Consider the following 115,343-nt stretch of genomic DNA (forward strand, 5'->3'; position numbering starts at 1 on the left):
TTACGCAGGCAGATATTGATGAGTCAATGCATATTGCCAGCTCAGTGAAAGTCGGCGATGGTTTAACCGTACTTCACGTTATTCCGCAAGAGTTTTCTGTTGACCGTCAGATGAATATTAAAAATCCATTAGGATTGCAAGGTGTTCGACTAACCGCACAAGCCCATTTGATTGCTTGCCATCAGGATTGGTTAATTAATTTGCGTAAAGCAGTAGAGCGCAGTGGATTAATTGTTGATCAAATCGTCTTTTCCGGATTGGCTTCCAGTTATTCGGTATTGAGTGAAGAGGAAAAAGAGCTTGGCGTTTGTTTGATAGATATTGGTGCCGGCACAATGGATATTCTTGTCTTTACTGATGGTGCATTGCGTTACAGTAAAGTTATTCCTTATGCCGGTAATCGTGTAACCGATGATGTGGCACAAGGAATTTACACTTCGCGCAGCAATGCAGAAAACATTAAAGTAAATTATGGCAGTGCAGTGCTGTTATCTGCGTCAGAAAAGCGCACATCTCCGGATAAACTGATTGAAGTGCAAGGCATTGGCGGACGCCCACCAAGAGGTTTAACCAGAGAGGATTTATCTATTATTACTTCAGCACGTTATAGAGAGTTGTTGGGAATGGTAGATAAAGAGTTACGGCAGTTAAAACAGGAGCTAAAAAATAATAATGTGGCTTCAGATTTGATTGCCGGTGTTGTGTTGACCGGTGGTGGTGCATTGATTGACGGCATTTTGGATTGTGCTACCGAAGTGTTCGGGCAACAGGTTCAGGTGAAAATCGGAACACCGTTGAATATTACCGGTCTAACTGATTATGTGGATAAACCGCAATATGCTACAGTGTTGGGATTATTGCAATATACTTACTACAATGGTGAATCTCAACAGCCGCTTAAAACAAAAGGTATAGGCAAAGAGTTATCAAAAACAAATAAAGTTGCAGGTTTCTTGAAGAAATTTATTGATAAAGTGAAGTCTGAGTTTTAATACATAAATTTAGTCATTAATTTAAAAAGGAGAAGAATGAAGTGTTTATTGATGAAATTAACAAAAGAGTAGTAAAGTGAGTAATATAGGTATGCAATATTATGAAATAGTCAGAGTAAGATCGGCGTAATAGTCTGTTAGTGGTTATAAAATAACACTAAAATAAAGTTTACGTTTTGATATTATTGATTTTTGGCATACAATAAATGAAATAACAAATCGTTTTAAATGGTTATATAAAAGAGAGAAACAATTATGTTAATTGAGCCTATTATTGATGAAACCACAGCGGATGCGGTCATCAAAGTCATTGGCGTCGGTGGTGGTGGCGGTAATGCCTTAAACCATATGGTGCAGGATGAATTTAAAGGTGTTGAATTTTTTTCCGTAAATACGGATGCGCAAGCATTGCGTAAAAGTTTGGCACAGCAAACTATTCAAATCGGTGCTGAGATTACTAAAGGCCTAGGAGCAGGAGCAAAACCAGAGATAGGTCGTCAGGCAGCGGAAGAAGATCGTGAAGCGTTACGTAGTATGCTCGAAGGCGCAGATATGGTTTTCATCGCAGCTGGTATGGGTGGTGGCACTGGGACAGGTGCTGCTCCTATTATTGCGGAAGTGGCAAAAGAGTTGGGTATTTTAACTGTTGCTGTAGTAACTAAGCCGTTTAAATTTGAAGGTAGAAAACGGATGCAGTTTGCTGAGTCTGGTATTCAAGAATTAGCAAAATATGTTGATTCTTTAATTACTATTCCGAATGACAAGCTTTTGAAAGTTTTGGGTAAAAATATCAATTTCCTTGAAGCATTAGCAGCTGCAAATGATGTGTTGCGTAATGCGGTGCGTGGTATTTCTGATATTATTACTTCTCCGGGGTTTATCAATGTTGACTTCGCTGATGTCAAAACAGTAATGTCTGAAATGGGATATGCGATGATGGGAACCGGTATTGCAACTGGGGGAGTGGGTGATGGGCGTGCTGAAAAAGCGGCTCAGGATGCGATTGCTAGCCCATTATTGGAAGATATTGATATCTCCGGCGCAAAAGGGGTATTGGTAAATATTACCACTAGCGGATTTAATTTCGGATTAGGTGAATTTGAAGCAGTTGGTGAAACTATTCACGCATTTGCTGCAGAAGATGCAACGGTTGTTATCGGTACTAGTGTGAATCCGGAATTACCGGAAGATGAATTACGAGTTACTATTGTGGCAACAGGCATCGGTGGTAGAGTGAAAGATGAATCTCAAATTAAGATTGTTTCAAATAATACTCAAGCGCAAGATGCGAAAGCAAAACAGTTTGCTTATAATATACCACCTCTTGGTGAAACGACTCGCCCAGATCAGTTTGGTTCGAGAACAGACTCAACCGTAACTTCAACTAGCGGTAATGCAGTGAAAAAACCGGCATTAGATGAGGCTAAATTATTTGATTTACCAACATTCTTGCGTGATAACGCAAATTAAATAAACAATGAAAAGTTTCAATGTGCTGTAAGTTGCGTTGATAACTGGAGTAATTATGATTAAACAAAGAACGCTTAAACAGAGTGTAAAAGTAACAGGTATCGGTCTTCACAGCGGTAAAAAAGTAACGTTAACTTTGCGTCCTGCACCAGTAAATACAGGTGTTATTTACTGCCGTACTGATTTACCTGAAGTAGTTACTTTTACAGCAGATCCTAATATGATCCGCGATACAATGCTTTGTACTTGTATGATCAATGATGATGGTGTGCGTATTTCAACTGTTGAACATTTAAATTCTGCGTTAGCTGGGTTGGGTATCGATAATATTATTATCGAAGTTGATGCACCGGAAATTCCAATTATGGATGGTAGTGCAAGTCCATTTGTCTATTTGTTATTAGATGCAGGAATTGAAGAGCAGAATGCTGCGAAGAAGTTTATTCGTATTAAGAAAACTGTTCGTGTTGAAGATGGTGATAAATGGGCGGAATTTAAACCTTATGATGGTTTTAAATTGGATTTCACGATTGATTTCAAACATCCCGCTATTGGTAAAGATGTTGCTCATTATCAGCTAAATTTCTCGACAAAAGTATTTATTCAACAAATTAGTCGTGCAAGAACATTCGGTTTTATGCGTGATATTGAATACCTTCAGGCTAATGGTTTAGCTTTGGGAGGAAGTTTGGATAATGCGATTGTGTTAGATGATTACCGTATTCTTAACGAAGAAGGTTTACGCTTTAAAGATGAACTAGTTCGTCATAAATTGCTTGATGCTATCGGTGATCTTTATATGGCAGGGCACAATATCATCGGAGAGTTTACAGCATTTAAGTCAGGACACGGTTTGAATAATAAATTAATTCGTGCGGTGTTAGCTGATCAGGAAGCGTGGGAATTAGTATCTTTCGATGAAAATGAATATGCAACACAAGGTTATTTAGCAGCGAATCAAGTATTAATTTAAAATCATATTGTTTCTCTCATCATAAAAAACGCACTTTATGTGCGTTTTTTTTGAATAAAACTAAAGCTTTTACTGTATCTCATAAATGTTCTCCACAAAATGTGACTTTGAAGATGATATTAAGACATTAGAGAAAATACGCTCTTGTTATACAGTAATTTAAATGAATCACTTAAGAACTTGACGAATTATCATAAATAGTATGGGAAGATAATAGGTTCAAAAGTAGGACTAAGTGATAGTTTTACTTTTGCTCCTAAGGACAACATTTTTTGACTTGTTATATTTATCTGGAAATCTTCTGATTGGACTAAATATCTGTAATGAGATCCAAGAAATCTTTGTTGAATAACTTTTCCCTCAATACCTGAACCATCAATTTTTATTTTGATTTGTTCAGGCCTAACCAATAAATAACTTTTGCTATCTGATGATATTTTAGGGTAAGAATGATAGCCAAAGAGCGATTGATAACCACCTTCTTCTTTATATTGGCACGGTAGATAGTTAGTTTCACCAAGAAAGTTTGCTATAAAAGGGCTATTAGGTTGTTGATATAGTTGGCTTGGTGTACCTATTTGGCAGATGACGCCTTTATCCATAATGGCTAATTTATCAGCAAATAAAAACGCTTCTTCTTTACTGTGAGTAACAAAAATCGCGGGAATATGCTGTTGTTTCAAAATGATACGAATTTCCTCAATCATTTGGTGACGCACTTGGCTATCAATGTTTGAGAAAGGTTCATCAAGTAATAGTAATTTGGGGCAGCAAGCTAAGGCTCTAGCAATAGCAACACGTTGCTGTTGTCCGCCAGAAAGCTCGTGTGGATAACGTTTTTCTAACCCTTGCAGATGTACAAGTGAGGTCATTTTTTGCAGTATTTTTTGTTGCTCTGGTGATGGCTTTTGGTGCAAACCAAAGAGAATGTTTTCGCTAACGGTTAAATGTGGAAAAAGAGCATAGTCCTGAAAAATCAGTCCAATTTCACGTTGATTGGCTTCAAGATGACCAATCTCTTTCCCTTGTAAATAAATTTTTCCCGAATGAAGGGGGATTAGTCCTGCTATCCCTTTGAGCAAAGTTGTCTTCCCACAACCGCTCGCCCCAAGTAGGCAGACAATATCGTCATTTTCAATACTTAAATTTAGATTTTGTAATATGTTTTGTTGCTGATAAGAGCAAGTCAAATTAGTAATCGTTAAGGTATTCATCATCACAGGCTTCTCGTTGATTTCAGTAAGGATCGGGTCAAAATTAATACGGGGACGATGCCAACTAAGATCAGTACCAACGCGGGCAGTGCTGCACGTTCTAGTTGTTCGTCAGAAGTAAAGGTAAAAACGTACGTTGCTAGCGTATCAAAATTGAAAGGCCGTAATAAAAGTGAGGCATTAAGCTCTTTCATACTTTCAATAAATACTAATAATAAGGCAGTGAAAATGCCTTTTCTCATTAATGGGAAATGAATTTTTTGCCAAATGGCTAAGGGTTTATGCCCGAGTATTTTGCCCGCCATATCTAATGAGGGTGGGATTTGATTGAGGCTAGTTTCGAGGCTTCCTAATGCCATTGCGGAAAAGCGAATAAGGTAGGCGGCGACTAAAGCAAAAATCGATCCTGAAAAAAACAAGCCGACAGGGGAAAGCCCGAACCATTTTACGAGGCTGTTTACTTGGTGATCGGCAAAGGTGAATGGAATGAGTAAACCGATGGCTAAAACTGTTCCTGGAATGGCATAACCGAGCGCAGAAAGTTTCAGACTTTGTGTGGTGAGTTTATTTGGATAAAAGCGTGCAAGGAAGTGTTGTAGTAGAGCGATAAGCACACAAAATACCATTGCTAATCCTGAAACGAGCAGACTATTTTTGCTGTATTGCCAGAAATATTCATTCCACGTTTGATCAAAATACAGTATTGACCAATAAATTAGTTGAAATAGGGGAATAAAAAATGCAAAAGTAATTAAAACAAGACAAAAAATAAGCAATAGTTTAGCTGAAAATGTTAAGGGGCTTGTACTTGCCGTGCCTTGACCACTACGTTGATAATAACGTTGTTGGCGACGAGCGTAGCGTTCAAGGCTTATAAAAAGTAGTAATAAGCCGAGCATAAAGAGTGAAATTTGTGCCGCTGCGTGCAAATCACCAAAGCCGAGCCAAGTATCATAGATTGCGGTAGTCAGCGAGGGAATGGCGAAAAAAGCGACTGTACCAAAATCCCCTAGGGTTTCCATTGCCACTAAGGCACAGCCTACGGCGATAGCTGGGCGGATTAACGGTAGTGTAATTTTATAGAGGATACGCCATTGATTGGCTCCCAGTAATTTTGCACTTTGTTGTAAGTGTTCTCCTTGTTCCATTAATGCCATTCGGGTGAGCAAAAAAATGTAAGGGTAGAGCGACAAGGCAAGGATAAAGCACGCGCCGCCAAGGCTACGAATGTTGGGAAACCAGTAATCTTGTTTACTTTGCCAATCAAACACATTTCGTAAGGTTTGTTGCACGATACCGGGATAATCAAGAAAATCAGTGTAAAGATAAGCGGATAAATAGGCTGGAATAGCCAGCGGTAAACAGAGTAACCATTGTAAAAGGGTTCTACCTGAAAAATGGTAACGGGAAACCAAAAAAGCACAAGGTAAGGCAAAACACGCACTGAGTAAGGTTGTGCCAAGCACTAAAAACAATGAGTTAATGAGATAATCGGTGAACACCGTTTCCCATAAATGTTGCATACTTTGCAACGAACCGCTCAAGGCGGAAGCCAATAAGGCGAAGATTGGCAAAAGAAAGAAACTTGCCAAGCTACAGGCGAATAAAAGGGCAGTCAGTTTAGAATACGTTTTTTTATTATCTAACATTGTCTAGGTGATAAAAAGATAGCCTATTTAAAGGATCAGCAATAGGCTATCATAAATTTGTATTATTAGAAAATTAGAGATCAAATTTCACTTCATCAATGAGTTTGAGGGCATTTTCATAATTTTCCGCGATTTTTTCGAGCGGTAAATTATCTTGCTTAAACTCACCCCACGATTGTACGAGTTTTGATTTCTCGACAGAAGGTTTTACAGGGTATTCGTGGTTTAGCTCCGCATAAAGATGCTGTGCTTTATCGCCACTCAAAAACTCCACTAATTTTACCGCATTGTCTTTATTTGGAGCATATTTCGCGATCACCACGCCACTAATATTCATATGTGTGCCGACAGTTTGTTGGTCTGGATAGTTGATATAAGCCGCTTCCGCCCAGCTTTTTTGTTTTTCATCTTCAAGCATTTTGCCGTAATAATAGCTATTGCCTAAAGAATAATCACAAACGCCCTCTTTAATCGCTTTCACTTGATCGCGGTCGCCACCTTGTGGTTTTTGGGCGAGGTTCGCTTTTAATCCTGTTAAAAAGGCTTTGGCTTTTTCTACGCCATCGTGTGCGATCATTGAAGCCACTAACGACACGTTATAAGAATGCTTTCCTGAACGCACACACACTTTGCCTTTCAACTCAGGTTTAGCTAAATCGTAGTAAGTGAAACTTGCAGGAAGTTTGCCAACACGATCTTTTGAAGAATACACCACGCGCGCACGGCTGGTTAATGCAAACCATTTGCCTTGGCTATCGCGGAATTGTGCAGGAATGTTGCTATCTAACACCTTGGATTGAATAGGCTGAGCTAGCCCTGCATTAACAATTTCCATCACGCGGCTAATATCCACGGTTAATAATACATCAGCAGGGCTAAGTTCGCCCTCTCTTTTTACACGCTCAACAAGCCCTTTATCGGCATAAATAAAGTTTACTTTTATGCCACTTTCTTGTTCAAATTGTTTTAAAATCGGTTCAATTAGATAAGGTTGTCGGTAAGAATATACATTTACTTCATTTGCAGCGAAGGCAGAAGTAGCAAAGGTCGTGAGACAAGCAATAGCGGATAATATTTTTTTCATTTGGATACTCCATAGTTAGTTTACATTTTCCAGCCGTTTAATTTTTACAACACATAGGCTATAAATAGTATTCATAATACGATAGGCAAAAGTAGTGCATATTATTAATTAAACGACCATCTTTATTCGTAGTGCTATTCATACCGCTATCCCGCTTTAGATTTGACTAAAATATTTTTCAGCGTGATTTGAAAAGCAAGATTGATTGTACCTAAAATCACAAATAAGTAAATGAAAATTATTCTCATAAATATAAAAATTAACAAATTAATTCACTATTATTTCTATAGCAACGCTTTGATAAAATTATTGTCACTCAGACGAGTTGGCTAATTTGGTGTTAGATTTTTTGTAGTATCAGTAGCAACATTTTTAAATATGTTGTCAGAGAGGTTTGTTAAGCGTGAAATATTAGAGAAAGTAGGGCTATTTCAATATTGCTATTTTGGTGGGAATGTAGGGCTAATCTAAAATAGCCCTATTTAGTTATACTATGATTTTTTATGTTTTGCCTCTTCATCTAATTGAGCTAGCCAATCCAATTTTTGTTTAATTTTGATCTCCATTCCACGCTCATTTGGAAAATATAAACGTGTTCCTTTTAGAGGCTCTGGAAAATAATTTTCATCAGCGGCATAAGCATTTGGCTCATCATGGGCATAACGGTAATTTTTACCTATGCCCATATTTTTCATCAGAGTTGTTGGTGCATTACGCAAATGTAAAGGCACATCAAAATCAGGATATTGTGTTGCTAGTTGCTTTGCCTTTTTGAAAGCAAGATAAACTGCATTACTTTTCGGTGCTGTGGCTAAATAAACAATAGCTTGAGCGATGGCTCGTTCACCTTCCGCTGCACCGACACGTGTGAAGCAATCCCACGCATTCAATGCAACCTCCATTGCTTTTGGATCAGCATTGCCGATATCTTCTGAAGCAATCGCTAATAAGCGGCGAGCAACATAAAGTGGATCACCGCCGGCAGTGATAATTCGAGCATACCAGTAAAGTGCAGCATCAGGAGCAGAGCCACGGACAGATTTATGCAATGCTGAAATCAGGTCATAATAACGGTCGCCTTGTTTATCAAAACGTGCTTGTCTTTCTCCTAACGTATCAACTAATAATTGCTTTGTTAGCACTTTTCCTTTTTGGGGAGTTTCCTCTGCCATATCAACCATTAACTCCAAGCAGTTTAATGCCAAACGAGCATCACCATTTACATATTCTGCCAGCATTTCTAACAAACCATCTTCAAGAGTAATGACTTGATTGCCATAACCGAACTGATTATCCTGTAAAGCTCGTTGCAACACTTCAGTAATCTCATCAATATTAAGAGATTTTAAAAGATAAACTCTAGCGCGTGAAAGTAATGCACTATTTAATTCAAAAGAGGGGTTTTCTGTGGTTGCTCCAATAAAGATAATAGTGCCGTCTTCAATATAAGGTAAAAAGGCATCTTGCTGAGATTTATTAAAGCGGTGAACTTCATCAACAAATAATAATGTTTGCTGACCGATAAATTGGTTCTGTTTAGCACGCTCTATTGCTTCTCGGATTTCTTTCACGCCACTGGTAACGGCAGAAAGATATTCTACTTTTGCATTTAAGCGATGGGCAATAATTTCAGCTAGTGTCGTTTTACCGGTACCAGGCGGCCCCCAGAAAATCATAGAGTGAATATTTCCGCTTTCAATTGCTTTGCGTAATGGTTTTCCTTTACCAACTAGATGAGTTTGACCAAAATAATTATCTAATGAGGTTGGACGCATTCTTGCAGCTAAAGGGCGAAAATCATCAGCAGAAAAATTTAAATCAAGCGTTTCCATTTAGCACCTTAACAATCACTATTTTTTACGTTGATCATCCAATTCTACACCTTTCGGCAAGGTGAACTTAAATGTTGAATCGGGTAAAACTGAGGTATTAATATTGCGTAAAATATATAAATTTGCTTGACCATCTTTTTCGATAGTACTAAAGCTATTTAATAATCCGCTAGCATTAATACGAATAGTAAATTGTTTGATATTGCTCTTTTGATCAATTGGTGTAAGTGTAAATACATCCTGTTTTTGCTCTACCTGATAGTTTGCCCAATGATGTTGATCATCATTGGTTAATAAAACGAATGGTGTATTATTTACCGCATCGCTTACCCAATTGGCTGTTGCTTGCTCAACAAAAGGATCGTAATACCATAATGTTTTGCCATCTGAAATCATTTCGCTCTCTTGTGGAGAGCTAATGACCATTTTAAATAAATTTGGATGTTTAATTTGTAAAGTACCTTCACCTTGTTGTACTACTTTTCCTTCCGCATCGGAAACTCGTTGTTGGAACTGACTGCTCAGTGAATCAATTTTAGATAAACGCTGTTGCAATTCAGATTTTGCATTGGCAAAAACAGTAGAATTGCAAATTAAGCCGAATAAAGCACAAAATGTCAGTAATTTTTTCATTGATGTCTCCTTAATAATTATTTCTTGGTGCTAGAATTTCACGTTTACCGTTAACTAGCGAAGATAAAATGCCCTGTTGTTCCATTTGATCGAGAATTCGAGCGGCACGAGGAAAACCTAAACCTAAACGACGTTGTAAAAATGAGGCGGAAGTATTACCTGTGCTTAATACTACATTGACTGCTTCATCAAATTTTTCATCAAGCTCATTATTGCCACCTTCACCGTTGTTATTTTGTTCCTCTTCATTATTTTCCACAATTTCATCTAAATAATTCGGTTTGCCTCGGGCGCGCCAGTCATTGGCAATACGAGCCACTTCATCATCAGTCATATAAGCCCCGTGAACACGAATTAAATCACCTTGACCGGAATAGAGCATATCTCCTTTTCCCAATAATGCTTCCGCACCTGATTGATCTAAAATAGTACGTGAATCAATTTTACTTGCCACAGTAAAAGCGATACGACTTGGAATATTGGCTTTAATCAAACCGGTTATAACATCTACCGATGGACGTTGTGTTGCTAAAATCAAGTGAATACCAATAGCACGTGCTTTTTGTGCCAAGCGAGCGATTAATTCTTCTACTTGTTTCCCGACAATCATCATTAAATCGGCAAATTCATCAACAATCACTACAATATAAGGCAGTTTTTCCAGTGCTGGTGGCATTTCATCCATTGTATCACCTGGTTTCCAGATTGGATTTGGGATTGGTAATTGCATTTCAGTAGCCTGATCAATTTTGTGATTAAATCCTTCAATATTGCGAACGTGCAGTGCAGTAAGTAATTGGTAGCGGCGTTCCATTTCATCAACACACCAGCGCAATGCATTTGCGGCTTTATTCATATCAGTAACCACATTGGTAAGCAAATGTGGAATATCGTTGTACATAGAGAGTTCAACCTGTTTTGGATCGATCATAATGAATTTCACTTCTTCCGGTTGAACCTTGAATAACAAACTTAAAATCATTGCATTGACACCAACGGATTTGCCTGAACCGGTTGCTCCTGCTACCAATAAATGTGGCATTTTCGCCAAATCTACTACGACCGCTTTGCCACTGATATCTTTACCAAGCACCATTGATAGAGGCGATTTTGCTTGTTGGAACTCAGCACTACTCAACACATCGCGCAGTAATACATTTTGGCGGTGCATATTTGGAGTTTCAATACCGATATAAGGTTTACCAGGAATGACTTCTGCAATACGAATCGAACGGAACATTAATGCACGCGCTAAGTCGGTATCTATACTAGTCACTTTTGATGCTTTAGTTCCCGGTTGTAATTCAATTTCATAACGAGTAACGACCGGTCCGATAGTTACATTACGCACAGCAGCTTTTACACCAAAATTACGTAGTTGCTGTTCAATGCGTCTAGATGTTTCTTGAATTTCTGCTTGAGTAACTTCTGTTTTTAATGGTTGCCCCGGATTTAATAAGTCTAAGCTTGGCAATGGGGTTGTCGGTTTAATGGTTGAAATTGGATCAGGTTGAAGCAAAGGATGAATTAAAGTGTCGTTATAAGGCTTGTAATTCGGTGTTGCAGGTGTCGAAGATTCAGTTTCTGTTTTAGGTGGGGCATATTGTTGCTCTTTCATTTTTTGTTGTGCTAAAAATTCTTCACGCAAATGTGCAAGTTCTTCGTCATCATTCTCGTAATCGTCTTCGTCTTGAATAGATGAAATTGGAGAAATATTCATTGGAGACAATGAAGTTTCCTGTTTCGGTGTGGAAGCAGCAGTTATTTCAGGTGTTGGTGCTACATTATTCAATGTAGCAGACTCCATTGGTGATGGCATTGAAATAGAAACTTTTGGTAATTCCGGTTGCTCTTCAATATCCATCATTGGAAAATCAAAATTGGCAATGCTATCTTCTTGTGCTTGTGCTTGTGCTTGTGCTTGTGCTTGTGCTTGTGCTTGTGCTTGTGCTTGTGCTTGTGCTTGTGCTGTTTCTAAGCTATTTTGCCACGCTTGTTGTTCAAAAGAAGTTGCTGTTTCAACTTCTGTTGTTGGTATATTTTCTTGAGGAGTTAAGCCGAAAATAGTTGGATTAACCAACTGTTTTTCGTCTTGAGGTTGGAAATAAGGAGATGGAGTTTCTCCATTTTCTTGTTTTTCTCTATGATTAGGGGAAATTGGCAAAACAATCTGTTCATAATCTGCTAATGATTTTTCTGTTTGGACAGTATCAGATGTATCTTCGATTTTTTGTTGTTCATCCGTTGCCATTAACCAATGGTAAAAACGTAGTAATACTTTAAGAAAATCGTTACCGGCAGAAAGCACAAAGCCCAAAGCGGTCGTCAATAACGCAATAAGTGAAAGTAACAGTGTACCGGTTGTTTTAGCAATAAATTGAACAATGATGGTTCCGATAACCCCACCTGCTAAATGATTGCTACTATTGGGTAAATAGAGGGCAGCTAAAGTTGAAATGCTGCATAAAAAAAGTAAAAAACCGATGCAATGAAGGAAAAAAGTACGCCATTTCATTTCTGTAATTGGATGATAGCGTAATAGAAAAATAGGAACTAAAAAGCAGACAAAAGGCAAAATATTGGCAATTCGACCAAATAAGGCGAATAAAACATCAATAATCCAAGCACCGAATGCGCCAGCTTTGTTATAGACTGTTGTCTGGTTGCTAGCGATAGTCCAAGCATTATCCATTGGATGGTAAGATGCCCAAGCCACTAGTAAATATAACCCAAAAAACGTTAATAAAATAAGTCCAAGGTTAAAAAGGTAAAGGTTGGAACGTAAATACTCTTTCTTAATTTCTACCTGTTTAAAATGGGATAAAGGAAGCTGATTCAGTTTGATATTTTTGAGTTTATTAATCATTGTTTTCAACAAAATACGAATACTAAAATTGAGCTGCTATGATAGCAACTCAAGGTGGGTTAGACAAACAAGATTAGTGTATCGTTAACGTAAGTTATTTATTAAATGTAATAGTTCTTTATCTGATAAGATCTTAGTTATTGCGTTAGTAATTAATTCTTTAGCCAGTTCTCGTGCCGTATGAGCCTCTCTTTTACGAATTGCTTCAAATAATCCTCTATGTAGTTGTACAGCAGCGGAAGAATCTGTTAATTTTTGTTCTAAAGTTTGATTGTATGATATCGACATTGCTGTTGATAGCATTGCATCTAATGAGGATAGAAAGGGGTTCCTACAAGAATTGACGATAGAAGAATGAAAAATTTTATCTCCTTTTATAAAAAGTTCGCGATTATTTTCTTGGATACTCTGTTTCATAAATAGATATCCTTGTTCAATCTTCACTAGATCTTCTGCTGTTGAAGTAAGTGCAGAGATAGCACAGATATTAGGTTCAAAAATTAATCGAGTAATTAATAAATGTTGTAATAAAACAGGGCTAATATCTTCTAATGAAAAAAATGTCAAAATTTCCGGATCAAGCCAATTCCAGTATTCTATTTTATTTATAATACTTCCTTTTTTAGGAATGATTGAAATTACTCCTTTATTAGCAATGGTTTGTAATGCTGTTCTGACAGATGTGCGGGAAACGTTGAATTCAGTTGCAATTTCAATTTCTCCTGGGAGTAACTCTCCCTCTTTAAAATCTCCATTGAATATTTTAAGAATTATATTCTTCATTATATGGTCTGATTTCAACATATGTTTTCACTCTCAATTCTTTAATGTTAATCCACGTTAGTTAATTATACCTTTTCATCAAAAATTGTAATGAAAAAAAAGAGAAAATTATTGATCAAAAATGGGATCTTTATCACAGAAAAATGTTTATTTTTTGATTATTATCTTGTAATACAAGATAATGTTATTTGGTGGGTTATGATTGCGATTGATTGGGGAACAACAAATTTTAGAGCATATTATCTTAGTATGAATAAAGATAATAAGATGTTGGAAAACAATAATAAAGGGGCGAAGTTTATTGAGGGAGATAAGTTTGAAGATGTTATACTAGATCTTTTTAAACAGTATTCTTTCTTGTATGACTTGAATAGCTTATTTGTTGGTATGTCAGGAATGGTGGGATCAAAAAATGGGTGGGTTGAAGTTCCATATGTACATGGGCCGGTAAATTTAGAAGATATTAAAAAATCGTTATATTCGTTTACTTTATCTAATGGTATTCCAGCTTTTATTGTGCCTGGGATAGCTATGATAAATAAATATGGCGTTTTTGATGTAATGCGGGGAGAGGAAACTCAATTACTGGGTTTATATAAAATGGTAAAAGGTGACGATTTATCTGTAATTTTACCCGGCACACATAGTAAGCATGCATCTATCCAATTTGGAAAATTAGTGGATTTTTGTACGTTAATGACCGGAGAATTATTTTCATTACTTGATCAGTACAGTATCTTAACTAAAGGAATGCCTAGTTTTTATAATGATGAGTCTGCTTTTCTTAAAGGGGTAGAAATTGGTAATGAAATACCTCTTTCCAATGCACTTTTTTCAACCAGAACACTATTTCTAAATCAGCAATTATCATCGAACCAAGTAAGAAGTTATTTATCTGGCATCATCATCGGTAATGAAATTCGATTATTACCGAAAGATTTAAATCATTATGTTGTCGGTAGTGAAAATATTGTGAAACGTTATACCAATGCTTTGAAATACTTGGGTTATCGGCATCAAGTGGTTGATGGCGAACATTGTTTTTTAGCAGGCATAGAATCTATGGTAAGCGATTAAGGAATAAATATGAGTATAAACAATCTATCTGATAAATGTCCTCTTGTGGCTATTTTAAGAGGAATAAGAATGGAAGAGGCAGAAAAATATGTATCTCATCTAATTGAGCTTGGTTATTACTTTATTGAAGTACCTTTGAATAGTCCAAATGCGTTAAAAACGATTAAGTTATTACAACAGAAATTTTCAGATCAGTGTTGTATTGGTGCAGGAACGGTAACAAATGTTTCTTTATTAAATCAAGTATTAGAGATAGGTGTAAAGTTGATAGTAACGCCTAATGTAGATCCTGAAGTCATTAAATTAGCTAAGGCTTCTGGATGTAGTATTTTTGTTGGCATTATGACGCCTACTGAGGCATTTTTAGCTATTAATTCAGGCGCAACAATGCTCAAAATTTTTCCAGCTGAATTGGTTGGTACAAAAGGGTTTCAAGCGATGTTAAGTGTTTTACCTAAAAATGTTAGTTGTTTTCCAGTTGGAGGAATTAAGGCGGATAAAGAACAAATGCAAAGTTATATAACACTCGGTGCTAAAGGTTTTGGGTTAGGTAATGCACTTTATCGTGCAGGAATGCCGTTAGATGAATTTATAGAAAATGCCAAAAAATTTAAACAAGTTTGGAGTGAGTTGCAAATTTAATTTGGAGTAGAAAATGAAAATTATTGGTTATGAAACTTTTATTGTTCCGCCAAGATGGGGATTTTTAAAAATTATTACAGATGAAGGAATTGTGGGTTGGGGAGAGCCTTGTTTAGAAGGGCGAACTCATACGGTTCATACCTGTGTCGATGAATTAATGGAATATTTAATCGGAAAAGATCCAAGAGATATTGAAGATCATTGGAATGTGCTTTATCGATCTTCTTTTTATCGAGGTGGACCGATTATGATGAGTGCATTAGCCGGCATCGATCAAGCTTTATGGGATATTAAGGGTAAAGCTTTAAATACGCCTGTTTATCAATTATTGGGGGGTAAATGTCGAGATCGTATAAGAGTTTATTCTTGGATTGGTGGAGATAGACCAGACGATGTTGCAAGAATGGCAAAAGAGCGTCAAGAAGCAGGATTTACAGCTATTAAGATGAATGGTACTGAGGAGCTTAATTTTATTGATGATTATTCAAAAGTAGATTCAGTATTAGCACGAGTACAGGCTATTAGAGATGTTGTCGGTAAAGATTTTGGAATAGGTATAGATTTTCATGGGCGAGTACATAAAGCAATGGCAAAAATCTTATTAAAAGAATTGGCTGTATTTAATCCAATGTTTGTCGAAGAGCCTGTGTTAGCAGAACATTTTGATGTAATACATGAAATTGCTAGATATGGGGCTATTCCAATAGCAACCGGAGAAAGAATGTTTTCTCGATGGGAATTCAAACATTTGTTACAAAGAGGTGGTGTTGATATTTTACAACCTGATGTCTCCCATTGTGGAGGAATTTCTGAATTAAGGAAGATTGCAACTATGGCAGAAGCTTATGATGTAGCGATAGCCCCTCATTGCCCACTAGGGCCTATTGCATTAGCGTCTTCACTACATATTGATACAGTCTGTTTAAATGCAATTATTCAAGAACAGAGTATTGGTATTCATTATAACCAAGAAAATGATGTTTTAGATTATATGAAAAATAAGGAGGTCTATGACTTTAAAGATGGTTACTGTGAAATATTAACAGAAGCTGGATTAGGTATTGAGATAAATGAATCTTTTATGAAACTTCAAAATGGTAAAGATGTTCATTGGCATAACCCTATCTGGCGGAATAAAGATGGTTCTTTTGCCGAATGGTAAGAAAACACGATTAATTAATCTATATAAGAGGAACATCAAAATGAAACTACTCAAAAGTGTATTAGCTTGTTCTTTATTAGCGTTTTCTGCAACTGTATTTTCTGCGGAATATGATTGGAACTTTCAATCGTCTGATCAACCTGGAGATGATGCTTTTAAATATCAACAGCAGTGGGCAAAGGATGTGGAACAATTATCTAATGGTCGTATACATATTAATGTTTTGGGAGCTGGATCAGTTGTTGAACACAACCAAACATTAGACTCTATTGGTATGAATATCTTACAAGGTGATTTTACTGATCCATCTTATTTTTCAGGAAAAGATCCTGCTTTTGCTCTATACGGTAATCTAATTGGTGCTTGGAGTAATCCAAAAGATTTAATTGATTTTATGTATAACGGTGGTGGGTTTAATGTAGCTAATGAATTACTAAATAAATATGGGGTACAACTATTAGCAATAAGTACAGTAGGTGGTGAGTCGTTAGTTTCTAAGAAACCTATTCATAATATTAAAGAATTACAGGGGGTAAAAGTTCGAGCTCCGGAAGGGTTAGTGCAGGCTTTATTCAAAAATTTAGGAGCAGCACCTGTAAATTTGCCAGGATCTGAAGTTTATACTTCTTTAGAGAAAGGTGTGATTGATGCATCAGATTATTCTATTTTTGCACGTAATCAGGCTAATGGAATGAATGATATTGCTAAATATCCTATTTATCCAGGTTGGCATTCAATGCCGGTTAATCAGGTTACATTGAATAAAAAAATTTATGATGGTTTGCCACCAGATTTAAAAGATATATTGGCAAAAGCAAGTAAACAATACGCGGAAGGTTTTTTAGCTATGCATCAAAAATTGGATGAAGAAGCTATTAAAAATAAAAAAGCGGATATTACTATTATTTCGTGGTCACCGGAAGAAGTCTCTAAAGTTCGAGAAACTGCAACTAAATTATGGCCTGAATGGGCAGATAAATCACCTATGTCTAAGAAATATTATGATGTAGTTATGAAATATTTAAAAGATAAAGGAATGATTCAATAAGTCAGAATTAGGCCAAGCTATAAAGATTTATTATTGTTAATAGCTTGGCTATATTTCTATTAAATAGGAGGTGAGTATGGATAAGATAAAGCAGCCTCAAATAGAGGAAAAACTGACGTTTTTTGATAAAGTCATTGAATCAATTGGTCATAAGTTATCGTGGGGATATTTAATTATTGTTGTTATTTCATTTTATGAAATTATTTCCAGATATGTATTTAATTCTCCAACCGATTGGGTTCATGAAACTAGTATTGCATTAGCAGGATTTTTAATGGTGTATGCTGGGTTATTTTCTTATGGAAGAAATAAACATATCCGAGTTCCCATTCTACTTAATTACGTTTCTGATAAGTGGAGAAATCGATTAGAAATATTTAGCAGTATTATAACGTTAATTTTTTTAGGGTTATTGGCTTATTCTAGTTATTTTGTTGCTCGTAGTGCAGCACTATCTCCAAATGGTGAAGTCACGTTAGAACGATCAGGATCAGCTTGGAATCCACCTATCCCTGGGCTATTAAAGGTTGCTATTTTCGCTCTATTTTGTCTGTTTTTTATTCAGGTTGTTTGGAAGTTAAAACAACGTTTAACTGATAGATATAGATAAGGAGATTTATTATGTTTGGTCTTAGTAGCTTAGGTATTGATCTTGTTACATTAATTTTATTTTTAGCAATGTGTTTTCTATTAGTAACAGGAGTACCATTAGCATTTCTAACGGGATTGATTGCAACTCTTCTTGCTGTGGGATGGTTCTCTCCAGATGTATTGCCAATGGTGGTTAATCGTGTTTATGGCTTTATGACGAGTTATTCTCTGCTTGCAGTGCCTATGTTTGTGTTAATGGCTTCCTTATTAGATAAAACTGGAATAGCTAAGGATCTTTATAATGCAATGTGGCTTACTACCAGAAAATTTAGAACAGGAGTTGCCCTACAAACTGTTCTTATTGGTGTTTTTTTAGCGACTATGTCAGGAATTATTGGAGGTGAAACCGTATTATTAGGACTGTTGGCTTTACCCCAGATGTTAAGACTTGGATATGATAAGAAATTAGCAATTGGTACTGTTGTCTCTTCAGGTGCTTTGGGAACGATGGTTCCACCAAGTATTGTATTAATTATTTATGGTTTAGTTGCATCAGTTTCGATTGGAGATCTATTTACAGCAAGTTTTATCCCTGCATTTTTGTTAGCTTTTATGTATATTTCTTATATTGTGATTAGAGGGCGTATAAATCCTAAATTATTACCGGCTATTCCTGAAGAAGAACGTAACGCTCCTATTTCAAAAGAAGAGAGAAAAAGGGCTCGTATTAATATTGCATTACCAGCAATGATTGCATTAATTGTGCTAGGAAGTATTTATGGTGGAATAGCTTCTGTTACTGAAGCGGCAGCTGTTGGTGTGATTGCGGTTATGGCAGTTTCTTTATATAGAAAAGAGCTTAATTTTAAAGTTATGAAGGAGGCTTCTTATACCACGATGCAGACTTGTGGAATGATAATGTGGATAGGTATTGGTGCTTATATTTTGGTTGGTATTTATAATTTAGTAGGAGGAAATCGTTTTGTAGAGTCTATGCTTGTAAGTTCGGGATTACCGCCTATTGGTATTATACTGATTATGATGATAATACTATTTATATTAGGTCTTTTCCTTGATTGGATTGGAATTGCAATGTTGACAATGCCTATTTTCGTTCCTATTGTACAAAATCTTGGATATGACCCTATTTGGTTCGGCGTATTATTCTGTGTAAATATGCAAGTTTCTTTTTTATCCCCACCATTTGGACCAGCAGCATTTTATTTGCATAGCGTCGCCCCGAAAGGCATTGAGCTTGTTGATATTTTTAAATCTGTATTACCATTTATTGCTCTACAAATTGTATTACTGGCATTATTGATTATTTTTCCTGATATTGTTTTGTTTACGGTTAAATAAATGTGAATAGAGGGATAACTAAGAAGTATCCCTCTTTTTTTACTCTAATTTATTAAAATGGCTGTGATAAACACCAAAGTCTTATTTAAGAAATAGAAAATAAGAAAGGAAAAATCCCCTTAGCTGTTAAGCTAAAGGGATAAATTCATTTAAGCAATAAATAATTGGTTTGTTTTACTTCTTCCATCACAACATAAGTACGAGTATCGTTTACACCCGGTAAACGCAACAGAGTCGTACCTAATAGTTTTCGGTATGCAGCCATATCTGCAACACGCGTTTTCAGTAAATAATCAAAATCACCAGAAACTAAATGACACTCTTGGATTTCTTCTAGCTCTTGCACCGCTCGATTAAACTCTTCAAAAACATCCGGTTTACCGCGAACCAAAGTAATTTCTACAATAACTAACAAAGGAGAATCCAATAATTCAGGGTTGAGCAAAGCGCGATAACCCATAATCACATTTTGTTTTTCTAATCGTTTTACTCGCTCTAGACAAGGAGTTGGTGATAAACCGACCCGTTTTGAAAGTTCGATATTGGAAATTTTACCGTTATGCTGCAATTCATTAAGAATTTTCATATCGATAGCATCGAGTGATTTCATTATCTTCTTTTGACGCATTTTAAGAAAGCCTTTATCAACTTGAATGGCGTTATTATAGCGGATATTCAATAAAACATCAGCCGTAAAATAAACGGCTGATGTAAAAGATTAAGTTAAGAAATTTTTATTATGGTAAGAGTGATTCTTGATCAGCTCCTTCTTTTTCCACTTTAGGTGGTAACATATGCTCACGTTTCAAGCCAAAGTTTAAAGCAAGCGCAACTGCAATATAAATTGAAGAATAAGTACCGAAACCTATACCAATTAATAACGCTAAAGAGAAACTGTGAATAGTTGGACCACCGAATAACAATAAGGAGATCACTACAATTAATGTGGTGATGGATGTCATCAATGTTCTTGATAAGGTTTGACTAAGTGAAATATCTATAATTTCTACAGTAGAGGCACGGCGAATTTTACGGAAATTTTCTCGTACACGGTCAAATACTACGATACTATCGTTCAAGGAATAACCAATAACAGAAAGAATTGCTGCGACAAAGGTTAAATCTATCTCAACTTGTAACATTGCGAAGAAACCTAAAGTAACGATTACATCGTGTGCTAAAGAGAGAATCGCACCTAAAGCTAAACGCCATTCAAAACGCAAACCGACATATAACAATAACATTGCTAAAGTGATTAAGGTGGCGTAAATTGCGGAAGTGGTTAGTTCTTCACCGACATTTGGACCAACGAACTCAATACTGCGAATTGACACTTCTTTATCAATATTGTTACTCAAAATAGTTTTGATATGCGTACCGATATTTGGATCATTTACGGATGCAGGCACACGAACCATCACATCACGCACCCCACCTGATGCTTGTACAACAGCATTATCCAAGCCGTTCTGAGCTAAAATAGAACGGATCTTCGGCAAATCGGCAGGTTGTGAGAATGAAGTATCAATCACTGTCCCACCGGTGAAATCTAAGCCCCAGTTAAAACCTTTAGTAATAATAAAAAATAATGAAATTGCTACCACAATAATTGATAGGGCATAGCCTACCATACGATAGCGCATAAAATGGATTAGCTTATATGGTAGCTTAATATCATTAAGAGCTTCAATTTGGTTATCTATAGTATTTTTCATAAGTAACTCTTCTCCTAGATCGATAATTTACTAATTCGTTTTCCACCATAGAGGAAATTCACCACCGCACGAGTACCGGTAATAGCAGTAAACATCGAAATAGCAACACCAAGAGATAATGTAATCGCAAAGCCTTTTACTGGCCCACTACCTGCTGCATAAAGAATCACAGCAGTCAAAATAGTAGTCAAGTTGGCATCGAAGATACTGGAGAATGCACCGTTGTAGCCTTCATTAATTGCCTGTTGTACTGAGCGACCGTTACGCAACTCTTCTTTAATACGCTCAAAAATCAACACGTTGGCATCAACAGACATCCCGACTGAAAGCACAATCCCTGCAATACCAGGCATAGACAAAGTTGCTCCCGGTATTAATGACATTAAACCGACAAGAATAACGATGTTAGCAAGCAATGCCAAATTGGCGATCAAACCGAATTTACGATAATAAAGGGCCATAAAGAGTATAACAATGAGTAATCCCCAAAAGCTTGCTTTCATACCCTGTTCGATATTTTGTGCTCCAAGAGAAGGACCGATAGTCCGCTCTTCAACAATTTGAATTGGGGCAATTAATGCACCTGAACGTAATAACACAGAAAGGTTTTGCGCTTCAGCAGGGGAGTTAATACCTGTAATGCGGAAAGTATTGCCTAAACGAGATTGAATGGTAGCAACATTAATAACTTCTTCGTGTTTAGTCAAAATAGCCTTACCGTTTTCGTCCTTTTTACCGCTATCTTTATATTCGCTATAGACAGTTGCCATTGGTTTGCCGATTGCGGTTTTAGTGGCTTCTGACATTATATTTCCGCCTTCGCTATCTAAAGAGATATTAACTTGCGGACGGCCATATTCATCGTTGCCGGAGTTTGCATCAGTAATATGCTCACCACCCAAAATAGTTTTACGATAAACGACGACTGGCGTACCGTTACGGTCGTGTTGTAATTCAGAGTCAGATGGCACCATTCCGTTTTCAGCAGCTGCAAGGTTAGCTGTTTGATTGACCATACGGAATTCTAACGTTGCAGTTGCACCTAAAATTTCTTTAGCACGAGCTGTATCCTGTACACCCGGTAATTCAACTACGATACGATCTGCACCTTGTTGCTGTACGACTGGTTCAGCAACACCAAGTTCATTAACACGTTTACGTAAAATAGTGATATTTTGTTCAACAGCACTCTTTCTTAAACGAGTTAGTTCATTTTCTGAAAGGGTTAATGTAACATTTTGCCCATCGCTGACCACGTCCCAATTAGCGTGTTTACGCTTTAAGATACGTACCACATCACTTGGTGAAATATTATCGGCAAGTGTGATAACGGTGGAGTAATTTTCACCGGATTGGATTGCTTTATAGACAAATTTTTCCTTACGCAACTCAGTACGGAGAGAATCCTGTAATTGTTCCTGCTGTTTAGCTAATACTGATTTTAGGTCGACTTCCATTAAGAAACGTACACCACCACGTAAATCTAATCCTAATTTCATTGGACCAGCACCGATATCGGTCAGCCAAGCTGGGGTTGCTGGAGCAAGATTTAAGGCAACGGAATAGTTGTTGCCTAGTTTTTCTAAAATTTTATCTTTAGCGAGAAGCTGTTCATCAGTACTGGTAAATTTTGCCAAAATAGAGCCATTTTCTAAGGCGATAGATTTAATAGGAAGTTGATTTTGTTCAAGAACCTGACGAACATCGGATAAAGTTTGTTCGGTAGCAAGTTGACCGCGAGTTCCTGAAATTTGAACGGCTGGGTCTTCACCGTAAAGATTTGGAAGTGCATATAAGATACCAATGACGACAACGAATATCACCATCAGATTCTTCCATAAAGGGAAACGATTTAACACAATAAAAACCTTTGTAAATTGTTTAACACACAGGGCAATCAAACGGTTGTTGATTGCCCCGGTAACCTAAACTACGCTTTAACGGCGAGTATTCTAACCTTGTCTAAAAGGTAAATTAAAGTGATTTGATAGAACCTTTCGGCAGAACGGCTACAATAAAATCTTTTTTGATAGTAACTTCGTTAGTGTCGTTAAGGGCGATAACAATATAGTCGCTCTCAGCTGATACTTTAGTGATTTTTCCTAATAAACCGCCACTGGTTAACACTTCTTCACCTTTTGCTAGCGAAGACATCAATTCACGATGTTGTTTATTACGTTTAGATTGCGGACGGAAAATCATAAAATAGAAAATAAGACCAAAAATGACTAATAAAAAGATCATTTGCAAGCCGCCACCCTGTTGTGCAGCAGCATCGGCTGCGTATGCTGTAGAGATAATACCCATATTGTTTTTTCCTTAATAACAAAATAAAAGTTGAGTGTTTTATGCCGGTTTTGGCAAAACAGTGCCTAAAAATAGCATGTTTCAATTCACAGAACAACAGATAAAGCATTGAACTATGAATTGTCTTGATTTGGAAGGGCTATTACTCTTCCGAAAAATACATCCTACCGCTGTGAATAGCAGAGTTTTAATCGTTTCGGTGTTTTTAATAAAACAGCGAATCTGTGAAAAATTCGTTATTATTCCTTACCAAAAAACGATTAATTGGCTTGATAATGTCCAACACCGAGTTCATCCTCTTTGCGTGTACGTTGTATTACTGCTTGTGGAGAGTGTTGTACTCGAAGATCCATATCATTTTCAGTGCGTACTACTTCACCACGTAAAGAATTGGTATAAACATCAGTGATTTTTACATCAACGAATTTGCCAATCATATCTGGTGAGCCGACAAAATTAACAATACGATTATTTTCGGTACGACCTGTTAACTCCATAATGTCTTTTTTGGACGGACCTTCCACCAAAATACGTTGTTCAGTGCCTAACATACGGCGGCTGAATTGTGATGCTTGTTGATTAATGCGTTCTTGTAACAGATATAAACGTTGTTTTTTTTCCTCTTCGCTAACATCATCCGGCATATCTGCTGCCGGGGTGCCGGGACGGGCAGAGTAGATAAAACTGAAACTCATATCAAAATTGACTTGCGCAATTAAATTCATGGTTTGTTCAAAATCTTGTGCGGTTTCTCCAGGGAAGCCAACAATAAAATCGGAACTGATTTGAATATCAGGACGAGCTTCACGTAGTTTACGGATAATCGCTTTATATTCCAATGCGGTGTGATTACGTTTCATCATAGATAAAACACGGTCGGAACCGCTTTGCACTGGTAAATGTAGGAAGCTAACTAGTTCCGGAGTATCGCGATAGACATCAATAATATCATCAGTAAATTCTATCGGATGAGACGTAGTAAAACGTAAACGATCAATACCATCAATTGCAGCAACTAAACGTAATAATTCGGCAAATGAGCAAATCTCACCATCGTGGGTCGGACCTCGGTAAGCATTTACATTTTGACCTAACAAATTGACTTCTCGAACCCCCTGTTCTGCCAATTGTGCAATTTCAAATAACACATCATCGACAGGGCGGCTTACTTCTTCGCCACGTGTATAAGGTACAACGCAGAATGAACAATATTTATTACAACCTTCCATAATGGAAACAAATGCTGTTGGACCTTCGGCTCTAGGCTCTGGTAAGCGATCAAATTTTTCAATTTCTGGGAAACTGACATCGACCACAGAGCTTTTACCTCCACGAATTTGATTAACCATTTCCGGTAGGCGATGCAAAGTTTGTGGGCCGAAAATAATATCAACATAAGGGGCACGATCACGAATATGTTCACCTTCCTGTGAGGCGACACAACCGCCAACACCGATAATCAGATTAGGATTTTGTTTTTTCAAATCTTTCCAACGTCCTAATTGGTGGAATACTTTTTCTTGTGCCTTTTCACGGATTGAACAGGTATTTAATAACAAAATATCTGCTTCTTCCGCATTTTCTGTCAACTCTAAACCGTGAGTATTGTTTAATAAGTCTGCCATTTTGGCTGAGTCATACTCATTCATTTGGCAGCCCCAAGTTTTAATGTGTAGTTTTTGTGTCATTCTATTTCAATTGAAAGTTAATGGATGATTTAAATTGGATAAGTGTGATACTGACTTATCCGCGATAAAATAGTGCTATCTGAATATAGCGGCGTAAAAGTTGGCGGCTATTCTACCGATTTATCTGCATAATCTCTAGCACTTCATTGGGGTATGTTAATGATTTTCTTTTAGGCAACTTCAGCTTTTGTGAGTAAAATAAGGGAAAAAAGAAGAAAAGGGTACAAAAATGTGTGAACAGGCAAAACATTATGATTTTATTATTATTGGCGGAGGAATGGTCGGTGCTGCTTGTGCTGCTGGACTAGCTAGATTAGGATTGAAAATATTCGTGCTAGAACGTTTACCTTTACCTCATTTTTCCACTGATTGTGAATATGATTTACGTATTTCCGCTATCAGTCAAGGATCAGTTAAATTATTGGAGAATTTAAATGCGTGGCAATATATCGCAGATCGTCGAGTTTGCCCTTATAGCGAATTAAGTACTTGGGAGATAGAAGGTTTTTCTACCACGTTTAGTGCCAAAGAGGTTGATTTACCGCAACTTGGTTTTATGGTCGAAAATCTCTTGATTCAAGAGGGATTGTGGCAACAGTTCCAACAATTACCGAATGTTGATTTTGCCGCGAATTGTGAGGTCAGTGTACAACAGTATCAGCAGAATATATGGCATCTTATTTTAGACAATGGAGAACGGATTTGTAGTCCATATATTATCGCTGCTGATGGAGCAACCTCTCAATGGCGAACAATTGCTGGTATTGGCGTTACAGGTTGGCGTTATCAACAGGATTGTATGTTAATTTTAGCGGATACGGAAGACGAACAACAGTCAATGACGTGGCAACAATTCTATCCAAGTGGTCCTCGTGCTTTATTGCCATTATTGGGTAAACAGGTCTGTTTGGTTTGGTATGATATGCCTGAAAGGATTGATTTTTTGAAAAAATTATCAGCAGAAAAATTAACAGCAGAAGTTGAGCAATATTTTCCTGAAAGATTAGGTAAAATTACTGTTAAAAAGTGGGGAGCATTCGGCTTAACTCGCCGTCATGCACAAACGTATTATAAAAATGGTGTAGTTCTGGTTGGTGATGCAGCACACAGTATTCATCCTTTAGCTGGACAGGGAGTAAATCTTGGTTTTAAGGATGTGAAAGCATTATTGGAAAATGTTGAGTGGGTACTAAAACAGGATGTCGGTTTAACGAAAGATAACTTTTTGCAACGCTATCAACAGCAACGTTATAAAGATAATCTGTTAATGCAATCAACAATGGATGTTTTTTATAAAACATTTCGTTCTCCATTACTGCCGGTTAAGGTAGCACGTAATATTGCATTATTGGTTTCTGAGCGAGCTGGTTTTATTAAGCGTCAGGCTTTGCGTTATGCTCTAGGCTTATAAACGAAAGTGAGAAAATTGAGCTTGCTTATTGCAACTACAGCGGAAATTTTATAGAATCAGCACCGTTTTTTGTCAATAAATTGATGAACAACCTAAGTTTCTGTATTTTGCAGATGGATAAGTTAACTTAATAGAGGAATAAGATTATTAAAACCATAAAAAAAGCACCAGCAGCTAATCGTCCGAATCGTATTAATGAAGAAATTCGTGTGAAGGAAGTCCGTTTGATCGACCAAGATGGTGAGCAAGCGGGGATTGTATCTATCCAACAGGCATTAGAGTTGGCTGAGCAGGCCGATTTGGATCTTGTCGAAATCAGTCCTAATGCTGAACCTCCGGTTTGCCGTATTATGAATTACGGTAAATTCCTTTATGAAAAGAGCAAAACTGCAAAAGAGCAGAAAAAGAAACAGAAAGTTGTTCAGGTAAAAGAAGTTAAGTTCCGTCCTGGAACTGACGAAGGCGATTATCAGGTAAAACTACGCAGCCTGATTCGCTTTTTGGAAGATGGGGATAAAACTAAAATCACACTACGTTTTCGTGGTCGTGAATTGGCACATCAGCAGATTGGCATCGAAATGTTGGATCGTATCAAAGCAGATTTGGCAGAATTAGCTGTAGTTGAATCTGAACCATCTAAGATTGAAGGTCGTCAAATGGTGATGGTGCTTGCCCCGAAAAAGAAATAGTCAGTGCAGTTCAAGTAGTGAGAAGTAAAGGTGTTTTGCGTCTTTGCTTTTTATTCGCCTGATTATTAGTGATTAATCGTAAACAATGCGGAGTTATTAAACAATGCCTAAAATTAAAACAGTACGTGGTGCTGCTAAACGTTTCAAAAAAACTGGAACTGGCGGTTTTAAACGTAAACAATCTCATCTTCGTCATATTTTGACTAAGAAATCAACTAAACGTAAACGCCATTTACGTCATAAATCAATGGTTGCGAAAGCAGACCAAGTTTTAGTCGTAGCTTGTTTACCATACGCATAACCCACAGGTTAGCGAACGTTTCGTTATTTTTTAAGTACAAATAGACAAAGGAGATTCCTATGGCCCGTGTAAAACGTGGTGTAATTGCAAGAGCTCGTCATAAGAAAATTCTTAAGGCAGCTAAAGGTTATTATGGTGCACGTTCTCGTGTATATCGTGTTGCTTTCCAAGCAGTAATTAAAGCTGGTCAATATGCTTACCGTGACCGCCGTCAACGTAAACGTCAATTCCGTCAATTATGGATTGCTCGTATCAATGCGGCAGCTCGTCAAAACGGTTTATCATACAGCCGTTTTATTAATGGTTTGAAAAAAGCTTCTGTGGAAATCGATCGTAAAATTCTTGCTGATATCGCAGTATTCGATAAAGTAGCTTTCGCAGCTTTAGTTGAAAAAGCAAAATCAGCACTTTAATAAACAGATTTCGTTTATTTTAGGTTTAGAAGGATAGTGATTTAAAAAACACTATCCTTTTTTATTAATTTTTAAATAAAGGGAGTTCAAATATGAAATTAAAATTAGTAACAGTGCTATTCGTGCTTGGTTTGGCACAGGCTTGCAGTGTAAATGCGGCACAATCTACTAATAACAGTAATGATGGTGCTGCCGTAAATACTAATGATTTTTCCGTACAGTTTGCTAAAGGGGAAAATTTCGCCGAATTAAAAGGTACAATTAAAGGCTATGATGTAGATCGCTATAGCTTTTATGCAAAACAAGGCCAGCTTCTTACTTTAGAAACAATCGATAATGACCGACAAATTCAATTTTCACTTATTAACCACGCTAAAGCGACAGCTAATTTATCAGCTATTTATCAAGTGTTGCCGTATTCAGGTAAATATACATTGACTGTATATCAAACTCGTAATGATGCTCGTAAACAGCCGAATGTGAAACGTGTTTATAATGTGAAACTGAAGATTATTAATGTAGAACAGAAAAATATCAAAGGAATCAATGATATAGTTTATCGTTGTGATAACGGTAAAGATCTTAAAATCAGTTATCAACAAGATCAGGTAAACGTTTTTTGGCAAGGTAAAATGGAATTATTAAAATGGGATAAACAGCTAAGCCAAGGTGATAATTTTGTTTTTGCTAATCAATATTATATGTTAAGTGTTGAAGCGTTGAATACTCAAAATTGGCAGCAGAGCAAAGTTAATTCTTGGTTGCAATTAGGTAAAACGGCTTCCCAAGATAAGGTCTTATTACAAGAGTGTGTAGCGAAATAAATGCACTATTTGTGTTTACAGCAAATTTAACCTGTTATATTCGATAGAATGGTTACTGGTATTACTGATAATAGCGTTGTAATGTTATTAGCAATTTTTTTATTTTGATAATATGTGATTTTTCAGATATAAAAATCCCCCCGATAGTGTGTCGGGGGAAAGGGATATTACAAATTATTGATTTGGATTTGTAACCATTGTGCTTCAAGTGGGTTGGCAGTGGTTAATGCCGCTTCAAACGATTTTTTCGCTTCCTCTTTATTACCCATTGCATTATAAATTTCACCTGAAAGCATCGCTTTTCTTCCTTGCCACGCTTGATCCGTTACTTTGTCTAATGTTGCCAATGCCGGTTCAAACTGTTTCAACTGTGTTTGTACACTTGCTAAACGCAGTGCGATTAATGAAATCAATGCGCTATCCTTTGCATTGTTAAGTGCTTTTTGTAGCGTATCGGCAGCTTGTTGCCATTGATTGACGTTAATCTGTTTTTTTGCCTGTTCTAATAATAAAAAGGCGGAGTAAGTGCTGCTTGGGTTGGCTTCAACAAATTGAGTTAATTGGGCATTTGCCTTCCCAGTATCAGATTGTTCGGTAGCCTTCATTATTTGAGAAAATTCCGCAGAAGATTGATGGATTTTCTCTTGCTGATAGCCTTGCCAATAACGCCACCCGAATACACCGATAATAGCTAAAATAATAGCGGCAATAATGACTTTGCCGTTCTCCTTCCACCACTGTTTGATTTCTTCAATTTGCAGTTGTTCATCACTGGTTGTATAAGCCATTATGTTGCCTCCTTAGCGAGATGTGTAAAATGGGGTTAAATAGCCGATAGCATCGGTATTTGCTAATGTAATTTGCTGTTCTCCACTTAATAGATCTTTAATCACAACCTGTTGTCGTGCTACTTCATCTTCACCGAGAATTAATGCAAATTTTGCGCCGAGCTTGTCTGCACGTTTAAATTGTTTTTTAAAGTTACCTCCACTGCAATGCAACATTACTTTAATTTGTGGCAATGCTGAACGCAGTTGAGAGGCTAATTGCAGCGCAGGTAGAGTTGTATTATCCCCTTGATGAATAACATAAATATCAACATTAGGGTTAATCGGTGGATTTTTAACAACTTCCTGAATCAGCAACACTAAACGTTCCAAGCCCATAGCAAAACCGACTGCTGGTGTAGCGTGGCCACCAAGTTGTTCTACTAAACCATCATAGCGTCCGCCACCGCAAACAGTACCTTGTGCACCTAACGCAGTGGTTACCCATTCAAAGACGGTCTTATTGTAGTAATCTAAACCACGTACTAATTTCTGATTAATCTCATAGCGAATACCATATTGTTCTAAAATTGAACAAAGTGTTGCAAAATGTTGGCGAGAGTCTTCATCTAAATAATCGTGCAATTTTGGTGCATCATTTAAAATCAGCTGTACGCGCTCATCTTTACTATCTAGAATTCGTAACGGATTAGTGGTTAAGCGACGTTTACTGTCTTCATCTAACTGTTCTACATAATTTTGCAAATAATTAACCAGTGCATCACGATAGTTTTTACGCGCTTCTAATGAACCGATAGAGTTAAGTTGCAATTGTACGTGATCGGCAATACCTAAATCTTGCCATAATTTTGCAGTCATAATAATTAATTCTGCATCAATTAATGGATTTGCGATACCGAAAACTTCAACCCCGCATTGATGAAATTGGCGATAACGACCTTTTTGCGGACGTTCGTAACGGAACATAGGCCCAATATACCATAAACGCTGTTCTTGATTATAAAGCAAACCGTGTTCGATTCCGGCACGTACACAACCGGCAGTTCCTTCCGGACGCAATGTTAAACTTTCATCATCACGATCATTAAACGTGAACATCTCTTTTTCAACAACATCAGTTACTTCGCCGATAGCACGAGCAAAAAGCGGAGTTGATTCAACAATCGGCATCCGGATTTCTGAGTAACCGTAACTGCTTAAACGCTGCTTGATTTTATTTTCTACCCATTGCCATAACGGTGTATCGCTAGGCAGATAGTCGTTCATTCCTCGAATAGCTTGAATAGTTTTTGCCACATTAAATTCCTATTTTTATGATTAAACTTGTTCTACTTTAATTTGATTATTTGGATCTAACGCACTTATTCGTGCACGAATCTGAGTTTCGAGCTGATCGATAAGATGATCATTATCAAAACGCTCTTTTTGACGTTGTCCGGCGATATAAAAACCACTTTTTTTATTGCCACCGGCGACACCAAGATCGGAAACCAAAGCCTCTCCCGGACCGTTTACCACACAACCGATAATGGAAACATCCATTGGTGTAATAATATCTTCTAAACGTTGTTCTAAAGCATTAACGGTTGCGATAACATCAAACTCCTGACGAGAGCAGGTTGGGCAAGCGATAAAATTAATGCCACGAGAACGGATACGCAATGATTTTAAAATATCGAAACCGACCTTGATCTCTTCTACCGGATCGGCTGCTAAGGAAACACGTAAGGTATCACCTATACCTTCAGCAAGCAACATACCTAGTCCAATAGCACTTTTCACAGAACCGGAGCGGGCGCCACCTGCTTCGGTAATGCCGAGATGAAGTGGCTGTTTAATTTGTTTAGCCAATAATCGATAAGCATCTACTGCTAAGAAAACATCAGAGGCTTTAACACTGACTTTAAACTGATCGAAATTCAATCGATCAAGAATATCAACGTGTCGCAATGCTGACTCTAATAAAGCTTGTGGTGTTGGTTCACCATATTTTTCTTGCAGATCCTTTTCTAATGAACCAGCATTAACACCGATCCGAATTGGAATATTTTTATCTCTGGCACAATCGACTACAACACGGATACGATCTTCTCTACCGATATTACCCGGATTGATTCTTAAACAGTCAACGCCGTATTCAGCAACTTTTAATGCGATACGGTAATCAAAATGAATATCGGCAACTAACGGCACTTTAACCTGTTGTTTAATCAGTTTAAATGCTTCTGCTGCGTCCATTGTTGGCACGGAAACACGTACAATATCAGCACCGACACGCTCCAATGCTTTGATTTGAGCAACAGTTGCTTCAATATCGGTGGTTCTTGTATTCGTCATTGATTGAACAGCAATAGGTGCTCCATCACCGATGGGCACATTGCCAACATAAATACGAGTAGATTTTCTACGTTGAATAGGAGATTGTTTTAACATATTTTTCTTTAAAATTAATGATAATTACTGTTGAGCCGGTAGCGTTAATTTTGCTACACGACCATCAATTTTTAATGGCACATCTTGACCTTGGTAACTGATTTTTACATTTTGTGGTGCACCAATAATTAATGAATAAGGCGCATCACCAGTTAAATCTAAAATTTCGCCGCGTCTGTATTCTCGTTCTGCTAATGTTTTGCGATTAGCATCTTTTATACTAAGCCAACAACTTTCACCGGTAATTTCAATTTTTAAATTATTTGGAATAACATCTTCTGCAGCAGGATTGGTGGTTGTTAAGTTTTCTGTAGTACTGTTATTGCCATCAATTTTATTCATTTCTGTAGCTAAAGCTTCGGTTGATGTATTTGGATAAGCTTCACTGTTTTTATTTTCACTACTATTGTTAGTAGAGCTATTAGTTACTACGGTTGTTTCTTTATTATTAACTACTGCTGTAGTCTCGTTAGCTTCAGTTTGAAGATTGGTAGTGCTTGTTGTTTCAATATTTTCGTTATTATCGGTTACTGTTGTTTCTGTATTGTTACCGTTTTCACTTATTGAATCAGTGCCTACTGGAGTGCTCTCAGTTGTGTTTTGTTCCGTTATGGAATGCTCTTCAACAAAATTATTGCGTTCGCTAGCAGAACGTTGGTGATCCTGCCACCACCATAAAACAGTCATACCGATGATGATAATTAATACAATACAACTTAAAGGTCGTAACCAACGGTGATGAGAAACATAGCGATTAACAGAGTTTTTGGTACGATGATTTTTATTTAAGTCATTTTTTACTTCCGTACCAAAGGCAATATTATCGGTTAATAAAGTTGCTGGTAAATGTAGAAATTTTAAGTAATTACGTAAGTAACCACGAGCGAAAGTTGCTGGAATATCTTTTAAAACAAATTGGTTTTCTTCGAATTGTTTTAATATTACCGGTCGTAAGTTTATCTGTTCGGCAACCTGTTCAATAGTTAATCCAAGTTGTTCACGAGCATTACGCAGTTGTTGTCCTAAATCGACATTAGTTGCAAGTTGTTCCTGATCCATAATCGTTCATTACTTATTGTGATGAATAGCTGTAGCGGATTGTAAGAATACGCTGGTGGCTATAAAGAAAAATTATTTAGCTATTATACAGATTGGCAGGCAAGAGAAAAATAAGAATAATCTCAATCAAGGTGATTTTGCCGTTATTTATGTAAACGTTGCCGTAAATTTTTCGCTTTATCTACAGAATATTTCTCCAATTGGGTTAAAGCTTGTTCAATTTTGTTTTGATCGTTAGCTAAAACGGCACAAATAGCAATATTTTCATAAGTATCAGCAAAATGATAATAAGATTTACTTTTTAATGCTTGTTCAAAAAAATTAAATGCCGCATTAAATTGTCGTTGAGAGCAGAGGTAAGTAGCATAGTTATTCAATACATCGCCATTCTTAGGAGAAAGAGTGAGTGCTTTTTGATAATATTCTCCAGCAAGTTCGAGTTGTTGGGTATGTTGATAAAAATAGGCTAAACCAAGATAAGGCAAGTAATCATTTGGAGTATGTTGTAGTGCTTTATCTAAATTAGCTTTTGCTAATGTAGGATTGCCGTGTGATAAATAAGCTAACCCTAATTCAACACGAGTTTTTGCCGCAGCGGCATTATTAGAAGTAGGAGATTTATTTATAGCAGAATGACTACAAGCAAAAAGTGAAAATAGTGAGGAAAGTAGAATAAAAAATTTCAGTTTCATCATTATATTTTTCATAATTTCCTCACTTACTAGCATTAAGATTGCGTTATTTCAATATTTTTACCAAAAGCTCGTTTTTGTGCAGTACGTTTTGTACGATCAATTACATCTCCGGCAAGTTGTCCACAAGCCGCATCAATATCATCGCCACGAGTTTTTCGTACAATAACGGTAAATCCATATTCCATTAATGTTTTTTGGAAGCGATCGATACGCGTATTAGAACTCTTGTTATAAGGTGCTTCTGGGAACGGATTCCAAGGAATAAGGTTAATTTTACAAGGTGTATTTTTTAACACTTTTGCTAATTGATGGGCGTGTTCAACTTCATCATTAACGTGATCGAGCATAACATATTCAATCGTTACTTTGCCGTGGTTCGCATTGGAAATTTTTAGATAGCGATTTACGGAATCTATCAACATTTCAATGTTATATTTTTTATTTAAAGGCACAATTTCATTGCGTAATTCATCATTCGGTGCGTGTAATGAAATTGCTAAAGCAACATCGATCATTTCACCCAATTTATCAAGTGCTGGCACAACACCGGAGGTTGATAAAGTCACTCGGCGCTTGGATAAACCATAACCAAAATCATCTAACATAATCTCCATTGCTGGTACTACATTGCTTACGTTTAACAAGGGTTCGCCCATCCCCATCATCACCACATTAGTAATCGGTCTCACTTTTGTTTCACCGAAAGCACCAATCACTTTGGAAGCGCGCCAAACTTGACCAATAATTTCAGAAACGGTCAAATTACGATTAAAACCTTGTTGCGCCGTTGAACAGAATGTACAAGCCAAAGCACAACCAACTTGGGAAGATACGCAAAGTGTGGCACGATCTGCTTCCGGAATATAAACACTCTCGATTTGTTGATCACCAACCTGCATAGCCCATTTTATAGTACCATCGGAAGAACGTTGTTCAACCGCAATTTCAGGTGCTTTAATTTCTGCAACTTGTTTTAGCTTTTCCCGCAAAACCTTATTGATATTTGTCATATTGTCAAAATTATCTTCGGCGTAATGGTAGATCCATTTCATAATCTGATCGGCTCGGAAAGGTTTTTCGCCAAGATCCGCCAAAAAATGACGCATTTCTTGACGAGTTAAATTCAGTAAATTGGTTTTTTCAGTAGTCATAAATTGCCTCGTTATTACACATTGTGGCATTAGCAATAAATTTGTGCTTCACAGTTGCCATATTTTAAAAAGCACGCATTTTACTGAGTTGCTGCACATTATGCTAGCAAATTTGTGATATATATTGCGTTAAATTTAGTGCAAATTTGTGAGCTGTATCGAAAAATAAAAAAATAGTGTGCTTTTCTATAATTGCAGTATGTTGCAGCGCAAATTGAAAGATAGAAAAAATCACTGATTAAGTGCTAACTAAGCCCTGTATTAACAGGGCTTGAGTGCTATAGGAATGTTGATTGAATTATGAACTTAATCAGCGATATTGAGATGATTTTTATAGGCTGAGAGCGTATTAACCATCAACATTGCAACTGTCATAGGACCGACTCCGCCTGGAACCGGTGTAATAAAACTTGCTCGTTGTTGTGCAGCTTCAAATCCGATATCACCGATAACTTTCTTATCGGCAACTCGGTTAATACCGACATCAATTACTATTGCTCCGGGCTTTACCCATTCGCCTGGTATTAAATGTGGTTTACCGACAGCAACAATCAAAATATCCGCTTGAGCAACCAATTCCTGCAAGTTTTTCGTAAAGCGGTGCGTTACGGTCACAGTTGCACCTGCAAGCAGTAATTCCATTGCCATTGGGCGACCGACAATATTGGAGGCACCAACAATAACAGCGTGTTGTCCGTGTAGATCAACACCGGTGGTTTCGAGCAGTTTCATAATGCCGTAAGGTGTGCAAGCACGTAATGTTGGAATGCGTTGGCATAAACGCCCTACATTATAAGGATGAAAACCGTCCACATCTTTTGATGGAGTAATACGTTCGATAACTTTTACGCTACTGATATGTTTTGGCAAAGGTAATTGAACTAAAATGCCGTCAATAGTATCGTCCTGATTCAATTCATCAATTAATGAGAGCAGTTCCTGTTCAGAAATAGTGTCTGATAAATTATATGATTTTGATTGAATCCCCACTTCTAGACAACTTTTTTTCTTATTATCGACATAAATTTGTGATGCGGGATTTTCTCCTACTAAAATTACTGCTAGTCCTGGGGAACGCAGCCCTTGATCAATGATAGTTTGAATTTTTTGATGAAGGTCACTCTTAATAGATTTTGCTAAATCCTTACCGGAAATGATTTGAGCGGACATTGTTTTCTCCATAATGTGTTTGCATGAACGCTAATTTTCGCAAAAAAAAGCTTGTTTGATAAGAGTATGGATTAATTTTAAGCGTTTATTTTTAAATTTAAAAAAAATGATTGACGCAACAGAAATAAAAATTATAATGCACCTCACACGTCGGCGAGTAGCGCAGTTTGGTAGCGCAACTGGTTTGGGACCAGTGGGTCGTAGGTTCAAATCCTATCTCGCCGACCATTTTTTTATCTTTTATTTCCACCTTTTTATCCTATGCGCCCTTAGCTCAGCTGGATAGAGCAACGGCCTTCTAAGCCGTAGGTCATTGGTTCGAATCCAATAGGGCGTGCCATTTTAATAAGTCCCTTTTAATATAAAATTATGTCTTTCTTGATCTGATATTTATCTGAGAGATAACGTATTTTTTCGCTTTTTCTTAATTTTATATGCCTTTATTATTGCTTCTTTTTATTAAATCTTTGGATTGAATAAAATTGCTTAAGTGGTCATTTTCAAGTGATCACACTTTTCTCATACTTTAACTGGCGATTCTTTTTCTATGACTTAACAGTCAACCCCCTTTTCTTTATAATAGTTGGAGTTTTTTATTTATCGGTTAAATGGCGAAATTATTATGTCGGAAATTGCAACAACACAAGAACCCTCCATTATCATTGGTATTGCCGGCGCTTCAGCATCAGGCAAAAGTCTAATTGCTTCAACAATTTATAAAGAGCTTTGTGAAGAGTTGGGCTGTGAAGAGATCGGTATCATTTCAGAAGATTGTTATTACAAGGATCAAAGTCATCTGGATTTTAAAACCCGAACCAAAACCAATTATGACCATCCTAATTCAATGGATCGTGAATTGTTGTTACAACATTTACAATCATTAAAAATGGGCGAAGCGGTTGACATTCCAGAATATAGTTATGTTGAGCATACTCGCACCGGAAATACCAGACATTTTGAGCCGAAAAAGGTGATTATTCTTGAAGGTATTTTGTTATTGACTGATGAACGTATTCGTAACGAAATCAATGTTTCCATCTTTGTGGATGCACCGTTGGATATCTGTTTTATCCGTCGCTTAAAACGAGATATGGAAGAGCGCGGCAGAACAATGGATTCCGTAGTAGAGCAGTATCGCAAAACCGTTCGTCCAATGTTTTTCCAATTTATTGAGCCGTCAAAGCAGTATGCGGATATTATCGTGCCGCGTGGCGGAAAAAATCGTATTGCAATAAATATTCTTAAGGCGCAAATTTTACAATTACTTCGTAAAAAATAGTGGAAAGGTGAAGTGATGAGATTATGTGATGTCGATATTGAACGCTATTTGGATGAAGGGAAGATCGTTCTCACTCCACGTCCGGACAGCAGCAAAATTAATGGCGCAACGGTGGATGTGCGTTTAGGCAACTCTTTCCGTGTATTTCGCGACCATTCAGCCGCTTATATTGATTTAAGCGGTCCGAAAGAGTCGGTAACGGCACAATTAGAGCGTGTGATGAGTGATGAAATCATCATTGAAGATGGCGAACCTTTCTTTTTGCATCCGGGCGTATTGGCATTGGCGAGCACTTATGAGTCGGTTAAATTACCGAGTAATATTATCGGCTGGTTGGACGGACGTTCGTCTTTGGCACGCTTAGGCTTAATGGTTCACGTTACGGCTCATCGTATTGATCCGGGTTGGGAAGGGCGAATTGTGTTGGAATTTTACAATTCCGGTAAATTGCCGTTGGCATTGCGTCCTAAAATGGTGATCGGCGCATTGAGTTTTGAAGTGTTAAGCGGTGAAGCGCAAAGACCATATAACAGTCGCTCCGATGCAAAATATAAAAATCAGCAAGGTGCGGTGGCGAGTAGGATAGATAAGGATTAATTATGAAACGGAAGTGGCTGCTTATTGTTATTGCGGTGGTGGCATTAGGCATCGGTCTGGTGCAGTACCAAATCCCGAAAATGGCTCACTATATCACACAGCGCCTTGCTTCCGACTATGATATTAAACTTAAACCGGAAAGTTTAAGTTTCTCCTATTTCCCTTTAACTGTTCACGCCGAAGAGGTACATTACCACAAAAACGGTTGGACGCTTGCTGCCGAAGAGCTGGATTTAATGCTCAATTATTGGGGCTGGATGTCCGGCAAAAATTGGATCAAACAGGTCGAAGTTGAGAACGGCAGCATTTATAAAGACAACGAGGCTTATTTAACCCATATTTCAGCGGTGGTGAAGCAGATTAGCCAAACATCCGTATTAAGTGCCAAAGTGGAGTTTTCAGATGCAGAAAACCGTTATTTTCAGCAGCTAAAAGGGCAGTTTTATTTGCAGCTTGCCGATCATCACTATCTGATAAAACAACTTAATGCCGATTGGCAATGGTTGCAGAAAATTGGCGAGATGAAAGCCACAAAATTACAATTCGATGAAGCGGTGATTGATGCCAAAGCCGGAGAAGCGCAGGCAACAGAAGTTATGCTCAATCAGTTGAAATTAGCTCGCATTCAAATGAAGCTTAAAGCACAGGATCAAGCAGAATGGCAATTGGTGTTTGCTCCGAATGCACAAATTTTATTAACGCAGAAAAAGGATGATCAGCAACAAAATGAATGGCATTTTGTGGGAGAAAATGTGCCGTTTGAGCCGATAACAACGCTGCTGGGTTATCAACCATTGATTGACTCTTCTTTTAATTTTAATGGTGAGATTGCAACGCCGGCAGAGCAGCAGCAAGTGCAATTCCATTTTGAAAGCGTCAACGGCGGCAAAATTAAAGGCTTTAATGTAGTAACCTTATTGGAGTCATCGCTGCCTTTTTCATTGGCAAATCCGGATAGATCATTGCAAGACAGCAAGTTTAACAAACTTAGCGGCAGTCTGATCGGCGATGCATCACTGCTTCAACTACAACATATCGAACTTGATCTGCCGGCGGTCAATCTTGCCGGACAGGGCAATGTTTATCCTCAATCTTCTCAATGTGAATGGAAGTTTGATTTACAACCGCACCAACAAAAATATCAACAATATCAAATCGGTATTGATTTAAATGGAGATTGTTCATCACCTCGTTATCGTATCCGTTTGGATGATGTTCTCAAAGAGAAAGTAAAATCAAAATTACAACAATTACTGGAAAAATTATAACTAGCAACAGCAAAGCAACGCTAAGTAGTCATTTTCAACAGGCAATTTGGAATGATCAGGAAATGCTAGAAAATGGCGGAACGGACGGGACTCGAACCCGCGACCCCCTGCGTGACAGGCAGGTATTCTAACCAGCTGAACTACCGCTCCGCGAAAAAAGGACTAAATGAAATGGCGGAACGGACGGGACTCGAACCCGCGACCCCCTGCGTGACAGGCAGGTATTCTAACCAGCTGAACTACCGCTCCGCATTTGTGGTGCGCATAATAATATCGTTGAGAGATCTCGTCAACCTCTTTTTATGAAATTTAGTTTAATTGATGAATTGATAAGCTAAAGAGCAAAATTTACGACAATTTCTTGCGACAAAAATGTCTTAATGGCGAATTTTTTGCCATTTTAGAAAGGTGTCATTTTTTGATTTTTCAGAAAGTAACTTTGCTTAAAGCAGAATCATTTGAAAATAAACAGCTAAAAAGATGAGTAAAATTATCTTTTTATCCAATTTTCAGCAATTAGCAAACATAATCAATAACAGATATTTTCACCTTTATCCGTATTCAGTGTTTTACTCAAATTTATAGTGACTTTTACTATTTATTATCAGATATGTGAAATACTGATTAGAACACTTCGTTTTCAAGCCTTTGATTTTTTTCGATAATACTTTTCTATTACGCTGTTTTTAAATTTTACACCGATGTTTCATAAACGATATGAGCAGTTGTTTTATCATTTTTACCACTATCAATATCATTAAGTAAAAAATAAAATCTACATTTGGTCGAAACCAAAAAATTACATCCAATTCAACTGCTTCAAAATCACAATCCCAATGGCAGAACTCACAATCGCGCCAATGGTGGTGATGCCAACAATATTAGCGGCGGTTTTGGCATTGCCGCCCATACTCCGCACCATCGGGTAACTGGCGACGGCAACCGGTGTGGCGCTCATTAAGAAAATCACGCCTAAACTGATGTTGTCTAAATTAAACACTCGTGCGAAAACCACCATCACTAACGGTGCAAAAAAGATGCGCCCGATACTGGATTGAAAAGCGATTTTTGAAGAGGTATCCATTCCTTTTAAATCCAAGCTGGCGCCGGTGCAGAGCAGTGCCAACGGTAATGTCATTCGAGAGAGATAATCGCCAGTGCTGATTAGAGATTTAGGAATAGTGAAACCAAGTTTGCTAACGATTAAAGCCAACACAATTGAGATAACCAGTGGGTTTTTCGCAATTTGGCGTAGGATATGTACTAGGTTTGTTTTTCCGTTGGTAGCGAGTGAACGGCTTAGTGTAATTACGGCTAAAATATTATATAAAATAGTAATTACAGCAGTATAAACTGAAGCCGTGGCTATGCCGGAAGATCCATAAGCATTGGCACAGAGTGATAACCCGATAATGCCACTATTACCACGGAAAACGCCTTGCACGAAAGTGCCTCGTTCACGTTTATCTTCAATATATTTGGCAGCGTAAAATTCAGACAGCAAGAAAATAATGATGCAGCCGAGATAACCGACAGACACCATTTTGAGCTGTGCGGCATAATCGGTCGGATGTTGCACAATGCTGAGGAAGAGCAGTGCCGGCAAGGTGATGTTGAAAACTAATTTTGAGCCCTGTTGGCTGAATTGATCGTTGATCATTCCGATACGGCGCAGATAGATTCCTAAAAACAGCATTAAGATATTGGGCAGGGTGACGCCGATAGAAAATGATATGGATGCTAGAAATCCCTCCATTTTTACCTCACTTGTCGGGTTAACGTAGCAACGAGAAGTTAGCTCATTGTGAAGAAAAAAGTGTGCTGATGAAAATGATCAGCACACGTCGCCATTATTTTGTGTTTCGTTGTGAAACGAATTGGAAGGAATTAACCTAAAATTTCTGCCAATTTTGCACTGACGGCATCAACGGTTAAGGTGCCGTCAAGACGGAAATAGGCGGTTTTACCGGCATCCGCTTCTTTTTTATAGTAATCAACTAATGGTTGTGTTGTTGAGTGATAAACTTTTAAGCGATCCAATACGGTTTCAGGTTTGTCATCGGCACGGATAATTAAATCTTCGCCGGTAACGTCATCTTTACCCTCCACTTTAGGCGGATTGTAAACAATGTGGTAACTGCGTCCGGACGGTTGGTGTACACGGCGACCGCTCATACGTTCCACAATCACTTTATCCGGCACATCAAATTCCAATACGAAGTCGATCGCAATACCGGCAGCCTTTAAAGCGTCCGCTTGTGGGATAGTGCGTGGGAAACCGTCTAATAAGAAACCTTTTGCACAATCAGGTTGTGCGACACGATCTTTAACCAATGCAATGATTAAATCATCCGGCACTAATTTACCGGCATCCATTAACACTTTTGCTTGTTTGCCTAAATCAGAACCGGCTTTGATTGCGGCACGCAACATATCGCCGGTTGAGATTTGTGGAATACCGTATTTATTCATAATGAATTGGGCTTGTGTGCCTTTGCCTGCGCCCGGTGCGCCTAAAAGAATAATTTTCATAGATACCTCTTGTCGTTCAAAAATGTGAATACCTTACCTGTATGTGGTAGTAAACACAAGCTAAATTAAAAATTTATTGCTCGGTTGTTGCTGCTTTGTAAGGAGCGACCCAAAACAGGCACAGCATTCCCGGAATCGCCAACACAAAACAGAGCAGATAAAAGTGATAATAACCTAATTGTTCGATCAGCCAACCTGCGCTTGAACCCAATAATGTGCGAGGCAATGCCGCTAAACTGGTGAATAAGGCTAATTGGGTGGCGGTATAAAGCGGATTGGTTTCTCTTGCCATAAAAGCAACAAAGGCGGCAGTGCCTAAGCCGATGCCGATATATTCGCCGCCGACCACCAATGCTAACGCGAACAGTTCAAAATGTCCGATTTGTTGGAATTGCCCGAAATGTGCCAACCAAGCGAAGCCTAAAATGGTGAGAATTTGCACCAATCCGAACCACCATAACGCTTTATTGATGCCGATTTTTAACATCAAAATACCGCCGACAATGCTGGCGATCAACATTGGCCATAAACCGGCGTTTTTGGCGATGAGCGCAATATCCAAACTGCTGTATCCCATATCGATATAAAAAGGAGTCAATAATGCGGTTGCCATTGTGTCGCCGAGTTTATACAGGCACATAAATGACAACACCAAAATCAGCTGTTTTGCACCTTTGCGTTGGTAAAATTCGGTGAAAGGTTCGATCACAGTCTGTTTTAAGGTTTTCGGCGGTGCTGCTTTCAGGAGCGGTTCACGAGCGATAAAGAGTGTTGCCAGTAAACCGGGCAGCATAAAAAGAGCGGTGATAATAAAGACGCTGTGCCAGCTGTAATAAGCACTTAAAAAGATCGAGAGCGAGGCTGGCACCAATCCGGCAAGACGATAGGCATTAACGTGAATCGAGTTCCCTAGCCCCAGTTCATTGTCGCTTAAAATTTCACGTCGATAGGCATCCAGAACAATATCTTGCGTTGCAGAGAAGAAAGCCACAATGGTGGAAAGGATAGCGATTGTTTTTAAATCTTGTTGAGGGGTTAGACAAGAAAATTCCAGTAGAGTAATTAGTAACAGTAATTGAAATAGAAAAATCCAACCACGTCTCCGACCTAATAGCGGTAAAGCATATCGATCCAGCAGTGGAGACCAAAGAAATTTCCAAGTATAGGGTAAGTTAATTAAGGTGAACAGACCGATAGTCTTCAGATCAATCTGTTCACTACGTAGCCAATAGGGAATCAGGCTGATTAAAATATAGAGCGGTAAACCAGAACTAAAACCGGTAAATACGCAAATTAGCATATTACGACTAAAAATTTGCTTAGAAACGGAAGTATTTACCGGCATAAATTGTTCCTGATTACTCTTTATATCCGTTCGGATTATTTTTTTGCCAATTCCAAGTGTCACGCATCATTTGTTCCAAATCACGCTCAGTTTTCCAACCAAGTTCTTTTAATGCTAATGATGGATCAGAATAGCAAACGGCAATATCGCCTGGACGGCGGTCAGTTAGACGATATGGGATCTTAATATTATTTACCTTTTCAAAGGCGTGTACCATATCTAATACGGAATAACCGGTTCCTGTACCTAAATTATATATATGCAGACCAGCATCATTTTCGTGACGATTCAGTGCCTTAAGATGCCCGACTGCTAAATCAACCACGTGAATATAATCACGCACACCAGTGCCATCGTGGGTTGAATAGTCACTACCAAAGACGGAAAGTTGTTGTAATTTACCAATTGCCACTTGGCTGATATACGGCAAAAGATTATTTGGAATACCATTAGGATCTTCACCGATTAAACCACTTTCGTGCGCACCGACCGGATTGAAATAACGCAAGATGGTCATACTGAATTGTGGAATAGCTTTCACTACATCCATAATGATACGTTCCACCATAAATTTTGATGTGCCGTAAGGATTGGTTGTGCCTCCAACATTGCATTGTTCTGTAATCGGGATAATTTCCGGATCACCATAAACGGTGGCGGAAGAGCTGAAAACAAAATTGAAAACACTGGCTTGACGCATTTCATCAAGCAGCGTCAACGAGCCTTCAACATTATTACGATAATACTCAATCGGTTTGACCACGCTTTCGCCTACCGCTTTTAAGCCGGCAAAATGGATCACGGATTCAATGTTATGGTCGGCAAAAATGCGTTTTAATAAAGTACGATCCAACACATCGCCCTGATAAAATGTTACCGCTTTGCCGGTGATCTGTTTAATACGATCCAAAGATTTAGCAGAGGAGTTGGAAAGATTATCCAACACCACTACTTCACGATTGGCATTGAGTAGTTCGACAACAGTATGTGAGCCAATATATCCGGTACCGCCTGTAACCAAAACCGCCATTGTTACCTCCTTCGGTAAATTAATTTAATATTTTACGGTTAAGCCGAATTGTTCCAACTGAGCCTTAATTTTTTCCAATGACTCTTTTGTTGGCGGCTTAACATCTTCCAATTCATATTTTAAGCCGAGCGTTTCCCATTTATGTTTACCCAATTGGTGATAAGGAAGTAGTTCGACTTTCTCAATATTTTTCATATCTTTAATAAATTCACCTAATAACTGCACCGAATGTTCATCATCGGTATACCCCGGAACGACAACATAGCGAATCCAAGTTTTTTGATTACGTTTTTGCAGATATTTAGCAAATTCTAAAGTGCGTTTATTGGATACACCAATCAAATCTTGATGAATACTGTCATCAAGCTGTTTTAAATCCAACAGAACAAGGTCAGTTACATCAAGCAGTTCATCGATAACCTGATTATAATGACGCACAAAACCGTTAGTATCCAAACAAGTGTGGATACCCTCTTTTTTGCAGGCACGGAACCAGTCTCGAATAAATTCTGGCTGCAAAATAGCTTCCCCACCGGAAGCGGTAACGCCACCTCCAGAGGCATTCATAAAGTGGCGATAGGTCACCACTTCTTTCATTAATTCTTCAACAGTAATTTCCTTACCGCTATGTAAATCCCAAGTGTCACGATTATGACAATATTTACAGCGCATTAAACAGCCCTGAGTGAATAAAATAAAACGGATTCCAGGGCCATCAACCGTACCGCATGACTCAAAAGAATGGACTCTTCCAACTGCTGACATTTTACCTGCCTTTATGATTATAGTATCTTCAAAAATTTTTTAATTTTAACTGAATTTGTTGTAAATGTCAGGCAGCATATGCACTAGCTCTACTGTAGAAGATCTGATGACATTAAATCTGCCATTGCGAAAGGCATTGCTAGAGATATAGCAACAGCTGTCGTTATTTCTGCTCTGAGTTTCTCTGTTTCCGTTTTCTGTGCTGTACTTCCTTGAGAATTATAAAATCCCCAAATTTGCCCTCCTATTAAATCATGCGTCCCAGCAAAAGACTCTACTAATCTATCTGAAAAACTTCCCACTTTATACAGTATAGTTATATTAGATGGTAGATACCAACCACCTTCAATCGCCTGAAAGCCACCCGTAGAACCATATAACTCTTGTACTATTTTCGATTGGTTATAACTGGAGGAGGCGGAGAAGCCGTAACCAACAGTCACTTGACCACTCACGTTCATTTGTTTGCCTTTATAGGTCATCGTATCTTGTAGGCTTTCGATATTTAGGTTTTCGGCATCAAGTTTAATTGCTTTGCACTTTCAAGGTTTACAATCTATGTATAAAGCTAATCCCAAGGCTTCGCATCGGGTTTGCTGTGTTTGGCTCTCCATTCAATGCACAGTGGATCATACCAAGCAATTCTTTCTTCACAAACGGGGCCTTTCTCTAAATACCAGCCTTTTTGCTCCATACATAAATTGACTTTAGTCTTCATACTTTCTCCTAGAACAGGATCCATGCCACAAGCTCGCATATCTTTCTCCCTTTGAGAGATGAAATCAAATTTTTCTTTTCTATCAGGGGAGTAAAATTGCTTTCCTGGAGCCCAAGAATGGTGTTGTTTGGGTGGTTTAAAGCCCCCCATTTCACAAGAAAGTAGCACGCTGCTGGTTAAGATGATGGTGATGATTTTTTTCATAACGCCTCCTAGGGTTGATTTAACTGTTTGTTTAATTCAAAAATGGTTTGTTCTTTATTCATTATTAAATCGTCTTTACTTTTACGATAACCATCTGTTACACACTGCCCTTGCCCCAAGCCATAGCAGTTGTGCATAGAGGAATTATCGCCAAACATATCTATGATTCGTTGAATACCACCTCGATTTTGCAGATTGTCATTCATTGTTGGTAGGTTGCCCCCAAGAATAATGGGTACACGACCAACAGGATCTTGCTGATGGTTTTCAATGCGAATTGAGCCTTCTGAGCTGGTGCGTTCTTTGCCAGTTTGTAAGCGGCTTAAAATGCCATCAGCATAGGTTACATTGGCTGCAGGTCCAACCATTTTGATGGTTGTTCCTGATAATAATTTAGCTTCCCGATTTTCTGCGGTATTAAGGGAATTTAAGGCATTGGTTACCGTTAAAGTGCCTCGGCTGTGTGAACCGACAAAAAGATTATCTTGACCATATTTCTTCATTAACGCTTTTGCTTGTAGGCTGGAATTATCCATACCAAACACCGTCCCAAAGGTGGTTTCAATTATCTTTTCATAACCTGCAACCAGCAGTTCAGATAATGCATTATTGGCTTGTGGGTGGTGAACAAAATAAACATCTTTATAAATTCGAGTATCTATTCTGCCTGTTTCCCCCTCTTGGGCTACATAGTTTTGCCACGCAAATTTAGCGGCGGCATTTTCATCATTAAAAATACCGTTAAAGGCAACCACATATCGGTTTTCTGATTTTCCTGTAAGTGGATCTTTGTAAGTTACTTGTTTAAGTTGCTCTCTTTCTTGGTCGGATACTTCTCTTAACTGATAAATATTGCGACCTTTATCTAATTCATTTCTTTTATATTTATCAATCTCTGATTCATAGTCAAATTGAGTAATTTCTCCTTTTTCCAATTTTTTATTTACAAATGTAACAGCTTCATCATCAAGTGCTTTTACAAGTTTTTCATCTTTTATCGGATTACCCTCTTTATCCATCTTTGCAGTCAGCATTCTATGCTCAGCAATAAACATGGTGCGATAGGCTTCATCGCTTACACCTGCCACATTGTTATAAAAGCTTTTTTGAATTTTGGTGTCGTTTTCTGCTTCTTGTTGCAGTGTGTGATAATCTTGCTGGGCTAAGCTATTGGCTTGAGCAACATTACCTTTTTTAATACGACTAAAATTTTCTTGCCCTTGTTGATTGCCAATAGTAAAACGCCCCTCACTGACAATCGAAGATGCTATACTAGAGGCATTTTGCGATTTTTTAGTGTTACCCAACAAGTTTACTAAACCAATTTTAGCGACTGCATAAAGATCGGCACTGTGAACATCTTTTTCGCCTAATCCAAATTTAATAGGGCTACTATTGGCTTGATTTGGGTTAGCTTGCTCAAAGGTTTTGCCGTTCTGCTCTCTTTCAGTGCGATAAATCTTATTATTGACTTTATCTTCCTCTGAATGCAGATCTCTGCCGACAGAAATTCCCCCCATAAAATTCCTTGAACTCGCCTTTGCATTGGAATGATTTGTAATATCCGTAAAACTGAAATCTTGTGCTGATAAGCTGTTTTTATTAACATCAGCTTGCGAAAGGATAGCTCCCCCCGTAAGCTCAATCGCTTTTGATATATTTACATCATACCCCTCATCGCCTGCAAAAATGCCAGCTTGAGTTTTCACACTAGCATAGTTAGAATTCACCTTGGATTTCCCGTAGCTACCAGAAACAGATGCTCCACCAACCCCCACTGTAATTTGCCCTGAAATACTCTCCTGTTTGCCTTCGTATTTTATGGTATCTTGCAAACTTTTAATGTTGAGATTTTCTGCTGTTACTTCCACACCTTTACCCTGTACTTGTGAACCGATGATATTGACTTCTTTTCCACTTCTAATGCTGGTTTGTCTGTTTTTATCACCCACAAGGCTTGCTACCCACGCTTGGCTTTCGCCATTGCCGTAGCCTTTAGCGACATTACCGCCTGTGGTAATACCTGCCGCAATGCCGTTGCCAAACTGAATTGCTACACCAAAGTTAAAACCGCTGGATTTGTTTTTACTACGTTCAAGATGATTTTCATCTGCTGCTAAAATATTGACATTACCCTCTGCACTCAAATGGGTTCCACTTTGCCCTGAAACATCAGCTCCTTTTATAGTGAGATGGGATTGCTCGCCGTTGCCTTGGGCAGAAATATTCACTTTCCCACCTGCATTAACTTGACTTTTTTCCACTGTATTGCCTTCACTATGCTGGGTTTGTACATTCTTTTGTTGCCCGTAGGTTAAACTTATACCAACTGCTCCGCCCGTTACTGAACCATCAGACATCGCTTGAGCTATGTCTTGTAATTGTTTTGAAGTACGGAATGCTTCAAACCCTGCATTTGCCACTGCCATCGCATTCACACGATCATTTTTACTGCTTCCCACCATTTTTGTTGATTTAACCGTTGAATCTACCGATTGTATCGCCGCAGCCACTGCACCTGTAAGAGCAATAGTTAGACCTTTTTGCTCCATGGTGTATTTATAGTTGCTTTCGTATTTTTCATCTGCGGAGAGAATATCCACTTTTTTCGCACCGATATTCATATCACCTTCAACAGAAGAAACCGTACTGCCTTGTTGTTGGTAATGGTCTTGAGCAAGTAGGGTAGTGTTCCCTTTTAGGCTGCCTACTTGGCTACCTGTAGCGTAATATTTGGTTTGCTCGGTTTCTGTGGTGTCTTTCTTTTCACCAATGGTAAAACCAAATCCGCCTGAACCCATTAAGCCCGACTTTTGCTCACTGTAAAAATCTTCTGAATAAATACGGTTCTCTGCCTCTTTAATAGTAATGTTATTAGCTTTAGCAATAAGTTTATTTTCCGCAACAACGGAAGAGCCTTGAATGGTAAGAGCGCCATTATTAGCGTTAAAGCTCACATTTTCACCATCAATGTTCGATCCTTCCACTAAATCATATTGGTGATCGTGTTTAGTCATGATAGTGGTGCGACTTAGCAGACCTTTATCCGTATGTTTAATGCCTGAAGAGAGTTGCTCTTGTTTTCGTGCTGCATAGACATTGATATTACCTTGTTGACTAGCCAGAGTAAGATCCTTTTTCGTATCAATCTGAGTGCCACGTAAATTAATATCCTTTTGGGCGAGAAAGGTAGTATTGCCTTTTGCTGTCAATGTGGTTGCAATATCATTATGTTGATCGAGCTTCCAGTAATTGTCGGCATCCATAACATAATGTTCTTTATTGATTTCTGCTTGGGTACCTAATGTCAAATTACCGCCGATATAAAATGTTGCATTGTCAGTGTTTATTTTGACCGCATTAAATTGCGCATCATCTTGTGTGGTAATGGTTAAATCATTTTTGACATTCAGTTGTGCTTGTTGATCAAGTTGGCGACGATAAAAACTGCCAGTGTCTTGATTTTCACTAAAACGACTTTCAATCAGGATAGTATTGGCGGCTAAATTGAGGCGATTGGCAGCTAACGTTCCACCTTGTTGGTAGAAACGATGAGTGATGTTGAAATTCAATTGATCGGCAATGATATTACCGTAATTCTCTAAGTTTTGTGCCGACATTTGTGTTAAATGATGTCCTGCAATCAACCCACTATTTTTCACTATTCCATCCATCGCTATATCAATTTCTTTGGCTGAAATAATTGCACCTGTTGGCTGAATATCGACATCACGTTTTACCAGATAAACTTGTGGAACAAGCACTTGAACTTGAGTACCGTCCTTTAAGGTGACGGTCTGAGGCGCAAGCCATACCATATCTTCGGTTAATTCCTGCATTTGTGCAGCGCTAAGCGCAACACCCGGAATTAGCTGATAACGTTGTGCATAACGAATACCGGCATCCATCAATGCTTTGTATTGTTGATAATCCGAAGTGTAATTACCTAAGAAACGTTGCCCCGTCAATTGATTAATCTGTTCATTCACTAAACGTTGTTCGTAATAACCATCACCTAAACGTTTGAGCATCGTTTGCGGATCGGCTCGTAAGGCATTAAACATATAATCAGAACTTAGCCATTGGCGTTTATTTGTAAAGCGTGGGTCAGTTTCCACTAATACATGACTGTTAGTGGCAAGATTTAAACGATATAAACTCGCTTGAGGCAGTAATTGATTTGGTAATACTGCACGTACATGTGGTACCGCACTCAATGGTGTACTTTGGCTTAAATCAACTTGTAAATTGTTTAATGTAGCTTGTTGTGCGGTAGTTTGCTGACGAATTGCTGTTCCTGTTGGTTGAATAGCCTGTCCAATCGTGTTATCTACAATCTTAAAGTTAAAATATTCGATCGGATGAGTATGATGATAATCCTGATAATTCTCTGAACGATGTCCATAACGAGGTCTGATAGGATTCTTGTCTTTATAAGCAACCATCATAAAACTCTGACCATCGTCTCGGCGATGGATCTCACCAATTAAATCTTCATTGATTAATTGAACATGATTGGCTGTTAGGGTTTCATTTTTAGTATTTTTTCTAAATCGTTGTTCTCCTAAGGTTAATGTTTTACCCACTAAAATTTGGCTATATTGGTTGTGAAGTTGATCACCATTAAGTGAAAGATTGCCGGCAATCAGAATTTTCGCGGGGTCGCGATGTTCGATTGTAGTAGTATCCGTTGTTCTGATATATTCCCAACCAAACCAATCATTTTGGGAAGGACTACGTCTGCCATCATAAAAGGCAAACCACGCTTTTCTGCTTTTTCTTGTCCAATCTAGTTCACCTTCTACACCATCACGATAACGCTGACTATCATTATTTTGTGCGTATTCTTTAAAATGCTCTTTATCGGTATGAATGCCTAAGCGCAAGTGTCGATCATGATTCCATAAGCGTTGGGTATTAATGTTACCACTGCCCAACGCTTCAATTGTGGCACTACCATTATCCACAAACGTGGCTTGACCAGTGGCATGATAACGATCATCCAACGTACCACCAATATAGAGATTACCTTGACTTAAAATCAGAGCATGATCGTAGTTAGTTAGGGTACCTACACCGAGATCTAAGCGTTCGCGTGCGGCTAAGGTAGCTGCTTGATCTTGTTCAGGTAAGTTATTTAATGTATGAGCTTGAATGGCGAGCTGATCACCATAAATTCTACCACTGCCAAGATTATCTAATTGATTAGCAAAAATAATATTTTTGACGCCATCAATTAAACCGCGATTAAGCAAATACTCGGTTTTTAACAGTGTTTTTTGGGAACTTAATTCACTTTGGATTGGATTTTCAATGGATTTTGCCTCGATCGTTAACCCTTTTCCTGTAACGAGTTGTGTCTGATTCGAAAAATGGTTATCTACTTTTAAAGTCAATTTTCCATCGACGGTAATTGGCGTATCTAAACGGAAGTCATTATGAATTGAGAGTTTCGCATTAGCAGCACTTTTTACCTGCCCGATGTTTTCCCACTGTTTTAAGTCTAAGGTTAAATTGCCATAACTCTCTATTACACCTTGCTGGTTGTCTAGTTGTAGCTGATTACCTTTTACTTTTAGGCTATTTAATGACAACAACTCACCTTGTTGGTTATTGAGTAACTTAGCCACTGCGGCATTGAGTGCCTGACTCACATAAGCACCACCAGATTGGTTAAACCATTGATCGGTTTTAATCTCCAAAGTATTCGCAATTAAACCTTGTGTTGGTGTTTCATTTTGTGCTTTGGTTTGTTGGTTTAACAGTAATGGGGTGGTAATGCGTAGAGTAGCTGCTTGGATTAACGATCCTGTTTGACTTAGTGCTTGGTTATCTAATTGTTGTTGGGCGGCGATGTCAGCTTGGTTTGCTTTGATAGTTCCAGCACGATTGTCAAGTTGTTGGCTGGTAATATTTGCTTGATTAGACTGGATAAGTCCAGTTTGATTATCAAGTTGTTGTGCAGTAATCTTGATCTGTTCAACAGCTAATAGTTTGCCTTGCTGTTGATTATTTAACGTAGGTGCAGTGAGATTGAAATTGTGTTGGCTTTGTATTACACCTTGTTGGTTATTTAAGGTAGCAGTGATAAGTTGAGTATCTTGTTGTGCAGAGACTAACCCTGATTGATTATTAAAGGTCTGTTGCTGTGTATTGATAAACAAGGACTGCGGTGTGGTTACTACGCCTTGTTGATTATCAAAGTCACCACCTTGATAGCGAAAATCGCCTAAGGTACGTAATACCCCCTGTTGATTATTGATCCCTTGTACAAGTTGTAAATCAAGGAGATTGTTGCCAGTTTGTTGCCAATAGCCTTGTTGATTGTTAAGTGCGTTTGCTTGTACGATAAAATGCTGGGCTTGTAATTGAGCATTTGGTGTGACAAGGGCAGTAGGGGTACGTAAGGTAGCCGTTTGATCAATTAAAATTTCACTATTAGCAAGGTAAATATCTCCCTGTCTAGCAAGTAAAGTAAGGTGATTGGCGCTCGTTTGACTTTGAGATAAATCTATTTCTGCCGCTTCAACTTGAATAAGATCAGAGGCAAGATTTTGTCCGTGTACAATCGTATGTCGGTCAGCAATAAGATGAAGTGTTTGTCCTTGTTCGCTATGTGTATTAATTGTTTTTTCTTCTGTTGTTGCCGTTGGTGTAAACTGTACACCTGCAGCGAGAACGGAGTCAATTGAAGTTTCAATATTCTGTGCTTGATAAGTAATATTCCCCTCTGCCAAACTCTCACCAGATTGACTTATCGTTTCTTTGGCTTTTAAGGTAATATTGCCTTTCCCTTGTGCTTTGCCTTTGGCAATCAAACTACCTTGTTGTTGAATACCGTTCTGTTTACTCGTTGCTTGCAGATTGCCTTGCTGGCTATATATCACGCCAGCAGGCTGATTTGCTATCTGCTGTTGGCTTTGTAAGGTAATATCTTGTTTGGCTCCGAGATAGCCTGTATTGACTAATTGCCCTTCGGTAGTAATTTTGACTTCACCTACAGAAGCGCCAATATGCCCTGCATTGCGAACGCCTAAACCATTTTCTGTGCCAATAAGATGAATTTTATTGGCATACATTCCGCCTAATTCAGCGACATCGACGGCATAGCCTACAGGTTGGTTTGCTTCACCAGCACGGATAACTTGAATACTGTCATTGTTGGCAGAAACCTGATTTTGTCCCGTTGTTACCTTGAGTTCATTTGCCCAAATGCCGGCATTTACCTTAACTTCTTTGGCAATAATATCGGTGTAATCTTGACGGCTACTATCGAATCCTCGACCTGAAACGGTGACCGAACCTTTCTCTACACGATAGCTTTTCACTTCTCCATTTTCAATCTGCACCTCGCCAGTGGTTAACGTGCTGAGTCCGGCATTAATAATGCCACAGCCTTCGCAATGAATCCCACTTGGGTTGGCAATAATTACATCCGCTTTTTTGCCTGCTACTTCAATATAGCCTTTTAATTGGCTTGGCTTTTTGGCATTAATTTCATTTAAAATGACTTTCGCTTCACCACCCACCAAGTAAGGATTTGCCTGTACCCAGCCGCCTTGTTCTGTTTGCGTATTTTTACGGCTGTTATTGAGAATCGCTCCTTTTTGTGCCACATCAAATTGTTGGTATTTATTATGCGATAACCCTTTATCGTTTGGTGTTTGAATATTGACTTGTGGCAAGCCGTTGGCGGTTTGTAATACTATCGGTTGTTGGTTTTTGGGTGCAGTATTGTCTGCTCGGATTTGTAATTCGTCTGCGTGTGCGGAAGTCAAATAGAAAAAGCCTAAAAGACTATATAACCCGATGGTTAAGGCTGGTAATTTCCAGTGAGGGCGTTGACTAAGCGAAGCGGAAGAGCAATGTCGACCTTGATGTTTGGCTTTACCTTCACGCGTTGCAATTTCAGAAACCACGACTAAACGTTGTAATCTTTTACTAAAGATAATGCGATAAAGATGTTTATTCATAATTTACCCCTCAACGCTTCGCTTAGAATTGATAACTTAAATTGAAATCTGTAGTCATGTGCGATGTTTTAAAACCTGTCGGCTTATGCAAGGGTATCCCCACAAAATAGTCATAAGTGAGCCCCCATAAATTTCCTCGTAATCCAATCGCACCGCCTAACATATTTTGACCAAGCAGTTCTGTCGTGTAGTTACCACTGACATGACCACCATCTAATGCAAGATAAAGTTCGTGTCCTTTATTAGCGATATTCCAGCCTAATTCATTGCGCCATACCCAACCTCGTTCTCCAGTCAGAGTAAGTTCACCATCAAATCCACGTACGGTATAGCGACCACCAATACTAAACATATCTTGTAAAATTAATGGTGTTTTATTCCATTGTGCTTGCCATGATGTATTGAACTGGAATGGTTGTTGACCAATCATAAAAGGCTGTCTAAAACTGAGTGAAGCAGTCATAATGGTTGGACGGGAGCTTCCTTCACCAAATTGCTCCTCTGGTGCTGGCAGAGAATGATATGCGCCGGTGCCTTGTTTATAATGGAAATGAAGGTCTAAAGTTGCGCTGCCTACATACTCACGATGAGATAAACCCAATTGCCAGCCTGCCATTCGGCGACGTTGAATCTCAATTTCCGCATTATCAATAAAATTGGCACTTTCACGATGCCAAAGGCTGGCTTCAAACGTGGTTTTTCGAGTGCTGTCACGATATAAAAGTCGTGACAGCCCAATTTGTGTGCTTTCACTGCGACCGGCATATTCATAATTAGTAAAAGCGCCAAAAATGGTTTGGTAGTAACGGTTTTGCGTCGATGAAAAGCTGAGTAACCACGCTTTGTAAGGAATGGCATAATAAAGGCTGAGGCTGTGACTGCCGTGTCGCCCCGGGTCATCACTGTCACGTGAGATGCTGTGTGTGAATGCGCCATAAAAAATATCATTCAGGGATAGCAAGTTTTCAATTGATACCGTGGCACCTGCTTGTAATCGACCGGTAGCTTTGCTGCCACTATCATCCAAAGATAATGCTAAACGATAGGGAAAGGCTTGTTTAAAATCGATCAACAAATCACTTTCACCCGGTAAGGACTGCGACCCATCAGCCGGCACAATCTGCATATTCGCTTCAACGTGCGGCGGACGTTTTAAGTTTTCTAAACCTTGCTCAATGTCACGAATATTCAACAAATCACCTTGTGTCAGCGGCAAGGCAAACCAGACAGTGCCTTTATGCACTTTCGCGATTTCACTGTGATCGCGCACGACAATCTGTCGGAGTTTGCCGGGGATCACCGTCAACACCAAACGTCCTTGCCGCAAATCCTGCGGTTGCGCCAAGACACGTGTGGTGACATAACCTTTCGCAATGATGGCATTTTGTAAGCGTTTAATCAGTTCATTAATCCCTTGTGCACCAAAACAGTGTGGCAAAGTCAAATCTTTAGCGCGGTAAATTGTCCATAATGCCCAATCAAATTCGGTGTTTAGATCTGCTGCAGTGAGTTGATCAATAGCACGTTGTTGTGGTGAAAAGGTCGTGAAATAGATGTTTGAAATGGGAAAGCAAGGGGATTCTTCGGGGAAAGGCTGTGCCGAGCCGGTGGCGGTATCAACATTCACTTCACGATGGTGAGTAAAGTCGGCTTGGCGATTGCTTTGCTGCTGTTGTTGGCGTTGTTGCTGTTGCGCATCTATTTTCCGCTGTTCCAGTGTGTTTTGAGGAAAGGGTTGTTGCGTTGTGGCTGTGGACGCCGCAGCATAAGCCATCAGCGGTAAGCTATATAAGAAAAAGCAATAATAAAACTTTCGTAACATTACATCACCCTTTCCAAAATGATTAACAAATATAACAATTTCTAAAAAATTATAAGGTGTGGTAATAAAAAGCAAGAAAAATTTTTAAATTGGCATAAAAAAATTATCATCACTGTTTGTATTAAATTGTATAACAACAGAGATTTTGTTCATTTGCTTGGCTATAACTTTCTATTTAGTCGTAATAAAATGAACTTCTGTGGATAACTTTGTGGAAATTTTTAGACAAATTTGTGAAATGCGGTGGATATCTGTTTTTTCTATTTGATTTTAAATGGATTTTTTGCGGTGGCGGTTTTTGAGATTTTGTCTAAATTTTTATAAAATCAGCCATTGTCATTGCTATAAACTGGATCGGTTTGTCGGAAAAGTTTTAGAAAGCTGTTAAATTTAAAAAAATCAATACTGTTTTTTTATCCATATTGTGAGTTATTCAGAGAAACTGTGGATAAAATTGTGATTGAATGGCAGGAATTATGCGTATAATTAAAACGGCGTTGTTTTTTTAAACAGTGGCAAAAATAAATTTATTGATAAATCATTAGTTTAAAAATAATTGCCTAAAAAATAGAAAATTGGAAAACTTGAGTTTATTTTTTAATCAATCGATAAGGAGTCATTTTGAACGCCCCAATTACTGAATCACAATTAATGCAGCGAGCTTATCAACTCGCCGGCAGAACGTTTGCCGATATTGCTGCACAGTTGCAGATTGTTGTGCCACAAGATTTACGACGAGATAAGGGTTGGGTCGGAAATTTAATTGAGTGCGCTTTGGGTGCGTCTGCCGGCAGTAAACCGGAACAGGATTTTGCTCATCTTGGTATTGAATTGAAAACTGTGCCGATCAATCGTTTCGGTGAACCGTTGGAAACAACGTTCGTCAGTTTGGCACCGTTGATTGATAACAACGGCATTGTTTGGGAGTGTTCGCACGTGCGTTATAAATTGTCAAAAGTGTTGTGGATACCGATCGAAGGCGAGCGCACGATTCCATTGGCGCAACGGCGTGTCGGGCAGCCGATTTTATGGCAACCGAGTGCGGAAGAGGAGGCACAGTTAAAACAGGATTGGGAGGAGTTAATGGATTTAATTGTGTTAGGAGATGTAAAGAAAATCAATGCGCGTATAGGGGAGGTAATGCAGTTGCGTCCGAAAGGGAATAACAATCGGGCACTTACCAAAGCGATCGGGCAACAGGGGCAGGTTATTGATACCTTGCCGCTAGGTTTTTATTTGCGAAAAAATTTTACTGCCAAGATTTTGCGTAATTTTCAGAATAACGGCTATTCCCTTTCACCGCGTTAGCTTTTATAGTATCGCACTCGTCATTGTTAAATAGAATGGCGAGCATTTGATTAACTTTGAATTTGGAGCATTTATGTTGGAGTGGATCAGCAGCCCGGAAGCGTGGGTTGCTCTTTTTACCTTAACGGCGTTAGAAATTGTATTAGGTATTGATAACATTATTTTTATCAGTATTTTGGTGGGGCGTTTGCCGGCGCATCAGCGTCAATCCGGACGGATTTTAGGTTTGGGCTTGGCAATGGGAACGCGTATTCTGTTATTGTTGTCATTGGCGTGGATTATGCGTTTAACCGAGCCGCTTTTTTCAGTATCAGGATATGAGATTTCCGGACGTGATTTGATTTTATTGATTGGCGGTCTGTTCCTGTTGGTGAAGAGTACGCTGGAAATTCATCATAATATGGAAGAGAGTGTCAGCACAGAAGAGAAACCGGCGAAAAAAGTGAATTTTATCGGGGTGTTAATTCAGATTGCGTTGCTTGATATTGTGTTCTCACTTGATTCGGTGATTACTGCGGTGGGAATGGCGAATGATGTCGAAGTGATGATTTTGGCGATTATTTTAGCGGTCGGTGTGATGATGATTGCGGCAAAACCGATTGGCGATTTTGTGGAAGAACATCCGACATTAAAAATTTTGGCATTGTCGTTCTTAATTTTGATCGGTGTGTCTTTAATTGGTGAAGGTTTGTCGTTCCATATTCCGAAAGGTTATATTTATTTCGCTATGGGCTTCTCGGTTTGTGTTGAGATGATCAACCTAAGAATGCGCAAACATTTGAGCCAAAAGGGGTAAGTGAGTTTTGGCTATCCTCTCGATAATTTGGGGGATAGCTGAAAATTTTAAGCTTATTTAAATTGTTCTGGTGATAAAGCGTGTTAGAAAAATGCTTTATGTTGCTATATGGCAGAGTAAGGATAATTTATGCAAATTTTCGGTGTTTTATTAAGTTTATTTTTTATTATTGCCGGAGTTATTGGTTTAATTCGACCTAAAGTATTAATTTTTAGGAATAAATTTTTTGCTAGATGGCAGATTCTTATTTTGTCTATATTAGGTTTTTTTATCGGTGCCGGTATCACTGCTATTCCTAATGAAAAGCCGGGACAACAGCAAAGTTCGTTGATATTACTGGCAATCTTTATTGTCTGTTTTATATTAGTCGGCTTGAAAAGAAAAAGTATACCTGAAGAAGAGAAACAGGCGGAAACAGACACTATTGTCGAGAAGACAATATCTCAAACTAAGATGACTGATAAAGAGAAAAATAAAGTATTTTTTCAGATCAATAGTATTTTGAGAAAGTGGTGGAAATCGATTAAAGATGCAATAAAAGAAGAACAGAAAAAGCAAGAATTGCGCAATCAACTTCTTCAGTTACTGAAACAATTTAGACAAGCTTCATATATGGATGAAAAATTACGTAATGATCTGAAGAAGTTTCATTATCAAGGTTTAACCTTATTATCGGATAGGGAGCGAATAAAATACGCTGAAGAGGCGTGTAAATCACTGGTTAAATCTACGGATTATTTTATTGTGAATTCATCTACCATTTCTCGGTTGAAAAATGCTTTTGATGCAGTGAAATTAAAACGAAGTGAGAGTACAGAATGTTATCGGGTTTTGGATGATCTTTCACGAAATTATAATTTACGTAATAAAGATTTGAAATCCGTTTATAGTGTTGCCTCTTTTTTTAAAAATCCGGGCGAAGTGGTGTACCTTGAAGTCACTGCGCAATGGATAGGAAAAGATATTTCTTATGTATTACGTGGAAATACAACAAGTGGCTTTATTGGTATGGGACTTGGTTCGGAATCAAAAATAGGTGTCGGTGTTGGATCGGGGTACACAAACGGTAGACTTGAAAAAGAAACGCAAACGACCAAAGCTTGGGGTGACTTGGTGATCACTAATCAAAGAGTTGTCTTTTCCTCAATAGAGAGAAGTTTTTCTATTCCTTATGCTGAGTTAATTAACTATTTTTGTTTAGGCGAGCAAGTAAAATTGAGCAGCACAAAATCGGCAGAATCTATTGAATTGGAAGTATCTACCGCCGATGCTTATGCAGTAGAAATTGTTTTGAACAGATTGGGGTCATAGTACCTTTTTAGAAAGTTGCTAATAATCTTAGAAAATATTATTAGCAACTGTGTGATCTGTTATTCCTGATATTCAACAATAGGTGAAGTCAATGGTTTATCGTCAAAATAGGCTTCGGAGTGATAGCTAAGACGACCATCGACAAACCAAGAAATCACTTGCGGATAATAACGCTGTTCATACTGTTTGACTCGATTGCAGAGCGAATCTTCATCATCTGTCGCCAAAATCGGCACTTTGCACTGAAACACTACCTGACCGCCGTCCATCTCTTCATTGACAAAATGAATACTGAAACCGTGTTCACTGTCGTGATTTTCCAATGCACGTTGATAGGTGTGTAAACCGGGATATTTAGGCAACAGGGAAGGATGAATATTGAGAATTTTTCCTTCAAAACGTTGTGTGAAAGTGGCTGTTAAAATTTTCATATAACCGGCAAGCACAATCAGATCAACTTGATATTGTTCCAAAATATCGGCAATCGCCATATCCATTTGTTGATTATCAGCATAAGATTTACGTAAAAAAGTATGCGTCGGAATATTGGCGTTTTTAGCACGTTGCAGACCATAAACATCCGCTTTATTGCTGATTACGGTAACAATATCGGCATTAAGTTTACCGGCATTACAGGCGTTGATAATCGCCTGTAATGTTTGTCCTTCGCCTGAAATCAGAACGGCAATTCTTTTTTTATTTGATGACATTAGCGGATAATTACCTGTTTTTTGTCTTGTTCATCAAGGTGTTCAATTTGCCCGATAACCCACGCTTTTTCGCCGGTTTGTGCGAGCAGAGCAAGTGCAGTTTCAACATCTTCCTGAGGCAAAGCAATCACCATTCCGACACCACAGTTGAAGGTGCGATACATTTCGTGAGTATCGACATTACCGTTTTGTTGTAACCATTTGAAGATTGCCGGCCATTGCCAGCTCTGTTCATTAATTACGGCACGAACGTGATCCGGCAAAACGCGCGGAATGTTTTCCCAGAAGCCGCCACCGGTCAAGTGGGCAATGGCGTGCACATCCACACGTTTAATTAATTGCAAAATAGATTTCACATAAATTTTGGTCGGTGCGAGCAGATGTTCCGCTAACGGTTTTCCTTCTAAAAGTGTTTCGGCGGCGGAAACCTTTGCGACTTCAAGAATTTTACGAATCAAGGAGTAACCGTTGGAGTGCGGACCGGAAGAGGCTAATGCAATTAATTCATCACCGACACGAACTTCGCTGCCGTCAATAATTTCATTTTTTTCTACTACACCGACACAGAAACCGGCAAGGTCATAATCGTTAGCGTGATACATTCCCGGCATTTCGGCAGTTTCACCGCCGATTAATGCACAACCGGATTGTTCACAACCATCGGCAATACCTTTGATCACATCACTGGCAACATCGACATCCAATTTGCCGGTGGCGTAGTAATCAAGGAAGAAAAGCGGCTCAGCACCTTGAACAATTAAGTCATTGACACACATCGCAACCAAGTCGATACCGATAGAATTATGTTTGTGCAGATCAATCGCTAAACGTAATTTTGTGCCGACACCGTCTGTTCCGGACACCAAAATCGGCTCTTTATATTTGGCAGGAATAGCACACAATGCGCCAAAACCGCCCAATCCGCCAATCACTTCAGGGCGACGAGTGCGTTTAACGTGAGGTTTGATACGATCAACTAATTCATTACCGGCATTAATATCGACACCAGCATCTTTGTAACTTAAAGTTTGTTTGTCCACTTTTGCTCCTTTGCAGAGTTTATAGATGATTTCGGGCGCAGATTGTACCACGATTACGCAATCGTTTGCGATATTAATCAATAGGGGAACAGAGAAATATTTTGAGTTAGATTAGGTTATTATCATATTTTTCCGTTATTCGCTGGCTATTTTCGGTGTGAAAGTATAAAATCGTGCGATTTTTTTAAATTTTTAGAGGACAGCAAAATGAAGATCGTTGAAGTGAAACATCCGCTTGTAAAGCATAAACTCGGTTTAATGCGTGCGGCTGATGTCAGTACTAAACAATTTCGTGAATTGGCAACAGAAGTGGGTAGTTTATTAACTTATGAAGCAACCGCTGATTTAGAAACTGAAGTGGTAACGATTGAAGGTTGGTGTGGTCCGGTGCAAGTGGATCGTATTAAAGGCAAGAAAGTGACAGTTGTGCCGATTTTACGTGCCGGTCTTGGAATGATGGAAGGCGTTTTAGAACATATTCCAAGTGCGAGAATCAGTGTTGTTGGAATGTATCGTAATGAAGAAACTTTAGAACCAGTGCCTTATTTCCAAAAATTGGCGCCAGATATGGAGGAGCGTTTGGCGATTATTGTCGATCCAATGCTGGCAACTGGTGGGTCAATGATTGCAACTATTGATTTATTGAAAAAGGCACAATGTCCAAAAATTAAAGTATTGGTGTTAGTAGCAGCACCAGAAGGTATTCGTGCGTTACAGAATGCACATCCGGATGTAGAACTTTATACCGCATCTATCGATGATCATTTGAATGAAAACGGTTATATCATTCCCGGTTTAGGGGATGCTGGCGATAAGATATTTGGTACTAAATAGTCAAGCAGTATTGAAAATCTTTTTTAGTTAATTTATCCAGAGAGGTGAAACTATTTTATGAGTCAAGATACTCAATCTCAAATTTCTGAAAGTAAAGTGAAGCAGGCGTTTGTTGGTCTGCAAATGTTATTTGTTGCTTTCGGTGCGTTAGTGTTAGTGCCACTAATTACCGGATTGGATAGCAATACGGCATTATTAACTGCTGGTGTTGGTACGCTGTTGTTTCAATTATGTACTAAACGCCAAGTGCCGATTTTCTTAGCATCGTCTTTTGCCTTTATTGCGCCGATTCAATACGGTATCGCTACTTGGGGCTTGCCGGTTACACTTGGCGGCTTAACCTGTGCCGGATTGGTGTATGTGGCGTTAAGTGCATTGGTTAAAGTGAAAGGTGTTGAAGCTTTGCAAAAAGTGTTTCCGCCTGTAGTGGTTGGCCCTGTAATTATTATTATCGGAATGGGGCTTGCACCGGTTGCAGTAGATATGGCATTGGGCAAGAACAGTAATTACAGCTATGATCAGGCGATTTTGGTGTCAATGATTACGTTGTTGACGACTTTATGTGTGGCGGTTTTTGCCAAAGGCATTATGAAATTAATTCCGATTATGTTCGGAATTGCAGCGGGTTACATTGTTTGTGCCTTTATGGGGTTAATTAATTTACAACCGGTTTATGATGCACCTTGGTTTAGTTTGCCGACTATCACTACACCGGAGTTTAAGTTAGAAGCGATCCTTTATCTGTTACCGATTGCGATTGCTCCGGCGGTTGAACACGTTGGCGGAATTATGGCGATCAGTTCGGTAACCGGAAAAGATTTCTTACAAAAACCGGGATTGCATCGCACCTTGCTTGGTGACGGTGTGGCAACTTCAGCGGCATCATTCTTGGGTGGACCGCCGAATACCACTTATGCAGAAGTGACCGGTGCGGTGATGTTGACGAAGAATTTCAACCCGACCATTATGACGTGGGCAGCAGTTTGGGCGATTGCCATTTCGTTTTGTGGTAAAGTCGGGGCATTTTTATCCACTATTCCAACTATCGTAATGGGCGGCATTATGATGTTGGTATTCGGTTCGATTGCTGTAGTCGGGATGAGCACCTTAATTCGCGGCAAAGTGGATGTGACAGAATCTCGAAACCTTTGTATTATTTCTGTGGTAATGACATTCGGTATCGGCGGAATGTTTGTCAATTTCGGCGAAGTGTCATTAAAAGGAATTAGCCTCTGTGCGATTGTGGCGATTTTGTTGAACTTAATTTTGCCGAAAGCACAAAAAACAGAAAATTAATCGCTAAATCATCAAAACAGGCGGTTTGAGTGCTTGCTCAATCCGTCTTTTTTCTTTATTCTTATAACCAATTTTTTGCCGGCTATTTTAGGTATTTGTTTGCAATATCAATACATTTTACCGATTTACGAATTTGATCCTGAAACATTTGATAATTTTGATGCAGACAGCAATCAGTTGTTATGTAATTCGCTGTTTGAGAATTTTGCTCATCTGCAACAAAATTTTTTCTATATTTGGGGAGCGAAGAGCAGCGGTAAAACGCACGTGTTGAAAGCCGCTAATAATTTGTTTCTGCAACAGGAACGTAGCGCAATTTATATCCCTTTGACCAAAACCCACTATTTTTCACCGGAAATTTTAGAAGAATTGGAAGAGCTGGATTTGGTCTGTCTTGATGATTTGGGGGCGATTGCCGGCAATGATGAATGGGAAGTGGCGATTTTTGATCTGTTTAATCGTATTAAAGAAACCGGCAAAACCTTGTTATTGATGAGTGCCGATCAGCCGCCGCAACAGTTACCGATTAAATTGCCCGATTTGCGTTCCCGTTTAAGCTGGGGGGAAACTTATCAGTTGGCGGAACTTTCGGATGATAAAAAAGCCGCTGTTTTGCAACAGGCGGCTCGTAAACAAGGATTGGAATTGCCCGATGAAGTGGCAAAATTTTTATTGAACCGTTTGGATCGTGATTTAACCTACCTTTTTTCTGTGCTTGAGAAGTTAGATAAGGCTTCGTTACAGGCACAACGCAAATTAACTATTCCGTTCGTTAAAGAGCAACTCCATTTATAAATTATTTGCCTAATTGGGCATTCAATTCGCCGATTTTTACCCCTAGCAAACCTAAAGAAACCGGATCGAGTGATTCGCCTAAGAATTTAAACAGTGTTTCTAAATCATTAAACTGTTGAGAAAATTCAACTTTATCTTCTACTTTACGGCTAAAGTGAAAGCTAAGTGCGGTGCCGTTATAGTGTGCATCCAGTTGTACATAAACGGTTTCAAATAAATGGTTTCTCGCCCCTTCTTCACCCGGATCGCTCTGGCGTACCACCCAGCTGTTTTGGTAGAGAGGGTAAGTTTGATTTTCTGCTGTTTTACTCATTCGTGCTTCCTTATATAGCCAATAAAAAGGTGCGCATAGTATAGTTTCTCCCTTTATTCAAGTAAATAACTTGCTTATAATCTAAGGGTTTTTGATTAAGGAGTAGGGGTATGTTGGCTGTATTTAAAGAGTGGTACCGACGCCGTTTTAGTGACCCTCAAGCGGCTGGACTGTTCAGTCTGTTGTTGATAGTTTGTGTCGGGTTTTATTTTTTTAGCGATCTTTTCACACCGTTATTGATTGCGATTGTGTTGGCATACCTATTGGAATTACCGATTCAGTATCTGACGACAAGATTTAAATTTCCGCATTTATTGGCTTTAGCATTGGTGCTGGGCGGTTTTATCGCTGCAGTGCTGTTTGTCTTTATTGTGATGATTCCGACCCTTTGGAATCAAACCGTAAACCTATTGAAAGATCTGCCGACAATGAGCAATCAGTTGCATCAATGGGTGCTTTCGTTGCCGGAAAATTATCCTGAGTATGTGGATTACGCAATGATTGATACCGTTTTTAATGGTTTACGTGAGAAAATTCTCGGTTTCGGTGAATCGGCATTGCGTTATTCTTTAACTTCTATTGTCAGTTTGGTCACGTTGGGCATCTATGCCTTTTTGGTGCCGTTGATGGTTTTCTTTTTATTGAAAGATAAAAACTATCTGATTTCCGGTGTGAGCCGTTTTCTGCCTAAAAATCGCCAATTAGTAAATCAGGTGTGGGATGAAATGAAACAGCAGATTGCCAATTATATTCGCGGTAAGGTTGTTGAAATTGTGGTGGTAACAGCGGTCAGTTATGTTACTTTCCTGATTTTCAAACTGAATTACTCTTTATTGCTGGCGGTAGCGATTGGTTTATCGGTGTTAGTGCCTTATGTCGGCGCTGTCTTGGTGACAATTCCGTTGGCGTTGGTGGCACTGTTTCAGTTCGGTTGGTCAGCAACGTTCGGTTATTTAATGCTGGTTTATACCATTACCCAAATTTTGGATGGTAATTTATTAGTGCCGTTGCTGTTCTCGGAAGCGGTTAATTTGCATCCATTGGTGATTATTGTATCGGTTATCTTTTTTGGCGGTTTGTGGGGCTTTTGGGGCGTGTTCTTTGCCATTCCGTTGGCAACGCTGGTGAAAGCCATTATCACTGCGTTGCCTCCGGTCACCGGCTCTGATTAACGTAGTGCCAGTTTGCGGCGTAATCCTCTTAAGATCAGGAATAACCAAGGCCATAAAATACCACTTAAAACTGCGCCAATAAATTCTTGCGAATCGAATACCGCGCTGTGTAAAAACAGTGCCAACAAGAAGATACTGCAACGGATTAGAAAAACGAACAAAATGACCAATAGGCTTTGTTGCCACAAAGAGAGATTGCGTAAAATCATCGAGTTAACGGCAATCAGATAGGCAAAAATGGATAAAATTAAGGTATGGATACCCAAAATTGAGCCTAAAATGAGATCCCAAACTAAGCCGATTAAAAAGGCGATGCCGATATTGACTCGATTCGGAATAGCCATTACCCAATAAAGCAAAACCAAAACCACCCACGCCGGACGATAGCCTCTAAATTCTGCCGGCCAAGGCATAATTTCTAATACAAAAGCGATAACGAAAGTAAAGGCGATCATCAGCCATTGAAATAACACATTTGCTTTCATAAAGATTCCTTTTATTCTTCTTCTATTTTTTCTTTAGCAGGCGGTAGCTGACGGTTTTCTAAAGACGGAACAGTATTATCACCATTGTTTGCTCTATTTCTGAGGTCGTAAATTTCTTGAGAGGATGATAACCGCTGTTTAACCACCTCTTTAATTTGATTCGGTGAGTTGTGTAAACGTTTGATATCTTCGTTGGTTGGCCACAATAGTAACAAGTAACGTAAACGCTCCAATGAGGCGAGCGGCTTGGCGACTACTGTCGCAAAATAGTTATTGCCTTCTCGGGATACCGATTCAACAATCGCAACCGGATAGCCCTCCGGAAAACGGTGCCCTAAACCAGAAGTGACTAATAAATCACCTTTTTCAATGTCGGCTGAACGGGATACATTATCTAAAACCAATTCGTCTGCACGACCGGTACCGCTGGCGATAACACGAATATCGGAACGTAGCACTTGTAGCGGAATGGAATGAGTTACATCGGAAATGAGCAAAATGCGACTGGTATTTTGTCCGACAGAGATAATTTGCCCGACCACCCCTTTTTCATCAATAACAGGTTGTCCGACATAAGCACCATCTTTTTCACCACGATTAATCACTACCTGCTGACGATAAGGATCGGTTTCCGCCGTAAGCACTTCAGCAATTTTTTTATATTCATCGTGGCGTAGCGGTGAATTTAATAACAAGCGTAGCCGTTGATTTTCTACTTTTAATTGATCAAGCAATAACAGATCGGCATTTTTTTCCAACAGTTGATCTTTTAAGACTTTGTTTTCAATTTGCAAGGTGTTGGTATCCACCAAATTATCAGAAACACCGTCCAATAAAGAACGTGGCGTATTGGCTAAATAATAGATCCAACTCACCGCCGTTTCCAATAAACTGCGGAGCTGCAATAGATTACGTGTTTGCCCGTCGGAAAACATTAAAATAACCGATAATAGGGTTGCAAAAACTAATCGAACACCAAGAGAAGGGGATTTTGAAAAAATTGGTTTCATACTGTGAAAGCTAAAAATAGCGTAGCTTATTGCTAAGCCACGCTAAATGAATGATTTAAAAATTAATCGTCGCTGAAAATATCGCCGCCGAGTTTATCGATCATTTCTAATGCTTCACCGCCACCGCGAGCAACGCAAGTTAATGGATCATCTGCTACGATAACCGGCACACCAGATTCTTTTGCCAATAGAATATCAATGTTTTTCATTAATGCACCACCACCGGTAAGCACCATTCCACGCTCAAAAATATCAGCAGCTAATTCCGGCGGACATTGCTCAAGAGCAGTGCGTACTGCACGCACAATACCATCAAGCGGTTGTTGTATAGCTTCTAATACATCGTGAGTGTTTAACGTAAAGGTTCTTGGCGCACCTTCTGCAAGATTATTACCCTGCACTTCCATTTCTAAAATTTCATCACCTTCGGCAATGTAAGCGGTAGCAAGTTCTTTCTTAATTTTTTCTGCGGTGATTTCACCGATAGATGAACCGAAAGTACGGCGGACATAATTGATAATCGAGTCATCAAACCGGTCACCACCAATACGAACAGAAGAGGAATAGACCACACCATTTAATGAAATCACGGCAACTTCGGTTGTACCGCCACCAATATCGATTACCATTGAACCTGTCGCTTCAGAAACAGGCAGTTTGGCACCGATTGCTGCCGCCATTGGTTCTTCGATTAAATGCACTTCACGAGCTCCGGCGCCATAGGCTGATTCTTTAATTGCACGGCGTTCCACTTGGGTGGCGCCGGCAGGCACGCAAACAAGCACACGTGGGCTTGGACGCATAAAGTTATTACGGTGAACTTGCTTAATGAAATATTGCAACATTTTTTCGGTTACAAAGAAGTCGGCAATCACACCATCTTTCATAGGGCGAATGGCACTAATACTTTTTGGTGTTCTACCGATCATCAATTTTGCTTCGTGACCGACAGCAGCAATGCTTTTTAGCGAACCGACACGATCTTGACGAATTGCTACTACAGAAGGTTCATCAAGCACAATGCCCTGACCTTTAACGTAAATGAGAGTATTAGCTGTACCTAAATCAATAGAGAGGTCATTAGAAAAAAGACCACGAATTTTTTTAAACATAATTTTCCGCTTATCTGAGTAATTAAATTGGGGTTGTTTTTTTACAGTGAAAAAAATTGGTGTAAATTTACCAAAAAATCGGGCTGTTTAATAGGGAGAGGATAGGATTTTTTTGATATTCTCTCCCTTCTAAAGGAGGTGTTTTGCGATACAGAGCGGTAAAAGGTAAAAAAACAGAGTGCGGCTCACAAATATCATTTTTTCTAATTGATTTTTACCCCCCCCCCTAGGTATGATGCTTATAACAAAAAGTCTTTTTATGAATTAACTTAGAAATTAAAGCTTAAGATAAGCAATAAGTTAGTCTAAAAAATGTGAGTAACTAAACTAAACTAAACTAAAATAAGGGGAAATATCTATGTTAATTAAATTAGATAGATCATTTTTTATGTATTTACCACTGATGTTGTCAATATCTTTTAATGTTTTTGCTAAAGATGAGGATAGCGGTCATAGAACAGAGCGGCCTGATACTTGTGCTCCTTGTGAGAGACTAGATCTTATTGATGCCATACTTGGTGTTGATACTTGGGGAAAAGTAACCCACCCCAAGTATTCTAATAGACAATCAGATTTTTACCGGGATTACGTTTTGAATTATATTCCTGGCGAAGAGGACAATGATCCCGATGCTGTTGCAGAAATAAAAGAATTTATAAAGGAAAACACAATAATTGGGACATTAGAAAGCGGCATAGAGACAAATAAAACTTCGATAACAGATAACACTAGTGCGATAGATGCGAATAAAACTGCTATAACCAAAAACACTAATGCGATAACGGAGAACAACAAAGCTATAACCAAAAACACTAATGCGATAACGGAGAACAACAAAGCTATAACCAAAAACACTAATGCGATAACGGAGAACAACAAAGCTATAACCAAAAACACTAATGCGATAACGGAGAACAACAAAGCTATAACTAAAAACACTAATGCGATAACGGAGAACAACAAAGCTATAACCAAAAACACTAATGCGATAACGGAGAACAACAAAGCTATAACCAAAAACACTAATGCGATAACGGAGAACAACAAAGCTATAATCAAAAACACTAATGCGATAACGGAGAACAACAAAGCTATAACCAATAACACTAGTGCGATAGAGGCGAATAAAACTGCTATAACCAATAACACTAGTGCGATAAATACGAATAGAATTGCTATAACCAACAATACTAATGCGATAAATGCGAATAGAACTGTAATAGAAAATCATGAAGATCGTATTCAACAACTTGAAAGCAGAAAATTAAATTTGGATAAGCAAATTAATCAATTGCATCGCGATATAAAATCATTAGATGATCGTCTTGCTAGTGGGATTGCAGCTAGCAATGCAATGGCTGGTTTAGTTTCGGCGACTAAAGATGGAAAAAGTATGATTGCTGTCGGTTTAGGAACTTATCGTGATCGTAGTGCTATTGCGATTGGAATATCAAGATTAAGTGATAATGGGCGTTGGAAAGCAAAATTTAGTTTTGCAACAGGAATGAATGGCAGTAATAAAGATCTTAGTACATCAACTTCTATTGGTTATCAATTCTAATTGTTGTTGAATCTTAAATGAAAATGTTCCTTTTTTGTTTTTAGATTATTGATAAAGGTCTGGATAATGCTCCAGACCTTTTATTTTATTGTGGGATTAAGAAGCGCTTTCTTCAAAGACTGGCAACGGCTTGTGTTTACTTGCTACCAAGGTATAAATTACCGGTAATACAAATAAGGTAAACAATGTGCCGATAGCTAAGCCAGATACGATCACAATACCAATACTAAATCGGGATACTGCACCAGCACCGCTTGCGTAAAGTAACGGAATCAAACCGGCGATCATTGCGGCGGTGGTCATCAGAATTGGGCGTAACCGCACTTTTGCCGCATAGCTGATGGCTTCAATACGATCTTTGCCGAACAATAATTGCTGTTCTTTTGCCACTTCACACATCAAGATTCCGTGTTTGGTAATTAAACCAACCAAAGTAATCAATCCTACTTCTGAATAAATATTCAGCGTTGTGCCGGCAATGCCGAACAACGACAGAATATTTAACATCAATAACGCGCCACTGATTGCCAACGGTACGGAGATCATAATGACCAACGGATCGCGCATTGATTCGAATTGGATGGAAAGTACTAAGAAGATAATCAATACCGCCAGTACGAAAGTGACTGCCAGCGCATTACCTTCCTGTACGAATTGACGTGCTTCGCCTTTGAAGTCATAGCTGTAATTGCTTGGCAACAAAGAAGCCCCTTCACCTTCAAACCACTCTACTGCATCACCAACAGAGCTGGTCGGCATTGGAATTGCACTGATAACCGCAGAACTTAACTGATTGAAACGGCTTAAAGAAAGCGGTTCAGAGTTAATTTCCATTTTAATTAAGTTGCCGAGAGGAACTGAATCACCGTTTGCAGCGGTAACGAAATAGTTATTCAAATCTTCCGGATTTAAACGGTCTGCACGCGGCACTTCAGAAATGATTTTATAGGAACGTCCGTCGATACCGACACGAGTGATGGTGCCGCCGGCGAGATAACTTCCCAATAATTTACTGATCTGCTGCATACTGATACCGTAAGTACCTGCTTTTTCTTTGTCGATAGTAATGTGCATTTGCGGTGTATCGAATTTCAAATCAAGGCTGTTATAAATAAACTTACCGGATTTTCTTGCCGCATTTAACACTTGTTCTGCCACTAACGCAATTTTGTGAATATCATCCGCAGAGGTGATAACGAAACTGACCGGAGGTCCTTCTTCACCGGTTTCAATTTCCGGGAACGAGAAGCCGTTTACACTGATTTCCGGAATAGCGTTCGCTTTCTGGTTGATCTCATTTGCAATTTCAGTTTGGCTGCGGTCACGGTTGCTCCAGTTGGTCAAAGTGGCGATTGCCAATGAAAGGTTGGTACTCGGCACACCGGAAATCACCATAGAGAATTCCACTTCAGGCGTTTCTGAAAGGATTTTCTCATACTGTTTCATTGCATCCTGTACATAATCAATATTGGCATTAGATGGTGCTGTACCCAATGCTAAAATCGCACCTTTATCTTCATTCGGGGTTAATTCACTGGAAAGATTGCTCATTAACACCGGCAAGCTGGCGAAAATCAATACTGCAAAGAAAATCACCAATTTACGGCTGTCCAACATCAATGCCAACATACGTTGATAGAGATCAGTTACACTGTTCAAAGTACGTTCAACACGAATTTCCAGTTTGGTCGGATTGGTGTGAGCCTTGAGGATATTACCGCACATCATTGGTGACAGTGTTAACGCAATAATACCGGAAATAAACACCGCACCGGCAAGGGTTAAGGCGAACTCTTTAAACAGCGTTCCGGTAATTCCGCCCATCAACGCCATTGGTGAATATACCGCACAAAGCGCAATAGTCATTGAGATAACCGGAGTGGCGATTTCACGTGTACCGATAATTGCCGCACGGAATGGGGTTTCGCCTTCTTTGATATGTCGGTCGACATTTTCCAACACTACGATCGCATCATCCACCACCAGACCGATAGCGAGAATCAACGCCAGTAGCGTCATCAGGTTGATCGAGAAATCAAAGAATTGCAGCAACATAATTACCCCGATAAGTGAAATCGGAATAGTGACCACCGGAATAATCATTGCTCGGAAAGAACCTAAGAACATTGTAATCACGACAAGCACGATTACGGTTGCTTCAAAGATGGTGTGAATAACCTCATTGATAGAGTCGTTAATCGCAATGGTTGTATCGTAAAGTACACGGCTTTCGATACTGTTAGGCAAGCTCTCTTTAATAGAGTTATAAAGTGGATAAATGTTTTTTACCACTGTCAATGGGTTAGCATCCGCCGCCGGCTCAATGCCTAAAACGACCGCATTTTCACCATTTGCGGCTGCACGAGCATTATCACTTTCTTTATCCATATCAACTTTAGCAATATCGCCAAGTTTTACGATATTGCCATTTTTAGAGAATAACACTAAGTTGCGCAACTCATCAGCGGATTTTGTGGTGGTTTCCACTTTGTTTTTATAGGTAACATAATAACTGTTGGCACTACCTGCCGCAGTCTGTACGTTATTTTGTGACAATGCTCCCATTACATCGCTGGCGGACAAGCCGAGCGCTGCCATTTTTTCAGGTTGCAGCCAAATACGCAAAGCGTAAGAAGCGCCTCCGAAAACTTCCACTTTTGCCACACCGGATACCGTAAAGAATTGTGGTTTGACAACACGTTCAATGTAGTCGGTAACCTGACTGGAATTTAATTCTTTCGAGGTGAAGCCGATATACATAATATCGGAACCACCAGTAGAAGAAGTAATGGTCGGGTCTTCAATGTCCGAAGGCAGTTGTGAACGAACCGAGTTTACTTTTGCCAATACATCAGCTAATGCACCGTTTGGATCAGCATTTAACTTCATTTTCACTGTAATGCTAGATGAACCCTGAGCGCTGGAGGATGACATATAGTCAATATTATCCGCCTGTGCTACTGCCTCTTCAATTTTTGAAGTAATAAAGGCTTCGACAAGTTCTGCATCTGCTCCTGGATAAGCTGTTGTAATATTAATTACAGTAGTAACGAGTTTTGGATATTCCCGAACAGCCAGTTTTGATATTGCTTGTAGTCCCAGAATGACAATCAACAAGCTAATCGAAATGGCAAGCACCGGGCGTTTAATAAAAAGATCAGTAAATTTCATCTTTTTTCCTAATTTGCTAATACTTAAAGATTAGTTTTTGTTTCTGGTTCAGTAGCACCAATCACCGGTTTATCAACCATTCTGACATAACTGCCGCCGCTGACATTTTGCAACCCACCGGTAATGATATAGGTGCCGGCTTTGAGTGCAGGGTTTGCTGCTAATTGGGCGTGAACACTGCGACGGTCTTTGGTTTGCACTGTGATTTGTTGTGCTTTATAGACATTATCCAACGATTGGTCGCCGAGTTTCGCTTTATCTTCTTCTGTAAGCGGAACGAGGATATAAGCGGTTTCACCATACATATTGTAGCTGATGGCAACTTGAGGCACGACCACTTGATTGGTTTCGGTTTGACGTTCTACTTTAAGATGAACGAACATACCGGAAATTAATTTGGTTTGCCCTTCAAAAGTGGCTTCCACTTCGACTAACCCAGTGGATTTGTTAATAGCCGGTTCGATCGCGGTGATTACTGCTGAGAAAGTTTCATCAGGATAAACATCGCTAACCGCTTTTACCTGCTGTTGTAGGTGTAATTGACTGAGTTCGTCTTGCGAAATGCCGAAATTGACTTTCATTTTGCTACGATCTTCAACTCGTACAATTTCAGTACCGGCAGTAACGTATTCACCGACATTCACTTTAATGATACCGGCTTCACCATCGAACGGTGCAACAATCTGACGACGCTGAATCGTTGCTTTTAAACCATTGACAGTAGCAACCAAGTTTTCATAAGTGGCTTTTGCATTATCCAATTCAGTTTTTGAAACGCTATTGGTTTTCATCAAGGCAAGGTAACGGTTATAAGTCAATTTAGCCGCCGGAAGTTTTGCTTCCGCCGCAACCAGATTGGCTTTTTCAACCGAGTTATCCAACTCAACCAACACTTGTCCTTTTTTCACGTGTTGCCCGGATTGAATATTGACGCTGGCGACAGTGCCGGTGCCTTGTGAACTCAACATTGCACCTTGGTTCGGTCGCACCAATGCAGTGCTGTTAATCACCGGAATCCAATCTTGAGGTTCAATTTTCACCGCCGTAATTGGAATAATGTTAGGCGGCATATTGCTTAAGAATTCGTTGGTTTTCACTTTTTTAATAAAATGCGCAGCAATCACCAACGCAAATATCAACAGTGTGACTAACAAAACGACTTTCACAATAAAGCGTTTTGAACGACGAGGCTTTACAGCCTGATTTTCAGCCATTTAAATTTCTCCGTATTAAAAAATAAATCATATTAAGAAAGGGGCAAAATAGCATTCCAGCTATGTTGGATAATCTTTTCTAAATCCTGCTTATCACTTTTCATTCGTAAATGAAGATCTTTTTCTGCCATATTGATCGCACTTTCCAAGCTTAAACTGAACAGAATATCAGGATGCAGATCGGCAATTTCACCGCTTTGCTTTCCTCTTTCGGTTAAACAGTACCAAGCATCATCAGTAATATTCAGGCACTCTTCGATAATGTCGTAAAAATCCGGCAGCGCGCGGTATTGATTCATTGTGAGTATGACCTGAGGGTTGGCGTGTAGCCAGTGCCACAAATTCCACCACATTTGACGATATTGTTGAAATAGTGGTAAATCCGGATTAATTCCTTTATTAACACAAGTTTGGAAGCGTTGGAAAAGATCAAAGGCAAGACGTTGCAATAATTCTTCTTTGCTTTTGAAATAGATATAAATAGTTCCGGCAGCAATTCCTGCTTCTTTAGCGATTTTTTGCATAGAGAGTTGGTGTACACCATATTGGGCAATCAACTTTTCTGTTGCACGAAAGATCTGCTGAAGCATTTCATTTTCTGCTGTCATTGCGGTTTTTCTCTCCTATTTGGGGTGTGAATGAACGTTCGTTCATTCTATTTTTTTTGTGATCAAAGTCAAGATTTTCTTCGTGTAAGTTTAGACAAGATTTATTAGGAAATAGTTAGTGCCAATGCAGATTGGTTGCGGATTTCTGTGTTAAAAAATCCCACATTTTTATTGCTAAAAATGTGGGAAAAAGGAAAGTCAATGTCGGAGGAAATTATTTTTTATCCATTGGCTCAAAATCACGTTGTTTGTGGCCGGTATAAATTTGGCGAGGACGTACAATTTTGAAGTTGCCTTGATTGTACATTTCTTTCCAGTGGGCGATCCAACCAACGGTACGACCTAAAGCAAACATTACGGTAAACATTGAGGTTGGGATACCGATTGCTTTTAAGATGATACCGGAATAGAAGTCAACGTTCGGATAAAGATTCTTTTCAATGAAGTACGGATCGTTAAGTGCGATACGTTCCAATTCCATCGCTACATCAAATAATGGATTATTAATCTTCAATTCCTGCAATACTTCGTGGCAGGTTTGACGCATTACTTTAGCACGAGGGTCGTAGTTTTTATAAACACGGTGACCAAAGCCCATTAAACGGAACGGATCGTTTTTATCTTTTGCACGCGCGATAAATTCAGGAATACGATCAACAGTACCGATTTCTTCCAACATATTGATGCAGGCTTCGTTGGCGCCACCGTGAGCAGGCCCCCATAAAGAGGCGATACCGGCAGCGATACAAGCGAATGGGTTTGCACCGGAAGAAGCGGCAGTACGTACTGTTGAAGTTGAAGCGTTTTGTTCGTGGTCAGCGTGGAGGATAAAGATACGATCCATTGCTTTTTCAAGAACCGGATTGACAACATATGGTTCACAAGGAGTAGCGAACATCATATAAAGGAAATTACCCGCATAAGATAGATGATTTTGCGGGAACATAAATGGTTGACCGATAGAATATTTATAACACATTGCGGCAAGTGTCGGCATTTTTGCCAATAAACGAATTGCAGTCAATTCACGGTTTTGGGCATCTTTCACATCGATAGAGTCGTGGTAGAACGCAGCTAATGCACCACTAACACCGCACATTACTGCCATCGGGTGAGAGTCACGACGGAAACCGTTGAAGAAACGACTTAACTGTTCGTGTACAAGAGTGTGTCTTTTTACTAATTGAGTGAATTCTTTGTATTGTTCTAAGGTTGGACGTTCGCCGAAAAGTAATAAATAGGCGACTTCAAGATAATCAGCATTTTCTGCAAGTTGATCGATTGGATAACCGCGGTGTAATAACACACCTTTATCACCATCGATATAGGTGATGGATGACTTACAAGTTGCGGTCGACATTAAACCCGGGTCAAAGGTAAATAGTTTTTGTGAAGTTAATGATTGCACATCAACCGCATCATAACCTAACTCAGCGTGATGTACATTCAAATCATATTCTCTTCCATCACTGATAGTTAGTTTTGCAGTAAGTTCTGACATAAATTCCTCCTTCTTGTCTTTTTTAGAAAAACGTCAGCATGATATTGTGGGTTTGTTTAACTGTATGTTAATAAGTTGTTATACAATATAACATCATTATTTTTTGCTTGCCCTCACTTTTTTTTCAAAATTAGAGGTAGATCAAAAAATTTTTGCAATTTTTTGTTTTTTTTTTGTTAAAAATGTAACAAATGTCACAGAAAAAAATTTTTTAATGCATAATAATAAGCATACTCCACTTTAGAGTGAATCATCTAGCTATTTTAATGGGTGTATCAAAATGATTTACTCAATAAAATAGTGAAGTTGTAGTTCAACTATAAGTAAAAAATGAAGGACTTATCAATGCAATCTAACAATACAATGAAAGAATGGCTTGCTTCCACAGCTTTTGGTGGTGCGAATCAATCTTATATTGAAGATCTCTATGAATCTTACCTAACTGATCCAAACAGTGTAGCCGAGGAGTGGCAACAGATTTTCCAACAATGGAAAACGGCTAACGACCAACCTCACGCACCGGTAAAAAATTATTTCCGTAAATTGGCCAGTGAAGGCCGTCGCAATCAGCAAACCGTTATTGATCCGGAAGCAGGTGCGAAGCAGGTGCGTTTATTACAATGGATTAATGCATATCGTTTTAGAGGCCACCTTAATGCTGATCTTGACCCATTAAAGATGTGGAACAGACCGGCGATTGATGAATTGGATTACCATTATCACGGTTTTTCAGACGAAGAGTTGGATGAACGCTTTAATATTGGACATTATGTTTACCAACGTGAAAGTATGACGTTGCGTGAAATCGACAAAGCTTTAAAAGAAACTTATTGTGGTCATATCGGGATTGAATTTATGCATATTACCGATATCGATATTCGTCGTTGGTTACAAGAAAAAATTGAATCGGTTTTGAATAAACCGCTGTTCAGCAAAGAAGAGCAGTTGACTTTCTTAAAAGAGTTAACCGCAGCAGACGGCTTGGAGCGTTATTTAGGCGCAAAATTCCCGGGTGCAAAACGTTTCTCATTAGAAGGTAGCGATGCCTTTATTCCTTTAATGAAAGAGATTATCCGTCACGCCAGCAAACAGGGCGTAAAAGATGTGGTGATGGGAATGGCGCACCGCGGACGTTTGAATATGCTGGTGAATGTACTAGGTAAAAAACCGAGTGAATTGTTTGATGAATTTGCCGGAAAACACTTCACTGATCGTACCGGTGATGTGAAATACCACCAAGGTTTCTCTTCTAATTTTATGACCGAACACGGTCTTGTTCACTTAGCATTAGCATTTAACCCTTCTCACTTGGAAATTGTCAGCCCGGTTGTTATCGGTTCTGTGCGTGCAAGACAAAATCGTAGCCACGATACCGAGCGTCAAAATGTGTTGGCGGTAACCGTACACGGTGACTCAGCCGTAGCCGGACAAGGTATTGTGCAGGAAACATTAAATATGTCGGCAACGCGTGGTTATACTGTCGGCGGTACTATTCGTATCGTGATTAATAACCAAATCGGCTTTACTACTTCTAATCCGCACGATACACGTTCTACTGAATACTGTACCGATATTGCAAAGATGATTCAGGCACCGATTATCCACGTAAATGGTGATGATCCGGAAGCGGTGGCCTTTGCCGGACGCATTGCGGTGGAATACCGTGCTAAATTCAAACGTGATATTTTCATTGATTTAATCTCTTATCGTCGTCACGGACACAATGAAGCGGACGAACCTTCTGCCACTCAACCGTTGATGTATAAGAAAATTAAAGGTCATCCGACACCGCGCAAAGTGTATGCTGATTATTTAGTACAACAACAGATTATCAGCGATGAAGAAGCAACCGCTTTGGCGAACGATTATCGCGATAAATTAGACCAAGGTGAGTGTGTTGTTGCGGAATATACGCCAATCGATATGAATAAGATCGACTGGTTGCCTTACTTAAATCACAGTTGGACTTCTCCTTACGAAAGTAAATTCCCGGAAGAGCGTTTTAAAGCATTGGCACATAAGATCAGTGAATATCCGGAAGATCACGTGCTACAAAGTCGTGTTGCGAAAATTTACAATGACCGCCAAGCAATGGCGCGTGGTGAAAAACCGTTTGACTGGGGAATGGCGGAAACAATGGCATATGCCACTTTATTGGATGACGGCAATCATATCCGTTTATCCGGTGAAGATGCAGGACGCGGTACTTTCTTCCATCGTCACGCCGTGTTGCATAATCAACAAAATGGCACCACTTATACGCCGTTACAGCATCTCCATAATAAACAAGGTGAGTTTGAAGTATGGGATTCCGTATTGTCAGAAGAGTCTGTACTTGCATTTGAATACGGTTTTGCTACTACCACACCGAGAACATTAACCTTGTGGGAAGCACAATTCGGGGATTTCGCCAATGTGGCGCAAGTCGTCATTGACCAATTTATCAGCTCCGGCGAACAAAAATGGGGCAGAATGTGCGGTTTGGTAATGCTTTTACCTCATGGTTATGAAGGTCAGGGCCCTGAACACTCATCTGCACGTTTAGAACGCTACCTACAACTTTGTGCGCAAGATAATATCCAAGTTTGCGTACCGTCAACACCGGCACAGGTTTACCATATGTTAAGACGTCAATTATTGCGTAAGGTACGCCGTCCATTGATTGTGATTACACCGAAATCTTTGCTCCGTCATCCATTGGCAGTGTCTGAAATGAAAGAGTTGTATGACGGTTCATTTAAGAATGCGATTGGTGAAATTGATCCGATTGATGCAAAACAGGTGAAACGTGTAGTGCTTTGTTCCGGTAAGGTCTATTACGATCTGTTGGAAGAAAGACGTAAACGTGAAATTAAGGATGTTGCTATTGTTCGTATTGAACAGCTTTATCCATATCCACACGAAGAGATCAAAGAAATTCTATCGGCTTATCAACACGTTACTGATTTTGTTTGGTGCCAAGAAGAACCGCAAAACCAAGGTGCGTGGTATTGTAGCCAACATAATTTCTATGCTTCTATACCGGAAGGAGCAAAATTACGTTATGCAGGTCGTCCGGCATCTGCATCACCGGCAGTCGGTTATATGTCATTACATATCAAACAACAAAAAGCATTGATTGATGACGCATTAACTATTGAAACTAAAGAATCTAACTAAAGTAGAGGGTTATATAAATGAGTAATATTGAAGAAATTGTTGTTCCTGATTTACCGGAATCTGTAGCGGATGCGACCGTAGCAACTTGGCATAAAAAAGCAGGTGAATTCGTTAAACGTGATGAAGTCCTTGTTGAAATTGAAACCGATAAAGTGGTTTTGGAAGTGCCGGCACCTATTGATGGTGTGTTGGATGCTATTGTGGAAGAAGAAGGTGCAACAGTTGTCAGTAAACAATTGTTAGGTAAATTACGCGCTGTTAAAGAAGGCGAAGAAACAAATGCCAGCGTAAATAAAACTGAACCGACACCATCAGATCGTCAACAAGCGGCAATTGAGCCGGAAAGCACAAATGATGCATTGAGTCCGGCAGTTCGTCGTCTATTGGCTGAAAATGATCTTGACCCGAGCAAGATTAAAGGTTCCGGTGTTGGCGGACGTTTAACTCGTGAAGATGTTGAAGCTTATTTAGCTTCCGCATCTAAAGCACCGGCAGCTGCAGCAGCTGAACCGGCTCCGGTATTAGCGGCACGCAGTGAAAAACGTGTTCCGATGACTCGTTTACGTAAACGTATTGCAGAACGTCTACTAGAAGCGAAAAACAGCACTGCAATGTTGACGACTTTCAATGAATTGGATATGACACCAATTAAAAAATTGCGTAAACAGTATGGCGAACAGTTCGAGAAAAAACACGGTGTTCGTTTAGGCTTTATGTCATTCTATGTTAAAGCCGTTGTTGAAGCTTTGAAACGTTATCCGGAAATCAACGCTTCTCTTGATGGCGATGATATTGTTTACCACAACTATTTCGATATCAGCATTGCCGTATCAACCCCACGTGGCTTAGTCACTCCGGTATTACGCGATTGTGATCAACTCAGTATGGCTGAAATTGAAAAACAAATTAAATCACTTGCTGAAAAAGGTCGTGACGGCAAATTAACCGTTGAAGATTTAACCGGCGGTAACTTCACTATTACCAATGGCGGTGTGTTCGGCTCATTAATGTCTACGCCGATTATTAATCCGCCGCAAAGTGCAATTCTTGGTATGCACGCGATTAAAGATCGTCCGGTAGCGGTTAACGGTCAGGTGGAAATTCGCCCAATGATGTATTTGGCGCTCTCTTATGACCACCGTTTGGTAGACGGCAGAGAATCTGTTGGTTTCTTAGTTACAATCAAAGAATTGTTAGAAGATCCGACACGTATTTTATTGGAAATCTAAACTTAATAACCATCACCTTTAATCAATGCCTACCGTAAAGGTAGGCACATACTAAATAGGAGAAATCATGAATTTACATGAATACCAAAGTAAGCAGATTTTTGCTGAATATAAATTACCAGTGAGCAGAGGTATTGCTTGTCAAACTGTCGAAGAAGGTTTGCAGGCAATGAAAACATTGGGCGGTAAAGAATGGGTGGTCAAATGTCAGGTTCACGCCGGTGGACGTGGTAAAGCCGGTGGTGTTAAATTGGTTCAGACAGAAGAACAATTAACTGAATTTTTTAACAAATGGTTAGGTAAACGTTTAGTGACTTTCCAAACTGATGCGAATGGACAGCCGGTCAACACAATTTATGTGGAAGAAGCATCAGATCTTGAAAAAGAACTTTATGTCGGTATGGTTATTGACCGTTCATCACAATCCGTTGTCTTTATGGCTTCAACTGAAGGTGGTGTAAACATTGAAGAAGTTGCGGCGAAAACCCCACATTTATTACATAAAGTGTATGTTGATGCCTTGATCGGCGGTATGCCTTATCAAGGTCGTGAATTGGCATTTAAACTTGGTTTAAATCCGGAACAAACCAAACAATTTACTCAAATGTTCTGTCAATTAACTAAATTGTTCGTTGAAAAAGATGCCTCTCTACTTGAAATCAACCCGCTTGTGATTTTGAAAAACGGTAAATTGCACTGTCTTGATGCCAAAGTGGTGATTGATGGTAATGCGTTATATCGTCATCCGGATTTATTGGCAATGCGTGATTTAAGTCAAGAAGATCCACGTGAAGCTGAAGCGGAAGAATCACAACTTAACTATGTTGCACTTGACGGTAACATCGGTTGTATGGTGAATGGTGCCGGCTTGGCAATGGGTACAATGGATATCGTTAAATTGCACGGTGGTAACCCAGCAAACTTCCTTGATGTTGGTGGTGGCGCGACTAAAGAACGTGTTGCTACTGCATTCAAGATTATTCTTTCAGATAAAAACGTGAAAGCGGTATTAGTCAATATTTTCGGTGGTATCGTACGTTGTGACTTAATCGCCAATGGTATTATTGATGCAGTGAAAGAAGTCGGAATTAACGTGCCGGTAGTTGTGCGTTTGGAAGGTAATAACGCTGAATTGGGACGCGAAATTCTTGCCAACAGCGGACTTAAAATTACAGCTGCCAACTCATTAACAGAAGCAGCACAGTTAGTGGTTAAAGCAGCGGAGGATAAATAATGTCTATTTTAATTGATAAAAATACAAAAGTGATTTGCCAAGGTTTTACTGGTGGTCAAGGAACATTCCATTCAGAACAAGCATTAGCTTACGGTACCCAACTTGTTGGTGGCGTTTCACCAAATAAAGGTGGTACAACTCATTTAGGGTTACCTGTATTTAATACTGTACGCGAAGCGGTTGAAGCGACTGGTGCAACAGCAAGTGTAATTTACGTACCTGCACCTGGTTGTAAAGATGCTATTTTGGAAGCGATTGATGCCGGCATTCAATTAATCGTTTGTATCACTGAGGGTATTCCAACCGAGGATATGTTGGTAGTTAAACAAAAATTAAATCAAACCGGTGTACGAATGATTGGACCAAACTGTCCGGGTGTGATTACTCCGGATGAATGTAAAATCGGTATTATGCCAGCACATATTCACAAAAAAGGTAGTATTGGCATTGTTTCACGTTCAGGTACATTAACCTATGAAGCAGTAAAACAAACTACAGATGAAGGTTATGGGCAATCAACTTGTGTTGGTATTGGCGGTGATCCTATTCCGGGTTCAAGCTTCATTGATATTCTTAAATTATTCCAAGCTGATCCTGAAACCAAAGCGATTGTAATGATCGGTGAAATTGGTGGTTCTGCGGAAGAAGAAGCTGCTGCTTATATTAAACAAAACGTGACTAAACCTGTTGTTTCTTATATTGCTGGGGTTACTGCACCGAAAGGCAAACGTATGGGACACGCCGGTGCGATTATTAGTGGTGGTAAAGGCACAGCAGATGAAAAATATGCAGCTTTAGAAGCTGCTGGAGTAAGAACCGTTCGCAGCCTTGCCGATATTGGTAAAGCATTACGCGAAATTTTAGGCTAGTTTTTAGTCGTCTGTATCATAAATAGCAAAAACCGGTATTCGAGAGATTACCGGTTTTTTGTTTGCTTAATTTGCTTAAAGCAGCAAATAAGTGTTGTATTGATAGCTTGATTTCAAATTAACTTATTGATGCGACAACATTTTCTTCAATAGTATTTTTCTTAATAAACCACCTAATAAATGTAGTGTAAATAAGATAATGGATAAGAGATAAAGCGGCGTATTGCCAAATACTGCAAATGGCGTTTTTCCACTGACTTTATACATTTCAGTCGTCAGTGTGGTCGCTGTGAATTGCGGTGCTTGTTTGATTATTTTACCGAACGGATCGATAAATGCCGTCACGCCGGTATTAGTACTGCGAATAAGTGGTTTCCCTAATTCTAATGCACGCATTCTTGCCATTTGGAAATGTTGCCACGGGCCTATTGAAGTGCCGAACCAAGCATCATTGGAAATGGTTAACAGAAAATCAGTATTTTGTTGCAGACTCTTTTGTACTTCACTATCAAAAATGATTTCATAACAAATTGCGTTAGTAAAATTTGCTTGCTTTATTTGTAGTGGGGGTTGTTGTAATTTACCCGCAGATATACTTGAAAAAGGAATATTAATAATATTTTCAATAAATGGAATAGGGATATATTCACCGAAAGGCACAAGATGATGTTTTAAATATCGTGACGTATGGTTAATGTCATAAGGCTGTTGTGGTGTTAGTGCAATTAATGAATTATATAAATGCTCACTACCGGTTGCTTGATAAATTGTACCTAATAAAATAGCACTATTAGATTGTTGTGATAAGCGCGACAGCATCTCAATATACGGTGTAAGCTGATTTTCTAATAATGGCAATACAGATTCAGGCAAAATAATAATATCGCTTTTTCCTAGATGAGGCATAATTAGATTCTGATAAATATCGAGTGATTGATAAATATAATCAGGATTCCATTTGTTTTGCTGTTCAATATTTCCTTGAACTAAGGTGATTGTAAGCGGTTTCTGTTGTGTATTTTGTTTGATAAAAGTAATTTTATTACTGTAATAACTAATAACCACTAAAATAATAACTAGAAAAGTTTGTGATGTTGCTAATAATAAATGGCGATCATTTTTGTTTATTAGAGTGTGAATAATATTTAATCCTAATGTAGATAACCATACCATTACAAAGGTGATGCCCTGAACACCGAAGAAAGGAGCAATACCAGCAAGAAAAGTATCGATCTGAGTATAACCGAATTGTAACCAAGGAAAACCGGTAAATAACCAACCTCGTAGAAATTCAGTAAAGGTCCAGAGAATTGCGAAAATAATCGCTTGTTGTACTGCTAATTTTCTGATCAACCAACTGAATAATAGTGGAAATAGCGATAAATATGCCGCTAAAACGAGTACTAAACTATAAGCTGCGGCAGTGGATAAACCGCCAAATTGATCTAAACTGATATTAATCCAATTTAAACCGAAGCTAAAATAGCTCATCCCCCATAAAAAAGAGGATATTAATGCTAATTTAGTTGAAGGTGCATATTTAATAACGGCTAATAGTAAAAAAATAGAAATAAAAGCCAGCCAACTATAATTGAAAGGGGCATAAGCAAAAACACCGATAATGCCGGAAAAAACGGCAAGAATAGGATATAAATATTTTAACATTATAATAATCTCAATATCTTAATCTTATTTTGTTAAATTCAGAATAAAGAATGGCAGACTATAATGTAGTCTGCCATTTCAAGTTTAACATATTATATGTTGTTATTTTCCTGATTATCTTGCTGCATTTTTTCCAATTGCTCATCAGGAATGATAACACGTAATTGAATAATGCGTCGGCTATCAGCAGAAGTGACTTTGAATTCAATATTATCTAGCGTGATGCTTTCACCTCTTGTTGGTAGGTAACCGAAAGCCTGCATAATGACACCACCGATAGTGTCAACTTCTTCACCGGTAAAATCGGTACCAAAATATTGGTTAAAATCTTCAATATCGGTTAAAGCCTGCACTACATAGATATGTTTTGAAAGTTGACGAATATCTTCAATGTCTTCTTCATCAAATTCATCTTCGATATCTCCGACAATCTGTTCTAAAATATCTTCAATAGTAACCAATCCGGAAATTGAACCGAACTCGTCTACTACAACTGCCATATGAAAGCGCTCGGATCGAAATTCTTTCAACATTCTATCGACTCGTTTGCTTTCCGGAATAATAACTGCTGGACGAAGCACTTCGTGTACAGAAAAAGGTTGTGCATCCGGACGTAAATATTTCAATAGGTCTTTTGCCAACAATAGACCAATGACATTATCACGTTCATCTGCGATCACTGGAAAACGTGAGTGGGCAGATTCAATAATTACATCAAGACATTCAGACAAACTCTGTTGTGCATTAATAAAGACAATTTGTGAACGGGGGATCATAATATCTCGTACCCGTAATTCAGAAATTTCAATGACGCCTTCAATCATTTGTCGTGTCTCTTGATTGATGACCTCATTTTGTTCTGAATCACGAATAGCTTCCACCAGTTCTTCCCTATTTTTAGGATCAGCCGGAAAAAAGTTATTTAATAAAGATTGAAAGAACCCTTTTTTGGCATTGCTTTCGTTTGAATTTGTCGAATGCTCGTCACTCATAGTGATTTATTGATTACTCCTGTGTAATAAAAACGTTGAAAAGCTATCACATTTGCTGCGCTTTGACTAGCTCACAATAACTATTTTGTGAATTCTGTCAAGGTTTTAGCAAAACGTGCCAAGCCTTCATCCAATTCAGCCTGAGAGATATTCAGCGCCGGTGCAAAACGCACGACATTCGGGCCGGCAACCAACAGCATTAGACCGAATTGATTGGCAAGATGGCAAATATCCATTGCTTTTCCGTGATACTGTTCAACCAATTCTGCACCGATTAATAAGCCTTCGCCACGAATCTGTTTAAAAATCGGTGTTTGCTGGTTTAATTTTGCCAACTGTTGTTTGATAAATTCTCCCTTTTCCTGCACTTTTTGCAAAAAGTGCAGATTACCGATAATTTCGATAACTTTGTTACCAATGGCACAGGCTAACGGATTTCCACCGAATGTGGTGCCGTGTACGCCCGGTTTAAAGCTGGCGGCGATTCTGTCTGTGGTCAACATTGCGCCAATCGGGAAGCCGTTTGCCAATGCTTTGGCACTGGTTAAAATATCTGGCACAACGCCGGACTGCATATAAGCGTAAAGGTATCCGGTACGACCGACACCGGTTTGTACTTCATCAAAAATCAAAAGCGCCTGATATTGATCGCATAATTCACGCAATCCTTGTAAAAAGGCTTTATCGGCAGGAATAACGCCACTTTCGCCTTGGATCGGCTCAAGAATGACAGCGCAAGTGTGATCGTCAATCACTGCTTTTACCGCTTCCAAATCGTTATAAGGAACGTGGATGATATCTGCCGGTTTAGGGCCGAAACCATCAGAATATTTTGCTTGGCCGCCTACGCTAACGGTAAACAGAGTACGACCGTGAAAACTCTGTTTAAAAGAAATTATCTTGCTTTTTTGATAACCAAAATGATCTACTGCATAACGACGTGCCAGTTTCAACGCTGCTTCATTAGCTTCTGCGCCGGAATTAACAAACATAACGCGTTCAGCAAATGTTTTGGCAACTAAAGATTTTGCCAAAGCGAGGGTCGGTTCACTGGTAAACCAGTTGCTGGAGTGCCACAGAGTTGAACCTTGTTGTTGTAATACTTCAATAAGTTCATCAGGGCAGTGACCCAATGCATTAACGGCAATGCCGCCGGTTAAATCAATATACTCTTTGCCTTGTTGATCCCAAACACGACTTCCTTTACCTTTAACCGGAATAAAATTTGCAGGAGTATAGTTCTGAACCATCACATAATTAAAATCGCTACGTCTAATTTGTTGTTGCATCATTTTCGCCTCAATCTGTTTTCTGAAAATAGAATGAACTCAGAATACGCTTAATTGAATATTTAATCAATTAAATTGCATAATAATTCATTAATTGGTGCCGCCGACAGTAATTTTTTCGATTTTCAATGCCGGTTGACCAACGCCGACCGGTACGCGTTGCCCCTGTTTGCCGCAAACGCCGATACCGTGATCAATTTCCAATTCATTCGCTACCATTGATACATTTTGCATTACTTCAATCCCACTGCCGATGAGGGTTGCGCCCTTAATCGGTTTGGTGATTTTCCCTTTTTCGATTAAATAGGCTTCTGAAGTGGAAAACACAAATTTGCCGGAAGTGATGTCGACTTGACCGCCACCAAAGTGTGGTGCGTAAACGCCATAATCGACAGATTGAATCAAATCATCAAATTGGTGTGCGCCCGGTAGCATATAGGTGTTGGTCATACGCGGCATCGGTAAATGGGCATAAGATTCGCGACGAGCATTGCCGGTGGGTTTCATTCCCATTAAACGCGCATTCAATTTATCTTGCATATAACCTTGTAAAACGCCGTCTTTAATCAAAACATTGTATTGTCCCGGTACACCCTCATCATCAATCGTGAGTGAACCGCGGCGATCCGGCAAGGTGCCGTCATCAACAATGGTGCAGAGCGGAGAAGTGACTAATTCACCGATTTTGCCGCTGAATAACGATGATTTTTTACGATTAAAATCGCCTTCTAAACCGTGTCCAACCGCTTCGTGTAATAATACTCCGGGCCAGCCAGCTCCCAGTACAACCGGCATCATTCCGGCAGGAGCAGCAATAGCATTAAGATTGACTAAGGCTTGGCGAACGGCTTGTTTTGCAAAATAAACAGCACGCTGTTCACCTTGATAATCTTCGAAAAACCAAGTCAAGGATCGACGACCACCAACTCCGGCGCTACCACGTTCACGGCGATCATTCTGTTCTGCTAAAACGGAAATTGATAAACGAATTAATGGACGAATATCCGCTGCCAGTGTACCATCGGTAGCGGCAATAAGCACTTCTTCATACAATGTAGAAAGACTGACGGATACCTGAGTGATTCTAGGATCTTCCGCACGAGCAGTTTTATCAACCAAATGTAATAGGGCAATTTTTTGTTCGCGCGATAGCGTGTCCAAAGGGTTTATTGCGGCATAGCGTAAGATAGGATCGACAGTATTAAAACCTTTTTGAAAAATGGGAGTAACGGGAGATTTGTGATTAGCAATTCCCTTTGCTGCTAAAGCACAATTATGTAAAGCATTCAAATTGATAACGTCCGAATAGGCAAACCCGGTTTTTTCACCGCTGATTGCACGCACACCTACACCTTGATCGATATGAAACCCTCCTTCTTTGATAATACCATCTTCTAATGTCCAAACTTCATCCATTGAGGATTGAAAAAAGAGATCGGCAAAATCAATTTGTCGATTGGAAAATTGATCAAAAATCGTTGGGAGTTGTTCTATGGAAAGTCGGTTTGGCGCTAATAAAGAGTCTGTTACTTGGTCTAATATCTTCATACTGTTATTAATGTGTTATGTCAAAAAATTTCTATGAAAAAATGGTAAGCATTATATGCTGTTCATTCTATAAATAACAATGTTTATCAGATTCGTGCGTCCTTCAGGCGGAGATATAAGGCATAAACGGCGTAAGCCGTTTCAAACCTAACTAATCAGGTGTTTGTTGTTGCTCGATGTATTGGCGAATAATTGAAATTGGGGCACCACCGCAACCACCAGCAAAATAAGACGACGACCAAAGCTGATTGCCCCAAGTTTTTTGCGGATATTTGGATAGTTTTTCTTCCTAATCATTTTCTTTTTTCATAGACCAAATGTAAAATGTGGAAAACTTACATTCTAAACCTTGTCAATGCAACTACGCAAAGCCTTCAAATTCGAGATAATGCCAAACGGCAGCCAAATCCGCAGAATTAAACAGTTCTGTGGTTGTTCTCGTTTTGTATTTAATCGGGCGTTAGCTTGGCAAAATGAACAATACGAGCAAGATAACAGCTTTAAGTTCAGTTACACCAAAATCGCCAACCTACTTCCACAATGGAAAAAAGAACTTCCGTGGCTGAAAGAATGTCATTCGCAAGTGTTGCAACAGTCGTTAAAAGACTTAGAAAGTGCGTTTAAAAATTTCTTTCAACAGCGAGCAGATTTCCCAAAATTTAAGAAAAAAGGTTTAAAAGAGCGTTTTCGCTTTCCGCAAGGTTGTAAGCTGGAACAACAAAATAGTCGTATTTGTCTACCAAAAATTGGCTGGGTTCGCTATCGTAACAGTCGTAAGGTTGTCGGCGAAATCAAAAATGTGACGGTAAGCCAAAAGTGCGGACGATTTTTTGTCAGTATTCAAACGGAATTTGAATATGAAATTCCAACGCATAAAGGCGGAGAAATCGGCATAGATATGGGCATTCCACGTTTTGCAACATTGTCAAATGGTGAATATTTTGAACCGGTTAACGCCTTTAAAACTTACAAAGGAAAATTGGCTAAACTGCAAAAGAGGCTTAAAAATAAAGTAAAATTTAGCCAAAATTGGCAGAAATTAAAGGCGAAAATCGCCAAATTGCATCATAAAATCGCCAATTGTCGTAAAGACTTTTTGCATAAAATCTCAACACAAATCAGCAAAAACCACGCTATGATCTATATTGAAGATTTGCAGGTATCAAATATGTCAAAGTCAGCGAAAGGCACAACGGCGCAACACGGCAAAAATGTGGCAGCAAAATCAGGTTTAAACCGTTCGATACTCGATCAATCGTGGTTTGAGTTTCGCCGTCAGTTGAGCTACAAAACGCAATGGCGAGGCGGATTTTTAGTGGCAGTTCCGCCACAAAATAGCAGCCGAACTTGCCCTTGTTGTAGTCATATCGCCAAAGAAAACCGACAAACGCAGGTACATTTTGAATGCGTAGAATGTGGCTACACAGAAAATGCGGATGTGGTTGGTGCGATGAATGTTTTAGCACGTGGGCGAGAAATCGTTTAGGTATAATGAAAATCAGGTGAGGACATCGCCGTAGCGCTTGTGAAGTGAACCGCACTGGCGGTCAGCAGCAAGAACCCACCGAGAGTAGCCGATTGTTTGAAATGGGCACTGGTAGGAATCCCCGACCTTTAGGACGGGGAGGATGTCAAACACTGGGAGCAGTATAATCTGGTAGATATTGTAATTGTAAACAGTGGTTATTGACAGTTAATAAAAATGTAGCTGTATTAGGAATTGCTAAGTCGAGAGTAAATTGGCGAAAACGTTGCATATCCTGATTACTATTTACTCGATAACCGAGAATTTTCCATGATAGTTGTGCTAACCAGATACCGTGCGTAAAAAATAGACTATTATCAGGAAAAGTCGTAATTTGTCGGCAAAAATCATCAATTCTCCGACTAAAATCAAGAAAACTGTCGCATTGTGCAGCTTGTTTATCTTCCGGTTCGGCAGTGAGCCAATATTGCGTGGCAAGTTGTTGGCGTTGGGCTGTGGTAAGCGATTGAATCATTGCAAAATCGAGATAACTCAATTCGTTTAAGCAAGAGAGCTGTTGCAGCGGTAACTGATATTTTTGCATAAAAGGTAAAGCTGTTTGTTGAGTACGTAAAAATTGGGAACAGTATAATGCAGAGGGTTGAATTTCCCACTGTTTGCAACGATTTAAAGCCTGTTGTTGACCGAGTTTGGTAATTGGAATTTCTCGATCAGGGAGCGGTATTCCGCCAACATTGGCTTGACTTTGTGCGTGGCGGAATAGATAGAATTGTTTCATCAAAAAATCTAAATAGTTGAAATCCCGACGTTCACGGCGGTTAACTGTCTCTAATTTAGGAGGAGTCATCTCTTCCAAACCAAGGCGATTCATAGAGCAATGTTTTATTATTGGTCTATAAATTTGAGTGTAATTACATCACAACGACATCAAATTGTTCTTGTGTATAGTAAGGTTCCATTTTGATTTGCACTTTCTTCCCGATGAAGACTTCAACTTCGGCGAGTAGAGCGTGTGTCTCTTCATTAATTAAATGTTCCGCTACTGCCCGAGAGGCATAAACCAAGAATTGTTCACTTGAGTAGAGATGATGAACACGAATAATTTCACGAGCAATTTCATAACAAATGGTTTCAACACTTTTTACGTGACCGCGTCCGTGGCAGTTAGGGCATTCTTCACACAAAACGTGTTCCAAACTTTCCCGTGTTCTTTTCCGAGTCATTTCCACCAAACCTAATTGTGTAAAACCGTTAACTGTTGTTTTTACTCGATCTTTTGCTAATGCGTCGCGTAAGGACTGCAATACACGTTCTTGGTGTTCTATAATCTGCATATCAATAAAATCGATGATAATAATGCCGCCGAGATTACGTAATTGAAGTTGTTGAGCAATCGCTTGTGTTGCTTCAATGTTAGTATTAAAAATAGTTTCTTCCAGATTACGATGACCGACAAAACCACCAGTATTGATATCAATTGTAGTCATTGCTTCGGTCTGTTCAATAATGAGATAACCTCCGGATTTGAGGTTAACCCGTTTATTCAGCGCTTTTTGAATGCTGTCTTCAACATTATAAAGATCAAATAGCGGTTGAGGACCAGTATAAACTGATAGCGTATGAGTGAGATGAGGCAAGAATTCTTCAATAAATTCTTTGACTTCAAGGAATACTAATTTTGAATCAATACGGATACTATCAATTGTCATCCCAACAAAATCACGAATAATGCGTTGTGCTAATGCTGGTTCGGTATAAAGCATTGCCGGTGCGGTTGAGCGTACTTTACGTTCCAGCACTTTACGCCATAAACGCTTTAGAAAATCCTCATCCTGCTTAAGTTCTTCCAGTGAAACGTTTTCCGCAGCAGTACGGATGATGAAACCGCCTAATTCATCGCAAAATGGTGTGACTAATTCTTTTAAACGGGCACGTTCTTCTTCGCTTTCAATTCGTTGTGATACTCCAACGTGACTATTTTCCGGCATAAATACCAAATAGCGGGAGGGAAGGGTGATGTCTGTGGTTAATCTTGCCCCTTTTGTTCCTAACGGATCTTTAACCACCTGAACAATAATATCTTGTCCTTCACGTACCAATTCTGCAATATCTTTAACTACAAACTGCTTTTGTTCATTTTCATCGACACATTCAGTGTGTGAAACAATATCGGAAGCGTGCAAAAAAGCCGCTTTTTCCAAACCGATATCGACAAAAGCAGATTGCATTCCTGGTAAAACTCGTGTTACCCGCCCCTTATATATATTGCCAACAATTCCCCGTTTTGTTTCTCGCTCAATATGCACTTCACGCAAAATTCCCCCAGCAACTAAGGCAATCCTTGTTTCATTCGGGGTAACATTGACCAATAATTCGACCTTGTTACCATTATCCATAATTTTTCCTAAAATTTTTTCATTTGTGGGCGTTAGTCTAACCAAATCAAAATTCAATTCCTAGAATATTTTAAATAATCATTACTAATCTTTGTTTCATATCATTTATAACAGGAAGTTTTCTGTCGAGGTTGAATTTACCAATATTGAAATTTTAGGGAAGATGAGCATTGATGAAATGCATTTAAAGCTGTTTGGTGTAGTGTATTTTTATCTGCTGAAGCCAAATGTAGATGCTGCTCAATTTTATTGTAAATGAAGTTAAAAGGTGCGGATATAATGACCGCACCTGCTTTATTTTAACTTAATTCAGCACGCAATTTCTTCGTCACATCAACCATCACTTGAAGCTGTTGTAAGGTTTCTGTCCAGCCGCGGGTTTTTAAGCCGCAGTCTGGGTTCACCCATAAACGCTCTTTTGGTACTACTTTCAAGGCTTTGCGTAGCAGATGTTCAATTTCTTCTGCTTTTGGTACGCGTGGACTGTGAATATCGTACACACCTGGGCCAATATCATTTGGATATTTGAAATCGGCGAATGCGTTTAACAATTCCATATCCGAACGTGAAGTTTCAATGGTGATCACGTCTGCATCCAGTGCCGCGATGGCTGGCAAGATGTCGTTAAATTCGGAATAACACATATGCGTGTGAATTTGTGTATCATCTTGCACGCCCATTGAGCTTAAACGGAACGCTTCGCCTGCCCATTGAAGATACGCGTCCCAATCCGCACGTTTGAGCGGTAAGCCCTCGCGGATCGCTGGTTCGTCAATTTGAATGACTTTAATGCCCGCTTTTTCTAAATCTAACACTTCATCAGACAATGCCACACCAATTTGTTTACACACGGTCGCACGCGGAATATCGTTACGCACGAACGACCATTGTAAAATCGTAACAGGGCCAGTGAGCATTCCTTTCATCACTTTGTTGGTGAGGCTTTGGGCGTATTGCGACCAACGAACCGTCATCGGCTCAGGGCGTACTACATCGCCGTAAATAATTGGTGGCTTCACGCAACGTGAACCGTAGCTTTGCACCCAGCCGAATTTGGTGAAGGCAAAACCGTCTAATAATTCCCCGAAGTATTCCACCATATCGTTACGTTCCGCTTCACCGTGAACGAGGACATCAAGGTCGAGTTTTTCTTGCTCACGTACTACCAACTCGATTTCTTTTTTCATTGCCGCTTCGTAATCTTCAAGGCTTAGCGTACCTTTTTTGAATTGGGCGCGAGCTTGGCGGATTTCACTGGTTTGTGGGAATGAGCCGATATTTGTGGTTGGTAATAACGGTAAATTTAACCACGCATTTTGTTTGGCGATACGCTCAGCAAATGGCGATTTGCGTTGATCTGCACCTTCTGGCAAGTTAGCTAAACGTGCTGCCACTTCAGGGCGATGAATCTCTTTGCTGTTGGCACGCGAATCAGCTGCCGCTTGGCTTGCATCAAGCTCTGCTTGCACGGCAGCACGCCCTTGTTCAAGTGCGGTCTTAATGACGGACAATTCTTGCACTTTTTGAAGCGTGAACGCCAACCAGTTGTAAAGCTCAGGTTTGTTCTCTTTGAGTTGCACTTCTACGGAAAGATCATAAGGGGTATGCAATAAAGAGCAACTTGGTGCAATCCATAAACGCTCGCCCAATTTGGCTTTTAAGGGTTCAAGCACATCTAGCACTTGATTGAGGTTGGCACGCCATACGTTACGCCCATCAATCACACCGGCTGAAAGTACCTTGTCATAATCAGTAAAGGTAGCCAGTTGCTCAGGCGCACGCACTAAGTCAATGTGCAAACCATCCACAGGTAAGGCTTTGAGCAATTCCGCGTGTTGTGCCACCGAGCCAAAATAAGTCGCAAGTAATAATTTTGCGTTTACTTTTTCGCTTAATGTGGCATACACCGCTTTGTAAGCCTCAACCCACTCAGGGGCTAAATCCACCGCTAAAGCTGGCTCATCAATTTGAATCCACTCCACGCCCTCAGCCGCTAACGCATTAAGAATTTCCACATAAACAGGCACGAGTTTGTTTAATAAATCAAAGCGGTTAAAGGCATCACCTTTTTCTTTCCCTAAATGTAAGAACGTTAATGGCCCAACAATGGTTGGTTTAACGTTCAAACCGAGTGCTTTTGCTTCGCGAATTTGTTGCACATAATGGGCAGGATTGGCTTTAAATTCGGTATTTTTGTGAAATTCTGGCACAAGGTAGTGATAGTTGGTGTCGAACCATTTTGTCATCTCAATGGCGAATTGATCTTTATTCCCACGCGCCAGTTGGAAATATTGGTCAAGGGTTAAGCTCTGGCTGTCGAAACCAAAACGCGCAGGAATCGCCCCAGTTGCCACTTGCAGATCCAAAATATGATCGTAGAAGGTGAAATCAGCCACCGCCACATAATCCGCATTCGCCGCCGCTTGGTGCTGCCAATTTTTTTCTCTTAATAATTTTGCAACGGTTAATAAATCCTGTTCAGATAACTCTTGTCGCCAATAACGTTCTTGAGCGAATTTTAGTTCACGTTTTGCGCCAACACGCGGAAAACCTAAAATGTGAAATGTTGTCATAATGCATCTCCTTATATTTTTATATTAAAATTGATCTAAATAGACGTCTAAACGTCTTTATATAATGCAGAATAACGAAAAATTTTGTATGATGAAAGCTCATAATTTTCATATTTAAGATGAATTAAATTAATAAAGATGAAACCTACTTTTTTAGAATTACGACATTTAAAAACATTATTAGCATTAAAGGAGACTGGTAGCGTGTCTTCAGCTGCAAAACGTATTTATCTAACGCAATCAGCGCTTTCCCATCAATTAAAACTGATGGAAGAGCAGTTCGGTTTACCCTTGTTTGAACGGAAAACTTCACCGATCCGTTTTACTGCTGCTGGGGAGTGTTTGATTCAATTGGCAAATGAGGTTCTACCCAAAGTGGTTATTGCAGAGCGTGATTTGGCTCGTGTTAAACAGGGGGAGGCTGGAGAGTTGCGAATTGCGGTGGAATGTCATACCTGTTTTGATTGGTTAATGCCAGCAATGGATCAGTTTCGACAACATTGGGGATTGGTTGAATTGGATATTGTTTCCGGTTTCCAGACCGATCCGGTGGGATTATTATTAACGAATCGTGCTGATTGGGCAGTGGTATCGGAAATCGAAGAAAACAGCGAAGTGATCTATCGTCCTTTGTTTGCTTATGAAATGGTAGGGATCTGTGCGAGAGATCACGAACTGGCAATTAAAGAGGTCTGGCAGGCACAAGATTTTGTCGATCAAACATTGATTACCTATCCGGTGCCGGATGATATGTTGGATTTGTTGCGTAAGGTGCTGAAACCGGTAGGAATAAATCCGATCAGGCGGACTACGGAGTTAACTATTGCAATGATACAATTGGTCGCCAGTAAACGAGGAATTGCGGCATTACCTTACTGGGCGGTGTTACCTTATTTGGAAAAAGGGTATGTTGTAGCAAGAAAAATTACTGAACAGGGTTTATATAGTAATTTATATGCGGCAATTCGTACGGAAGATAGAAATGTTGCTTATATTGATGATTTTTATGAAACAGTGAAAAATCAATGTTTTGCAACTTTGCCTGGCTTGGTTGTTTTGGATTGAGGAAGAAAAATGTCTTTACAATTTAATGGGATAGCTCTTTTTTTAGTCGTTTTAATTGCTTTGGGTGTTATTGGACATAATAGTTCAGTAACAGTGGCGGCATCGGTATTATTACTAATGCAACAAACACCGTTAGCAAAACATATTGTTTGGCTCGATAAATACGGTTTAACAATAGGGATTATTATCTTAACTATCGGTGTATTAAGCCCATTAGTATCAGGAAAAATCAGTTTGCCGGAGTTAAAACAATTATTGCACTGGAAAATGTTTTTAGCTATTACTGTAGGTATTTTGGTTGCTTGGTTGGGTGGTAGAGGTGTTTCTTTGATGAGTGCCTATCCGACATTAGTAACAGGGTTATTGATTGGCACGATTTTAGGTGTTGCTTTTTTAGGTGGAGTGCCTGTTGGTCCACTAATTGCTGCCGGAATTTTGTCGTTAATTATAGGGAAATCATAAAAATAGGTGCAATATAGGATAAGAAAAATACAATTTAGCTAAAATTGTTGAAAATAGCACCGAATGAACATTTTCGTAAATTTTATGCTTGCAACCGTCGTAAACATCCGTATAATGCACCTCGTTCACTGATGCCTGGGTGGCGAAATTGGTAGACGCAGTTGATTCAAAATCAACCGCCTTCGGGTGTGCCGGTTCGAGTCCGGCCCTAGGCACCACTAAAAAGATTTCAAAAAAAAGACCGCCGATAAAAAGGCGGTTTTTTGTTGTCTAAAATACTCATAATATCAACAACTTACACCAAAAATTAACAAGAAAACATTTCTAAAAATACTGTACAAATATACAGTAAATTGCTATTATTTTGTCGTCTTGATGATCTGAAATGATCTAATTTATTATCTATTTGCACCCAAATTGCACCCGAAATTGCACCCAAAAATAGAGAAAGAAATAATGGCTACATTAACAAAACGGAACAACGGCTGGCGAGTACAAATAAGACGAAAAGGCATCTCACGTTCAGCTCAATTTCGCACAAAAGTAGAAGCACAAGCGTGGGCTTTAGAAATGGAAAGTAAAATTTTCAATGGCGACCTAAACCACATACCAAACATTACATTTTCAGATCTTATTGATAAATACATTAAAGAAATATCCATCACAAAACGAAGCTACAAAAATGAAGTTATTCGCCTAACAAGGCTTAGTAACAGAAAAATCGGACAAATTAACTTACGTGATTTAGATGAATACCATTTTCACCAATGGAAAGAAGAACGCCAAAAAGAAGTTAGTGTTGCGACTGTATTGCGTGAATGGAATACTTTATCTCACCTATTAAATACTGCAGTAACAGAATGGAAATATCTAAAAGAAAACCCACTCAAAAACCTAAAAAGACCAACTCAACCGCCAGAAAGAACACGCCGATTAAGTGAAGAGGAAATAAACAGAATTTTATTTGTTGCAGATTATAACAAGCAACAGATCCCAACAACAATACAAAATAGAGTTGCAGCCGCAATGTTATTTGCGCTCGAAACCGCAATGCGAGCTGGAGAAATCTGCAACGCAAAATGGCAAGATCTCAAAATGGATAAACGACTATTACATTTACCACAAACTAAAAACGGACACCCTAGAGATATTCCATTGTCATCAGTGGCAATGGAAATTATTCAACAAATGGAAAAAATAAAAACTGATGATACTGATCTCATTTTCCAACTAAAGCCAGCACAACTAGATGCCAATTTCCGAAAATTGAAAGCAAAAGCAGCATTAGATAATGCAAACTTACATTTCCACGATACCCGCCGTGAAGCGTTAACACGGCTCGCCAAAAAAGTTGATGTAATGACACTTGCAAAAATATCAGGGCATAGAGATATTAAAATTCTGCTTAATACTTACTATGCCCCGAATATGGTTGATGTTGTTAAATTGCTGGATTAGGTTTTTACTATAACTCCTTTTCTTTTACTGTAAATTATTAATATCAATAAAATATGTTTGAACTTTATTGTTATATTTTTTGGAATAAGGCGGATAAAAAACGGCTATCATTTGTGGTTTATTATTTCCTTTTACTTTTTCTTTTGTTCGATAATCAAGAAAAGAAATTCGACCACTAGTAATAAAATAAATCTGGCTTGCAAATACTTCACAAACTTTAAACCACCTTGTAGATGTATCAATGTTTAATAATATGGCCACTTGATTGTGATTCCGATAACATTCATTAACAGCCTTAATAATAAAAGGTAATGGATTACAATAAGGTGGATTCATAAACACTTGCTTATATTTACCCCAATCTGTAATTAATGTGTTCTGTTCTTCAGTTATGAACTCCTCACATTTTGTATTTTGCTTATTTGCACAAGCATCAAGATTAAAGTTAAGCCCAGTTAATCGTTGAATATTTTCTACTACCTCTTTTGGTGTGGCCCAGTAATCTTTCTCTTTTAAATTATCAATAATAAATGGCTTATTAACAGTTAATAAATGTTGATATTCTATTAATTTATCCATTTAAACTCTCCTCGCCTTTTTCCTCTCTGCATAGCGCACCACATCGCCAGCAATCCAACGTAAACTTGAGCTTTTCTTTCTAATGTCACGCTGAGATGGAACTTGCACTGGTTGCGGAAAATACGGATCAGCAATTACAGCACCACGAATATGACGCTCGCTTAACTTAAAATAAGCCGCAATATCTGCCACTGTCCAAAGCTCTTTACTATCTTCTGTTAGAGGTTCTTTTTGTTGCAGTAATAACGCTTCTACTGCCTGCAATTTTTCTAATAGTGCTTGATTAGATACCTGTTCCATTAATAACTTTTCCTTCACTTCTGCCATATCACACCTCAAAACTCACTCTGCAAAATCCGCAATTCATCCATTTCGCAAGACAACACCTCCGTTTTACTGATTCTGATACGTCGATGTTTTGCCAAATAAACAAACTGATCATCGGTAAAATGGATTTTTTTACTCAAAAGCCAATCACGTTTACGACTGATTAACGTCGCTAAACGCTCCTCATCGCTCATATCGTTTATTTTTTCATCTGAACTAATCTCCTTACTAATATTGTCTATTTTTTGTTCTTCTTCCTCCGTACAGTTATTGACAGAACTCCAAGCGGCGCTACGCGCCGATATTAATTGAGCGTCTGATGACGCTTGTGCCTTATCCTGCTTCCGCACCAAACGCCACCGTTTCAAACGCGTCAACACCACCTCAACTCCTGCTTTCAACTGGTTGAAAACACCAATCACTTTTTTGCTAATCTCACCATATTTATTCGGCTCACGTTCCTCATAAGCGGAACGCGCCACCAACTCCTTGCGACTGACAAACGCACCGCCTTGCAATTCAGTGTATTTAGTCCAATCTCCGCTATCTGCTGCTTCAATTAAGGCGTCGATCTTCTCATCGCCAACTAGTTGTCCATGCTTACGACGTAATTCACGCCAAACCGAAACAGGCGCACCACCAATTTGCTGGAATTGACGAATCCGCCACTTAGATGCCCACGCACAAACATTCTTCGCCACATCTTTTAATTTCTCGCCTGTTTCATCGTCCACATCATCATCACAAGCGTAACCGTCAATGTTTTTAGCGATGTATTTCGCAATGTAGCCAGTCGCCGATCCTTTTTCCCAATCAATCGCTTTTGCGGTAAAACGATGTTCATTTGCTCCTGCCTCATTGCCATCTTCCGCAAGGGCATATTTCGCAAAAATCTCACGCACGGTATCAACGTGCTTTTGCTCCATAAAGAACAACATATGCCAATGCGGTGTACCATCGTGATGAGGTTCAACCACCCGAAAACCAAAAATATTAATGCCCCGACGTTTTAATGCAGCTCGAATACGAGCAAAGACTTTACACAAATAGTCTTGCGTATCACGTGGATTGCTAAAATTCCAGTTTTTCACAAACCCACCTTTAGAATGGATAGCGTGATAAGAAGAGGGAGCAGTCAAGGTATAAAATTCGCCCACATAGCCATAAATCTTTGCCAACTCTTCAAAACCGCGCATTCGGTTCATCAACTCACAACGCCGCACCGCAGGATTAGACACGGTTTTATAAAACATCTCATCGAGTCCGAGTTGTTCCTCTTCGTCCTCTTCATTGATTAACTGTATTTGCTTGATAAAATCCGTATTTTTACGGCGTTGATAACGCCATTCCGCCACCGCCTCAAAACTCGCATAAGGGCTGGCTTTCGCCTGTACCTGACCGACTGCAATCGCCAAATGTTCACGCAAAAATGAACGCTTTTGCCACAACTGATTGCACCACCACTCCTCATCGCACATTTTCAAAATTGCCACGCCGACCTCTTTGCGTAAAATCTTGCCGATATGATATTTATGCCAAAAAGGCGGTGTGATCCCCTTAAGCTCGGTCAACCTTGCCAATTTGTAGTACAACGCTTTCAGTTTGGCATCAATCGCCTGCTTATCGGTGCAATTTTCCAATTCACGCTCAATAAAATCCTGATAAAGCACAAATTGCTCATCTGCCATCCGTGCGGCAAAACGTTCAACATCCTGCCGATTAAACTCGTGCAACGCGACCTCTTTTAACGCCCCTTTAATGCGGTTACCTTCATCATCAATCTGATAACATTTTGCGGTGGTTTTGGTCACATTTTTGCTGATCGGGTGACGTTTAAGCACCGCCTCAACACGCTCAAGCACCCCGTTGTCTAACGTGGTGCGTAGCCAAGTGTTAGCAGCAAACCTCCCATTTTGGCGGAACAAACGTAAATAGCGATTAACAAAATACTTACTTAACGAATCAGGCAAGCCCTGAATTTTGCTGATACCGAAACGGAAAATATCCTCATCGCCACAATTAAACAGTTGATACTGCACCGGCGTTAATCCTGCCGGCGCAACACGTTCAACCTGCACATAATCCGCAGCCTGTTTAATGGTGGCGTAGCGTGTCATTTTATAAATCCCTTACTCTTATCACTTCTTCTTTCATTTGCACCATAACCGCATTTACGGCATCAAATACCGCAACAGGGGAACGATCTGTCTTAGCAAATTGTTCTTTAAAAATTGCGAGCAACAACTCCTCAAAATTAGGATATTCTGTAATATCCGCAGGCTTCCAAACGCCATGTTTCACATCAAACGCATATGATGTCTTACAAAAACCTTGACCGTTCTCTGCACGTTGTACGCAAAAACGTTCACCAAGATCGAAAAAAATACGTTCGTTCATCATTAACTCCTTAGTGCAACACCACATAATCCGCACTTAACACACGTTGAATTCTATTTCTCAACACCACATAATCCGCCATTGCTTGACGCTGGCGACTCGCTTTCTCTAATAATGCTGCACGATCTTTAATTGAACGTGTTTTACAAAGCCCCAAATAACCACGACAATTTTCACCAAAGTAATAAATTGCCCCCTCTACCATCTTTTTGTTTACTCTTAATCTTTGCTTAATCTTCATACACCACCTCTGAATCAACTTTTAAAAAATCATTTACGCTAACGGGTAAATTAAATGCCTTTGCAATCGCTTTAATTTGCCGAATAGCGTTACCAATTTTGCGTCTATCTTCTATGTCGTAATCACGCAAATGCCGCTTAAACTCAACATTAGCCGCTCTCGCCACCGCTGTTTTCTGCATTAACGTCAACTTTTCAAAAAGTCGTTCCGCTGCAAATTCTGACTCGTTGTAAAGTCGATGAAACGACTTAAAAAATTCATCTCTTGCCAAATCTACAGTGGACATAACGACTCCTATTTACCCAATTTTCCAAACAACCAACTCAAAAACGTTGGCTTGTAGTGCAATGCTTCTAATGCTTCAACGCGATCTAACAAACTTTCATTTGCCAAATTGATAATCTGATTGTTGCTTGCAATATGTGCATTCATCCGATTTTGTTGTGCGACAGCTCGTTCTAACGCTTCAATACGCTGTTCTAGCTTGATAAGGTTGATACGTTTCTTCTGTTGCTTTAAAACTTTGTAGCGATAAGGTTGTTTAATCATTGTTCAAATCCTCAAATTTAGGGTGCAAAAAACTAGCCCTTTAATAAAAAGGCTATAATTTGCACAGTGTTTTAATTAAAAAAGAATTACGACTGTTGTTCTGCTTCGAACATATCTAGCGTTTTATTGTCTATCTGCAATAATGGCTTATTCGCTCGCAGCGCCTCTGGTCGCTCGTGATAAGTCGGTGTTGATACTTTAGTAATCTGGCTCTTTACCTCCAGCTTAGTGCCACAACTATTGCAATAGAGCGTGGTGCCAATAACCAACAACCCGACTTTCTCCGATGTCCTCACTCTCAAATTTGCACTACCGCAGTTTGTGCAACGATGATCGATATTTGCCATTATTTACCACCTTGCGTAATAAGTTCATCAACAATCCCATTAACCCATTGAGAAAATGATACTTTGATGAATGCAGAAAATTTCTCATTGTCATCTGGATTAAAATCTTGATAATGTTGTGCGAGCTTAACTAGCACTAATAATGTCAATAGCTCGCCTAATAATTTTTCGCTTTTTTCAGCTAACGCATCTAACGTAGGAGCAAAAAATGCAAAATGACGATAAAAACTTATCTCACCATCAAGCGGCAACCCAAACGACCGTAGCAAACACAACACCTCAAAAAAAGAAACATTTTGATAAATCGGTCTTGCTCTATTTTTATCAGGCATTGCTTTTATCGCTTCAGCAATCGGAATACCATCATCTAACTGATAAAATGCTTCGCCAATTTTACGAATTAGGTTTAAATAATTGGTTTCAGCCTGCGGACGTGGCTTGGTTTCTGCGTGATCAGATTCGCAAGCTGCACGATCAAGGGAAACATAAACAAGCCGAGCAACTCGTTCAGCTTGCAATTTCAATCGATCCAATGTTAGAAGCGGATATACCTTTAGATGATTATCGCCCTGTTGATTTAATGAATCCTTATTATCGTCAGAAGAATAAGGGTTAGAATTTAAAGAGTTCATTTAAACCACCTTTTTACCGTTATGCTAAAATCATTTGTATTAATACAAATGCTATAAAAGAAACTAATGTTGCGAGGTATGCTATGCTTACTTGGTTATTACGATTTCTCATTTTTATCCTTAACTGGTCTATATTTGCCATGATCACTTGGTTGAATATCGTTTTATTAAGTGATGAACCTTCACTCACTTTATTTAATTACACCTTTAATCAACGCCAACTTTATTTTTTTAACGCTTTATTAATGATGTTCTTTACTTACAAAGAACGTCATCGTATTAAAAATGGAGTTGAGCATTTTTTTCGTTGGATTAAAACGCTTTAGTTTTATTTGTTAATACACCACCTTAAATTTTGTTAAACTGTATTCCCCAATCTATCTAACTAGGAAAAATTTATGGATACTAAAAATTTGGAAGCTCGGTTAGAAAAGTTAGAACAGCAAATACAAAAACGCATTGATCGCCAAAATTTATTTGCTACCATTATTTCTCACCAACTAGAACAACTATCACTTAATACTCATCTTTTAATTTCGCTCTTGCCGCCGTCGGTCGATCTAGAGCCTCTTTCACAATTTTATCTAAAGCAGATTGAAGATTATCAACAGTTAAAACAGCAGCTCTCACCTGATGACGACACTGGCAGGGATTACCTAAATACACTGATAACCGATTTACAACAAATACATTGTCAACTGACCGAAAAAAATTGACTTTCGTGTTTAACGCATTACTTGTAGGGCGTTTTCTAATTTTTGCCATATACACCACCTTTCCTTATAAACTTGCTTTAATTGTGTCCCAATCAACATCAGGACGGAGATCTCTTGCGGTTACTTCGCCGTTGGTTGCTTGGATAATTCTTGGGATATATTTCACGTCCATTTTATTTCCATTATTTAACCAAATGCTTATTGCATTCTGGCTAACACCAATATGGCTAGCCAATTTAGCTTGACTGCCACAAATTGAAATTGATTGTTGTACTCCTTGATTCATAAATACCTTTTAACAAGTTTTATTTTGGTTTGTGGACGCATAATAACAGATTAAAACAAGATAATACAAGTTTTATTTTTAAAATAAAAAGTAAACTTTTTGATATTATAAAAAGAAAACTTGTATTATTAAGATAACAAAGGAGATTTAAAGATGAATACGTTAGGTTCTCGACTACAACAAGTGCTTAATGATAAGGGTATTACTCAAGAAAAATTGGCTAATATGATTAATGTTAGTCAAAATACTATTAGCCTTATCGTTAAAGGCTCTACTAAAAAACCTAGAAATATTTTAGAAATAGCAACTGCACTTGGTGTTGATGCACACTGGCTAAAAACAGGCGAAGGAAGTCGTGAAACTAAAACAACCACCCCACCAATTACATCATTAGTAAGTCATCAAGAAGATAAAGAACATACTCACCAAATTGACCGCCTCGATGTACAAGCTGCAGCAGCAATCAACGGTATTACTAATCAAGATTATCCAGAGATTATCCAATCAATTTATTTCTCCCAACGAGGTTTAGCGGAAATTGTCGGCAAAAAATCCGCAGAAGATATTTATTTGGTCACCGTACCAACGGATAGCATGGCGCCAACCATTAATAAAGGCGACCTTGTTTTTATCGATACAAAGATTGATTATTACGATACAGAGGGCGTTTATATCTTCTTACTAAACGGCGATTTATATATTAAGCGTTTGATGCGTTTGCCAACCAATAGTTATAAAGCGATTTCTGACAATAAAGTGTATCCAGATTTTGATATTTCTGATGAGTTATTTGATACCGCAAAAATTGTCGGAAAATTTATTAGAGTTTTACCAATTAATCCGAGGGATTTGTAAAATTAAGGGGTTTTTAATGCGGTTAAAGTATTTGTTTTTCTTAATATTATTCTCCATTTCAGTTGTTATTGGGCAATATTTTGGTGATACAGTAGCAGCCATTTTCTTTTGGGGAGCAATCGGGCTATTTTGGATTATTAATTTTATTAAAAAAATAAACAAACCTCTCAACTACCACAAAAAAGCTATACAGCAAGAAAATAAATCACAACTATATGAAGAAGTAAAAATAAGTCCCAAACAAAAACAATATGACCGTTATAATTTTAATGATTATGAAGAATCTGTTTCGTTAATTGGAAAAACAGTCAAATTTACTTACGAAGATAGTGAAGGCAATATCACATCAAGAACAGTAGATGTTGCTATTGTCACCGATTTCTATATTAAAGGTTATTGCCATAAACGGAGAGCAGAGAGAACTTTTCGAATAGATAGAATTATCGGTGATATTGAATTAGGCTCAAAACGTATTAATCCTAACGATCTTGCTAATAAAACTAAAAGAAAACAAATAACAAAATCATATGATTATGAAGTCTGTTTTACTGGTTTTAAAAAAGCAACAAAAGAACAATTAGAAACATTAGCGAGAATAAAAGGTTTTTTAGTAAGAAAAAGTGTAACCAACAATTTGAATTTTTTGGTTACAGGGGATAATGCTGGTTTTAGTAAAGTAGCAAAGGCTGAAAGTATGGGAATTACAATATTAACGGAAGAAGAATTTAGGAATTTACTTGAAACAGGAGAACTTCCATCATGAAAAAACTACTACTTATCATTAGTGCATTATTATTAATCCAGTCTGCATTAGCAGCAAAACAAGAATATAGCTGCGACGACGGCAAACGCTATTGCAAAGAAATGAGATCATGCGAAGAAGCGAAGTTTTATCTTAATCAATGCGGACTAAGCCGTTTAGATCGCGATAAAGACGGCGTACCGTGTGAGAGTATTTGTAGGTAGATAAATTTGTATTTCATTTATTAAAACTGTCAATGTGACCAATTATGAGTTGCAAGGAAATACAAAAGAAAAAATATTAAGTAAGAGGATAAGAGCGGGAATTATGGAACTTGTAACAGATGATGTTTTTATTATTAACAGTGAAGATTCTTTCAGACACTATATTTACAAGGTAATAAGTGAATGTGATTTGACACAAGATAATTTTATTTTCCCTGCAGCGAAATTTGAAAATTGGCCTATTTTGCATTTTAATGTGAAAGGAGGAGAAAAGTATAAATCAACAGTAACCTCTTACTTAATTGAGGGATTGAAAGATTTTACTGACGAAATTTTTCGTGCTATTTGTCTGGTAAAATACGGAAAAGCTGATTTACGTTATTTAAAAGAAAAAGACCGAGAAGAATTTGATCTCGTGATAAAAATTGCAGAAGGCTCTTCCGATGGCGAGGGATCTGCAGAGAAAATTGCCAATGGTTTTTTTACGAATATGAACGACACATTAAAGAGTATGAGTGGTTGGAAACAGCTGTTTGCGTTAATTTCCTATGTAACTATTTTAGGAGGTACGGCTTGTTTTATTGGATATCAGTATTTTCAAGCTCAATCAGAGGAAACGAAAGCACAGATAAAAATTGCTGAAACGCTTTCTAATAACGCAAAAGAAATGCTAGACAGCCAAGCTAAATCTTTTGTTGAAATGAATAAACAACAACAGGAAACAATTCAAACCCTTATTGCAGAAAAAGCCAATGAGAACAAAACGCATTTTAGTGAGGAATTAGAAAAGCATGGTGAGCTTGCTTCTGAAAATTTTATGAAACAAATTGCTAAAGATCCAGCTGTAACTGAAGCAACTGTACAAGCCATCACTGCAAAAGGTAGAGAGCTTGAGTTATATAAAAAACGAACTCTTGCAGAAAAATCTATTAACAATAAAGCTGATGATTTTTATATTAAAGGATTAGAAAGAATTGGTACATTAGGGGATACTTTAAGTGTTACAGCACAACGTACTGATGGCATTACGTTTACATTAAAAACGAAAGTTGAAAAGCTAAAAGAAATTGAGAAGAATATCCTCACAAATGCTCTTGTTGAATCTGATGAGAAACGTCAACCTATCCGTTTATCATATAAAGAAACATTGCATGATGGAAAGAAATCAGGTACAGGCGAGTTGATATCTGTGGCCTATAAAGAGATACAGGGTGACTGACATTATACTTAATAACAGCACAGTTGAGATATAGTTATGAGCTGTGCTAGTTATTCAAGCGGAAGGGCTAAAAAAAGAGCCTGTCAAAATTTGTTGTGTGAAAAAAGTGTTTGCTCAATATTTTTAAAATAGTGGCTATTTGCCGCTATTTTTTTATATTAATTAGAAAATTGTTTTAATAGGAGAAAAATATAAATGACCACAGAATTAAAACCTATGCTGTCATGGATCTTTAACGAAGAAATTGCTATTCCTGAAGATGTTCAAGAGTTATTAGTCGAAGGAGAAGTAGCGGTAAAAGCATATAAAACAATCCGTGATAGTGCAATTTTTACTAATAAACGATTGATTGTGAGAGATGCTCAAGGATTGAGAGGTAAGAAAGTCGAAATTTATTCTTTGCCTTATGTCAATATAAATATGTGGTCTACTGAAAATGCAGGTGGTTTTCTTGATTTTACGGCTGAAGTTGAACTTTGGACAAGAGCAGGACACATTAAAATTCAGTTATCAAAAGGTATTGATGTCAGACAGTTTGATAAGTTGATTGCTGATTGTGTATTGGGGTAATAAATAGTTTATTAAGAATAGATTCACTCACGATATTAAGTTTAGGAGATTTTATGGGAAATATAAAAGATATTTCGGATGTAATTAAACCTGAGTCAGTAGCTGAAATTGAACTTTTATTAAAGAGTAATAATTCTGATCTTAAAACAGCTGGCACTTTTGCAGCAGATAGCAAGAAAAGATGGGAAAAATCAAAAAATGTTGCAATTAGAGTGTTAGATGTCAGTCTTACTCCTATTGATTTGTTAGTTTCTGGCTTTGAAGGAATAAAAGATATAATATTGGATAATATTTTATTACTTTCTTCTGAAAATCAAGAAATTTTAGTAGATAAAATTCAAAGAGTTGTTAATAAAAATATTGAAATAAGCGATCTCCCTACACTTTGTTCAGCTACTGAAAGACTAGTTTACACTCAGTACAATCCTGATTTAAAAGAAATGTTTGAAAATCTGATAGTGAACACTATAGATAAAAGTAAAAAAAGTACAACTCATCCCTCATTTGTCGAAATATTGAAACAGTTTAATTCAGATGATGCATATTATTTTAAAAATATTTTTCAAAAATATTTTTCTTTTATGGATAATATTGAAAATGATAAAGATAAAATTGAAATGTTGTTTTCTATAAGTAAATCTGAATTGTATTATCGGTATAAATGTTCTGAAAATGATATAACATCTGAAGATAAGTTAAAAGATAATACAATGTATATTGATGAAAAATTAGGGAATGAACATATTCCAGAGGAAGTATTAGACAATTGGGAACGTTTAGGATTGATTTCTGTAGAAAGAGAAATGGATAGTTTAACTGATGTAGGAGGGCAATGGATTGCGGATGTAATAAAAACATGGAGTGGCTTTAGAATAGTTAAATTGAAAAAATTTGGCTTTAATTTTGCTAAAGCTGTTAGTGTTTCTGATTATAGCTATGATAGGTATGAAAAATGAGAAAATATTTAATAAATTTATTTGATAATTATAAATTTTTATATGTTTTTAATATTATCTTTATAGATATTGATATTTTACTTAGCTTTAAAAATCTTAATGATTTGCTTGGTTTTATTGGTATTTTATTTTTTATTATTATTTTATCATTATTAGCTAATAAGAAATTTTTAGGTAAAGAAAGTTATATTCCTATTTTTGGATTTATAATCTATAGTCTTTTGTTTATGACTGTAATTTTTTCTATTAATCTGGATAACTTAATGTCGTATCTTAATAATGATTCTTTTATATTAAATTTATTAGAACGTATCCCAGATTTATATAGTTATATTTTCTTATTCTTTTATTTAAGTGTGCCTTTTTTTAGTCATATTCCTATTTTTTGTAAACTATTAAGAAAGAAAAAGATTCAAGTAAATTAGATAAAGACGGCGTGCCGTGTGAGAGTATTTGTCGTTAGTAAATAAAAATAGATAGCACTTAATGGATAGTATTTTGATTGATAACATTTTAGACAAAAATAAACAGATTATTAATGACAGTTCATTGTCTGACATTAATCAAACAATGAGTAGTATTAACAAGCAATTACATATACCGATCCTTGATGAAATAAATAGCTTAATACGTTTGTTAAATCGTATTAGTTTTCAATTATCACCATATATTTATCAATCAATAAAGTTTTTTAATGAAATAGAAAATAGACTATCCATCGCGATTAAGCGAAATAATAAAGAAATTAATCAATTCTTAAAAACAATTTCAGCCTTACAAATACAAGTAAAATTTGTAGAGGAAAAATCTGCTTTATATTTAGCAAAATTTATTTCCACATTAGCTTCTACATCCTATATATCAGACATAAATGTTAATACTGAAAAGAGCGAATATCTCACTCCAATCGAACAGGAAGCTGTCTTAGATATATTAAAAGGGAAAGAGGTTTCTTATTTATCGTGGGAGAGTTTAAAAAAAGTTTCGCAATATATATGGGCTGTTATAACGTTTCTTAGCGTAATTTGTTCTCTCACTGGCACTAATATATTACAACTGTTTGAGTCTGACTTATCAGAAGTTAGCCGTATAGAAAAATTAGAAATGTTGTGCGGTAAACTGCCAAAATTGGCAACATTACCTCAAGAAGTAAGGGAAACTCATTTATCTTCTGGAAGTTTATTAATGAGAAAATATGATAATAAAAAATCTGAAGTTTTATATCGTTTGGAAAATGGCGAGCGTTTTTGTGTTATTACTTCACCTAAAGAAAATGCACAATGGTTAAAAATAGCAGTAAAAAATGCTGATGGTGAAACCTTAACGGGCTATGTTATGCGTAAATACACAAAGAAAGTTTATGACACTTTTAATAATTGATTTCATAATAGCACTTATTTATTTTAAGTGGGATGTTATGAAAAAATTTTTGATTTCTGATTTAGTAGAAAAAATTGAATACTATCATTACTTATCATTGACTTATCAGCAATTACGTAATTTTTTATTAATTGTCATAACCATACTGAACATCTCTTATTCTTTCCCTGAACAGATATTTTCCTTATATTCTTTTGTTCTTTTTAGTTTACTAAGTATTGTTGTTTTTTTCTGTTATTTAGAAAAAAGGACTGAAAAGAAGCTAACTATATTGATGGAATTTCTTAAAAAGAATAGTAATTAATCTACTTGAGATCAAAAATCAATGATCAAAACTAGTTTTAAATATTAAAAACCAGTTTTGATCATTCAGCTTTTGGATTTAACTCAAACTCCACATTACTAGTATACCCACTATCACTAAGATTGTGTGTAACTTGAGTAACAATCCATTTACTACTATCAATTTGTCCCTTAAAGCCAGCTAAAACCGCTGGCATCTCAGGGATTAATTCAGGTCTGCCGTAAGCAAGCGTTAGCGAAAAACTGGCAACACCTCGCTTCATTTTATCAAACGCTGCCTTAGCGCTATTGATCGCACGCTTTTCTGAATCATAAGTATGGCGTAGCGTTTTCATTTGATTAGCATCGCTTTCAACTGGCTGATGCTGAACTAATACTTTTTGTTTGTTCTTACTGACTTTCCCCGTTTTAGTGATAATGTTTTTGCGTTGAATTTCGGAGTGCTTATCAATAATAACTTCGCCTTTTTCCCCTGTATTTGTATTGTAATAATAAGCACGCACTGCACTATAATTATCGCCCTCGGCAATATTAAACCGATAACTATCGCCCGATTGTTTTGTAATCAATATTGATGGCAACGGCTTACCGTTAGCGGTTTTCATTTCGCCAGCATAGAAGAACATTAGATAACCGTTTTTCACCGTGGCGATAGCGTCATATTCTTTCGCAAGTCGCGTGAGTAAATTAATCGTACTTTCGTTTTGCTGATCTAAGTGTTCGATAGTTTGCTCGCCAAGTTCTTTGTCGCAGAGTGGTTTTAATTTATTTTCTGCAGCAAGCTGTGCCACTAAATCTTTAATTTTAATCTGATGAAAAGAGCGCTCTTGCTTGGTGGTGAGTGAGCCGAATAGATCTGCCGACCTTGCTCGCAAAACAAGCGTATCAGGTGGACCACTAAACTCAATCTCGTCAACTTTATAACTACCTTTATCGACTAAGCCTGTATCTTTAAAACCAATCGCTAAATTAATGGTCGCACCACGGCTAGGCAATACCAGCTCACTATCGTGATCGCTTAATGTAATATCAAGCTGATCTGCCTCAAAGCCGCGATTGTCGGTAAGTGTGAGCGAGATTAAACGCTCGCTGACAATGTGCGTAATATCTTTCTGCGTTTTGTCGTCTTTTGACGTAACAACAACCCTAAAAATAGGTTTGCGGTGATTACTATTAAAAAGATCACTAATAATATCAATCATAAGTAATCCATTACTTTTTGCACGAGCTTAACAGACATAGGATCATCTGTACGCTTTAATGTCATACTAAAATCAATTAATCGTGGTGCGCCGTCCCCGAATAACTCTGTCCGCTCTTCGCTAATTTTTTCAATTACAAAATAACCCATTAATGCAAATGTCGCACCATCAATTAATGGGTAAGCGTCGCCCAAATCCGCCATTAATTCTAATAATTTAATACTGACCCGACCGCCAGTAACTTCGGGCGCTAACCGTCCGCTAATGGTGATGGTTTCGCTTTCTTTGCCGATAAACTGTGTTTTTGGCATTAAGCCAATAACGCTATTTGTTGGATGCCGCCAAGATGATTCACGGCTTAATGATTGAAATGGGATTGTTCGCTGCATAAAAACGAACAATCCAAGTGAGGCAAGTGCGAAATTTTGAAACATTACTATAAATCTTCCGCCATACGTTTACAAACAATATATAAATCATTAGGCGAGAATCGCCAGCTTTGATGAAAACCTAGTGCTGCCGCACAAAACTCTGAACAAAACCATTTATTATCGGATTGTCGCCATTTTAAGACAACGCCAATTGCACCAAGCCAGTCGTAGCCTTGACCTTTTATTCCGTTATAAAAATAATCTAAGTAACGTTTATCCAAATCAATCGGCACCAAATCCCATTTTTCTAAGTCAAGCGCCATACGTTTATATCTTACGCCGCCGTCACGCACCGAAGCAGAAAAACAGTGGTAATCACCTTCTTTTGTGCGATACACAATTTCACAATGCGAATACTTACCTTTCGTTGTTTTACGCGTTAACCAATCGCAAAACCTCGCCCAGATAGCGGATAAGGATTTTCCCGTTTTTTGCCCTTTGTAAAAAGCGATATAGATATTATTCTGCTGCATAAATCTCGATCCAACCTGTTGAGTAATCATAATTTTCGGGTTCATTGCTCGCTAACATTGCAAGCCTGTGCTTTTCTGCATTGTCAAAATTTGCTTGTTCCATCTGTAAAATCGTGACGGATAACGTATCTAATAACGCTTTGTCCATTTCAATAAACGTTCCGTCCATTGTTTTCCAATTTAGCGCTTCAAAAACGGGTAACGTTCGCATAAATGTGTACTGTTGCCGACTTGGCTCGTCCGTATGAAACCATTTATCAACGCTAGCAACATAAACGCCGCTATGCGTTCTTTTGTAACGTTCAGCTTTAATCCTTTCCCAAACCACTTTTTGTCGCTGTTCAATCGGAATAATGACCGGAGGCGCATCAACCACTTGCCCATCAATATATAATTTATTCTGATTAACAAGTTGCTGTTGCAATGTGCCATCATCTTCAAGATACAGATAGTTTGGGTATTGTTCCCGAGCCAGTTGTTTAGCTTTATCATAAGTTGGTACAGTGACCCCAATTACATATGATGTCTCGCGTTTTCCAGTTTCTGGATTAATAATAATTAAATAATCGTTTCTCATTCTGATTGACTACGCTCGATTGCTTTTTCACGCCATGACATTAATTCATCTAAATACATTTCATCAAATGCAGTCGGTTGCCAGTGAAAGACCGTCGCAATATCTGCAATCGCGTCATCAACGGTCTGTGGCACTAAAATCACGCCGTTTCGAGTTGATCCGGTTTGATAAAAAAAGTGATAACGCTTGTTGCTAATTCGGTAAAATCAACAATATCAAGCGATTTAATTTCCACTTCTGTTAACGCTGGCGAGGTAACGCGAGGTAATAACTTCGTAATTGCGTCAACATCAACATTCAGCACATCGACCAGTTTTAACCCTTTCAATGCAAACACATTTGGTTTATTAATCACAATGTCTGTAATTGTGTTTTCGCCACGTTTGATCCCTGTTGTTAAAGTTACTGTTTTTTGATTTTCTGATTTTACTTTTGTCATACTGTTATCCTTGAATAGTTAGAATAAAAGCCCCTTTACGGGGCATAGGGTGGTGTAAAAATTAGATTCCGATTGCCGCTCTGTGGTCGGCGAGTTTATCGTCACCATCAACAACATAGATCATGTTCAGCATATCGATTTCAACGACATCACGGCTATTTTCAACTAGCTTGTAATAAGTTAATGACGCTTTAAAGGTTTGTTCCGTATCATCGCCAACCTTGCTATTGCCTGGATCAATTTCAGTAAAACGCCCGTGCATTACAATTTCAATCGGCGTTACCTCGCCGCTATCATCCTGCTGATATGCACCAGTAAAACGTAATTGCACGTCTGAAATATTTTTGCCAAATTGGCGGAATAGTTCGGTCATATAACCGCCCATCTTGATTTCTGCTTCTAGCTTTTCTAAACCAAGATCAATGTCAACTGCACCAATCATTCCGCCAGAACGATATTCTTCAGATTTAATTGCCAGCTTAGGTTGCGTAACTTCGGTAACTTGTCCTCGATAGTTGTTTCCATCGATAAACATATTCATATATTTTAGTTTTCTTGGCATTGCCATGTGTTACGCTCCTATGAGTTTACTCGACTAACAAAATCAACAAGATAAGAATCGGTAAAGCGTTGATTGAATTGCAACTGTTCTAGTGGCGGTACAGGTGTATAGTCATAATCAATAATTAACTTACCGTCTGATAGATTTTCTTTCGAATTTAGATCTGCAGTAATCCAAGCATTACCGCCCATCAACATGCCTTTATTTGTAAGATCACGCCATTTTGCATTGATACCCTCGATAATATCTTTAACGAGTGTTACTGACATATCCTTATCCATTGCCCAGTCAAAGGATTGTGCAATTGTATCTTTCAGCACTTGTGCGGTGCGGGTGTAAACTTCAAACTTGAATTTAGGCTCATCGGAACAGGTGCGTAATCCCCAGAAGCGGAATCCGTTGTGGTTAACGCAACAGGTGATCCCTTTTTCATTCAAGAAATTCACGTCTGTTGAACTGTCGTTAATGTCGAAATAAATTTCTTTTGTAACGCCCGATACGCCGTTGATGGATTTGTTAGAAATAGAGGTATGCCAACCTTGTTCTTTATCTAACGAGGCGCGCACTGCTGCCGCGCGTACGACTGCATAATCCACTTCATTTTTTAAAGTGATTGGATTAAAAGAAATAAAATCGCCGAAAATTAACATCACTTCACGTTGTGCGAAGTTTTTGCGATAAGTGATAACGTCTTCTTTGGTGTTACAGCCGTAACAAGAGAGATAAGCAAATGCGTTCATTTTTGTCGCTAATGCTGCCAATTCAACCGCAACTTCTTTGGTGTCGTGTTTCGGCACGCACAAAATACGAGGTTTAATGCCGTATTTAACTGATGCGGTGAGCAAGGCTTTCATACCTGTATAATTGCCTGTTGCGTCAGTGGTGCCGATAATATTCGCGTTCATTTCTGACGTATATTCTTCTGATTCTGTTGATTCATCGTGTGTTGATTCTGGCACACGCACAACAATCACTTTACAGTTAACAATATCGGCAATGCCATCTAATGATCTTGCTAGCGTTCCTTTTGTGCCGGCTTTTGCAATATAGGCTTGCGGGTTGGTAAGTAATACAGCTTTATTTAGCGGAAAAGTATCATCGTCAGCATCTGATGCAGTGGCGACTAGCCCAATAATGGCAGTAGATACCATCTGAATTGAGCGAACGCCCTCGGTAATCTCGTTGACTCTGACCCCGTGTAGGTATTCTTCGGACATAGCAAATCCCTGTTTGTTGTTGATAATGAAGAGATATTGCTATTGTGATCGTCAGCTAATTTATATGCTATTTAATAAATTTGTGAAATTACTTATCACATTACAGAGCTTGTAAGTTAGCTTGTAAGTTAGACACTAAAAAAAATAGGAGAAAATGATGAGATTACCTAATGGCTACGGAAGTGTAATAAAATTAAGTGGCAACAGACGCAGACCTTATATTGCGAGAAAAACTGTTGGTTACGATGAAAATAAACGCCAGCTATACCACATAATAGGCTACTATGCTACAAAAGACGAAGCATTAACAGCATTAGCTAACTATAATCAACAAGATAAACCAGAACCCAGCATAACACTGGCGAAAGTCTATCAGCTTTGGTATCCAATCCACGCCAGACAAGTGTCAAAATCAACGGCAGAAAGCTATCTACCGATAAATTATAGGGCGTGGGGTATCGCATAGCCAAAGGCTATCCAATACCAACGCATAAATAACGCTGTAAATCACCTGAACTGCTTGACAAAAAACATACTTCAGTGGTGTTATTTGCTTTAGCCACACTCCAGCCGTAAGCCCACAAAGGTGCTTTTGTTTGACTTCCGTGTTCCGCTTGATAATTTATTGCCTCTAACATTAGTTTTACAGCAATTGGTATTTTTACGATTTTATATGTTTCGTTTAATAACAGTTCATAACGTCCCCCTTGGATAATTAGCCCTCCAAATAATTCTCCCAGACTTATCCACCAGGCGTTTGGATTTGTAAAATCATATCTAATACCAAGCGGGTTATTTCCATTTTGTCCCCATGAGTTTACTATATTTTTAAAACCAGCCACATTACCTGTGAACAACGTATTAATGACATTGATCACTTGCGATAATGACTGACTTTTATTTGA

Annotated in this window: 108 protein-coding genes, 5 tRNA genes and 1 pseudogene (2 of these 114 cut by a window edge); 47 read left to right on the forward strand and 67 right to left on the reverse strand. The window is 38.6% G+C overall.

Annotation, left to right across the window (positions count from 1 at the left end; genetic code table 11):
* The 3 genes from ftsA to lpxC form a co-directional block, all read left to right on the forward strand.
* Positions 1-992 carry the 3' portion of a cell division protein FtsA gene (gene ftsA, locus ACXPAV_RS01840; RefSeq protein ID WP_013745290.1) on the forward strand. It extends 310 nt beyond the left edge of the window, so the window shows 992 of its 1,302 coding nt (coding positions 311-1,302); its start codon lies beyond the left edge, outside the window; the stop codon is at positions 990-992.
* Between the two features lie 255 nt (positions 993-1,247).
* Complete coding sequence (gene ftsZ, locus ACXPAV_RS01845; protein WP_458003833.1) at positions 1,248-2,462, forward strand: cell division protein FtsZ; 1,215 nt, start codon at positions 1,248-1,250, stop codon at positions 2,460-2,462.
* Between the two features lie 55 nt (positions 2,463-2,517).
* A complete protein-coding gene (gene lpxC, locus ACXPAV_RS01850) occupies positions 2,518-3,435 on the forward strand; it encodes a UDP-3-O-acyl-N-acetylglucosamine deacetylase (protein WP_458003834.1) in 918 nt (305 codons plus the stop codon).
* A gap of 191 nt (positions 3,436-3,626) precedes the next feature.
* On the opposite strand, the gene ACXPAV_RS01855 is transcribed toward lpxC, so the two are convergent.
* From ACXPAV_RS01855 to ACXPAV_RS01885, 7 genes are all read right to left on the reverse strand, one after another.
* Entirely contained in the window at positions 3,627-4,649 is a 1,023-nt protein-coding gene (locus ACXPAV_RS01855) for an ABC transporter ATP-binding protein (RefSeq protein ID WP_458004379.1), read from the reverse strand.
* A gap of 2 nt (positions 4,650-4,651) precedes the next feature.
* Positions 4,652-6,298, reverse strand: coding sequence for an ABC transporter permease (locus tag ACXPAV_RS01860; RefSeq protein ID WP_039173625.1), 1,647 nt, complete (start codon positions 6,296-6,298; stop codon positions 4,652-4,654).
* Between the two features lie 73 nt (positions 6,299-6,371).
* On the reverse strand, positions 6,372-7,382 hold the full coding sequence (locus tag ACXPAV_RS01865) for a Fe(3+) ABC transporter substrate-binding protein (protein ID WP_013745285.1): 1,011 nt from the start codon (positions 7,380-7,382) through the stop codon (positions 6,372-6,374).
* 491 nt (positions 7,383-7,873) lie between these two features.
* Positions 7,874-9,214 (reverse strand): replication-associated recombination protein A, encoded by a 1,341-nt coding sequence (locus tag ACXPAV_RS01870; protein WP_458003835.1) that lies wholly within the window; start codon positions 9,212-9,214, stop codon positions 7,874-7,876.
* 18 nt (positions 9,215-9,232) lie between these two features.
* The gene (gene lolA / locus ACXPAV_RS01875) at positions 9,233-9,847 is read right to left on the reverse strand and encodes an outer membrane lipoprotein chaperone LolA (protein ID WP_458003836.1); all 615 of its coding nucleotides are present in this window, start codon (positions 9,845-9,847) and stop codon (positions 9,233-9,235) included.
* A gap of 10 nt (positions 9,848-9,857) precedes the next feature.
* On the reverse strand, positions 9,858-12,713 hold the full coding sequence (locus tag ACXPAV_RS01880) for a DNA translocase FtsK (protein ID WP_458003837.1): 2,856 nt from the start codon (positions 12,711-12,713) through the stop codon (positions 9,858-9,860).
* Between the two features lie 84 nt (positions 12,714-12,797).
* A complete protein-coding gene (locus ACXPAV_RS01885) occupies positions 12,798-13,517 on the reverse strand; it encodes a FadR/GntR family transcriptional regulator (RefSeq protein ID WP_458003838.1) in 720 nt (239 codons plus the stop codon).
* Between the two features lie 69 nt (positions 13,518-13,586).
* On the opposite strand from ACXPAV_RS01885, the gene ACXPAV_RS01890 reads away from it, so the two are divergent.
* From ACXPAV_RS01890 to ACXPAV_RS01915, 6 genes are all read left to right on the forward strand, one after another.
* Positions 13,587-14,573, forward strand: coding sequence for a 2-dehydro-3-deoxygalactonokinase (locus ACXPAV_RS01890; RefSeq protein WP_458003839.1), 987 nt, complete (start codon positions 13,587-13,589; stop codon positions 14,571-14,573).
* 9 nt (positions 14,574-14,582) lie between these two features.
* A complete protein-coding gene (locus tag ACXPAV_RS01895) occupies positions 14,583-15,215 on the forward strand; it encodes a 2-dehydro-3-deoxy-6-phosphogalactonate aldolase (protein WP_458003840.1) in 633 nt (210 codons plus the stop codon).
* 13 nt (positions 15,216-15,228) lie between these two features.
* A complete protein-coding gene (gene dgoD, locus ACXPAV_RS01900; RefSeq protein WP_458003841.1) occupies positions 15,229-16,377 on the forward strand; it encodes a galactonate dehydratase in 1,149 nt (382 codons plus the stop codon).
* Between the two features lie 40 nt (positions 16,378-16,417).
* Entirely contained in the window at positions 16,418-17,425 is a 1,008-nt protein-coding gene (locus ACXPAV_RS01905) for a TRAP transporter substrate-binding protein (protein WP_039173620.1), read from the forward strand.
* Between the two features lie 76 nt (positions 17,426-17,501).
* On the forward strand, positions 17,502-18,035 hold the full coding sequence (locus ACXPAV_RS01910; RefSeq protein WP_052119467.1) for a TRAP transporter small permease subunit: 534 nt from the start codon (positions 17,502-17,504) through the stop codon (positions 18,033-18,035).
* Positions 18,036-18,046: 11 nt separating this feature from the next.
* Positions 18,047-19,375, forward strand: a complete 1,329-nt coding sequence (locus ACXPAV_RS01915; RefSeq protein ID WP_039173619.1) for a TRAP transporter large permease — start codon at positions 18,047-18,049, stop codon at positions 19,373-19,375.
* A 145-nt stretch (positions 19,376-19,520) separates the two neighbouring features.
* Here ACXPAV_RS01915 and lrp read toward each other — a convergent pair whose 3' ends face one another.
* The 5 genes from lrp to miaB all read right to left on the reverse strand — a co-directional run bounded on the left by lrp (position 19,521) and on the right by miaB (position 25,085).
* Positions 19,521-20,003 (reverse strand): leucine-responsive transcriptional regulator Lrp, encoded by a 483-nt coding sequence (gene lrp, locus ACXPAV_RS01920; RefSeq protein WP_039173617.1) that lies wholly within the window; start codon positions 20,001-20,003, stop codon positions 19,521-19,523.
* 109 nt (positions 20,004-20,112) lie between these two features.
* Positions 20,113-21,090, reverse strand: a complete 978-nt coding sequence (gene secF, locus ACXPAV_RS01925; protein WP_039173615.1) for a protein translocase subunit SecF — start codon at positions 21,088-21,090, stop codon at positions 20,113-20,115.
* Positions 21,091-21,104: 14 nt separating this feature from the next.
* Positions 21,105-22,949 carry a protein translocase subunit SecD gene (gene secD / locus ACXPAV_RS01930; RefSeq protein ID WP_458003842.1) on the reverse strand — a complete coding sequence of 615 codons (1,845 nt, stop codon included), beginning with the start codon at positions 22,947-22,949 and terminating at the stop codon, positions 21,105-21,107.
* Positions 22,950-23,064: 115 nt separating this feature from the next.
* Positions 23,065-23,397 carry a preprotein translocase subunit YajC gene (gene yajC, locus ACXPAV_RS01935; RefSeq protein ID WP_013745272.1) on the reverse strand — a complete coding sequence of 111 codons (333 nt, stop codon included), beginning with the start codon at positions 23,395-23,397 and terminating at the stop codon, positions 23,065-23,067.
* Positions 23,398-23,657: 260 nt separating this feature from the next.
* The gene (gene miaB, locus ACXPAV_RS01940; protein ID WP_039173613.1) at positions 23,658-25,085 is read right to left on the reverse strand and encodes a tRNA (N6-isopentenyl adenosine(37)-C2)-methylthiotransferase MiaB; all 1,428 of its coding nucleotides are present in this window, start codon (positions 25,083-25,085) and stop codon (positions 23,658-23,660) included.
* 229 nt (positions 25,086-25,314) lie between these two features.
* Between miaB and ACXPAV_RS01945 the strand changes: the two genes are divergently transcribed.
* The 5 genes from ACXPAV_RS01945 (at position 25,315) to ACXPAV_RS01965 (ending at position 28,723) form a co-directional block, all read left to right on the forward strand.
* On the forward strand, positions 25,315-26,496 hold the full coding sequence (locus ACXPAV_RS01945; protein WP_458003843.1) for an FAD-dependent monooxygenase: 1,182 nt from the start codon (positions 25,315-25,317) through the stop codon (positions 26,494-26,496).
* Between the two features lie 155 nt (positions 26,497-26,651).
* On the forward strand, positions 26,652-27,185 hold the full coding sequence (gene infC, locus ACXPAV_RS01950) for a translation initiation factor IF-3 (RefSeq protein ID WP_458004380.1): 534 nt from the start codon (positions 26,652-26,654) through the stop codon (positions 27,183-27,185).
* A gap of 103 nt (positions 27,186-27,288) precedes the next feature.
* Positions 27,289-27,486 carry a 50S ribosomal protein L35 gene (gene rpmI / locus ACXPAV_RS01955; protein WP_013745268.1) on the forward strand — a complete coding sequence of 66 codons (198 nt, stop codon included), beginning with the start codon at positions 27,289-27,291 and terminating at the stop codon, positions 27,484-27,486.
* A gap of 59 nt (positions 27,487-27,545) precedes the next feature.
* Positions 27,546-27,899: a 50S ribosomal protein L20 gene (gene rplT / locus ACXPAV_RS01960; protein ID WP_013745267.1), complete on the forward strand. Its 354-nt coding sequence runs from the start codon at positions 27,546-27,548 to the stop codon at positions 27,897-27,899.
* Positions 27,900-27,991: 92 nt separating this feature from the next.
* Positions 27,992-28,723 carry an ACP-like domain-containing protein gene (locus tag ACXPAV_RS01965; RefSeq protein WP_458003844.1) on the forward strand — a complete coding sequence of 244 codons (732 nt, stop codon included), beginning with the start codon at positions 27,992-27,994 and terminating at the stop codon, positions 28,721-28,723.
* A 167-nt stretch (positions 28,724-28,890) separates the two neighbouring features.
* Here ACXPAV_RS01965 and ACXPAV_RS01970 read toward each other — a convergent pair whose 3' ends face one another.
* The 7 genes from ACXPAV_RS01970 to folD form a co-directional block, all read right to left on the reverse strand.
* On the reverse strand, positions 28,891-29,511 hold the full coding sequence (locus ACXPAV_RS01970; protein ID WP_458003845.1) for a YfgM family protein: 621 nt from the start codon (positions 29,509-29,511) through the stop codon (positions 28,891-28,893).
* 12 nt (positions 29,512-29,523) lie between these two features.
* Entirely contained in the window at positions 29,524-30,807 is a 1,284-nt protein-coding gene (gene hisS / locus ACXPAV_RS01975; protein ID WP_458003846.1) for a histidine--tRNA ligase, read from the reverse strand.
* 21 nt (positions 30,808-30,828) lie between these two features.
* A complete protein-coding gene (gene ispG / locus ACXPAV_RS01980; protein ID WP_458003847.1) occupies positions 30,829-31,944 on the reverse strand; it encodes a flavodoxin-dependent (E)-4-hydroxy-3-methylbut-2-enyl-diphosphate synthase in 1,116 nt (371 codons plus the stop codon).
* Between the two features lie 24 nt (positions 31,945-31,968).
* Complete coding sequence (locus tag ACXPAV_RS01985) at positions 31,969-33,003, reverse strand: RodZ domain-containing protein (protein ID WP_458003848.1); 1,035 nt, start codon at positions 33,001-33,003, stop codon at positions 31,969-31,971.
* A 143-nt stretch (positions 33,004-33,146) separates the two neighbouring features.
* The gene (pilW, locus tag ACXPAV_RS01990) at positions 33,147-33,710 is read right to left on the reverse strand and encodes a type IV pilus biogenesis/stability protein PilW (protein ID WP_458003849.1); all 564 of its coding nucleotides are present in this window, start codon (positions 33,708-33,710) and stop codon (positions 33,147-33,149) included.
* A gap of 20 nt (positions 33,711-33,730) precedes the next feature.
* Entirely contained in the window at positions 33,731-34,849 is a 1,119-nt protein-coding gene (locus ACXPAV_RS01995) for a bifunctional tRNA (adenosine(37)-C2)-methyltransferase TrmG/ribosomal RNA large subunit methyltransferase RlmN (RefSeq protein ID WP_458003850.1), read from the reverse strand.
* A gap of 306 nt (positions 34,850-35,155) precedes the next feature.
* Entirely contained in the window at positions 35,156-36,019 is an 864-nt protein-coding gene (gene folD, locus ACXPAV_RS02000) for a bifunctional methylenetetrahydrofolate dehydrogenase/methenyltetrahydrofolate cyclohydrolase FolD (RefSeq protein WP_458003851.1), read from the reverse strand.
* Positions 36,020-36,170: 151 nt separating this feature from the next.
* On the opposite strand from folD, the gene ACXPAV_RS02005 reads away from it, so the two are divergent.
* From ACXPAV_RS02005 to ACXPAV_RS02025, 5 genes are all read left to right on the forward strand, one after another.
* Positions 36,171-36,247, forward strand: a tRNA-Pro gene (locus ACXPAV_RS02005).
* 35 nt (positions 36,248-36,282) lie between these two features.
* Positions 36,283-36,359, forward strand: a tRNA-Arg gene (locus ACXPAV_RS02010).
* A gap of 282 nt (positions 36,360-36,641) precedes the next feature.
* Positions 36,642-37,298 carry a uridine kinase gene (udk, locus tag ACXPAV_RS02015; RefSeq protein WP_458003852.1) on the forward strand — a complete coding sequence of 219 codons (657 nt, stop codon included), beginning with the start codon at positions 36,642-36,644 and terminating at the stop codon, positions 37,296-37,298.
* 15 nt (positions 37,299-37,313) lie between these two features.
* Entirely contained in the window at positions 37,314-37,895 is a 582-nt protein-coding gene (gene dcd / locus ACXPAV_RS02020) for a dCTP deaminase (RefSeq protein WP_013745254.1), read from the forward strand.
* A gap of 2 nt (positions 37,896-37,897) precedes the next feature.
* Positions 37,898-39,163 (forward strand): hypothetical protein, encoded by a 1,266-nt coding sequence (locus tag ACXPAV_RS02025; RefSeq protein WP_458003853.1) that lies wholly within the window; start codon positions 37,898-37,900, stop codon positions 39,161-39,163.
* A 73-nt stretch (positions 39,164-39,236) separates the two neighbouring features.
* Here the strand turns inward: ACXPAV_RS02025 and ACXPAV_RS02030 are convergent.
* From ACXPAV_RS02030 to ACXPAV_RS02080, 11 genes are all read right to left on the reverse strand, one after another.
* Positions 39,237-39,313: transfer RNA gene (locus ACXPAV_RS02030), tRNA-Asp, on the reverse strand.
* A 22-nt stretch (positions 39,314-39,335) separates the two neighbouring features.
* A tRNA-Asp gene (locus ACXPAV_RS02035) sits at positions 39,336-39,412 on the reverse strand.
* A 550-nt stretch (positions 39,413-39,962) separates the two neighbouring features.
* The gene (locus tag ACXPAV_RS02040; protein ID WP_285096641.1) at positions 39,963-40,919 is read right to left on the reverse strand and encodes an AEC family transporter; all 957 of its coding nucleotides are present in this window, start codon (positions 40,917-40,919) and stop codon (positions 39,963-39,965) included.
* A 131-nt stretch (positions 40,920-41,050) separates the two neighbouring features.
* A complete protein-coding gene (gene adk, locus ACXPAV_RS02045) occupies positions 41,051-41,695 on the reverse strand; it encodes an adenylate kinase (protein WP_458003854.1) in 645 nt (214 codons plus the stop codon).
* Between the two features lie 73 nt (positions 41,696-41,768).
* Positions 41,769-43,040 (reverse strand): AmpG family muropeptide MFS transporter, encoded by a 1,272-nt coding sequence (locus tag ACXPAV_RS02050; protein ID WP_458003855.1) that lies wholly within the window; start codon positions 43,038-43,040, stop codon positions 41,769-41,771.
* A gap of 13 nt (positions 43,041-43,053) precedes the next feature.
* Entirely contained in the window at positions 43,054-44,070 is a 1,017-nt protein-coding gene (gene galE, locus ACXPAV_RS02055; protein ID WP_458003856.1) for a UDP-glucose 4-epimerase GalE, read from the reverse strand.
* Positions 44,071-44,094: 24 nt separating this feature from the next.
* On the reverse strand, positions 44,095-44,835 hold the full coding sequence (pflA, locus tag ACXPAV_RS02060; protein WP_458003857.1) for a pyruvate formate lyase 1-activating protein: 741 nt from the start codon (positions 44,833-44,835) through the stop codon (positions 44,095-44,097).
* Positions 44,836-44,924: 89 nt separating this feature from the next.
* On the reverse strand, positions 44,925-45,296 hold the full coding sequence (locus tag ACXPAV_RS02065; RefSeq protein WP_458003858.1) for a hypothetical protein: 372 nt from the start codon (positions 45,294-45,296) through the stop codon (positions 44,925-44,927).
* 107 nt (positions 45,297-45,403) lie between these two features.
* A complete protein-coding gene (locus tag ACXPAV_RS02070) occupies positions 45,404-45,757 on the reverse strand; it encodes a hypothetical protein (RefSeq protein WP_458003859.1) in 354 nt (117 codons plus the stop codon).
* A gap of 8 nt (positions 45,758-45,765) precedes the next feature.
* Positions 45,766-53,730 carry a two-partner secretion domain-containing protein gene (locus ACXPAV_RS02075; RefSeq protein ID WP_458003860.1) on the reverse strand — a complete coding sequence of 2,655 codons (7,965 nt, stop codon included), beginning with the start codon at positions 53,728-53,730 and terminating at the stop codon, positions 45,766-45,768.
* 22 nt (positions 53,731-53,752) lie between these two features.
* Positions 53,753-55,552, reverse strand: coding sequence for a ShlB/FhaC/HecB family hemolysin secretion/activation protein (locus ACXPAV_RS02080; RefSeq protein ID WP_458003861.1), 1,800 nt, complete (start codon positions 55,550-55,552; stop codon positions 53,753-53,755).
* Between the two features lie 621 nt (positions 55,553-56,173).
* Between ACXPAV_RS02080 and mutH the strand changes: the two genes are divergently transcribed.
* The 3 genes from mutH to ACXPAV_RS02095 all read left to right on the forward strand — a co-directional run bounded on the left by mutH (position 56,174) and on the right by ACXPAV_RS02095 (position 58,967).
* Entirely contained in the window at positions 56,174-56,860 is a 687-nt protein-coding gene (mutH, locus tag ACXPAV_RS02085) for a DNA mismatch repair endonuclease MutH (protein WP_210640167.1), read from the forward strand.
* A gap of 73 nt (positions 56,861-56,933) precedes the next feature.
* Positions 56,934-57,656, forward strand: a complete 723-nt coding sequence (locus ACXPAV_RS02090; RefSeq protein ID WP_458003862.1) for a TerC family protein — start codon at positions 56,934-56,936, stop codon at positions 57,654-57,656.
* 129 nt (positions 57,657-57,785) lie between these two features.
* Positions 57,786-58,967, forward strand: a complete 1,182-nt coding sequence (locus ACXPAV_RS02095; protein WP_458003863.1) for a hypothetical protein — start codon at positions 57,786-57,788, stop codon at positions 58,965-58,967.
* Positions 58,968-59,026: 59 nt separating this feature from the next.
* Here the strand turns inward: ACXPAV_RS02095 and purN are convergent, their stop codons facing one another.
* Positions 59,027-59,677 carry a phosphoribosylglycinamide formyltransferase gene (gene purN, locus ACXPAV_RS02100; protein ID WP_458003864.1) on the reverse strand — a complete coding sequence of 217 codons (651 nt, stop codon included), beginning with the start codon at positions 59,675-59,677 and terminating at the stop codon, positions 59,027-59,029.
* Positions 59,677-60,717 (reverse strand): phosphoribosylformylglycinamidine cyclo-ligase, encoded by a 1,041-nt coding sequence (purM, locus tag ACXPAV_RS02105; RefSeq protein ID WP_458003865.1) that lies wholly within the window; start codon positions 60,715-60,717, stop codon positions 59,677-59,679. Before purM ends, purN begins: the two co-directional genes overlap by 1 nt.
* Before the next feature lie 207 nt (positions 60,718-60,924).
* On the opposite strand from purM, the gene upp reads away from it, so the two are divergent.
* From upp to hda, 3 genes are all read left to right on the forward strand, one after another.
* Entirely contained in the window at positions 60,925-61,551 is a 627-nt protein-coding gene (gene upp, locus ACXPAV_RS02110; RefSeq protein WP_013745231.1) for a uracil phosphoribosyltransferase, read from the forward strand.
* Positions 61,552-61,608: 57 nt separating this feature from the next.
* On the forward strand, positions 61,609-62,847 hold the full coding sequence (locus tag ACXPAV_RS02115) for a nucleobase:cation symporter-2 family protein (RefSeq protein WP_458003866.1): 1,239 nt from the start codon (positions 61,609-61,611) through the stop codon (positions 62,845-62,847).
* Between the two features lie 93 nt (positions 62,848-62,940).
* Positions 62,941-63,642, forward strand: a complete 702-nt coding sequence (gene hda, locus ACXPAV_RS02120) for a DnaA inactivator Hda (protein WP_196247511.1) — start codon at positions 62,941-62,943, stop codon at positions 63,640-63,642.
* A 1-nt stretch (position 63,643) separates the two neighbouring features.
* On the opposite strand, the gene ACXPAV_RS02125 is transcribed toward hda, so the two are convergent.
* A complete protein-coding gene (locus ACXPAV_RS02125; protein ID WP_013745228.1) occupies positions 63,644-63,955 on the reverse strand; it encodes a DUF5377 family protein in 312 nt (103 codons plus the stop codon).
* A gap of 110 nt (positions 63,956-64,065) precedes the next feature.
* Between ACXPAV_RS02125 and ACXPAV_RS02130 the strand changes: the two genes are divergently transcribed.
* The gene (locus tag ACXPAV_RS02130) at positions 64,066-65,127 is read left to right on the forward strand and encodes an AI-2E family transporter (RefSeq protein WP_013745227.1); all 1,062 of its coding nucleotides are present in this window, start codon (positions 64,066-64,068) and stop codon (positions 65,125-65,127) included.
* Here ACXPAV_RS02130 and mreD read toward each other — a convergent pair.
* From mreD to ACXPAV_RS02145, 3 genes are all read right to left on the reverse strand, one after another.
* Positions 65,124-65,612, reverse strand: coding sequence for a rod shape-determining protein MreD (mreD, locus tag ACXPAV_RS02135; protein WP_458003867.1), 489 nt, complete (start codon positions 65,610-65,612; stop codon positions 65,124-65,126). The genes ACXPAV_RS02130 and mreD overlap by 4 nt on opposite strands.
* Positions 65,613-65,623: 11 nt before the next feature.
* Positions 65,624-66,622, reverse strand: coding sequence for a rod shape-determining protein MreC (gene mreC, locus ACXPAV_RS02140; RefSeq protein WP_458003868.1), 999 nt, complete (start codon positions 66,620-66,622; stop codon positions 65,624-65,626).
* A gap of 62 nt (positions 66,623-66,684) precedes the next feature.
* A complete protein-coding gene (locus tag ACXPAV_RS02145; RefSeq protein ID WP_039087557.1) occupies positions 66,685-67,737 on the reverse strand; it encodes a rod shape-determining protein in 1,053 nt (350 codons plus the stop codon).
* Between the two features lie 355 nt (positions 67,738-68,092).
* Between ACXPAV_RS02145 and ACXPAV_RS02150 the strand changes: the two genes are divergently transcribed.
* Positions 68,093-69,295 (forward strand): YadA-like family protein, encoded by a 1,203-nt coding sequence (locus tag ACXPAV_RS02150; protein ID WP_458003869.1) that lies wholly within the window; start codon positions 68,093-68,095, stop codon positions 69,293-69,295.
* A 96-nt stretch (positions 69,296-69,391) separates the two neighbouring features.
* On the opposite strand, the gene ACXPAV_RS02155 is transcribed toward ACXPAV_RS02150, so the two are convergent.
* The 4 genes from ACXPAV_RS02155 to ACXPAV_RS02170 form a co-directional block, all read right to left on the reverse strand.
* Positions 69,392-72,466 carry an efflux RND transporter permease subunit gene (locus ACXPAV_RS02155; RefSeq protein ID WP_458003870.1) on the reverse strand — a complete coding sequence of 1,025 codons (3,075 nt, stop codon included), beginning with the start codon at positions 72,464-72,466 and terminating at the stop codon, positions 69,392-69,394.
* A gap of 23 nt (positions 72,467-72,489) precedes the next feature.
* Entirely contained in the window at positions 72,490-73,680 is a 1,191-nt protein-coding gene (locus ACXPAV_RS02160; RefSeq protein WP_335795124.1) for an efflux RND transporter periplasmic adaptor subunit, read from the reverse strand.
* A 32-nt stretch (positions 73,681-73,712) separates the two neighbouring features.
* Positions 73,713-74,288 (reverse strand): TetR/AcrR family transcriptional regulator, encoded by a 576-nt coding sequence (locus ACXPAV_RS02165; protein WP_458003871.1) that lies wholly within the window; start codon positions 74,286-74,288, stop codon positions 73,713-73,715.
* Between the two features lie 214 nt (positions 74,289-74,502).
* Positions 74,503-75,789 carry a citrate synthase gene (locus tag ACXPAV_RS02170; protein ID WP_018347268.1) on the reverse strand — a complete coding sequence of 429 codons (1,287 nt, stop codon included), beginning with the start codon at positions 75,787-75,789 and terminating at the stop codon, positions 74,503-74,505.
* Between the two features lie 345 nt (positions 75,790-76,134).
* On the opposite strand from ACXPAV_RS02170, the gene sucA reads away from it, so the two are divergent.
* From sucA to sucD, 4 genes are all read left to right on the forward strand, one after another.
* Positions 76,135-78,948 (forward strand): 2-oxoglutarate dehydrogenase E1 component, encoded by a 2,814-nt coding sequence (gene sucA, locus ACXPAV_RS02175; protein WP_065231115.1) that lies wholly within the window; start codon positions 76,135-76,137, stop codon positions 78,946-78,948.
* A 17-nt stretch (positions 78,949-78,965) separates the two neighbouring features.
* Positions 78,966-80,177 (forward strand): 2-oxoglutarate dehydrogenase complex dihydrolipoyllysine-residue succinyltransferase, encoded by a 1,212-nt coding sequence (odhB, locus tag ACXPAV_RS02180; protein ID WP_039080969.1) that lies wholly within the window; start codon positions 78,966-78,968, stop codon positions 80,175-80,177.
* Between the two features lie 67 nt (positions 80,178-80,244).
* Positions 80,245-81,411 carry an ADP-forming succinate--CoA ligase subunit beta gene (sucC, locus tag ACXPAV_RS02185; protein WP_018347271.1) on the forward strand — a complete coding sequence of 389 codons (1,167 nt, stop codon included), beginning with the start codon at positions 80,245-80,247 and terminating at the stop codon, positions 81,409-81,411.
* Positions 81,411-82,280 carry a succinate--CoA ligase subunit alpha gene (gene sucD / locus ACXPAV_RS02190; protein ID WP_013745216.1) on the forward strand — a complete coding sequence of 290 codons (870 nt, stop codon included), beginning with the start codon at positions 81,411-81,413 and terminating at the stop codon, positions 82,278-82,280. The genes sucC and sucD overlap by 1 nt, the downstream gene beginning before the upstream one ends.
* Before the next feature lie 123 nt (positions 82,281-82,403).
* Here sucD and lnt read toward each other — a convergent pair whose 3' ends face one another.
* From lnt to ACXPAV_RS02215, 5 genes and pseudogenes are all read right to left on the reverse strand, one after another.
* A complete protein-coding gene (gene lnt, locus ACXPAV_RS02195) occupies positions 82,404-83,945 on the reverse strand; it encodes an apolipoprotein N-acyltransferase (protein ID WP_458003872.1) in 1,542 nt (513 codons plus the stop codon).
* Positions 83,946-84,037: 92 nt separating this feature from the next.
* Complete coding sequence (corC, locus tag ACXPAV_RS02200) at positions 84,038-84,937, reverse strand: CNNM family magnesium/cobalt transport protein CorC (RefSeq protein WP_458003873.1); 900 nt, start codon at positions 84,935-84,937, stop codon at positions 84,038-84,040.
* Between the two features lie 80 nt (positions 84,938-85,017).
* The gene (locus tag ACXPAV_RS02205; RefSeq protein ID WP_013745213.1) at positions 85,018-86,226 is read right to left on the reverse strand and encodes an aspartate aminotransferase family protein; all 1,209 of its coding nucleotides are present in this window, start codon (positions 86,224-86,226) and stop codon (positions 85,018-85,020) included.
* A 90-nt stretch (positions 86,227-86,316) separates the two neighbouring features.
* Entirely contained in the window at positions 86,317-87,774 is a 1,458-nt protein-coding gene (gene tldD, locus ACXPAV_RS02210) for a metalloprotease TldD (protein WP_458003874.1), read from the reverse strand.
* Between the two features lie 151 nt (positions 87,775-87,925).
* Positions 87,926-88,062: pseudogene (locus ACXPAV_RS02215) on the reverse strand (transposase); the annotation flags it as partial.
* Between the two features lie 67 nt (positions 88,063-88,129).
* On the opposite strand from ACXPAV_RS02215, the gene ACXPAV_RS02220 reads away from it, so the two are divergent.
* Positions 88,130-89,260, forward strand: a complete 1,131-nt coding sequence (locus tag ACXPAV_RS02220) for an RNA-guided endonuclease InsQ/TnpB family protein (RefSeq protein WP_458003875.1) — start codon at positions 88,130-88,132, stop codon at positions 89,258-89,260.
* Positions 89,261-89,405: 145 nt separating this feature from the next.
* Here the strand turns inward: ACXPAV_RS02220 and ACXPAV_RS02225 are convergent, their stop codons facing one another.
* From ACXPAV_RS02225 to metE, 3 genes are all read right to left on the reverse strand, one after another.
* Positions 89,406-90,131, reverse strand: a complete 726-nt coding sequence (locus ACXPAV_RS02225; protein ID WP_458003876.1) for a histidine phosphatase family protein — start codon at positions 90,129-90,131, stop codon at positions 89,406-89,408.
* Between the two features lie 40 nt (positions 90,132-90,171).
* Positions 90,172-91,656, reverse strand: coding sequence for a ribonuclease G (gene rng / locus ACXPAV_RS02230; RefSeq protein WP_013745210.1), 1,485 nt, complete (start codon positions 91,654-91,656; stop codon positions 90,172-90,174).
* 299 nt (positions 91,657-91,955) lie between these two features.
* Positions 91,956-94,229: a 5-methyltetrahydropteroyltriglutamate--homocysteine S-methyltransferase gene (gene metE, locus ACXPAV_RS02235; protein WP_458003877.1), complete on the reverse strand. Its 2,274-nt coding sequence runs from the start codon at positions 94,227-94,229 to the stop codon at positions 91,956-91,958.
* 138 nt (positions 94,230-94,367) lie between these two features.
* Between metE and ACXPAV_RS02240 the strand changes: the two genes are divergently transcribed.
* The 4 genes from ACXPAV_RS02240 to ACXPAV_RS02255 all read left to right on the forward strand — a co-directional run bounded on the left by ACXPAV_RS02240 (position 94,368) and on the right by ACXPAV_RS02255 (position 97,214).
* A complete protein-coding gene (locus ACXPAV_RS02240) occupies positions 94,368-95,294 on the forward strand; it encodes a LysR family transcriptional regulator (RefSeq protein WP_458003878.1) in 927 nt (308 codons plus the stop codon).
* Positions 95,295-95,303: 9 nt separating this feature from the next.
* Positions 95,304-95,756 carry a DUF441 domain-containing protein gene (locus ACXPAV_RS02245; protein ID WP_039142049.1) on the forward strand — a complete coding sequence of 151 codons (453 nt, stop codon included), beginning with the start codon at positions 95,304-95,306 and terminating at the stop codon, positions 95,754-95,756.
* 133 nt (positions 95,757-95,889) lie between these two features.
* A tRNA-Leu gene (locus tag ACXPAV_RS02250) sits at positions 95,890-95,974 on the forward strand.
* A gap of 238 nt (positions 95,975-96,212) precedes the next feature.
* Positions 96,213-97,214, forward strand: coding sequence for a tyrosine-type recombinase/integrase (locus ACXPAV_RS02255; RefSeq protein WP_458003879.1), 1,002 nt, complete (start codon positions 96,213-96,215; stop codon positions 97,212-97,214).
* A 24-nt stretch (positions 97,215-97,238) separates the two neighbouring features.
* Here ACXPAV_RS02255 and ACXPAV_RS02260 read toward each other — a convergent pair whose 3' ends face one another.
* The 9 genes from ACXPAV_RS02260 to ACXPAV_RS02300 all read right to left on the reverse strand — a co-directional run bounded on the left by ACXPAV_RS02260 (position 97,239) and on the right by ACXPAV_RS02300 (position 102,286).
* Positions 97,239-97,793: a phage N-6-adenine-methyltransferase gene (locus ACXPAV_RS02260; RefSeq protein ID WP_458003880.1), complete on the reverse strand. Its 555-nt coding sequence runs from the start codon at positions 97,791-97,793 to the stop codon at positions 97,239-97,241.
* Entirely contained in the window at positions 97,794-98,120 is a 327-nt protein-coding gene (locus ACXPAV_RS02265) for a hypothetical protein (protein WP_458003881.1), read from the reverse strand. It abuts the gene before it with no gap.
* A gap of 8 nt (positions 98,121-98,128) precedes the next feature.
* On the reverse strand, positions 98,129-100,237 hold the full coding sequence (locus ACXPAV_RS02270) for a replication endonuclease (RefSeq protein ID WP_458003882.1): 2,109 nt from the start codon (positions 100,235-100,237) through the stop codon (positions 98,129-98,131).
* A gap of 1 nt (position 100,238) precedes the next feature.
* Complete coding sequence (locus ACXPAV_RS02275) at positions 100,239-100,520, reverse strand: hypothetical protein (RefSeq protein WP_458003883.1); 282 nt, start codon at positions 100,518-100,520, stop codon at positions 100,239-100,241.
* A gap of 7 nt (positions 100,521-100,527) precedes the next feature.
* Entirely contained in the window at positions 100,528-100,758 is a 231-nt protein-coding gene (locus tag ACXPAV_RS02280) for a hypothetical protein (RefSeq protein WP_458003884.1), read from the reverse strand.
* Positions 100,748-101,044 (reverse strand): hypothetical protein, encoded by a 297-nt coding sequence (locus ACXPAV_RS02285; protein ID WP_458003885.1) that lies wholly within the window; start codon positions 101,042-101,044, stop codon positions 100,748-100,750. Before ACXPAV_RS02285 ends, ACXPAV_RS02280 begins: the two co-directional genes overlap by 11 nt.
* An 8-nt stretch (positions 101,045-101,052) precedes the next feature.
* Positions 101,053-101,307 (reverse strand): hypothetical protein, encoded by a 255-nt coding sequence (locus ACXPAV_RS02290; protein WP_458003886.1) that lies wholly within the window; start codon positions 101,305-101,307, stop codon positions 101,053-101,055.
* A gap of 86 nt (positions 101,308-101,393) precedes the next feature.
* Positions 101,394-101,654 (reverse strand): hypothetical protein, encoded by a 261-nt coding sequence (locus ACXPAV_RS02295; protein ID WP_458003887.1) that lies wholly within the window; start codon positions 101,652-101,654, stop codon positions 101,394-101,396.
* On the reverse strand, positions 101,654-102,286 hold the full coding sequence (locus ACXPAV_RS02300) for a hypothetical protein (protein WP_458003888.1): 633 nt from the start codon (positions 102,284-102,286) through the stop codon (positions 101,654-101,656). The genes ACXPAV_RS02295 and ACXPAV_RS02300 overlap by 1 nt, the downstream gene beginning before the upstream one ends.
* An 83-nt stretch (positions 102,287-102,369) precedes the next feature.
* Here ACXPAV_RS02300 and ACXPAV_RS02305 point away from each other — a divergent pair, with 83 nt between their 5' ends.
* Both ACXPAV_RS02305 and ACXPAV_RS02310 read left to right on the forward strand, forming a co-directional pair.
* A complete protein-coding gene (locus tag ACXPAV_RS02305; protein ID WP_458003889.1) occupies positions 102,370-102,612 on the forward strand; it encodes a hypothetical protein in 243 nt (80 codons plus the stop codon).
* Positions 102,613-102,684: 72 nt separating this feature from the next.
* The gene (locus tag ACXPAV_RS02310) at positions 102,685-103,002 is read left to right on the forward strand and encodes a hypothetical protein (RefSeq protein ID WP_039088910.1); all 318 of its coding nucleotides are present in this window, start codon (positions 102,685-102,687) and stop codon (positions 103,000-103,002) included.
* A gap of 64 nt (positions 103,003-103,066) precedes the next feature.
* On the opposite strand, the gene ACXPAV_RS02315 is transcribed toward ACXPAV_RS02310, so the two are convergent.
* Entirely contained in the window at positions 103,067-103,288 is a 222-nt protein-coding gene (locus ACXPAV_RS02315; protein WP_458003890.1) for a YdaS family helix-turn-helix protein, read from the reverse strand.
* 153 nt (positions 103,289-103,441) lie between these two features.
* On the opposite strand from ACXPAV_RS02315, the gene ACXPAV_RS02320 reads away from it, so the two are divergent.
* The 8 genes from ACXPAV_RS02320 to ACXPAV_RS02355 all read left to right on the forward strand — a co-directional run bounded on the left by ACXPAV_RS02320 (position 103,442) and on the right by ACXPAV_RS02355 (position 109,234).
* On the forward strand, positions 103,442-104,143 hold the full coding sequence (locus ACXPAV_RS02320; protein WP_458003891.1) for an XRE family transcriptional regulator: 702 nt from the start codon (positions 103,442-103,444) through the stop codon (positions 104,141-104,143).
* Positions 104,144-104,159: 16 nt separating this feature from the next.
* Positions 104,160-104,906, forward strand: a complete 747-nt coding sequence (locus ACXPAV_RS02325; protein ID WP_458003892.1) for a BRCT domain-containing protein — start codon at positions 104,160-104,162, stop codon at positions 104,904-104,906.
* Positions 104,903-105,109: an excalibur calcium-binding domain-containing protein gene (locus ACXPAV_RS02330; RefSeq protein WP_458003893.1), complete on the forward strand. Its 207-nt coding sequence runs from the start codon at positions 104,903-104,905 to the stop codon at positions 105,107-105,109. Before ACXPAV_RS02325 ends, ACXPAV_RS02330 begins: the two co-directional genes overlap by 4 nt.
* A 103-nt stretch (positions 105,110-105,212) precedes the next feature.
* Positions 105,213-106,328, forward strand: coding sequence for a hypothetical protein (locus ACXPAV_RS02335; RefSeq protein WP_458003894.1), 1,116 nt, complete (start codon positions 105,213-105,215; stop codon positions 106,326-106,328).
* A 195-nt stretch (positions 106,329-106,523) separates the two neighbouring features.
* The gene (locus ACXPAV_RS02340) at positions 106,524-106,898 is read left to right on the forward strand and encodes a PH domain-containing protein (RefSeq protein ID WP_458003895.1); all 375 of its coding nucleotides are present in this window, start codon (positions 106,524-106,526) and stop codon (positions 106,896-106,898) included.
* Between the two features lie 53 nt (positions 106,899-106,951).
* Complete coding sequence (locus ACXPAV_RS02345) at positions 106,952-107,854, forward strand: Abi-alpha family protein (RefSeq protein WP_458003896.1); 903 nt, start codon at positions 106,952-106,954, stop codon at positions 107,852-107,854.
* Entirely contained in the window at positions 107,851-108,279 is a 429-nt protein-coding gene (locus tag ACXPAV_RS02350) for a hypothetical protein (protein WP_458003897.1), read from the forward strand. Before ACXPAV_RS02345 ends, ACXPAV_RS02350 begins: the two co-directional genes overlap by 4 nt.
* Before the next feature lie 73 nt (positions 108,280-108,352).
* Positions 108,353-109,234 carry a hypothetical protein gene (locus tag ACXPAV_RS02355; protein ID WP_458003898.1) on the forward strand — a complete coding sequence of 294 codons (882 nt, stop codon included), beginning with the start codon at positions 108,353-108,355 and terminating at the stop codon, positions 109,232-109,234.
* Between the two features lie 365 nt (positions 109,235-109,599).
* Here ACXPAV_RS02355 and ACXPAV_RS02360 read toward each other — a convergent pair whose 3' ends face one another.
* The 8 genes from ACXPAV_RS02360 to ACXPAV_RS02395 form a co-directional block, all read right to left on the reverse strand.
* Positions 109,600-110,739: a phage late control D family protein gene (locus ACXPAV_RS02360; protein WP_458003899.1), complete on the reverse strand. Its 1,140-nt coding sequence runs from the start codon at positions 110,737-110,739 to the stop codon at positions 109,600-109,602.
* A complete protein-coding gene (locus ACXPAV_RS02365; RefSeq protein WP_458003900.1) occupies positions 110,736-111,173 on the reverse strand; it encodes a phage tail protein in 438 nt (145 codons plus the stop codon). Before ACXPAV_RS02365 ends, ACXPAV_RS02360 begins: the two co-directional genes overlap by 4 nt.
* A gap of 2 nt (positions 111,174-111,175) precedes the next feature.
* Positions 111,176-111,643 (reverse strand): hypothetical protein, encoded by a 468-nt coding sequence (locus ACXPAV_RS02370; protein ID WP_458003901.1) that lies wholly within the window; start codon positions 111,641-111,643, stop codon positions 111,176-111,178.
* Entirely contained in the window at positions 111,630-112,220 is a 591-nt protein-coding gene (locus ACXPAV_RS02375; RefSeq protein ID WP_458003902.1) for a DUF4376 domain-containing protein, read from the reverse strand. Before ACXPAV_RS02375 ends, ACXPAV_RS02370 begins: the two co-directional genes overlap by 14 nt.
* Positions 112,217-112,354, reverse strand: a complete 138-nt coding sequence (locus ACXPAV_RS02380) for a GpE family phage tail protein (RefSeq protein ID WP_458003903.1) — start codon at positions 112,352-112,354, stop codon at positions 112,217-112,219. The genes ACXPAV_RS02375 and ACXPAV_RS02380 overlap by 4 nt, the downstream gene beginning before the upstream one ends.
* 5 nt (positions 112,355-112,359) lie before the next feature.
* On the reverse strand, positions 112,360-112,659 hold the full coding sequence (locus ACXPAV_RS02385) for a phage tail assembly protein (protein WP_458003904.1): 300 nt from the start codon (positions 112,657-112,659) through the stop codon (positions 112,360-112,362).
* Between the two features lie 61 nt (positions 112,660-112,720).
* On the reverse strand, positions 112,721-113,227 hold the full coding sequence (locus ACXPAV_RS02390; RefSeq protein WP_458003905.1) for a phage major tail tube protein: 507 nt from the start codon (positions 113,225-113,227) through the stop codon (positions 112,721-112,723).
* Between the two features lie 11 nt (positions 113,228-113,238).
* Complete coding sequence (locus ACXPAV_RS02395; RefSeq protein ID WP_458003906.1) at positions 113,239-114,438, reverse strand: phage tail sheath protein; 1,200 nt, start codon at positions 114,436-114,438, stop codon at positions 113,239-113,241.
* Positions 114,439-114,592: 154 nt separating this feature from the next.
* Here ACXPAV_RS02395 and ACXPAV_RS02400 point away from each other — a divergent pair, with 154 nt between their 5' ends.
* Positions 114,593-114,904: a hypothetical protein gene (locus ACXPAV_RS02400; protein ID WP_458003907.1), complete on the forward strand. Its 312-nt coding sequence runs from the start codon at positions 114,593-114,595 to the stop codon at positions 114,902-114,904.
* 7 nt (positions 114,905-114,911) lie between these two features.
* Here the strand turns inward: ACXPAV_RS02400 and ACXPAV_RS02405 are convergent, their stop codons facing one another.
* Positions 114,912-115,343, reverse strand: the final stretch of a protein-coding gene (locus tag ACXPAV_RS02405; RefSeq protein WP_458003908.1) for a phage tail protein. It continues 1,074 nt past the right edge of the window; only the last 432 of its 1,506 coding nucleotides appear in the window; the start codon falls outside the window, past its right edge — the gene reads right to left on this strand; the stop codon is at positions 114,912-114,914.

The organism is Gallibacterium sp. ZY190522 (assembly GCF_054166015.1).

Bases quoted from the DNA above. Each gene is read 5' to 3' on its own strand.
- ftsZ (WP_458003833.1), top strand. From the start codon at position 1,248: ATGTTAATTGAGCCTATTATTGATGAAACCACAGCGGATGCGGTCATC.
- lpxC (WP_458003834.1), top strand. From the start codon at position 2,518: ATGATTAAACAAAGAACGCTTAAACAGAGTGTAAAAGTAACAGGTATC.
- ACXPAV_RS01855 (WP_458004379.1), bottom strand. From the start codon at position 4,649: ATGAATACCTTAACGATTACTAATTTGACTTGCTCTTATCAGCAACAA.
- ACXPAV_RS01860 (WP_039173625.1), bottom strand. From the start codon at position 6,298: ATGTTAGATAATAAAAAAACGTATTCTAAACTGACTGCCCTTTTATTC.
- ACXPAV_RS01865 (WP_013745285.1), bottom strand. From the start codon at position 7,382: ATGAAAAAAATATTATCCGCTATTGCTTGTCTCACGACCTTTGCTACT.
- ACXPAV_RS01870 (WP_458003835.1), bottom strand. From the start codon at position 9,214: ATGGAAACGCTTGATTTAAATTTTTCTGCTGATGATTTTCGCCCTTTA.
- lolA (WP_458003836.1), bottom strand. From the start codon at position 9,847: ATGAAAAAATTACTGACATTTTGTGCTTTATTCGGCTTAATTTGCAAT.
- ACXPAV_RS01880 (WP_458003837.1), bottom strand. From the start codon at position 12,713: ATGATTAATAAACTCAAAAATATCAAACTGAATCAGCTTCCTTTATCC.
- ACXPAV_RS01885 (WP_458003838.1), bottom strand. From the start codon at position 13,517: ATGTTGAAATCAGACCATATAATGAAGAATATAATTCTTAAAATATTC.
- ACXPAV_RS01890 (WP_458003839.1), top strand. From the start codon at position 13,587: ATGAAAAAAAAGAGAAAATTATTGATCAAAAATGGGATCTTTATCACA.
- ACXPAV_RS01895 (WP_458003840.1), top strand. From the start codon at position 14,583: ATGAGTATAAACAATCTATCTGATAAATGTCCTCTTGTGGCTATTTTA.
- dgoD (WP_458003841.1), top strand. From the start codon at position 15,229: ATGAAAATTATTGGTTATGAAACTTTTATTGTTCCGCCAAGATGGGGA.
- ACXPAV_RS01905 (WP_039173620.1), top strand. From the start codon at position 16,418: ATGAAACTACTCAAAAGTGTATTAGCTTGTTCTTTATTAGCGTTTTCT.
- ACXPAV_RS01910 (WP_052119467.1), top strand. From the start codon at position 17,502: ATGGATAAGATAAAGCAGCCTCAAATAGAGGAAAAACTGACGTTTTTT.
- ACXPAV_RS01915 (WP_039173619.1), top strand. From the start codon at position 18,047: ATGTTTGGTCTTAGTAGCTTAGGTATTGATCTTGTTACATTAATTTTA.
- lrp (WP_039173617.1), bottom strand. From the start codon at position 20,003: ATGCGTCAAAAGAAGATAATGAAATCACTCGATGCTATCGATATGAAA.
- secF (WP_039173615.1), bottom strand. From the start codon at position 21,090: ATGAAAAATACTATAGATAACCAAATTGAAGCTCTTAATGATATTAAG.
- yajC (WP_013745272.1), bottom strand. From the start codon at position 23,397: ATGGGTATTATCTCTACAGCATACGCAGCCGATGCTGCTGCACAACAG.
- miaB (WP_039173613.1), bottom strand. From the start codon at position 25,085: ATGACACAAAAACTACACATTAAAACTTGGGGCTGCCAAATGAATGAG.
- ACXPAV_RS01945 (WP_458003843.1), top strand. From the start codon at position 25,315: ATGTGTGAACAGGCAAAACATTATGATTTTATTATTATTGGCGGAGGA.
- rpmI (WP_013745268.1), top strand. From the start codon at position 27,289: ATGCCTAAAATTAAAACAGTACGTGGTGCTGCTAAACGTTTCAAAAAA.
- rplT (WP_013745267.1), top strand. From the start codon at position 27,546: ATGGCCCGTGTAAAACGTGGTGTAATTGCAAGAGCTCGTCATAAGAAA.
- ACXPAV_RS01965 (WP_458003844.1), top strand. From the start codon at position 27,992: ATGAAATTAAAATTAGTAACAGTGCTATTCGTGCTTGGTTTGGCACAG.
- ACXPAV_RS01970 (WP_458003845.1), bottom strand. From the start codon at position 29,511: ATGGCTTATACAACCAGTGATGAACAACTGCAAATTGAAGAAATCAAA.
- ispG (WP_458003847.1), bottom strand. From the start codon at position 31,944: ATGTTAAAACAATCTCCTATTCAACGTAGAAAATCTACTCGTATTTAT.
- ACXPAV_RS01985 (WP_458003848.1), bottom strand. From the start codon at position 33,003: ATGGATCAGGAACAACTTGCAACTAATGTCGATTTAGGACAACAACTG.
- pilW (WP_458003849.1), bottom strand. From the start codon at position 33,710: ATGAAAAATATAATGATGAAACTGAAATTTTTTATTCTACTTTCCTCA.
- ACXPAV_RS01995 (WP_458003850.1), bottom strand. From the start codon at position 34,849: ATGACTACTGAAAAAACCAATTTACTGAATTTAACTCGTCAAGAAATG.
- folD (WP_458003851.1), bottom strand. From the start codon at position 36,019: ATGTCCGCTCAAATCATTTCCGGTAAGGATTTAGCAAAATCTATTAAG.
- udk (WP_458003852.1), top strand. From the start codon at position 36,642: ATGTCGGAAATTGCAACAACACAAGAACCCTCCATTATCATTGGTATT.
- dcd (WP_013745254.1), top strand. From the start codon at position 37,314: ATGAGATTATGTGATGTCGATATTGAACGCTATTTGGATGAAGGGAAG.
- ACXPAV_RS02025 (WP_458003853.1), top strand. From the start codon at position 37,898: ATGAAACGGAAGTGGCTGCTTATTGTTATTGCGGTGGTGGCATTAGGC.
- ACXPAV_RS02040 (WP_285096641.1), bottom strand. From the start codon at position 40,919: ATGGAGGGATTTCTAGCATCCATATCATTTTCTATCGGCGTCACCCTG.
- adk (WP_458003854.1), bottom strand. From the start codon at position 41,695: ATGAAAATTATTCTTTTAGGCGCACCGGGCGCAGGCAAAGGCACACAA.
- ACXPAV_RS02050 (WP_458003855.1), bottom strand. From the start codon at position 43,040: ATGCCGGTAAATACTTCCGTTTCTAAGCAAATTTTTAGTCGTAATATG.
- galE (WP_458003856.1), bottom strand. From the start codon at position 44,070: ATGGCGGTTTTGGTTACAGGCGGTACCGGATATATTGGCTCACATACT.
- pflA (WP_458003857.1), bottom strand. From the start codon at position 44,835: ATGTCAGCAGTTGGAAGAGTCCATTCTTTTGAGTCATGCGGTACGGTT.
- ACXPAV_RS02065 (WP_458003858.1), bottom strand. From the start codon at position 45,296: ATGAACGTGAGTGGTCAAGTGACTGTTGGTTACGGCTTCTCCGCCTCC.
- ACXPAV_RS02070 (WP_458003859.1), bottom strand. From the start codon at position 45,757: ATGAAAAAAATCATCACCATCATCTTAACCAGCAGCGTGCTACTTTCT.
- ACXPAV_RS02075 (WP_458003860.1), bottom strand. From the start codon at position 53,730: ATGAATAAACATCTTTATCGCATTATCTTTAGTAAAAGATTACAACGT.
- ACXPAV_RS02080 (WP_458003861.1), bottom strand. From the start codon at position 55,552: ATGTTACGAAAGTTTTATTATTGCTTTTTCTTATATAGCTTACCGCTG.
- ACXPAV_RS02090 (WP_458003862.1), top strand. From the start codon at position 56,934: ATGTTGGAGTGGATCAGCAGCCCGGAAGCGTGGGTTGCTCTTTTTACC.
- ACXPAV_RS02095 (WP_458003863.1), top strand. From the start codon at position 57,786: ATGCAAATTTTCGGTGTTTTATTAAGTTTATTTTTTATTATTGCCGGA.
- purN (WP_458003864.1), bottom strand. From the start codon at position 59,677: ATGTCATCAAATAAAAAAAGAATTGCCGTTCTGATTTCAGGCGAAGGA.
- upp (WP_013745231.1), top strand. From the start codon at position 60,925: ATGAAGATCGTTGAAGTGAAACATCCGCTTGTAAAGCATAAACTCGGT.
- ACXPAV_RS02115 (WP_458003866.1), top strand. From the start codon at position 61,609: ATGAGTCAAGATACTCAATCTCAAATTTCTGAAAGTAAAGTGAAGCAG.
- ACXPAV_RS02125 (WP_013745228.1), bottom strand. From the start codon at position 63,955: ATGAGTAAAACAGCAGAAAATCAAACTTACCCTCTCTACCAAAACAGC.
- ACXPAV_RS02130 (WP_013745227.1), top strand. From the start codon at position 64,066: ATGTTGGCTGTATTTAAAGAGTGGTACCGACGCCGTTTTAGTGACCCT.
- mreD (WP_458003867.1), bottom strand. From the start codon at position 65,612: ATGAAAGCAAATGTGTTATTTCAATGGCTGATGATCGCCTTTACTTTC.
- mreC (WP_458003868.1), bottom strand. From the start codon at position 66,622: ATGAAACCAATTTTTTCAAAATCCCCTTCTCTTGGTGTTCGATTAGTT.
- ACXPAV_RS02150 (WP_458003869.1), top strand. From the start codon at position 68,093: ATGTTAATTAAATTAGATAGATCATTTTTTATGTATTTACCACTGATG.
- ACXPAV_RS02155 (WP_458003870.1), bottom strand. From the start codon at position 72,466: ATGAAATTTACTGATCTTTTTATTAAACGCCCGGTGCTTGCCATTTCG.
- ACXPAV_RS02160 (WP_335795124.1), bottom strand. From the start codon at position 73,680: ATGGCTGAAAATCAGGCTGTAAAGCCTCGTCGTTCAAAACGCTTTATT.
- ACXPAV_RS02165 (WP_458003871.1), bottom strand. From the start codon at position 74,288: ATGACAGCAGAAAATGAAATGCTTCAGCAGATCTTTCGTGCAACAGAA.
- ACXPAV_RS02170 (WP_018347268.1), bottom strand. From the start codon at position 75,789: ATGTCAGAACTTACTGCAAAACTAACTATCAGTGATGGAAGAGAATAT.
- sucA (WP_065231115.1), top strand. From the start codon at position 76,135: ATGCAATCTAACAATACAATGAAAGAATGGCTTGCTTCCACAGCTTTT.
- odhB (WP_039080969.1), top strand. From the start codon at position 78,966: ATGAGTAATATTGAAGAAATTGTTGTTCCTGATTTACCGGAATCTGTA.
- sucC (WP_018347271.1), top strand. From the start codon at position 80,245: ATGAATTTACATGAATACCAAAGTAAGCAGATTTTTGCTGAATATAAA.
- sucD (WP_013745216.1), top strand. From the start codon at position 81,411: ATGTCTATTTTAATTGATAAAAATACAAAAGTGATTTGCCAAGGTTTT.
- lnt (WP_458003872.1), bottom strand. From the start codon at position 83,945: ATGTTAAAATATTTATATCCTATTCTTGCCGTTTTTTCCGGCATTATC.
- corC (WP_458003873.1), bottom strand. From the start codon at position 84,937: ATGAGTGACGAGCATTCGACAAATTCAAACGAAAGCAATGCCAAAAAA.
- ACXPAV_RS02205 (WP_013745213.1), bottom strand. From the start codon at position 86,226: ATGCAACAACAAATTAGACGTAGCGATTTTAATTATGTGATGGTTCAG.
- tldD (WP_458003874.1), bottom strand. From the start codon at position 87,774: ATGAAGATATTAGACCAAGTAACAGACTCTTTATTAGCGCCAAACCGA.
- ACXPAV_RS02220 (WP_458003875.1), top strand. From the start codon at position 88,130: ATGCAACTACGCAAAGCCTTCAAATTCGAGATAATGCCAAACGGCAGC.
- ACXPAV_RS02225 (WP_458003876.1), bottom strand. From the start codon at position 90,131: ATGAATCGCCTTGGTTTGGAAGAGATGACTCCTCCTAAATTAGAGACA.
- rng (WP_013745210.1), bottom strand. From the start codon at position 91,656: ATGGATAATGGTAACAAGGTCGAATTATTGGTCAATGTTACCCCGAAT.
- metE (WP_458003877.1), bottom strand. From the start codon at position 94,229: ATGACAACATTTCACATTTTAGGTTTTCCGCGTGTTGGCGCAAAACGT.
- ACXPAV_RS02240 (WP_458003878.1), top strand. From the start codon at position 94,368: ATGAAACCTACTTTTTTAGAATTACGACATTTAAAAACATTATTAGCA.
- ACXPAV_RS02245 (WP_039142049.1), top strand. From the start codon at position 95,304: ATGTCTTTACAATTTAATGGGATAGCTCTTTTTTTAGTCGTTTTAATT.
- ACXPAV_RS02255 (WP_458003879.1), top strand. From the start codon at position 96,213: ATGGCTACATTAACAAAACGGAACAACGGCTGGCGAGTACAAATAAGA.
- ACXPAV_RS02260 (WP_458003880.1), bottom strand. From the start codon at position 97,793: ATGGATAAATTAATAGAATATCAACATTTATTAACTGTTAATAAGCCA.
- ACXPAV_RS02265 (WP_458003881.1), bottom strand. From the start codon at position 98,120: ATGGCAGAAGTGAAGGAAAAGTTATTAATGGAACAGGTATCTAATCAA.
- ACXPAV_RS02270 (WP_458003882.1), bottom strand. From the start codon at position 100,237: ATGACACGCTACGCCACCATTAAACAGGCTGCGGATTATGTGCAGGTT.
- ACXPAV_RS02275 (WP_458003883.1), bottom strand. From the start codon at position 100,520: ATGATGAACGAACGTATTTTTTTCGATCTTGGTGAACGTTTTTGCGTA.
- ACXPAV_RS02280 (WP_458003884.1), bottom strand. From the start codon at position 100,758: ATGAAGATTAAGCAAAGATTAAGAGTAAACAAAAAGATGGTAGAGGGG.
- ACXPAV_RS02285 (WP_458003885.1), bottom strand. From the start codon at position 101,044: ATGTCCACTGTAGATTTGGCAAGAGATGAATTTTTTAAGTCGTTTCAT.
- ACXPAV_RS02290 (WP_458003886.1), bottom strand. From the start codon at position 101,307: ATGATTAAACAACCTTATCGCTACAAAGTTTTAAAGCAACAGAAGAAA.
- ACXPAV_RS02295 (WP_458003887.1), bottom strand. From the start codon at position 101,654: ATGGCAAATATCGATCATCGTTGCACAAACTGCGGTAGTGCAAATTTG.
- ACXPAV_RS02300 (WP_458003888.1), bottom strand. From the start codon at position 102,286: ATGAACTCTTTAAATTCTAACCCTTATTCTTCTGACGATAATAAGGAT.
- ACXPAV_RS02305 (WP_458003889.1), top strand. From the start codon at position 102,370: ATGCTTACTTGGTTATTACGATTTCTCATTTTTATCCTTAACTGGTCT.
- ACXPAV_RS02310 (WP_039088910.1), top strand. From the start codon at position 102,685: ATGGATACTAAAAATTTGGAAGCTCGGTTAGAAAAGTTAGAACAGCAA.
- ACXPAV_RS02315 (WP_458003890.1), bottom strand. From the start codon at position 103,288: ATGAATCAAGGAGTACAACAATCAATTTCAATTTGTGGCAGTCAAGCT.
- ACXPAV_RS02320 (WP_458003891.1), top strand. From the start codon at position 103,442: ATGAATACGTTAGGTTCTCGACTACAACAAGTGCTTAATGATAAGGGT.
- ACXPAV_RS02325 (WP_458003892.1), top strand. From the start codon at position 104,160: ATGCGGTTAAAGTATTTGTTTTTCTTAATATTATTCTCCATTTCAGTT.
- ACXPAV_RS02330 (WP_458003893.1), top strand. From the start codon at position 104,903: ATGAAAAAACTACTACTTATCATTAGTGCATTATTATTAATCCAGTCT.
- ACXPAV_RS02335 (WP_458003894.1), top strand. From the start codon at position 105,213: ATGGAACTTGTAACAGATGATGTTTTTATTATTAACAGTGAAGATTCT.
- ACXPAV_RS02340 (WP_458003895.1), top strand. From the start codon at position 106,524: ATGACCACAGAATTAAAACCTATGCTGTCATGGATCTTTAACGAAGAA.
- ACXPAV_RS02345 (WP_458003896.1), top strand. From the start codon at position 106,952: ATGGGAAATATAAAAGATATTTCGGATGTAATTAAACCTGAGTCAGTA.
- ACXPAV_RS02350 (WP_458003897.1), top strand. From the start codon at position 107,851: ATGAGAAAATATTTAATAAATTTATTTGATAATTATAAATTTTTATAT.
- ACXPAV_RS02360 (WP_458003899.1), bottom strand. From the start codon at position 110,739: ATGATTGATATTATTAGTGATCTTTTTAATAGTAATCACCGCAAACCT.
- ACXPAV_RS02365 (WP_458003900.1), bottom strand. From the start codon at position 111,173: ATGTTTCAAAATTTCGCACTTGCCTCACTTGGATTGTTCGTTTTTATG.
- ACXPAV_RS02370 (WP_458003901.1), bottom strand. From the start codon at position 111,643: ATGCAGCAGAATAATATCTATATCGCTTTTTACAAAGGGCAAAAAACG.
- ACXPAV_RS02375 (WP_458003902.1), bottom strand. From the start codon at position 112,220: ATGAGAAACGATTATTTAATTATTATTAATCCAGAAACTGGAAAACGC.
- ACXPAV_RS02385 (WP_458003904.1), bottom strand. From the start codon at position 112,659: ATGACAAAAGTAAAATCAGAAAATCAAAAAACAGTAACTTTAACAACA.
- ACXPAV_RS02390 (WP_458003905.1), bottom strand. From the start codon at position 113,227: ATGGCAATGCCAAGAAAACTAAAATATATGAATATGTTTATCGATGGA.
- ACXPAV_RS02395 (WP_458003906.1), bottom strand. From the start codon at position 114,438: ATGTCCGAAGAATACCTACACGGGGTCAGAGTCAACGAGATTACCGAG.
- ACXPAV_RS02400 (WP_458003907.1), top strand. From the start codon at position 114,593: ATGATGAGATTACCTAATGGCTACGGAAGTGTAATAAAATTAAGTGGC.